Origin of the sequence: Collinsella sp. An307, from assembly GCF_002161805.1 — a bacterium.
In the GTDB taxonomy this organism is placed as follows: domain Bacteria; phylum Actinomycetota; class Coriobacteriia; order Coriobacteriales; family Coriobacteriaceae; genus Coprousia.
The window spans coordinates 1-115,343 of sequence record NZ_NFIP01000008.1 but is presented as its reverse complement, the minus strand read 5'-3'; the positions used below and the strand labels follow the sequence as shown (position 1 = coordinate 115,343).

Sequence of the window (115,343 nt, the reverse complement as noted above, 5' to 3'; positions counted from 1 at the left end):
CCGCGGCGGCCTCCTCAAAGAAGTCCGCACCTGCAGGATCGCCGGCAATCTGCTCGGCGTCGGCGCGCTTGATGCCAAAGTCGCGCTGGTAGCGGTCGCGCTTGGCGTCCGGAAGCTCGGGAATCTCCGCCGCGCAATGAGCGATAAACTCGTCCGTCAGATCAAACGGCGCCAGGTCGGGATCGGGGAAGAAGCGGTAGTCGTCCGCCGTCTCCTTGGTGCGCATGACTACGGTGCGCTTGCGGCTGGGCTCCCAGTGACGGGTCTCCTGGTAGATCTCGCCACCCTCCTCAAGCACCTCGGCCTGACGGCAAATCTCATACGCAAGACCGTCGTGCAGCGCCTTGAACGAGTTGAGGTTCTTGAGCTCAGTCTTGGTGCCGAGCGTGGTGTCGCCGCGGCGACGCAGGCTCACGTTGCCGTCGCAACGCATGGAGCCCTTCTCCATGGAGCAGTCCGAGATACCGAGCGTCACAAAGATGCGGCGGAGCTTCTCCATAAAGAGGCGCGCCTCCTCGGGCGTGCGCAGGTCGGGCTCGGTAACAAGCTCGATGAGCGGCGTGCCGCAGCGGTTGTAGTCGATGAGCGACTCGGCAGCGCCGCCGATGCGGCCCTCCTCGCCACCCACGTGCACCATCTTGGCCGCATCCTCCTCCATATGGATGCGCAGGATGCGAATGGGCACGGTGTAGGAGCCGTCCTCATGACGCTTTGCCGTGGCGAGCGCGGCGGTGTCGTAAGATGAGAGGCCCGCGAGCGCGCCTTCATCGGAGGCACCCTCGGCCTTCTCCCCCGCCATGCGGGAGAGGTCAGCGGAAAGGCCGACCGCACCGGCGGAAGCCGAGGCCAAGCTCGCCGCCTCCGCCTCGCCGAAGGCGCACGCGGGGCGCTCCTCGGCGCCTCGACCGGTGACCTCAAGATCCAGATGCCCGTGCATGCAGAAGGCAACCGGACCCTGCGTGGTCTGGAAGTTCTTTGCCATATCCGGATAGAAGTAGTGCTTGCGGTAGAACATCGAGTGCTTCTGAATCTCGCAGTTGGTGGCGAGACCCGCCTTCACGATGCTCTCGATGGCGCGTTTGTTGGGCACGGGAAGCGCACCCGGAAGGCCCAGGCAGACGGGGCAGACGTGCGTATTGGGCTCGTCGTCGTGCGTGAGCTTGCAGTTGCAGAACATCTTGGTGTCGAGCGCCGTGAGCTCGGTGTGAATCTCGAGGCCGATCACGGCCTCCCAATCCTGAAGAACCTCGTTGAGCTCCTTCATCGAAGCTCACCCCCCTTCCCCGCAAAGGCGGGCGCCACGCCCAGAACCGAAGCGCCGTTGTTACCGTTGGCAAGACCGCGCTCGATCGCGGCCGCATAGGTCACGAGGCGCTCGTCGGCAAAGGCAGGGGCCACGAGCTGCGCCGCCATGGGCAGGCCCGTGTCCTCGCCAAGCCCCACCGGCACCACGATGCCACCGTTGCCGGCGATGTTGAGCGAGATGGTGTACATGTCGGAAAGATACATCTGCGTGGGGTCGCTGATCTCGCCGTGGCGGAACGCCGCATGCGGGGTGGCCGGCATGAGAATCGCATCCACCTGTGCAAACGCCGCGTTGTAATCGGCCGTGATGAGGGTACGGGCCTTCTGGGCGGCGTAGTAGTAGGTATCGTAGACACCGCTCGAGAGCAGATAGGCGCCGAGCATCTGGCGGCGCTTGGCCTCGTCGCCAAACCCATGCGCACGAGAGAGCGCACTCTGCGTCGCAAGGTTGGTGCAACCCGGCTCCTGGTACCCGTAGCGAATGCCGTCAAAGCGCGCGAGGTTGGAGAACGCCTCGGCGGGACCGATCACATAGTAGGCAGCGATGGCCGCGTCGACATGCGGGAGGTCCACCTCAACAATCTCGGCCCCGGCATCCGCCAGGGTCTGCGCGGCGCGCTCGACGCCACGGCGCACCTCGGGCGTGAGGCCCTCGGCCTCCATAAAGGCAGGCACCATGCCAATGCGCACGCCGGCAAGGCCCTCGCCCGCCGCAGCGGCTGCTGCGGCAAAGGCGGGTGCGACCTCCTGCGAGGTGGAATCGTACGCATCGCGACCACCCGCCACGAGCGCGTCCATGGCAAGCGCCACGTCCTCGACCGTACGGCCAAAGGGACCCACCTGGTCAAGAGAGCTGCCAAAGGCGACCACGCCGTAGCGGCTAACCGCGCCGTAGGTGGGCTTCATGCCCACGATGCCGCAGAGCGCGGCCGGCTGACGGATCGAGCCGCCGGTGTCGGAGCCGAGCGAGAGGGGCACCATGCCCGCAGCGACCGCCGCGGCCGAACCGCCCGAGGAGCCGCCCGGCACGCGCGTAGTGTCCCACGGGTTATTTGTGGGATGGTACGCCGAGCTATCCGTCGAGGAACCAAACGCAAACTCGTCCATATTGGCCTTGCCCACGGGGATGCAGCCCGCCGCAAGCATGCGCGCCACGCAGGTGGCGGTGTAGGGCGACTCGTAGGTCTCGAGCATGCGGGAGGCGCAAGTCGTACGCGTGCCCGTGAGGTTCATGTTGTCCTTGATGGCGACCGGCACACCCGCAAGCGGGGGCAGCGCCTCGCCCGCAGCGCGCGCAGCGTCGATACGCGCCGCGGCATCTTGCGCCAGCTCGGGCGTTACCTGCAGAAACGCTTGGACCTCGGGCTCACGCGCGGCGATGGCGTCAAGCGCCGCAGCGCACACCTCAGCAGCAGAAAAATCACCCGCCGCGATGCCCGCCGCGATCTCGGCGGCGGTAAGGGTGTCGAAGGAACGCGCCATCATGCCTCGCCCTCCCCCAGAATCGAAGGAACGCGGAAGCTGTCGCCACGCGTTGAGCTTGCGTTGCCAAGCGCGGCGTCGCGCGAAAGGTCGCGCGCGGGCGCCACCGCGTCGTCACGCATAACGTTTGAGAGGTCTCCGATGGGATGGAACGTGGGCTCTACATCGGGTAGGTTGTAGGCGAGCACGGGCTCGAGCATCGCCACGGCGTCGTTCATGTACGCCGTCATTTGGGCGAGTTCTTCGCCCTCGAGGGCGATTCGCGCGTAGTCGGCGATGCCGCGCACGTCTTCTTGAGTGAGTGCCATGGGCGCTCCTTCCTGAGCTTAAGCAATCCGCACCATTATAGTTAAGCGATGCGCGCGGGCGTACCGTCTTGCCCGCTGGTCACGCGATGGCAACGTGCCCGTACGGTAACCCCCCTATATCGCGCAGCTCCGCTTCCCCAAGCGTCAGATTCGGTCAATATCGCAACATATTCGGCAATCTCGCCGCACGCAATCGGTCCCGAAACACGGCATGCGTATAATGCGCTTTTGAGATGCCGTCGAGAGGGGATGCCATGGTTTCTGTCGCCATACTAGACGATCAGCCCGAGGCTGCTGCCACCCTCGCCGCGCTCGTGGAGACGTTCTCTGTGCGCGCGGGCACGACCGACATCGTCGGGTGCACCGATGGCGTGCCGACGAGCTTTGCCGTGAGTTGTTTCACCTCCGCCTCCGAGCTCATCGGTAGCATCATCGACGGCTACGAGCCCGATATCGCCTTTATAGACATTGTGCTCGCCGAACCGGAGCCAAGTCCTAACACCGCGGACAGCGCCGCCCCGGCGGGGGCAGATCAAACGGGCATCGACCTTGTCGAGCAGCTCCTCGCCCACCGACCCACCACGCAGATCGTCTATACGAGCGGCTACGACACCTTCCACACAAAGGTCTACCGCACGCCGCACGTAGCCTACCTCGCCAAGCCGTTCCGGCGCGACGACGTTGCCTACGCGCTCACGCTTGCGCTCGCTGCAAGAGAGCACACCAACGACGAGGCGCTCTGTTTTCGCCTCAAAGGTTCCGAGCGCATCGTGCGCCCCGCCGAGATCCGCTATCTGGAGAGCAAGCTCCATGTGGTGCATGTGCATACCGCGCGCGACACGTTTGAGATCTACGGCCGGCTCGCCGCGCTGCTGGGCGAGCTTCCCGCGCGCTTTGTGCGCTGCCACCAGAGCTTTGCCGTCAACCTCGACGCCGTGACCTCGCTTGGCGCCTCCTCACTCACGCTCATCGGCGGCGAGGAGGTCCCCGTGAGCCGCCGCATGCGCGCAGGTGTGCGCGACGCGCTTTTTGCCCATCTCCGCATCCGGCACGCCATGCGGTAGCGCCATGCGGTAGCGCCATGCTCCTGGAGATTCTTAACGTCATCACGCTTCTGGGCGTCAATGCCGCTGTTGGAGCTATCGACCAGTGGATGCTGCCCATGCGGCGACCCGGCCTTTTTATGGCGCTCATGGTAGGCGTCGTTCCGATTTTTGCCTTTGTACTCGCCAGCCCCACCACCATGAACGCCTGGAACATCGTTGGGTTCATCGGGAACTACATACTGCTACCGTCCTTGTTTTGGACAGGGCCATATTGGCAACGTTTTATCTGCGGCTTTCTTATACTGTTTCTCCAGTTTACGCTCGAGGTGTGCTTTGGCATCGTGTTCGTGTTTGCGGGCTGGGAGCTCAGCCGCGACGCCCTGAGCATCGAGGTTCTTGCCATACGCATCGTAAACATTGGCGGCATGCTCATTGGCGGGCGCCTCCTCGCCTATCTTGCTCGCCGCGTGTTCCGCCCCGCCGGCGCGCCGGGCGCGCCTGACACGCCCGAGTCAACAGAGCATGCCATGCGCCCTCGCCCGTATCTCATCTTCTTCTTCACCCAATTCATCTTTGTGGCGCAAGCAACGTTTCTGCTCATGACATACCGCAAGGCCCTACCCATTGTCTACGCCGTGGTGCTTGCCCTCATCGTCATCTGCCTCGCCGGCGATGCGGTAGCCCTCACGTCGCTCAGGCGGTTCAATCGCGCCGAGGCGGCACGCGCCCGCGCAGGCGCGCTCGAGGACCAGCTCGCCATCTACATCTCCGGCGCCCGCTCGACCGCACACGAAGCCGAGCGTGCCGCGCGATTCCGCCATGACCAGCGCAACCATCTGCAAGTGCTGAGGGGCCTTGTCTCCCAGGGCGACACCGAGCGTGCGCGCTCTTATGTAGCAACGCTCCGGCACACCCTCTCTCAGCCCGCAAGCGATGCACATGAACACGAGCGCGAGGTGAGCGCCCGTGAATAGCCTCATCGTCCTCGGAGCCATAGCCGTCGGTGCACTCGCCGTCTCTGCCGCGTACCTGATGCATCTGCTGCGCGCGCTGCCGCTCCTGCGACGCCTCCTCAACCTGCTCATGCCCGCAAGCCAAATCGCGTTTGTCGTCTGCGCGTTCTCGTTGCGCCCCTATTTTGGGCACTGGCAAACGATGGCGTTCTCCGCGGCCCTCATGGGCATCGCCTGCGCCGCGCTGAACCCCCTATTCTTCCAAACCCTGCTGGCAGCCGAGCGCGCAGACCGCGAGGCGGAACGGGCCGAACTCCTTGAAGGGCAGATCGCCGCCCAGAAGCACTACGACCTCCTCATGCGCCGCATGCGCAACGAGGCAGACCGGGTGCGCGCCGACCTTGACCGCGAGCTCGCCGGCATCGAGCAAGCCCTCGCCACAGGCGACACCGATGCTCTGCAGACGCACCTCAACGGTGCGACATCTGCCGTGCGCACCCCCGAGGCGCTTCGCTGTGCGCACCCCGTCGTCGCCGCGCTCTTGGACGCCAAGGCCGTATGGTGCACCGACCAGCACATCGACCTTTCAATCTCCGCTGAGGTGCCCGCTGACCTTTCCACGCCAGACGTCGAGCTCTGCGCGCTGTTTGCCAACGCGCTCGACAACGCCGTCCACGCCGCCTCAGCGCTGCCCGAGGGCGAGTGCTGGATCAGACTCGCCGCCCGCCCCATGCAGGAGTACTTCCTGCTCGAAGTTGAGAACGCCTGCGCGCCGCAGCACCCAGAGAAGCCAGCGCAACGTCAACGCGCCGCCGCGCTGGGCGCGCTCCCTCGCCACGGTCTTGGCCTTTCCATCATGCGCGAGATCGTAGAGCGCCACGACGGAAACCTCGCCTGCACACGCGCTGGGAACACATATTGTCTGAGTGCCATCTGGAAGCTGTAGCGCGGCGCCCGACACCGATGCTGCTCCTTTAGCTACCTGTTCTGCAAAACGTCTTTTCCCAGCTAAACCCTATCGTCATAATGGTTTTCACTGTGGCAATACCATGCTTTTGCCCCATGCCGGGCAAAGGCGAACAGGGAAAGGATGGGATGATGAGAAACAGGAAGGGAGTTCAGCGCGTCGTTTCGGTCGTGGCCTCGCTCGCGCTCGCCACGTCGAGCATCGCCGCCTGCCTCGCGCCTGCTACCGCATGGGCGGAGGATGAGATCGAAACACTCTCTGTCGAGACGGAGACGGACGCTGCCAATACGCTCGCCGCTGACATCACAACGCCGGGCACCGAGGCCGACTCCAAAGGCACCCAGGGCGAAAACGAAACCGCGCCCGAGACGGAAGCTGATGCGACCATAACGTATCTGGTGTGGTTCCGCTTGGGCGACTCCACCGGTGGTCCCACCGATTACGGCATCGACGTCGACCTCAGCCAGGGCAAAACCCTGAATGACCTTGTTGCTGAGCAGCGAGCCGAGGGCGTGCTGTACGACGCTGGCGACATTGAGATGTTCGGCGATGCCTCCCTCCACCGCTTCGTGGGCTGGGAGTCCACGGCCCCCCTTGACGAGCCCCTTGAGGCGTCTGACTTCGCCCCAATGACGAACAGCGCCTACTACTCGCTTGACATCACTGCCATCTGGGAGGATGTAGATGCTGTCGACCCCTGGATGCCAAACAGCGACCGACTGCTCCCCTACACCATCGAGAACGGCGTCATGACGTTCCCCCAAAACCCCGAACTCGGTGAGTGGTACCAGCTCACGGTGAACAAGGCGGACGGCATGACGCTCGACGTCCCCGGCGGCAGCGCCCCCTGGACGATGACCATCGACGCGTGCTATCTGGACTCTGACGATCCGCTCTACAATCCTGAGCCCAACTCAGGTGTGTACTTCCTGCGCGGTGACCGCGGCGGAGACTACTACACGAGCCTGTGGGTTTCCTATCCTGCCGACAAGGCGCTCTCCTACCAGCTCAACGGCACCGGCACCATCCTGCGAACGGGCGGTCCGCAGGTGCTGAGCATCCAGCTCGACTCCCCTGCGACGCTCGATTTGACGCTTTCCGGCGAGACCGTCATCACCAATGCGCAAGGCGCCACGCTCACGCACACCGTAAGTGGCGCGGTGGACGCTGAGGGCATGGGCGATGACGGCCTTTGGAGTATGCTCTCGCTCGTAACCAACTGGCTCGGCGAGGATGCCGCAGCGGCGGCGGGCGACGCCGTGAACACCGCCATCCAGGGCGTCACCACGATGTATGTCTACGACATCCATCTCGAGGACCCCAATGGTGCTGAGTTTGCTATTCCCGCAGGCGACCAGGTGACGGTCACCCTTCCCATCCCCGAGAAGCTCTCCGCCGAGAACCTGCATGTATTCCACGTCGCTGACGACGGCACGGTGACGGACATGAACGCCACGGTGGACGCTGCAGCGGGCACCGTGAGCTTCACGACCTCGCACTTCTCCACGTTCGTGCTCGCCAATGTCGCTCCTCAGCAGACGGCCGCCACGAACGCTAGCGAAACGCTCACCGCTACGGGCGATGCCTCGCTCATCGCCTGCGCAGGAGCCGCGCTCTCCGGTCTTGCGGGCGCGGGCCTCGTCGCCATGGGCTTCAAGCGCCGTCGATAACCAGCGCGCACAGCCTTCACTGTAATGAGCCGGATTGCATCCTCCAGATGCGATCCGGCTTTCTTTTTTGGCATCGTGGTCAAAGACCCCCGCAGAATAATAAAAGACCCCCTATCATTCATGCGGTGGGGATGCTGCGAGGGTCTCTGATGGGCACTGTCGGGTGGATATTGACCCGTTTTGTTGCCAAAATGGCACTTCCACGGGCAAAGTTGACTGCAGGCTGATCCTGTGAGGGCTCTCTCGCGCATTCAACCAGGGGGTCTTTTATTATTCTGCGGGGGTTTTTGACCATCATTCAGCAAAAGCGCGTATTAAAACGCCAGCAGCCCCAGGAACAACATCACCGGCATGGTCACCATCGAGAGCAAGGTCGAGATGGAGACAAGCCCCGCACCAAAACGATAGTCACCGCCAAACATCTGCGAGAACATGGCAGTCGTAGTACCACAGGGCGCCGCGAAAGCGATCAGCATCACAAGCTTGGCCTCTATCGACACCGGCAGCGGGGCCAAAAGTGCGATGGTAAGCAAAGGAACCACGATGAGGCGGATAACGTTCGTGAGATAGACGTTCTTGTTTCGCAGAATGCCACGGAAATCGGTCTCAGCCAGGTAGCTTCCCAGTACAAGCATGGCAAGACCCGTGTTGAGGTTCCCCATATCGACAGCGGTGACCTCGAGCACTCCCGAGAGGTTGACCGAACAGAAGAAGAGCACGATACCTACGGCCACCGCAATCACCGAGGGATTCGTGAGCACCTTACGTGGCGACATGAGACTCTTGTCCTGCGAGACGAGCCAGATGCCGTAGGTCCATGAGATCGGTACCTGCGCAGCGATGGCAGCAGAGACGTAAAAGACATACTCCTCACCGAGCACGCTCTGTACGAGGGGGATGCCGATAAACCCCATGTTGGAGATCATGATGGCGAACTGAGAAATGCGTTGGCGATCCCGATAGACAAGCCATGCGATAGCGGCAGAGCCCAACGTGAGGACCACGCAGAGCACCGCACAGATGCCTGCGTTCATGAGCTTGTCCCACGAGAAATCCGTGGCGAGCGAGTTGACCACAACCGCCGGCGTGGCTACGTAGACGGCAATGCTCGCGAGCTGCTGGGCGCCGGCGCGATCGAGGTAGCGAGCGGCGTGGAGCGCGATGCCAATACCCATCATGAGAAACATGGCCACCGTCTGCGTGACCATGATCGACATCGTCTGCCCCATATCCATGCGCTAACCCCCTTTGCCTGCCCTTCCATTGTACGCATTTGGGGACGGGGTCGTTTTATGCAGGAGCGCATAAAACGACCCCGTCCCCAAACACGCATGCCAAGGGCGGCGCGCCCGGTTGCCCAAGCACGCCGCCCCATGAGTCAAAACGACCCCGTCCCCAAATGAATTAGTCCAGGTCCTCGCCGTTGGTGGCAATGACCTTCTTGTACCAGTCGAAGGAGTCCTTGCGCTCGCGGTGGAGGTCGCCGTTGCCGTCGTTGTCCTTATCGACATAGATGAAGCCGTAGCGCTTCTTCATCTCACCAGTGGAGGCGGACACGAGGTCAATGCAGCCCCACGGAGTGTAGCCGATGAGATCGACGCCATCTTCGATGGCACCCGCCATAGCTTCGATGTGCTTGCGCAGGTAATCGATACGGTAGCTGTCGTGGAACTTGCCGTCCTCTGCGCGTTCGTCCACCGCACCGAGACCGTTCTCCACGATCATGAGCGGCACGCGGTAACGGTTGTAGACGTCGTTCAGGTAGTAGCGCAGACCCTTGGGGTCGATCTGCCAACCCCAATCGCTCGCCTCGAGGTAGGGGTTCTTTACACCAGAGAAGATGTTGCCCGCAGCCTTGGCGGCCTCGGGGTCGGTCGAGACGCAGCTCGACATGTAGTAGCTGAAAGTGTAGAAGTCGACCGTACCGGCAGCGAGCGTCTCGCGGTCGCCGTCCCGCCAGTCGAGCTCGACGCCCGCCTCGCGCCAGATGCGCGGGGCAAAGGGCGCGTACTCGCCGCGGACCTGCACGTCGCCGCAGTAGTAGTTGCCCTGATAAAACGCACGCTGGGCGGCAAGCTGGTCATCGGGGTTGCAGGTGTAGGCGTAGGGCATGTTGCCCGCGATCATGCAGCCGACCTTGTTCTCGGGGTCGATCTCGTGCGCAGCCTGAACGGCCTTGGCACTCGCCAGGAACTGATGGTGCAGGCCGCAGAAGCGCTTGGTGCGATCCTCGACGGTCTCGTTGGGATCCATGAACATGGTCGGGCCATCCTCCTTGGGAAGGATGCCGAGGCTCATGTAGTCGCCAAACTTCATGAGACCGCAGTTGATCTCGTTGAAGGTGAGCCAGTACTTCACGAGGCCCTTGTACTCGGTAAAAAGCGTGGTGGCGTACTTCACGTAGAAGTCGATAACCTCGCGGTTTGCCCAGCCGCCGTACGCGTCGCACAGGTGGAACGGCATCTCGTAATGCGAGATGGTGACAACGGGCTCGATGCCCTTGTCCTTCATGTGCTGAAGGATGCCGCGGTAGTACTCGATGCCCGCGCGGTTGGGCTCGGCGTCGTCACCGTTGGGGAAGATGCGCGTCCAGTTGATGGAGAAACGGTAGCACTTGAAGCCCATCTCGGCAAAGAGGTCGATGTCCTCCTTGTAGTGGCCGTACATGTCGATGGCCTCGTGGCTGGGGTAGTAGGTGCCCTCCTCGATGTCGTGCGTGTAGCGACGCGGGGTGTCGACCGTGCCGCCCGTGAGGTGGTCGGAGGTGCTATCGCCCTTGCCGTCGGCCTTCCAGCCGCCCTCGCACTGATTGGCGGCCGTCGCGCCGCCCCACAGGAATCCCTCGGGGAAACGTGCCATGTAAAGCTCCTTTCAAAACGGGACCAACAGGTTGATGATAAACCGCCGGCGCCTCGTACCGAGGTGCAGGCGGTAGGTGGTGTTACGTGTATCGGCGAGCGTACCGGTCCTTACCGGCACCTTTCAGACCGGCGATTCCGCAGCGGCAACGAGATTGCCTACGCCTGGTCCTCAACAAGTGCAGCCTCGGATGCCTCAACGCGGCGCTTGGCCTGCATGCGGACAAAGTGCCCGTAGGCGCCCACGAGGTTCGCGTCGTTAAAGAAGCGGCACGCCACGATCTTGGGCATGGGGAACGGGAAGGGCAGCAGGTCCTCGTTAAAGTGGCGAACGGCCTCGCGCACCTGCTCCACAAAGAACGGGTCCTGGCTGATGCCGCCGCCAAGGCAGATGGTGTCGGGATCGAGCAGGCACTGGATGTTGTGAATCTCGCGCGCAACATTGTCGAGGTAGGTGTCAAAAACCGCCACGGCATCGGCGTCGCCCGCGCGCACCAGCTCGAGCGCATGCTCGCCGGAGCACTCGTCAAGACCCTTGGCCTTAGCCATGTGCTTGGTGAACGAGATGGTGCTGCATGCATCGGAGAACGAGGCGCCCGAGGTATGGCTGCACTCGGTGGGCGTGGTGAGGTAAATCATGCTGGCCTCGCCCGCGTAGAGGTGAACGCCCTTGTAGACCTCGCCGTTGATGATGATGCCGCCGCCGATGCCCGTGCCAAAGGCAAGAACCACGCCGGTCTGGGAACCCTTGAGGTTGCCCTGGTCGTACTCGGCGATGGTGGCGCAACGAGCGTCGTTCTCAATCTCGACGGGCAGACCCCAGCGCTCGGCCCATGCGTTGACGTCGGTGTCGTAGTTATACATGAGCGCGCCGCCGGTCTTGAGATAGCGACGGTCGACGTCGATGGTGCCCGGCAGCGACATGGCCACACCGTCGAGCTCACCGCCGGCAACCTCGCGCAGCTTCTCGATCACGCCGTCGAGGGCCGAGAGGAACTCCTCCTGCGTGGCATCGGGCCCTTGCGGCGTGGGCACCTTGCCCTGTGCGATAAGCTCATCGTTGTGCATGAGGCCATACTTGACCGAGGTTCCACCCACATCAAAGGTAACGACGTCCATAGTTTCCCCTTTCCGGCGCCCGAGGACGCGCAAGAACTGCATGTACTTCTTTAGCGTACCGTCTCCGTCGCTCCGCCCGCCCATCAATTCGGGCAGCGCGGGCAACAGCCGGGGTGAAAGGAGAACAGGCGGCGGACCGTTCCCCATCGGTCCGCCGCCTGAAGAAGAGGGAGCTATGGTAGCGGGGCTGCTGCGTACGCAAGGTCGGCAGCGGCCCAAAGGCCCTTACCTGTTGTCCTCGATGAGCCCCAAGTGCACAAAGGCGTTCCACATGCCGTCGTCGTCCACGTCGGTGGTGACCCAGTCGGCCGCGGCCTTGGCCTCGTCACCGCCCGAACCCATGCACACGCTCTGCGCGCAGCACTCAAACATGGGGATGTCGATCTTGGCATCGCCCACGGCAACGGTATCGGCCATGTCAGCTTTGAGGTAGTCGACAAGCACGTGCACCGCATGCGCCTTGTCGATGCCCTTCACACCGAGGTCGCCAAAGAGCGCATGCTCTCCCTTGCCGCCCCAGGTGTTGGCCACCAAATCTGGGAACTCCTCGATGGAGTCGAGGTGGTCCTGATAGCTCGAGAGAATGAAGCTCACCTTGTTGAGGTCATCGCGGTAGAGTTCGCCGCCGTAGATGAGCACGTCAGCGAAGTCGTCGGCGGACTTCTCAGCGTCCTCCTCACTCGCGCCCTTGCCCTTGGCGTACTCGATCATCGTCTTCTTCGACGCCTCGCGGAAGTTCTCGCTCGCAAAGAGGCCGTTGTTGGACTCGAGGTAGAACTCAAGGCCGCGGCTGTGCAGCCAGTCCACGATATGGCGGCACTGCTCGAGCGTGATGAGCTGGTGCATAACCACATAGTCGTGGTCCTCCACATAGCAGCCGTTGCCGCCGATCATGCCGTCGAACCCAATCTCCCAGATCTCGGGCGGGTTCTCGGCCTTGCTGCGGCCGGTGCACATGTAGACGCGGTGCCCGTTGGCGCGGGCGAGCTTGATAGCCGCCTTCGCCGACTCGGGAATGTTGTTCTCGTAGTCGGTGATGGTGCCGTCCACGTCAAGGAAGATGATCTTCTTATCGGACATCGTCAGCAATCCCTTCCGGAGTCTCTACTCAAGCCCCTCGGCGCCGTTGGACTTGATGATCTTCTGGTAGGCGAAGAAGCTGTCCTTGCGGCGGCGCTCGTAGGTGCCGGTGCCGTCGTCGTGCTTGTCGACGTAGATGAAGCCGTAGCGCTTGCGCATCTCGCCGGTGCCGGCGGAGACGAGGTCGATCGGGCCCCACCAGGTGTAGCCGATGAGGTCGACGCCGTCGTCGATGGCCTCGCCCATGGCCTTCACGTGGCGCTTCAGGTAGTCGATACGGTACGGGTCGTGGATCGAGCCGTCCTCCTCGACGGTGTCGAAGGCGCCCATGCCGTTCTCGACGACCATCAGCGGGATCTCGTAGCGGGCGTAGATCTCGTTCAGCGCAACGCGCAGGCCCGTCGGGTCGATCTGCCAGCCCCAGTCGGTCGCCTCGAGGTAGGGGTTCTTGCCGCCCATGGCCATGTTGCCCTGCATCATCTCGACCTCGTGGGTGCCCACGGTGCCGCTCATGTAGTAGGAGAAGGTGTAGAAGTCGACCTTGCCGTCGGCGATGTCCTGCATATCGCCGTCTTCGACCTTAAGCTCGATGCCGTTCTCACGCCAGTAGCGCTTGGCGTAATAGGGGTAGGCACCGCGAACCTGGACGTCGGAGCAGTACCAGTTCATGCGGTCCATCTCCTTGAGGTTGGCGAGCACATCGGCCGGGTCGCAGGTGGCCGGGTAGGAGAGGATGAAGCAGTCCATGTTGCCCATCTTGAACTGCGGGTACTTCTCGTGGGCGAGGCGCACCACGCGGCCGCTCGCCACAAACTGATGATGAAGGGCCTGATAGCACTGCTGCGGGGTCACGACAACCTTGGATGCCGGGCCCTCAAAGCCCTGGATCATCGAGGTCTCAAAGAGCGCACCCATGGCCGAGGTACCGCAGTTGATCTCGTTGAAGGTGAGCCAGTAGGTGACCTTGTCCTTGTAGCGCTCGAACACCGTGGCGCAGTACTTCTCGAAGAGAGCGATGAGCTCGCGGCTCTCCCAGCCGTTGTACTTCTCCACGAGCGCGTAGGGCATCTCATAGTGCGAGAGTGTCACGAGCGGCTCGATGCCGTACTTGGCGAGCTCGTCGAAGACCTTGTCGTAGAAGGCGAGGCCGGCCTCGTTGGGCTCGTCCTCCATGCCGGTCGGGTAGATGCGGCTCCAGGAGATGGACATGCGGAACATGTTGAAGCCCATCTCGGCGAAGAGGGCGATGTCCTCTTTGTAGTGGTGGTAGAAGTCGATGCCGTCGTGGTTGGGGTAGAGCTTGTTAGGGTCGATGTCGAGCGTGATCTCGCGCGGCTTCTCCACGCTGCCGCCCATGAAGTGGTCGTCTACGCTCGGGCCGCGCCCGTCGACGTCCCACGCGCCCTCGAACTGGTTGGCGGCCGTAGCGCCGCCCCAATAAAAGCCTTCCGGAAACACAACAGCCATGTTCGTATCCTCTCTCGAAACCTCATCGAGCCGTCCCTCGGACGACAACCTGACCGATACGGTTCGACATGTTCGAGTATGCACCGCAGCCGGCTCGCCTGTGCCCCTCAACGGGCTTTCGGATACTTCTTTTCAGTAACTGGTTTGTGGCCTATGATACCTCTGATACGTTTTGATACCTAAGGAGCAAGCTTGGATATCGTCTACCGCATACGCGGCGCGCGCGACCTCACCCCCACCGAGCAGCACCTCGCCAACACGGTACTTGCCATGGGAGAACGCGTCCAGGACTTCACCATCAAGGAGCTCGCCAGCGCCACCTCGACCTCGATTGCGAGCATCCATCGCCTTTGCCGCAAACTGGGGCTCGAGGGCTACAAGGAGCTTAAGGTTGAGATCGCACGCTCCGAGGCGCGGCGCGTTGTTCCCGCGGATGCGGTCGATATCAACTTCCCCTTCAAAGCAGGCGAGACCGCGCGTGACATCGGCCCGCGCATGGAGCTTCTCTACGCTAAGACGCTGCGCGAGACGCGCGAGATGCTCGACGCCGACGAGATCGACCGCGCAGCGGAGCTCATCGAGCGCGCCAGTCAGGTGGATATCTACACGACCTCGCACAACCTCTACCCGGCGAATATGTTCTGTGACCGCCTGCTCTCGGCGGGGCGCTCCGCCACCTGCCATGAGTCGCTCGAGCGCCAGACGCGAACGGCACTCGCCGCCACCGAGGAACATGTGGCCGTGATGATCTCGTACTCGGGACTTGCCGATCAAATCTTCCGCCTGCTGCCGGTTCTGCGCGAGCGGGCATGTCCCGTCATCCTCATCGGCACGCCCTACGCCGCGCGGCGGCATCCGGGTCTGGCGGCTTACCTGCACGTGAGCGATAGCGAAAGCTTGCGCAACCGCATTACGCAGTTCGCAAGCCACATTGCCGTGCAGTATGCTCTCGACACGCTCTTTAGCTGCTTTTTTGCCCGCGCCTACCGCGAGGGCCTGAGCTTTTTGCGCGACTCCCTCCCCTACCTGGGGCACACGGACGAAACAGGCGCGCTGCGCCATGTGGGCCTGAGCCCTTCCGGCCCCGGAGAGGCGCACGGCGCCGGCACCGCGCTCGACATGCTTCAAAGCATGCGCTGACGCGAGGCTAGAAGGCGTCGCAGCTCAGAACCTGCTACATACTGTAAAGGCAAGAGAGCCTAGATCGGGTATTAATCGTTGCTGATTGCCACGTTGGCCAAATCACCCCGTGAGGGGGCATTTCTAGTCGCAGCGAGAGCATAAGTTCCAGTCTGTAGCCTCTATCGATGAAGGGCGGACTGGAATAAGCGCAGGTTTTTGAAGGTTCCTACCTTCCGATGAGCGAAATAACTGCTTTTCAGAGATGAATAAATGCCCTTTCACGGGGTGATTTGACCAAGCTAGTCGCCAACAATATCTCATCTAGAATCAACTAATCAACATACGGGTATGTGCACAATTTTGCACATATCTGCATTGTTATACGCAACGTGCCCCGACACTCAGCCGGGATACGCAAAACAGCCCGCCAAGCAGTACTCGACGGGCCGCGAAAACCTGTTTGTGGGCAGAAGCCGGCGCTAGTCGCGACGACCAAAGATTGCGAGCAGGCGCAGGAACACGTTGATGATGTCGAGGTAGAGCTCGATGGCGTACCACACGGCGTTAGTGAGCGTGGGGACCGCCGTGGCGGCACGATGCACGTCGTAGCCGATGAAGCCGCAGAAGAGCAGGATGACCACGATATCGGTCAGGGTCTGCTGAACGCCAAAGAGCATGAGCGCAAACTCCACGACGATGATGGCGAGAAGTCCCAGGCAGCAGATGGGCACGATGCGCTCGAAGAAGCGCGGGAACGCGATGCCGGCAAGACCGAAGACGATCATGATGCCCGCCGTTGCCGTGAAGGCGGCGGAAATGCTTTCCATCGAGTACATGGAGAGCGTCATCGACGTGGTGAAACCAAAGGTGAGCGTGAAGAGCGTGTAGCCGATCATGCCGAGCGTGAGGCTCTCACGCGCACGGCCGATGCTCATGGTGATGATGCCACCGATAGAGCCCGCGAGCGTGAGCAGGGTGAACATCATGGGGTTGCGCCCGACGAACATCCAGAAGTCAAGCGTCGAGGTCATCTGCGAACATGCGCCCATAATCACAAACGACAGGAGCACAAGGCCCGTCAGGACCAGGTTGTACATGCGGCGGGAGATGAGGCGCGGCGCAGGACCGTGTGCCTCCTCCGTATAGATGGGAGATTCATACTGTTCGAGCTCGTTCATGTGAGCCTCCTTTGGTACGCCGTGTGGGTCTAACCTCGGCACGCACGGCGAAAACGCACCAGCTGGTCTCCCTATGGTACCCAATTTGCAGGCGATGTACGTATGAACGTGCCGCCCGCACGCCATAAGCGCACGAGCGGCACATCTCACGTTTCCAGCGGTCGCAGCGCGGCCAGCGGTCGCAACGCGGTCATCGGCGACTTAGGAAAGATCCTCACCGTTGGTCTCGATGACCTTCTTGTACCAGTAGAAGCTGTCCTTGCGGGAGCGCTCAAGGGTGCCCTTGCCCTCGTCGTCGCGATCGACGTAGACAAAGCCGTAGCGCTTGCGCATCTCGCCCGTGCCGCAGCTCACCAAGTCGACGCAGCCCCACATGGTGTAGCCCATGAGGTCAACGCCGTCGATCTCGATGGCATCCTTCATGCTCTGGATGTTCTTGCGCAGGTAGTCAATGCGGTAGTCGTCGTGAACCGAGCCGTCGGCCTCCTTGACGTCGCTCCAGCCGATGCCGTTCTCCACGATCCACAGCGGCTTGCGATAGCGGTCGTAGAGCTTGTTGAGCGTAAGGCGCAGGCAATACGGGTCGGTCGCCCAGCCCCAAGCGTTCGTCTCGAGGTAGGGATTGGAGACACCCATAACAAAGTTGCCGCCCTCAACGCCCGCGTCCTCGGGATGCGTGGTCACGGTCGAGCCACCGTAGCAGGAGAACGACAGGAAGTCCGCCGGATAGGTAGCAAGAAGCTCGAGGTCGCCCTCTTCCATATCGAGCTCGATGCCCTGGCGCTCCATCTCCTTCAGGCGGTAGGCAGGGTAGTAGCCGCCCGTCTGCACGTCGGAGTACCACAGCGTATCGTGCTCGCGCTCCATAACGAGCAGGTCGTCGGCCGGGTCCGCGGTGTAGGGATAGGTCGGGCCAAAGGCGAGCATCTGACCGACTTTAATCTCGGGCGAAATCTCGTGCGCCGCCTTAACGGTGAGCGCGGAGGCCACAAACTGGTTGTGCGCGCCCTGAGCCTTAGCCTGCGGGGACTGGTCAACAAGGCCGCCGCCCATATAGGGGGCGTGACTCATCATGTTGATCTCGTTGAAGGTGAGGTAGTACTTCACCTTGCCGAGGTAATGCTTCATAACCGTCGTGGCGTAGCGCACAAACGGCTCGATGCACTTACGGCTCTTCCAACCACCGTAGGCGTTGGTGAGGTGCAGCGGGGTCTCGTAGTGCGAGAGCGTCACGAGCGGCTCGATGCCGTACTTGGCGCACTCATCAAAGACCGCGTCGTAGAAGGCAAGACCCTCGGGGTTAGGCCCGGCGTCGTCACCGTTGGGGAAGATGCGCGCCCAGTTCATGGAGAGACGGAAGCACTTGAAGCCCATCTCGCCCATAAGGGCAATGTCCTCCTTGTAGTGATGGTAGAAGTCGGTGGCGGTGTGGCTCGGGTAATACTCGCCGTCGATGATGGCCACCTCGGCGCCCTCGGGCACCTCCATGGGCGCACCAAAGCCCATGCCGGTGGAACCGGTCTCGCCGGTCGCGGGGTTTCTCCACGTCACGCGGCGCGGCACGGTGTGGCTGCCGTTGGTGAGCGCGTCGGAGGTGTTAGGGCCCTTGCCGCCCTCGTCCCAGCCGCCTTCGTACTGGTTGGCCGCTGTAGCGCCACCCCACAGGAATCCATCGGGAAATGCCATGGTAAGCTCCTTCTCACTCGTTTTTAGGGTGCCCTAGCCGAGCATGCCCTCAATCTGATTGAAGATGGCCTCGCAATTCTGGCGACCGTAGTCGAGCGGCGCCATCACCTCGACGGGAATCTCAACATAGCGGGTAACCTGCGCCTTGTTGAAGCCTACCTGAGGCCCCAAAAGAATGCAATCGTAGTTTTGCCAGACCTCTTTGCACTTGCCAATACCCACTGCGTCGATATGGAAGTCGTCGATCCCGTGCTCGGCCGCATAGGCCTCCATCTTTTTCATGAGCATCGAGGTTGACATGCCGCCCGCGCATGCAAGAAGAACCCTCATCGTTTGCCCTTTCGTCAAGACACGGCGCACCGGAGCGAAACCTTCTGGCTCCGCCACAGCGTACCGGTCGCTATAGCCGACATCGGTTCTTATACCGCAATGCTTGATAGCGTAGACGGTCCAAATCCTTAAACGGTATGTGCGCGCTCCGCCTGCTCGCGCTCGAGGCACTGCTTGTCATACATTGCCAAAAACGGCGCATAGCAAAGGTAGCCCACCACAAAGCCAATGATGGGAAGCATGCAGTTCTGGATTGCCATGGAGCTCAAGAACTCCGGGAAGAAGATGGGCAGCGCCGTCATAAGAAGCACCGAGGGCGGACGCAGAAAACCGATCTGGAAGAGCACGAAGGCGATGGCCGAGGTAAGAACCGTGTTGGCGATAAAGGGGATGGCGATCACGGGGTTCAGCATGACGGGCACGCCAAAGACCATGGGCTCCGAGATGCCAAAGCACGCCGGCACCAGACCCGCCTTGCCCACCGCGCGCAGCTGCTCGGAGCGGGCGCGCAGGCAGCACACCGCAAGCGGCAGAAGGTTTCCCGTACCGCCGCAGCACGAGACCGTGAGAAAGAGCATGGTGGGGTTGAACACCGGCGCCTCGCCAGCCGCGATGAGCTCGGCGTTGGTCTGGTAGGCCGTGATCATAACCGGGGTGATGACCACACCCACGATCGAGGTGCCGTGGATGCCGAGCGACCAAAAGAGCATGCAGATGGTGATGAGCACAAACATGCCGGGACCGGAGATGAGCACGCCGAGCGGGATCGAGAGCACCTCCATGACGGCGCCGGGGATGTTGAAGCCGCATGCCGCCTCGACCGCGGTGTTGAGGCCGCACCACAGCACGATGTTCAGCACAAGCGGAATGAGCGCCGAAAACGAATCGGAGAGAAACTGCGGTACGACATCGGGCATGCGGATGACAATGTGGCGGTCGGCGCAGAGCTTGATGATGCGCACCACGATGATGGGCAGGATAAGAGCGCAGAACATGCCGGTACCGCCCAGATAGGTGGTGTCGAGCACCGTTTTGGTGGTGCCGTCCGCAAGCGTGACGGACTCGGCCGGAGAGCTCACCATAAGAAACAGAAACAGCGCCACAAAACCGTTTGCCATGGCGCCCTGCATGCCGAGGTTCTCGGTATAGGCATAGGCGACGCCAAAGGCCACGGCAAGGGAAATGAGTCCCATGGTCATGTTGTAGGGAACCTGCAACCATTGGTAGGCGGCATCGGTCACCTCGAGCACGCCGGCGAGGTCGAGCAGCGTGGAGATGATGGTAAAGATCGCACCCGCCAAGATGAGCCCCATGGTGCCCATCATGCCGCCGGAAACCGCTCCAAACGCCGGGTTTTTCTGAAGGCGCTCACCCGCCGCCTGCAATTCCACCATCGCCGGAGACTGAGCCAAAGAATCGAGAGCGGACACGGCTACCACCTTCCCCCGAATGCGGGCCGCAGCAAATCCCCCATCTGCTGCGTTGCCCTATGAGGTGACGATAGCGCGCAGCACAGGGGCCCTCGCACCACATCGAACGAGTTTCCGCCGTGCGGTAGGCGTTTTGCGGCGTGCGGACGAGCTGCCGCCGATGCGGACGTGCCACGCGGCCAAGTGGCTCGGGCGGGCTTAAAAGACGTTCATCAGGCCGCAGATGCCGATGAGAACATAGGTGAGGCGACGCAGCAGCGCATCATCGATATGGCGCGCCAGCACGTTGGCGACGGCAAGCCCCGCGCAGATTGCCACAGCACCCAGCGCGATGATGGGCAGCGGGTTGGGCGGAAACGCGCCCGCCACCGCACGAATGACGGTCGTGTAGACCACGTTGATGGCGAAAAACAGCTGGAGCGACCCTAGACGTTCCTCACGGTTGGGGAAGCGCTGCAAGAAGTAGAGCACAAGAAGCGGTCCGCCGATGCCGAAGAACCCGTCGCAGAATCCCGATAGCGCCACATAGAACCACCCGAGCGCCGGATGCAGCGGTTTGTTCTCCGCACGCTCGCCAATTAAGAGGTAGTAGACCGAAAGCGCGATGAGAAAGACGCCGAAGGCTCGCTTGATGAACTCCTGGTCGGGAGCAACGGAGGTGAGATAGGCGGAGGAGCCGCTCAGCACCATGTAACAGGCAAGCGGGGCGAGAATCTCGCGCACGCGCAGATGGGCGCGGTAGCGCCACACCATCGAGATGCAGAGCACGAAAAAGACCACGCCCGAGATGGCGGCGGCCGTGGGCACGGGATAGAGCATGGGCAACGCCATCATGAGCACGAGCCCCGCTCCAAAGCCCGTCACGCCCTGCAGGATGCCCCCGACAAACGAGGCGACGACTATCAACAGGTAGACCACAGCGCACCTCCCCTCGGCATCACCTAGCGGCGCAGCCCGCACCGCGTCTCGCGCCTCTTACTCGCCATTGCCGCGCGAGACGGCAGTCGACATTAGCCCTGGGCTTTCAGCCAGCGCTCCACAACGTCGGCCACAGCCTCCTCGTCGTTCAAATCCACGGCGGGGACCTCAAGGCGCACATCGCGCACAAGGGCATCGTTGCAGGCTATGGCCACCGTGCGCCCGTCCACCAGGTCGAGCGAGTTTGCACCGCGCAGGCGATCGACGCCCGAGCGGGCGACCACGATGTTGGGGAGGCCGGCGGATTTGTAGCCCTCCACGAGCACGACATCGACATCGGTGTAGCGCGCGAGCAGGCGGTCGAGCGAAAACTCTGCCTCGGTATCGGCGTACTCTGCGTAGCGGGTCGCCGAGACAACGCCCACATGGCGGCTGCCCGCCTGGGCGTGGCGCCAAGAGTCCTTGCCGGGCACATCGATATCAAAGCCCGCGTGGCCGTGGTGCTTGACGGTACCCACGCGCACCCCGCGTGCGGTCAGCGCCGCGATAACCTTCTCTACCAACGTGGTCTTGCCGGAGTTCTGGTAACCGATAAACGCGAGGGCGGGCGCGGGGCGCTCCGAAGCGGCGATAGGAGCCTCCGACGGCGCGGAGTCGCAAGCGGCCGCTTCAGCCCCATCGGCGGCAGGGACGCTCGCATCCGCTGCCTCGGTGCGCTCCCAGAGTCCGGAGCGTCCGCCCTCCTTGCGCAGCAGGCGCACGTCGACGATCTCCATACCGCGGTCGACCGCCTTGCACATGTCGTATATGGTCAGGCACGCCGCGCTCGCCGCCGTGAGCGCCTCCATCTCGATGCCGGTCACGCCGGTCACGCCACAGGTGGCCGTCACCTGAAAACCAACGCGACCGTCCGCGCGGGGCGCAGCCCAACCCTCTGGCAGCGCCTTCGCGGCGTCATGCTCGCCGGGCGCAGCGATGGGCGTAATGTCCACCTTTGCCTTGGTGATCATGAGCGGATGGCACATGGGGATGATGTCGCTCGTGCGCTTGGCTGCCATGATGCCGGCAACGCGGGCGCAGGCGAGCACGTCGCCTTTTTTGGCACGGTCCTCAAGCACCATGGCCTGCGTCTCGGGATGCATAAGGATGGTGCCCTCGGCAATAGCGAGGCGGCGGGTCTCTGCCTTCTCGGACACGTCCACCATACGCACGTCGCCATGCTCGTCCACGTGCGTCAACTCATCACGATAGGCGTCGCGCGCCCCCGCAGGCATAGCGTCGGTCATGGCCATCAGCCTCCGATCTGGGACATGAAGCGCTCCGTCCCGTTGATGACATGGTGTTCCTCGGGTTTATGCGCCGCCGCATCACGCCAGATTGCCGCAACCGCCGCATCATCGCCAGCGCGGAGGGCGTCGCGGACGCGGTACTCGGCATCGGAGAAGAGACAGGGGCGGATGGCGCCGTCCGCCGTCAGGCGCATGCGGTTGCACGAGCTGCAGAAGTGGTTGGACATGGCCGAGATGAAGCCGACGGTGCCCGCGGCGCCGGGGAAGCGCCAGTACGCCGCCGGTCCTGCTCCGGAGGGGCCGCTGCCCGCGGCAACCGCCTCGAGCGCGCCCACGCCGGCTGCCTCGGCCGCGCACGAGATGCGGTCGCGCAGCTCTGCGGAGGGGACGGTGTCGCTCGCATCCCATGCGGACGCGTCGACGCCGCCCGGGCAATGCGGGTCGGCAGCCTTGCCGCCAGCAAGGTCCTCGGCCACATCATGGGCCCTATCCGCGCCGGTCTTTTCGTTGCCGATGGGCATGTACTCGATAAAACGCACGTGCACCGGGCGCTCGAGCGAGAGCTTGGCCAGGCCAAAGACGTCCTGCTCGAGCCGGCGCACGACCACGCAGTTGACCTTAACGGGCTCAAAGCCCCACGTAAGCGCGGCGTCGATGCCGGCAAGCGTCTGCCCAAGGCGGCCCAGGCGGGTAATGGCAGAGAACTGGGCGGGGTCGAGCGTGTCGAGCGAGATGTTCACGCGATTGAGCCCGGCGTCCTTGAGCTCCGCGGCCATGCGCGGCAGCAGCGCACCGTTGGTGGTGAGCGAGATATCCTCGATCTGAGGGATAGCGCGAATATCGCGAATGAGCGGCACAATGCGATGCGAGACGAGCGGCTCTCCCCCGGTCAGGCGCACGCGGCGCACGCCCTCGGCGGCGGCGATGCGCACGAACCGGGCGATTTCCTCGGCAGAGAGCAGCTCATCATGCGCGCGGGCGGGCACGCCCTCCTCGGGCATGCAGTACACGCAGCGGAAGTTGCACTTATCCGTCACGGCGATGCGCAGGTAGGTGATACCGCGGCCAAAGCCGTCGTGCAGCTCTTCTGCCATGCGCACCTCCTCTTCCGTCATACGGGTTTCGGGCTTATGGGCTCGAACCTTTATTCTCGCATCAGAATGAAGCAAGCGCAAACGCCTGCAAAAGAAACGACCGGCTGCGGTGCGCCAGATCGCCTTGAAAGAGGAGCGCCGCGTACTAAGTACGCAAGCGACGATTGAAAGGCGAGGTGGCGCGCTGCAGTCCGGTCGATTAATCGAGCTCCTTGAGCCCCTGGCACAGCTCCCAGTACGTCCCGCCGAGCGCGTAGAGCTCGTCGTGCGTGCCGCGCTCGATGATGCGGCCGTGGTCGAGCACCATGATGGCGTCGGCGTCGCGCACCGTAGAGAGGCGATGCGCGATCATAAAGGTCGTACGACCCTCCATGAGCTGCTTCATACCGCGGCTGATGAGCATCTCGGTGCGCGTGTCGATCGAGGAGGTTGCCTCGTCCAGAATGAGGACGGGCGGATCGGCAACGGCGGCGCGCGCGATGGCGAGCAGCTGGCGCTGGCCCTGGGAGAGGTTCGCACCGTCGGAGGTCACCAGGGTGTCGTAGCCCTGCGGCAGACGGCGGATGAAGCTGTCTGCGTTGGCGATCTTTGCCGCTGCGCGCACCTCCTCATCGGTGGCATCGAGCTTGCCGAAGCGGATGTTCTCGGCGATGGTCCCCGTAAAGAGGTGCGTGTCCTGCAGCACGATGCCGAGCGAGCGACGCAGCGAGTCCTTCTCGATGTTCTTGACGTTGATGCCGTCGAAGGTAATCTCGCCCTCTTGCACATCGTAGAAACGGTTGATGAGGTTTGTGATGGTGGTCTTGCCAGCGCCCGTGGAGCCCACGAAGGCGATGGTCTGGCCCGGCTCGGCAAAGAGGTTGATGCCATGGAGCACCTCGTGGCCCGGCTCGTAACCAAAGCTCACGTCGTGGAAGCGCACGTCGCCACGGAGCGGCAGCGCGCCCACGGCCAGCAGCGTGCCATCGACGCCGCGCGCGGTGGCACCCACCTTGGCGCCCGCCTCGAGGGCGGCCGGCGCAGCGGTAGCGGCGGGAACCTCAGAGCGCGCCGCATTGTCCGACTCGGGAGCTGGCGAGGGGGCTACCGGGTCGGCCGCGGGGCCAGCTGAGCTGCACGAAACGAACACGTCCCCATTTGTGCACCCGTCAGCGACTTTTACAAGCGAGCCCCAGGCGCCGATACCCCAACCCTCGGGAATGCGCCATACCCAAGAGCTGCGACCCGTCTGTTCGAGCCGTACGCGGCCCTCGTCCACCTCGGGCGTCTCGTGCATGGCGGCAAAAACGCGCTCTGCGCCGGCAAGTGCCGAGAGCAGGAAGTTCGACTGCTGCGTGAACTGGTTGATGGGCATGGCGGTCTGGCGCACAAAGACCAGGTAACTCGCAAGTGCGCCCACGTCGGTCGCGCCGGTAATGGCCATCCAGCCGCCGACCGCCGCCACGATGGCGTAGTTCACGTAGCTGATGGAAACCACGGCGGGGATCATCGACGCGGCATAGGCCTGCGCGCCCGTACCGGCAACGCGCAGCTGTTCGTTCTTATCGCCAAACTCTGCCACGTTTGCCGACTCGTGGTTAAAAACCTTCACGACCTTCTGGCCGGTGACCATCTCCTCCACATAGCCGTCAAGCTCGCCGAGCACCGCCTGCTGCTTTTGGAAGTACCGGCGGCTGCGGCGGGTGGAGAAGCTGATGTAGGCAAACATCACCGCATAGCCCACGACCACAATAAGCGAGAGTCGCCAGTTCAAGATAAAGATCATGGTGAGCGTGCCCACGATCATGATGAAGCTCTGGATGACCATGGCAAAGCTGTTGTTCATGGCCTCTGCCACGGTGTCGACGTCGTTGGTGAAGTAGCTCATGATGTCGCCGCGGCTGCGCGAGTCAAAGTAGCGCAGCGGCAGCGTCTGGATGTGCGCAAAGAGGTCGCGGCGAATATCGACAAGCACCTTCTGCCCGGCGTGCACCATCGTTTGGGTGTAGCCAAAGGTGGCGAGCACGCCTGCGCAATAGATGGCGGCGGTGAGCAGGATGTTTTTGACGAACGCGTCGTAGTTACCCGCGGCGAGCGCATCCACCACGGGGCGAATCATATAGGTGCCGACGAGGTTGGCCACCGCGGAGATGGTGACGAGCACCGCCACGGCCAAGAAGAGCAGCTTGTGACGGCCCAGATAGGCCATGAGTTCATGCAGGGTGTGCAGAAGGTTCTTGGGCTTGTTTCCCGGTGCCGGCATTAGCGCTCACCTCCCTTCGAGGCGGAGGTGACTGTCGCAGTGCACGAAACGGCCCCGTCCCCAACTGTGCCGTATTGCTGCGAGGTGTAGATCTCGCGGTAGATCTCGGAGCTGGCGAGGAGTTCGTCGTGCGTGCCAACGGCGCTCACACGGCCGTCGTCGAGCACGATGATCTGGTCGGCGTCTTCCACCGAGTTCACGCGCTGAGCGATGATGATCTTGGTCACACCGGTGAGCTCGGCAAGCGCGGCGCGAATCTGTGCGTCCGTCGCCATGTCAACCGCGCTCGTTGAGTCGTCAAAAATGATGACCTTGGGGTGCTTCAGAAGCGCGCGTGCAATGCAGAGACGCTGCTTCTGACCGCCGGAGACGTTCACGCCGCCCTGGCCGAGGTCGTAGTCGAGACCACCCGGCAAACGGTCGAGAAACTCGTCCACCCGCGCCTGCCGGCAGGCCGCCAAAAGCTCCTCGTCGGTCGCCTTGGGGTTGCCCCAACGCAGGTTCTCGCGCACCGTGCCCGAGAAGAGCACGTTTTTCTGCAGCACGATGGCAACCGCGTCGCGCAGGGCTGCCAGATCATAGGCGCGCACGTCGCGCCCACCCACGCGGACCTCACCCTCAGTCGCATCGTAGAGGCGCGGGATCAGCTGCACGAGCGTAGTCTTGCCCGAGCCCGTACCGCCGAGGATGCCCACCGTGGCGCCAGCGGGAATGGCGAGCGAAATGTGCTCGAGCACGTACTCCTGCGCGTCAGCGCGGTACTTGAAGGAGACATCGTCAAAGGCAACCGATCCGTCCGCAACCTCGGTCAGTGCACCCTCCGGCGAGGTGAGATCAACGGGCTCGTCCAGCACCTCAGAGATGCGGTGCACGCTCGCAAGCGAACGCGTGAGCAGCAAGAACACGTTGGAGATCATGATGAGCGAGTTGAGGATCTGCATGACGTAGGAGAGAAAGCCCGTGAGCTCGCCCACCTGGAGCGCTCCGCCTAAGATCATCTGTCCGCCGAACCACATGATGAGGGTCGTGGCCGTGTACATCGATACATAGAGCACGGGCATGTTGAAGACCGCCAGGCGGAAGGTCCGCTCGCTTGTTGCGGCAAGACCCTCGTTCACGCGGCGGAACTCCTCGCACTCGTAATCGCCGCGGACGTAGGCCTTGACCGCGCGCACGGCCGTGAGCATCTCTTGCACCACGTCGTTCAGCTTATCGACCGTTGCCTGCAGCACGCCGTAGAGCGGGCTTACACGGCGCACGATGACAACGATGGCGACGGCCATAACTGGCACCACGCCGCAAAAGACGAGCGCAAGCTCGGCATTGAGGTAGAACGCAAGCGCAAATCCGATGATGAGCATCACGGGTCCGCGCACCATGGGGCGAAAACCAGCATTGAGCGCGTTTTGGATAACCGTCACATCGGTGGTCATGCGAGTGACAAGCGACGACGTCTCAAAGTGGTCGAGGTTTGCAAACGAGTACTCCTGCACCTTCTGGTACTCCGCCGCACGCAGGTGCGCGCCGAGCCCGTAGGCGGCGCGCGCCGCAAAGCGGGCATAGAGCAGACCCGTGATGAGCGCGGCGATGGCGCAGGCGCCCATGAGCAGGCCCTGACCGGCAATGTAGTCGAGGTCGCGGTTTGCCACGCCTACGTCAATGATGTCTGCCATGAGGATGGGGATCACCATCTCAAAGGCGCTCTCGATAATGACGAGCAGAATGCCGAGGATGGCGTCGCGACGGTACTGGCCGAGATACGAGATGATACGGCGAAGCTCATGCACGGGAGGTCGCCTCCCCTGCACCGATCGCCTCGCTCGCGCCGGGCGCCTCACTCGCGCCGGGCTCGGCGGGTATGCGGCCGGTGGCCTGACTATCTGCCGCGGCGGCAGCGAGCTTCTGCCCGTAGGTGCGCAGGTTCGCGTGCGCACGGCGCAGGTAGTCGGCAAACGCCTCGCGTTCCTTGGGCGTAAAGCCGTCGAGCATGGCGCGTGCCTCCTCCACGCATGCGGCGTTCCACGCGCGGGCGACGCGCTTCCCCTCGCTGGTTAGCGAAACCACCTTGCAGCGGCGGTCGTCCGCATGCGGAGCAAAACTCACAAAGCCCTTGCGCTCAAGTGCGTCGAGCATGCGCGAGACGCCCGCTGGATCGAGCTCGTAAAAATCAGCAAGCTCGCGGGGCGTGCAGGAACCGTTCTCGGCCAAGTAACTCAGCAGCTTGGGCTGACCGGTGCCCAACCCAATGCTTGCCATATAGGGGTGAAGCAGCTGTTTTTGCGCATGAGACGCCCTAAAGAGCAGCATACGGTAGGCACCAAGATTGACTTGATCGGTCGCGTCTGCCTCTGAGGAATTTGCACGTTCGTTGTCTTGCATAGCTCCTCGCAATACTTGATATGTCAATTGTTGACTTATCAAGTATTACTTCACGCTATCACGCCTGTCAAGACAGTTGCACCAGCTTGTCACTATCTTGCAACCGACAGAGAATCGTTTTGCCGGTTGCGATAAACGCGTTCTCTCTACATGCAAAAGGGGCGACCGCTCGAGCCGCCCCTGTAAAGGAGACTTTTAGATGCGCTAATCGTCGTATCCGCTGTCAGCGTCGTAGCCGCTATCAGAGTCGTAGCCCGAGTTTCCGTCATCGTAGTCGTACCCGCTGTCGTAGTCATACCCACTGTCGCTATCGTAGGAGGGTGACGGGGCGGGAGCGGGTGCTGGAGTGGGCTCCGGAGCGGGAGCTGGGGCGGGAGCGGCGGTCGAGACCGTTGCGGTCACGCCGTAGTCGCTCGCGCCGTCGTCATACGCGGAATTTCCGTCGTCGTAGCCGTCCCTATCGTCGTCATAGGTCGAGTTTCCATCGTCGTAGGCCGAGTCGCCGTCATCATAGGCGGAGTTTCCATCGTCGTATGCTGAGTTGCCGTCGTCGTAGCCAGAATTGCCATCATCCCACGTATCGCGGTCGTCCCAGTCATCGTTGCGGTCAAAGTCGGCCTCGAGCACCTTGCCGGTACGAGCGTCAACCTCAAAATCGTATTCGGTGCCGTTCGCCGTGAATTCGAGCTCGTACACGCCGTCATCGAGTTCATACTCGTGCTCGTGGAAGGTCACCGTCGCCAGATCGAGTCCCAGCTGCCCCAATACCAGCTGCTTGGCAGCATCGATGCCGATGAGTCCGGTATCGTCCAGGTCGTCATCTCCGATGGCGTAGGCGCTCGAGCCCAAACCGCGGTTGCTTGCCACCTTCTGCACACTTGCCGCCATGTCATCCATAAAGCTATCGAAAGGCGCCCGCGACCCGTCCGCGATCTTGAGAACGATATTGCGCTCGCGCCCGCCGATGCCGTTCTCAAAGTAGCCATCGTCATCAATCTCGCCGACGAGCTCACCCGCAACCATCGTCGCCGGCCGACCGATAGCGTTGTCAAAATCGGCAAGCACGCTCTTGCCGTCCTCATTGGCGCCAGAAACCGCCACCACGTCACCCTGGCTGTCATAGGCGATCTCAATCTCGGGGTTCACGCTCAAAAGAACGCTACCGATGGCCGCCGTGCCACTACCCGAGGGAGTTGAGGGGAGCAGCGTTCCGCAGCCGCTAAGCCCGGCTATCAGGGCAGCGCACACGCCGATGCCTGCGATGCGGAAGAGAGTCCTTGTAGCCAACATGTTTCCTCCTTTGGTCACCGGTTCTTCCGGTTTTCCCTTCTGACAGTGATAGGTTGCGGAGGACCCATTCCCAAACCGGGGTCGCACGAGTACTTTTTGGACTTTTTTCTTGCCGCTACGCAGGAGAAGCTAGAACGCGAGCGTTAATCGTCGTAACCGCTGTAACCGGAGTTCCCATAGCCGCTGTCATCGCTGTAGGTTGCCGCAGGCGTCGGGGCGGGGGCTGGCGCGGGCACGGTCTCCACTGGTGCAGGCGCGGCCTCCACCGGCGCGGGGTCCGCGGGCTCCGGCTCGGGCACCTCGACGACTACCTCCTCAGGCAGATCGTCAGCAGCTGCCTGCGCGGCCTCGATGTCTGCCTTACGGGCGACCATGATGTCCTCGCCCACGTGAGCGGAGAGGTCAGCGATCAGACGCTCCTCGGTCTCGGCGCGCCATGGTTCGTCGTCCGAAGCCACATCAAGTGCCACCGCGCCACCTGCTGCAAGATCCCCCGCGTCGGCCGCGCGGTCGGTAAGCTCAAAGACCACCGTCTCGGCCTCCTTGCCGTAGGACCAATAGCCCTCGATAAGGGCCTCGCCGTCGGCATTCTCACCAGCAAGCCCAACCACACGGTCAAACCGGTTGACCTCAATGGCAACAGATGGGTTGATCTCCAAGTGCACGGTACCTCGCGGCGTCTGCCAGGACCACGCACCGCCGATGATCGCAGCGCAGAGGCAAGCCGCAGCCGCCAGCCACCACACCGTGCGCGCCGGACCGCGGCGCCGGGCCACGGCGTCGTCTATGGGCGTATCGGCAAGGTAGATATCCTCCCGCACCTCGCCCACGGCGTAGCCCAGGTTGGGCACGCGCCGCACGCGGCCCTCTTCGTCGAGCACGACGGCAAAGCTCAGAGCGCACTCGAGCACCAGGTACCTCATGCCGCATCACCCCCCGCTACCTCGGGCGCGGCACCAACCACCTTGTAGAGGTGGTCTCGAATGATGTCGAAGCCGTTGGTATAGATGAGAAGCATCGCCACAAGGTAGCGACGGTGGCGCTCGAGCGTCTTGCGCTCGACACCCGCGCCTGAGGCTATGGCGGCAAGCGGTAACTTACCCGTTGCCTCAAGCTGCTCGATGAGCTCAAAATGCTCGCGCGCATAGCGGATGGCGGTCCGGCAGGTCTCGAGTGTGCGGTCCTGCTTAGGGCAGTTGTCCACTACGTCAGCAAACGACACGCCGTAGGTCTCGAGGAGCGCAGCGAGCTCGCGAATCTCTTTTCGCGTCGCCTCGCGAACCATGCCCTCGTCCATTTCCGAATGTTCAGTGGCGATTTGGTCCACCAGAGCGGGACGCTCGTCACCGTCGGTGTCGTCGGTTGCGCTGTCGAGCGACACAACCGTGAGGTGGCGCGCCTCGCGGCGGCGGTAGTCGATGAGGCGGTTTTTGATGAAGCGGGCCGCAAGCGGCAGGAACGCGCCGCGGCGCGCATCATATGCCATCACCGCCTCGTGAAACGCAAACATAGCGATTCCCAGCTCGTCATCAGACCCCTCTTGGGGGCTTCGCCCCGTGAACTTTGCGGTCTCGGCCTTGATGAACGGCAGGTAGTCACGCACCAGGTCATCTGCCCGATGCGCATCTCTCTGCGCCGCCCGCACGCGCGCGGCAATGTCGTTCCGCAAGCCCATGGTCTCCCCTTCTGCCCATAGGATGCGCAGCGCGCACGCGCGTTTTGGGGTCGCGCGGGCAGATTGGTCAAAACTGCTGGAACGTCGAGCGTACCGGGTCGCCGGCGCACATTCGGTAAGGGGAGATGACGGATTTGGTAAGGAATCGGTAAGACGCGCCTATCGCTCGGGCACTACGCCGGTCGCCATGATCTGGGCGAGGTCGTCCTCGGTGAGGACCGGCACGCCCAGGCTCTCCGCCTTGGCGAGCTTGGAGCCCGCCTTCTCGCCCGCCACCACGTAGCTCGTCTTCTTGGAGACCGAGCCGGTAACCTTGGCTCCGAGGGCCTTAAGGACGCTTCCCGCCTCGTCGCGCGTGAAGCGCGTGAGGGCGCCCGTGAGCACAAAGGTGAGGCCGGCGAGCGGCTGTGCCTCGGTGAGCTCGGCCGCAACCCCCGCCTCCTCGGCAAAGGCCGCATCCGCCCCCGCGCCGCCAAGGTTCTCCTCCAGCGTCACGCCCGCCTGGCGCAGGCGCTCGAGCACCGCGAGGTTCTCGGGAACCGCAAAGAACTCCTTCACGCTTGCCGCAATCTTGGGACCGATGCCCTCGATACCTGCAATGTCCACCTCGCTTGCGTCGATGAGCGCGGGCAGGTTGAGGAAACGCTGGGCTATGAGCTCGGCCACGCTCTTGCCCACATGGCGGATACCCAGCGCAAAGAGCACGCGCGAGAGCGGCTGCTCTTTGGAGCGCGCGATCTCGTCTACCACCTTCTGGGCGATGGTGGCGCCCACGGGAATGGGGTCTCCCGCGTGGATGCCGCGGCGCTTGTTGTCCGTTTGGTAGGTGCGGCCGGTGTCGAGCGCGGCCACCGCGTCAACGGTAAGCGCATAGAAGTCTGCGACATCGCGCAGAAGCCCCGCCTCGACCATCTTGTCGATAAGCTCGGTGCCCACGCCGTCAATGTCCATGCAGGGGCGGCTCACCCAATGGGCCAGGCGCTCGCGCAGCTGCGCCGGGCAGTCGATGGAAACGCAGCGGTAGGCAACCTCGCCCTCCTCGTGCACCACCGGCGCCCCGCATGCCGGGCAGGTCGCCGGCATCTCGTACTCCACGGCGCCCTCCGGACGGTGGTCCAGCACCGGCCCCACGACCTCGGGAATCACGTCGCCCGCCTTGTGGACCACAATGGTGTCGCCCACGCGCACGTCCTTGCGGCGGATCTCGTCAATGTTGTGGAGGGTCGCGCGGGCAATCGTGGAGCCCGAGACCGTTACCGGATCGAACTCCGCCACCGGCGTGAGCACGCCCGTGCGGCCGACCTGGATGCGAATCTCGCGCAGGACCGTGCGCTTCTCCTCCGGCGGGAACTTGAAGGCGATGGCCCAGCGCGGCGCGCGCGCCGTGAACCCGAGCTCGTCTTGCTGCGCGAAGCTATCGACCTTCACGACAACGCCGTCGATGTCGTAATCAAGCTCGCTTCTGTGAGCAAGCGCGTTGGCGCAGAACTCATGCACTTCGGCCGGCGTTGCGCAGCGGGCCACATTGGGGTTGACGGAGAAACCGGCTTGGCGGAGCCAATCGAGAAAGGCATGCTGGCTATCGACGTGCAACGGCGCCGTGTCCGCCACGGCATAGAGGAAGGTCGCGAGATCGCGACGCGCCGTGACCTTGGGGTCTTTCTGGCGGAGGCTACCGGCAGCGGCGTTGCGCGGGTTTGCGAAGGGGTCGCGCCCCTCGGCATCGGCTTCCTCGTTCAGGCGCACAAAGCTCCCCTTGGGCATGTAGACCTCGCCACGCACCTCGATCACAGTGTCGCGGTCGGCGCCCATGTGGTCGAGCGCCGCCGCGGAGAGGTGCATCGGCACGTCATGGATGGTGCGGACGTTCAGGCTTACATCCTCGCCCGTGGCACCGTCGCCGCGCGTTGCCGCGCGCACAAAGGTGCCGCCGCGATAGGTAAGCGCCACGCCAAGACCGTCGATCTTGAGCTCGCAGGTATAGGTGACCCGCCCCGCGCCAAGCGCGTCCTCGGTGCGCTGGAGCCACTCGTCCAGCTCCTCGAGATTCATGGCGTCGTCCATCGAGTACATGCGCGCCATGTGCGTGACCGGCGCAAACTGCTCGGTGTCCACGTAACCGCCGCCCACGCGCTGCGTGTAGGAATCGGGCGTCACGAGGTCGGGATAACGCGCCTCAATCTGCTGCAACTCCACAAGGAGCTTATCGAAGGCGGCATCCGTAATCTCGGGTGCATCGAGAATGTAGTAGCGGTACGCATGGTAGTCGAGCTCGTGGCGTAGCTCCGCCGCGCGCGCGGCGGCAGCAGCCTTTGCCGAGGCATCGGCAACGAGCGCCGCGTCCTCCGCCACCTGCGAGGGCACCTTCTGGTCCTCGTCTACGATCTCGCCAAACAGATTCTTCTGCGCCACAGCATCCTCCTCGTTACGACATTGCTGACGTATAGGGTACCATCCCGCGCGGAGTTGCCCCGGACAAGCTCAAGTCGTTCATGAGCGTAAACCAAGCACTGCTGCCGTGACATCCGCCCTTTTGGCGCTGTCATGCCATCGTCGTGCCTGATGAGCGCTTTAGCTTACTAAAGTACTTTGTGGGCTCCTGCATTTTTACGCTCATGAACGACTTGAGGTTTCCAAGAGGGCACGCTGAAGATGTGCTAGAGACTTACGTAAAAGCCTGTGGGCAATGCGCCTACGAACCAGACCTTCGGGACTCTCCAAATGCTCGAGCTGGGCGGAGCACTTCATATGATCCGTGCAGAACAAAGTCCCCTTTCCGAAAAACACGTGAAGTAAGTGGCCTACTTCAAACAAACCGTCCAAACTGCTCGCTTCCGGTTCATTGTGAGCGCGTTTTCCCAGTTGATGCACAAGCCCCTTTGAGGTGTCATCTCGTATCCTTGCAGAGCCCACTTACTTCGCAGGTTTTTCTTCAACAGGCCTCTGTCCGCCCATCCCCTTGTGTGTCACGCCGTTTTGTTCCGCAAAAAGCGCGGCGCGCCCCTTGGAGCACGCCGCGCCTCGTCGCAGCATATGTTGGCAAGACGCCCTACGCCTGAGCAGCGTCCGTTTCCTCGGTTGCCTCGGCGGCTTCAGCAGCCTCTGCTGCAGCCTTGGCCTCAAGCCAGTCGGCACGGCGGACGGCGCGCGAAGCAAAGCCGATCACCGCAGCGGGGATGACCGCAAGCACAAGGATCATGATCGGCGGTGCGATGAGGTAGATTCCCATAGCTCCAACCCCCTTACACGAACATTCCGCCGGCGATGCCCGCAACGCCCGTGAAGGCGAGAGCCATAAGGGCCGCCGTGATGAGCGAGATGGGCACACCGCGGAGAACGCCCGGAACGAGGCGCTCGTCGATGCGGTCATGGATGAAGGCGAAGGCAACCACCGCGATGAAGATGCCCATGCCCGTGCCAAAGGCGATGCCGAGGGCAACGTCGAAGGTCGCCACATCAGCAGAGGCGGCCATCGAAAGCGGGGTAGCAAGCACGGCGGCGTTGACAGCAAGCAGCGCGCAGAGCTGATAGATGCGCGAGCGCTCGGCACGTGCGCGCGAAGCGGCCGCGATAGCACCGCCACCGAAGATAACCGCGGCGCTCACCAGCAGGTAGACCACAGGTGCCATGTAATCGATGCCCCAGGGCGCCAAGATGCCAGCGTAGACCGGCCAACCGATGAGACCGGCAGCAAAGCACGCGGCCCAAAGGGCGCCGCCCAAGCGGAAGGCGTCCTGCGGGCGCTCAGCGGCCAGAAAAACGATGACCATACCCACAAGCTGGCCAAAGACAATGTTCTGGTCGAGCGCTGCAGAGAACAGAGCGTTGAAGAACTCCATTAGCGCTCACCTCCCTCTGCGCTCTTGCGAGCGGCGTCGACGATCGAGTTCACGAAGGTGCACACGAGCGCGAGCACCAGAAGCGACCCAGCGGGCGTGCCGAAGATCGCGATGGGCGAGGCGGCGAGCTCACGCATGGTGAGGCCAAAGACCGCACCCGTGGCAAACATACCGTTGATAAAGCCCACGAAGACGAGCGTCACAAACGTGCACACTGCGCAGAACACGGCGGTGCCGAGCGGGCACTTGGCGGGGCCTGCCGTAAAGCCGTCATCGTAAATGAAGGCGGCAACCAGGCCGTTCACCGCAGCGAGCGGCAGGTAGATGCCGAGGTTCTGGTAGATGAGCGGGTCGATGATGCGCATCGCAAACGAGAGCAGCACAACGACCGTGGCGCTCACCATAAGAAGCACCGGGATGCGCGCCCAAACGCCCGTGATCGAGCGAAGAGGACGAGCGAGCACGGCCATAACCACAATGGCGATGGCACTCACCGCACCGATGGCGATACCGTTTTCAACCGAAGTCGCCGCGGCGAGGCCGGTCAGCGAGCCGGCAGCCACAAGGAAGGCCGGCGTGCGCACGAGGTCTTGGATGCGCGCATTCTGCTCGCGCACCACGTTCTCATTGAGAGCCATATTAGTTACCTCCCAACTGAGCGTACGCCTCGAAGGCAATGTTGAGGTCCGTGACAACGGCGGTGGAGGTGAAGGTCGCGCCAGAGACGCCGTCCACCTGTGTCTCGCCCGAGCCGGGCTCCTCGACGGTCAGCGTTCCCTCAGCGGCAAGGCCGGTGAACGTACCGAAGTAGTCCTCGGTCAGGGCGTTCGTGCCGATGCCGTCGGTCTCGTCCTCGGACACGATCTGGATACCCGCAACGGTACCGTCTGAGGCGATGCCGATCATAAGCTCGACATCACCGTGGTAACCGGCGGACTGGACGTCGAAGACGTAGTCGCCCGCATCGGTCACATAGGCGGAGTTGAGGCCGTCGATCGCCGGCGCATCGAGCTTCTCAAAGCTCGCCGCATCCGGGAAGAGAAGCGCGCGCTGGGCGCCGCCCTGCGCCTCGTCGAGGCGGGCGTCCGCATCGGCGAACGCGGTGGTTGCCCACTGGCCCTGGTAATAGGCGAAGCCGAGCACGCCGCCGCAAACCACGGCCGCGATGAGCACGGTCACAAACGCGTAGAGCGAGCCGTTGCGATGGCGGGCGATCCAGGAGAGCTTCTGGGGAGTCTCGTTAGACGAGGGCATTCTTGACACCTCCCACCGGCTGCGTCCGCGTATAGCGGTCGATCAGCGGAACGAACATGTTCATGAAGAGAATGGAGAACGCCACACCCTCGGGAGCGGAGGCGAACAGGCGCACGAGCGCGGTGATGACACCGCAGCCAATGCCGAAGATGATCTTACCCTTGGGCGTCATGGGCGTGGTGGTGTAGTCCGTCGCCATGAAGAACGCGCCGAGCGCAAGACCGCCGGCGAGCACCTGATAGACGACGTCCTCGCCGCCGATGCCCGTGATGAGCGCAACCGTGGCGATGAAGGGCACCGTCGCCCATGCGTCAACCACGCGCACCACCAAGAGGAAAATGTAGCCGATGAGCAGCGTGATGATGCAGGTCTCGCCGAGGGCACCCGCATGGGTGCCGAGCAGAAGGTCAAGGTAGCTCGCGGTGGGAGCGCCCGAGGCGGCCTCCGCAAGCGGAGTTGCGCCGGTGATGGCGTCAAGCGGCGTGCCCTGGACGGCAGGGTAGCTCGAAAGTGCCGACGGGAAGGCCACCATGATGAAGATACGGCCGGCGACGGCGGGGTTGAACACGTTGGAGCCGATGCCGCCGAAGAGCATCTTGACCACGATGATCGCAAACGCAGTACCGGCAACCGCCACATGGAAGGGGCAAGTAGCAGGCAGCGTGTAGGCGAGAAGCATCGCCGTCACGACGCAGGAGAAATCACCGGCGGTGGACTCGCGATGCATGATGATGCAGCACACGTGCTCGCACACGAGCGCCGTGGCGATGCAGACAAGCACCAGCAACGGAGCGGCGAGACCGTAGAGCGCGGTCGCCGCGATGAGCGTCGGCAGGAGCGCCAAGCAAACGGCGCCCATAATCTTCCACGTAAGCGACTTCCCGTGGAAATGCGGGGAGGCTTCGTTGATGAGGTTCATGCGCTTTACGCCTCCTTCGCGGGTTGTGTGAGACGCGCGGTCTCGGAACGGTAGAAGCCCTTGCCCTCGCGAATCGAGGCGGTGATGCGACGGTGCGCCGGGCAGGTGTAGGCGCAGGAGCCGCACTCCATGCAGTTCATGACGGCGTACTCGTCGAGCTTCACCACGTCATGGCTGCGAGAGGCAGCATCGAGCTGGAAGGGCATGAGGCCCAAGGGGCACACGCGCACGCAGCGACCGCAGCGAATGCAGGGCGTCTCGTCGGGCAGAATCGCCTTGTCCTCGAGGCAGAGGATGGCGTTGTTGGCCTTCAGGATCGGGCAGTCGATGTCGGTAATGGTACGACCCATCATGGGGCCGCCCATGATGATCTTACGCGGCTCCTTGATAAGGCCGCCCGTGGCCTCCACCACATCGTGCACGCTCATGCCGATGGGGATACGGTAGTTGCCGGGGTTCTTGACGCAGTCACCGGCGATGGTGACGGTCTTGCGCACGAGCGGCACACCGTAGCGGAAGTACTCCTCGATACGCGAGACCGTGGTGACGTTCAGCACAAGACAGCCCGCGTCGACGGGAAGCCCGCCGGCCGGCACCGCACGGCCCGTGGTGGTCTGGATGAGGACCTTCTCGCCACCCATGGGGTAGCGCGTGGGGACCATGAGCACCTCGACGAGGTCACCCACGCCCTTTTCCTTGATGGTCGCGTTGAGCTTGTCGACCGCCTCGGGCTTGTTGTCCTCCACGCCAATGACGGCGGCGGGGATGTCGAGCGCGCGGGCAATGCGGGTCACGCCGTCGATGATACGCTCGGCATGCTCCATCATCTGGCGATAGTCGCTCGTGATGAACGGCTCGCACTCCATGGCGTTTACGACAAGGAACTCGAACTTCTTGCCCGGCGGGCACTTCATCTTGAACCACGACGGGAACGAAGCGCCGCCAAGGCCCACGACGCCCGACTTGCGGACGCACTCGATGAACTCGTCCTTATTGGAGTACGTGGGCTTCTCGAGCGCCGGGTCGTTCTCCATCTTGCCGTCCGACTCGATCTGGACGACCGGGGCGTGCTGGCCCGTGGGCAGCGTCTCCTCGGCTACCGAGGTGACCGTGCCCGAAACCGTGGCGTGCACGGGCGCGCAGAGACCTTCGCCATCGCCGATGAGCGTACCGATGTAGACGTGGTCGCCCACGTTCACCACCGGCTTAGCAGGCGCCCCGATGTGCATGTTCAGCGGGATGCGCACCTGCTTGGGAGGCTCGATCGACGTGACGGGGCAGTCCCGCGTGTCCTTGCACTGCGGCGGATGCACACCGCCTAACGTCTTGTGCAGAGAGAACATCAACTCCCCTTCCCCCTCATGCTCTGCCGAAAGCAGGCTCTCCCGGCAGATAGAACGGTGTCTACACATGCATGCACTCTATTGTAACGGCATACCTTCACATTTTGAACACGAGAATGCGGGTCGCGGCGCGCACAATGCGGCCCTCATTATTCTATTTAGAGAATAATGCGTGGAAGAGGGGTCTGGCGGCAATCTTGACCTCCAACCAACAGCGGGGGAATTTGCCCAACATTTTTATCGCCAATATGATTGAGCAAGGATGATACCGCCAGATAAAAAATGCCCTTAATATCAATCTACTTAGCCATGTTATACGTCAACACGCTACCGTCTGATTGAATATCAACAACCTGTAAATCATCACTAGTACCACTCGACCCAAAGAACGGTACGAGTGGAAGGATGAAACCGGTAAACAAGCTGCCCTTCTCTCTGTATGCAACCTGCACCATTTGGTCGGGATTGTCGTAAAGACCATCAAAGCTGTAACCGATGCGGATATCTTGACCAATGTGGGCATCTTGGGGAATGTTGCCCTCAAGCACCACAAACGTATTGGTTTCGATTCTGTCGTCTCCAGAAGTCATGTTGTAAAGGCGCACGGCAATAGCATCATCTGAACGATCAATAATGCTCGCCTCGCTCACATAACGCCCTGATACGATTTTGCAGCTCCAATGTTCCATGGGGATGAAAAATGTAGCCAGCAACGCAATGACGGCAATGACGATGATTGACTTCCATTTGTTTTTAGCCTTTGCATCACTATCGTTTGTCATGGCATTGACCCTTCCCTCGCCTCTCAAGCCTGTCGCTGACGACTACTCCGCCGGTGTGAATACCATGCTCTCAGGCTCAGATGTAGCCGTTGCAAACAAAGCGCCGTTCTTTATGAACTTGATGGTTACTGGCGTTTGGAGATAATAGGCAAATGAAGATGCATCACTGCGGAGTTCCTGTTCAATCCGTGCGCTACTGTTAGATATATTTTCACCATTGCTGGCAATCATTCCATTGCCATAAACATAGAACGTCACCTGTCCGTTCTCGACCACATATTCGCACCCATCAAATCCGCTATAGACACCAACAAATCCATCGAGAACGACAGAAAGATTGTCCGTAACTTTTGCGATATGCGCGTCACGTGCCTCCGCAGCAATTTGAGCAGCTCGTTCAATTGCTCCATCAGTTGTATCTGAATACAAGCCGACAAAGATGCCCATTAGATAACCATCGCTACCATAAATAAGCGACACAACGTTTGATTGAAGGCTCTCGGCCAACTGCTTATACCCATCCTGACTATCCTCCCATGTTGCATATATTTCCGGCTGTTGATCTTTTCCAACCGAAGGAGACACACGATATGTACCGTCGACAAACACTGGGACAGCGTGCACGGCTTTAAACACGACAACGTCACCATTATCGACATAGGTCTCATCTGCATAGCCATTTTCCAAAGAGCCGGATATCTCGCCTTGGATAATGGCGAGGCGCTCTGCCGCGCGGGTTGCTGCGTTTTTCTCAAGCGTGATGGTTATGGTGTTGCTCTCATCTTTCGAAAGCCGCTCCCCGACAGCAGGGTCAACCCCAACAACCTCATATCGTGCATCGATGTCCTCATCACTTAAACCAGAGAGATCATCCCCCGCTGCATACGCAACCTCCCATTTGTCGGAGATAGCCTCTATCTCGCTGGTCGACTCAGCGGGAGAATCACCTATAACATCCGGCACCTCGGCAAAACGAGATTCACGCCACGCAAACAAGCCGATTGCAGCAGCAAGAATCACGAGCAGCACAACCACAATAGGCTTAACCCATGAGGGCATGCGCCCGTTCACCGGCTTTTTTGCCAAAGAGCCATCTTCGGAAGGCGAAGCAGGTTGCTCGGTCGCTTTCCCATCTCCACCCGAATCCAACGTTTCATCAGGCACCTCATCCTCCGCTCCATCCTTCTCGCCCAAGCCCTCGACTGGCATTTCGTCCCGCTCTTGACAATCAGGCTGGCACTTCTCGTCCTGCTCGCGCTCGCCCTGGTTGATTTCACTCTGATTGGCCATTTTGAACTCCCACTTCCATACGATGCCTGCAACCAGCACACAAATCCCAAGAAACTTCCCCACTCAGACTGCTTCTCTTAAAACCAGAAGCAATCGACTGGCCCTCGGAAACAAGCGGAGAGCGCACGAGTCTGCCCCGGACGAATTCCGATAGACCGGGAAAGCTCAGGCGCGCATGAGTGATCTCATGCGGATACCTGAAGAGAGATTTCTTCGCACTTACGACAAGCCTCGACTCCGTCTCGTAAAACCACGGGGCAGACTTGGCGCAAAAAAGCGAAGCGCTGTCGCTTGATAACGTCTCTTTCAAAATCTCAAACCGAGGGATGTTGCGGATACGAAGTGCTGCATAGTCGGGCTTCTCGCCCATGGAGCCATCGACGATATAGGCAACATCGACAAGCCGCACTTCAACATCAGGACCTGGAAGGCGTGTTTCGATGGGTACGAAATCGCCGTCGCGGAAGTGTCCGAATTCCATCGTGTCAATGTTATCCTGCACAAACTGCGGTAACGATTGAGGGAAATCAATCATTGCGCCATCAACGTCGTGCCCTCCGTAGAGCATCCACATCGCGACGTTTTCGACGGAGAGCCACGAAAAAGAAATACCGAAGTGTTTCCAAGAATCATAGGGAGCATTGAAGCGACGGGCATCTATTGGATCGTTCCATGTTGAACCATCGCTTGCGATGAGCGTTTCGGATTCCAGAATCTTCACCGCACGATCCACCTTTGTATAATGCTTATACGATCTATGGGGACGCGTCCTTTCAAATATCCGATTCAATTGCTGGACATATAACTCATCCTGCATAATCACCCCAACGAGTTCATGTTTCCTGGAGGGATCAATAAGTTCTACCTTCAAGGTAGAACTTATCCTGATTATAGTCAGGATGCGTGCTTTGCTAACACAGAACGGCCAGCGGAGTCCGTATGCGGGCGACGCTTTCTCTTTCCGAGGAGGCAAAGCCTATGAACGTTGTTCTTGAAGTCCTGCAAGCCCTCACGTTCATCGCGAGCATAGGAAGAATCTCAATCGACTTATGGAGGGGGCATAAGCTCGAAACGAATAGCGAAGGGAGATAAGGAGGGACCGGCGGCAACCGGGCCCTCAAGTCACTAGAACCTGCGCCGCCCGCCCCTGTTAAGACCAACGGGCTTCGCTGGTACGTCTTCATCGTTACCCGCCCGCATCAAGCAATACGGTCGAACGGTCATTTTTCACGACAGAACCTATAGCGTTGACGATAGTCCGAGGACCGTCCAATACCGAAGCAATCTATTCGGACAGCTCGATCTGGCGGTAGCGGACGCCGCAGCGCTCGAGGATGTTCTTGGAGATGAGGTTGTCCTCAGTGCCCGCGTACTTGTCGTCGAGATAGACGACCTCGCCGATGCCCGCTTGGACAAGGGTCTTGGCGCACTCGTGGCACGGGAAGAGCGTCACGTAGACGGTGGCACCCGCCATGTCCTTGAGCGACCCGCGGTAGTTGAGAATGGCGTTGGCCTCTGCGTGGATGACGTAGTTATGCTTATCGTGCAGCGGATCGTCCGCCGTGCCCCATGGGAAGTCGTCGTCATTGAGCGCCGAGGGCGTGCCGTTGTAGCCGACGGACAAGATGCGATGGTTGGTATCAGCGATGCAGGCGCCCACCTGCGTGTTGGGGTCCTTCGAGCGTAGGCTCGCCGCGACGGCGGCGCGCATGAAGAACTCGTCCCAGCTGATGACATCCTGACGCTTGCCCGGCATGGCGACCTCCTCGTCGTTTAGGTAGGGCCATTCTACCCGCTTCATGCGGCCTATACCAGATGGGCGTGCAAACGACTCCGTGGTCAAAGACCCCCGCGGAATAATAAACGACCCCCTACCTCAAGGGTTTTTGACCGGCCACCCAAGTAAGTCCTATCGCACCGGAGTTTCGAATCCTGCGCAAACGTTGCGATCCATTCGGATCCAAGTCTCAAAGTGACCCTGATTTCCTCGCTCAAGGGGGTTCTTTATTATTCTGCGGGGATCTTTGACCATTACGGAGCAAATCTCAGAAACAAGAAGACCCACTCACAAGATTGACAACCGAAATAAACGCAAAGAGCCCTCCCGTGTTCCTCCGAGGCGTTTCCCGCAGCCGCGAAGCGGCGAGGACCACGCCTCTGAGGAACCCGGGAGGGCCCCTTAGCAGTTTTACATGTCGCTATCCGATCTGGCCGCCCTGGCCACCGCCGTAGCGACCGCCCATGAGCTCCTCGAGGTACTGCAGGAACTCTTCCTCGGTCATGGACGAACCGTTGCCCGAAGAGGTGTCCTGCTGCTCGGTCTGCAGGTCGGCATCAGAACCGAGCGTCACATCCACGTCCATGGTGTCGTTACCACGAACCACCGTGAGGGTGACCGTGTCGCCCACAGCGTGCTCGCGCAGCGCGATGATGAGACCGTCTGCCGAGGTCACCGCATCGCCGTCGACCGCCGTGACGATGTCGTTCACCTGAAGGCCCGCCTCAGCCGCCGGCGTTCCCTCGTTCACCTCGGCCACAAGCGCGCCCTCGGAGACCGAGAGGTTCTCACGACGTGCGGTGAAGGGGTTCACCGAGGTCACGCTCACGCCCAGGTACGGGTGCGCAGGCGTCTCACCGGCGATGATCTGCTCGGCAATCTGCATCGCGTAATTGACAGGGATCGCAAAGCCCACGCCCGAGCTCGAGCCGGAGTAACTCTCGATAATCGAGTTGATACCGATGAGCTGGCCCTCAGCGTTGACAAGTGCGCCGCCAGAGTTGCCCGGGTTGATAGCCGCGTCGGTCTGGATCATGTTGGCGTAAATCGAAGTGCCGGTAGAAGACTGCATGGCCGTGGAGCGGTAAAGCGCGCTCACGATGCCCGTGGAGACAGACTGCTCGTTGCCAAACGGGCTACCGATGGCCATAACCCACTCGCCCACGGAAAGATCGTCAGAGTCACCGATCTCGATCGGCGTGAGCGTCGAGGTGTCGGCGTCCACCAGACGGATGACGGCAAGGTCGCTCGACTCGTCGGTGCCCACGACCTCGGCCTCGTAGCTCGTCTCGTCGTTGACGGTGACCGAGATGGCCGTAGCGCCCTCGATAACATGATAGTTAGTGAGGATGTTGCCGTCCGTATCGATAATGGCGCCGGAGCCTACGCCGCCGCCCTCCTGGGTCTCGGTGGAGATGGACACGACCGACGGCAGGCACTTGGCGGCGACCGCCTCGGCAAGCGTGGTGTCCTCGGGGTCGATGTCGATCGTCTGAGTCACAGGGACCTCAGCCGAGACGTCGGTGTCGGAGATGCGGAACGCGCCCACCATAACAAGCGCGATTACCAGCACCGCGCCGACCACCAGGCCGCCGAGCGAGGCCAAAAAGACCGGGAGCTTCTTGGTCTTGACCTTAACCACGGTGCGGGTATCGGTCGCGGTCGAGGGGACAAAGGGGATGTGCTCGGTCGCGCCCGTGCCTTCCTGTGTGCCGGAACCCGGCATCTGCGTCGTCTCGGACGGCCCATCGTCGCGGTTCTGCGGAGTCGGTTCAACTGCCATGCGCGGTGGCGTGGGACCGCCGGCGTTGCTCCCCCACTCGGGGCGCTCAGGCGTGTGCTCGTTATCCATAGCAGTGCTTCCTTTCCTAGAATTGAAGTTCTGCTACGTTGTACCCCATCTCACCGGCAGCGTGAATGAAACCCCCCCGGTTTCACTGCTTCTTAAGAATGGTTTCTGCCCTGTTTTGGGATGTGGCGTCAATCCTTAAAGAGGTATCCCACGCCGCGAACCGTCGTGATGTGCGCCGCAATCTGCGGGCCCACCTTAGAGCGGATACGACGGATGTGCACGTCGACCGTGCGCGTGCCGCCGCAGTACTCGAAGCCCCACACGCGGTGCAGCAGCACCTCGCGGCTGTAGGCGCGGTTGGGATGCGTCGCCAAAAACGAGAGCAACGAGTACTCCATGAGCGTGAGGTCCACCGGCTCATCGTCGATAGTGACCTGATAGGTCGCGAGGTTGATGACCATGTCATCCACGCGCAGCACGTCGTCTGCGGCAAACGATTCCTCCTGACCCACCAGACGCCGCACGCGCACCGCGAGCTCGGTCGGCGTGGCCGTGGGGCACACAAAGTCGGAGTGCGAGTGAGCCGGCAGATGCAGCGCGCCGAGCGCCTCGTCATCGGCGATGACGAGCATGGGGATGCCGCCGCGGTCCTCGAGCCACTTGGAGATCTGCTCGATACGGTCGTTGCGCACACCGTCGGCATCGAGCAGCAGCAAACAGAAATCGTGCACGGCGTTGGGCGAATCGGGCGTGGCGAGCGCAACCTCGTAGCCGGCAGTTTCGGCGAGCGTGCGGGCAAAATCGTTGTAGCGCGTCGTGCGCGCCATGAAAAGGATGCTGTTCTCCGCCATGCTCCACCTCCTAGAAAAACGATCAAACTACCGCGGGTGCCTGCGCGCCCGCAGCCGGGCTTTTGTATAACGCCGAGGGCTCGCGAGCGCGTCCCTCGGCAACGCTACCTTACGAGTTTGCCAGGTAGTGCCTGACCTCCCACTCGGTCACCGTCGAGGCGAACTTGTTCCACTCGTCGCGCTTCTTTGCGAGGAAGAACGTGTGGATGTGCTCGCCGAGCGCGTCTTTCATAAAGTCGGACGCCTCAAAGATGTCGAGCGCCTCGTCGAGGTTGCGCGGCAGCGATGCGATGCCCGCGGACTCGAGCTCATCGGCCGACATGTTGAGCACGTCGGCCGTGCTCTCCGCCGGCAGCGTGAGGCCGCGCTCGATACCGTCGAGACCCGCCGCGAGCGTCACGGCGTTCACGAGGTACGGGTTTGCCATGGGATCGGGCGAGCGCAGCTCGATGCGCGTGGAGAGCTCCTTGTCCGGCTTGTAGATGGGGACGCGGATCATTGCGGCGCGGTTGCGCAAGCCCCAGGTAGCGGCCTTGGGCGTGGGACCCTCGTCGCCGAGGATGCGCTTGTAGGAGTTGACCGTGGGGTTGGTAATGGCGGCCATCTCGCGCGCGTGGGCAAGCACGCCTGCCATGTAGCTCTTTGCGGTGGGCGACAGGTGGTAGACCGGGTCGTCCGGGCCCCAGAAAACGTTGTTGCCGTTGTGGTCGAAAAGCGACTGGTGGAGCATCATGGCGCTAGCCGCCTCGCCCTTGATGGGCTTGGGCATGAACGACGCGTGGATGCCCGCCTGATAGGCCTCGAGACGGATGACGTGCTTTGCCGTGGTGATGGCGTCGGACGCCGTGAGCGCCTCGGCGTGGCGCAGCGAGATCCCATGCTGCGAGCGGCCCGACGAGTGGAAGGTGTACTCGACCGGGATACTCATCTTCTCGAGCATAAGAACCGTCTCGCGGCGCAGGTCGCGCGCCGAGTCGTCCGGCGTGAGGTCAAAGTATCCCACGTCGTCAAGCGGCTCGGGCGTATGGTCGTTGGGGAAGTAGTAATACTCGAGCTCGGCGCCCACGTTCAGCAGGTAGCCGCGTGCCTCGGCACGATAGAACATGCGGCGCAGGGCCTCGCGCGGGTCACCCGCAAAGGGCTTGCGGTCGGGGGTGCAGACGTCGCAGAACATGCGCGCCGCGCCGTCGTGCTTGGGGCGCCACGGAAGCACCTGGAAGGTCGAGGGGTCCGGGAAGGCCAGCATATCGGCCTCCTCTTTGGGCGTGAAGCCCTCGATGGCAGAGCCGTCGAAGCCAATGCCCTCCTCAAAGGCCGCCTCAAGATCCTCCGGCGCAATCGCGAAGCTCTTGAGACGCCCGAGCACGTCGCAGAACCATAGGCGGATGAAGCGAATGTCGCGCTCCTCGACAGTGCGCAGAACGAAGTCTATGTACTGCTGCTGGTCCATGGATATCCTTTCGCCCGCAGCCGGATCCCCGGCATAACGCAGATTGACTTACTCTCTCACACGTTTGTTACCGTGAAGTTTCTCATGAAAAAGGACCACGGTCCTCGCAAAAGAACCATGGCCCATCTGATACGCGCAACTTGCATGACCGAACGGCCTGCGTGGCTTAGCCCCTTTGGTCGATCGGGGTCACCTAACGCCGCGGCCGAGCTCCGCGGTAACTGCATCCACGCCCTTGCAGGCGGGGCAGCTCTTCTTCTGAGCAGAGGAGCAATGCCCTGTGCACGTGCCGCCCTCCGCGCAATCCGCACACGTGCCGCGGCGACGAATGCGCACGCAGACAGCCACGAACGCCACGGTGATGAGCGCGAGAATGACGATATCGGCTGGGGACATGGCTCCTCCTAAGTTTGCTGCTACCTACTCTACCCGCTTTGTGTGCAGTTCGCGCGGAGCGTGCTGAATGCACACGCTCCGTGCAAAACGAACGCTACGCGGTGGCAGCCACCGCGGTATCGTGCTCGTCGGTCCATGCGTAGCGGGGCATGGGACGGAAGAGCTGGAAGAGCATCGCGGCCGCGCACGCCACCGCCACGATGGTCCAGAAGCTGAACACACCGGTTGCCGCGAGGTAGAACTGGTTGATCATCAACCCCACGACCCACGCGAAGCCGCACTCGTAGCCGATCGCAATCGCGGTCCACTTGGCCGAGTTCATCTGGGCGCGGATGGTGCCCATCGCGGCAAAGCACGGCGCGCACAGCAGGTTGAACGCACCGAACGCGGCAATAGCGCCTACCGTGGGGAACATGCCGGCAAAGGCAGCCCAGAGGTTCGGGTCGGTCTCGGTGCCGTCGGCGATGTGCAGAAGCGAGCTTGCCGTGGCAACAACGTTCTCCTTGGCAACAAGTCCGGTGATGGACATGGCCGTCGCCTGCCACGAATCAAAGCCGAGCGGGGCAAAGATGGGTGCGATGGCGCTACCGAGCATAGCGAGCGCAGAGTAGTCGGTGAACTCCTCGGGGATGCCCTCCATAGCGGGAAGGAACCCAAAGCCGCCCTCGAACACGCCAAAGTTTGTGAGGAACCACACCACGACCGTGGAGGCGAAGATAATCGTGAAGGCCTTCTTGATGTAGGCAGAGACGCGCTCCCACACGTGCAGCGCCCACGAGCGAATGGACGGGAAGTGATAGCTCGGCAGCTCCATCACAAACGGCGTGGGGCGCCCAGCAAAGAGCCTCGTCTTCTTGAGCATGATGCCCGAGACGATAACGGCGATGACGCCCAGGAAGTAGAAGAGCGGGCTGATCCAGCTGGCCTCCGCGTCGCCCACAAGGGCGCCCATGAGCAGCGCGATGATGGGGAGCTTGGCGCCGCAGGGGATGAACGTGGTGGTCATGACCGTCATGCGGCGGTCCTTCTCGTTCTCGATGGTCTTGGTAGCGAGCACGCCCGGCACGCCGCAGCCCGTGGCGACGAGCATGGGGATGAACGACTTGCCCGACAGGCCGAAGCGGCGAAACACGCGGTCCATCACAAAGGCCACGCGCGCCATGTACCCGCAGTCCTCGAGGAACGACAGCAACACGAACAGCACGAACATCTGCGGGATAAAGCCGAGGACCGCGCCCACGCCCGCCACGACGCCGTCGAGTACGAGGCTCTGGACAAGATCACTCGCCCCGATCGACACGAGCCAGCCCTCGATAGCGCCGGGGATTGACGGGAACGCCATGCCAAAGAGCTCGAAGCCCTCACCAAAGAGGTTGTCGTTCACCCAGTCGGTGCCCGCGGTGCCGAATGCGTCGGCGCTCGTGGCAATGCTGTAGACCGCCCACATGATGAGGATGAAGATGGGAAGGCCCAGGATGCGGTTCGTAACGATGCGGTCGATCTTCTCGGAGGTCGACATGCGCGCCGGCGCCTTCTTCACGCAGGCGTCCATGATGTGCGCAATCACAGCGTAGCGCTCTCCGGTGATGATGGATTCCGCGTCGTCGTCGCAGTCGCTTTCGCACTGAGAGATGAGCGCCTCGACGCTCGCCGCAGCGTCCTTTGTGAGGTTGATGTTCTTCTGTGCGTCCGCATCGCGCTCAAAGAGCTTGACCGCAAAGTAGCGGCGCTTCTCCGCCGGCACCGATGCAGGCAGGAGCGCCTCGATCTTCTCGAGAACGTCTTCGATGGCGGAGTCGAATGCATGCTCGGCCACCTTGCCCTTCTGGGAGGCTGCCTTTTTCACCTCGGCAAAGAGTTTGTCGATGCCCTGGTTCTTGAGGGCAGAAACCATAACGACCGGGCAGCCGAGGCGGCGCGAGAGCGCGGCAGTGTCAATCCTGTCGCCGTTCTTCTCCACCAGGTCGGCCATGTTGAGTGCCACTACGACCGGCAGTCCGCACTCGATGACCTGCAGTGCGAGGTAAAGGTTGCGCTCGAGGTTGGTGGCGTCCAGCAGCTGAATCACCACGTCGGGCTCACCACTCATGAGGTAGTCGCGGCTGACGCGCTCCTCGGGGCTGTAGGGCGAGAGCGAGTAGATGCCGGGGAGGTCTGTCACGATGACGTTCTTATCGCTCGTAAGACGCGCCTGCTTCTTCTCCACCGTCACGCCCGGCCAGTTGCCCACGTAGCCGTTCTGGCCGGTGATGAGGTTGAATAAGGTCGTCTTGCCGCAGTTGGGGTTTCCCGCCAATGCGACGCGAAGCTCTGTGTCTGCCATGTATCCTTCTTTCTTGGCTTTGAAACGCAAGTTGTTCTGAGTCAAGCGACGCCGAATATGGGCGAAAGATATTTACCTCGGCTAACAAATGCTTCTCGTGCGGTATCATTTGTTAGACTCGCCTAACTCTACCGGTAAAAAAAGAGGTTACTGCACCTCCACGATCGCAGCCTCCTCCTTGCGGATGGAGAGCTCGTAGCCGCGGACGCTGATCTGGATCGGGTCGCCGAGCGGCGCGACCTTGACCACGCGGAACTGCGTGCCCTTGATGAGGCCCAGGTCCATGAGGTGGCGGCGCAGCGCACCGTCCCCGTGGAGCTTCACGATTGTGGCGCTATCTCCGATCGCCACCTCGCCCATCGTCTTCATTGGATTCCCCCTTTCTTGATAGCCTGACGCAACGCACGACCCTGTCATCTGCATCGCGCTCTATACGGTCATGACATGCTGCGCCACACGCGCATCGAGCCCAAGTCGGGCGCCCTTGACGGTCACGATGATGTTTCCCCCGCTTGACGAGATCACATGCACGCGAGAGCCGTCGACAAAGCCGAGGTTGCCCAGATGACGCTTCATGTCTTCGTTGCCGCGCACACGTTTGACCGTGACCGTGTCGCCGGCATGGACCATCGACAGCGGCATCGCCGGCATCGTGGGACCTTCCGCCACAAAGACCACCTCCTCGTATCACCGCAGCGAACATGCCAGAACCGCAAGGGCCGCCTGCGCGGCCCCTGCATTTGTTCACCTACGTAAACTATCACGAGAAAGCTGTATTGTGAAGAGCAAATTAGCCTAAGGAAACAAAAGTTTGCGAAAGACAATCCGCTTGGCTTTAGAACGGGGATTGGCCACGCCCCGCCCACTCATTTGGCGTGACTTCCGTTACTAAATCCCAGTTTGGTCAAATTGGGCCACGAGAGGGCATTTTCTTTCACGACCGTAGCACGAGAATGGCGCCTCTTGCTCACGACCGCCAGAGATGCCTATGATAAACGCCCCTATCCGTGGCCTCACGCCCCTGTCAGCCTTCGTTGCTGATTTCAGAACGCTCCAACGAAAGATTAAAATGCCCCCTCATGGCCCAATTTGACCAAGCTCGTAATCACCAATAGCGGAAGAAGCTCCTCTAGCCAAATGTGCTTTAGCAGTACGCCAAGACGACTTCCATGTCACCCTTGAACTCGAGTTCCTCGCAGGCTGCCAGCGCAAGCAGGCTGGAGCCGCGATGCACCGGCAGATCGCAAACCGTGCCCTCGCCCTTGGTCACCGTCACGCAGGTGAAGGGGTGCTGGGTCGGCACAGCAAGCTCGCCCGCAACCTCAACGCGCTCCACCGTGTAGCGGTCGTTTTGCTCGAGCACCTGCACGGGGCCTTCCGCCGGCGGAATCTCGCCGGATGCGGGGGTGGGGGCATCGTAGTCAATGACGTCGAGCGCGCGGTCGAGATGCAGCTCCCGGAGCGTTCCGTCTGCCTGTTTGCGGTCGAAGTCGTACACGCGGTAGGTGATGTCCGAGGACTGCTGCACCTCGAGAATCACCGTGCCGCCCAGAATCGCGTGCACGGTGCCCGCGTCGATCTGGAAGAAATCTCCCGTGTGCACGGGAATCCTGTTTACCAGTTCGTCCCAACGCTGCTCGGCAACCATCTGGGCAAACTCTTCGCGGGAGCGCGCGTTCTGCCCAATCACGATCTTGGTATTGGGCTCGGCGGAGAGCACGTACCAGCACTCCTTCTTGCCAAGCGAGCCGTCCTCGTTCACCGCGGCATAAGAATCGTCGGGGTGTACCTGGATGGAGAGGTCGTCGTCAGCGTCGATGATCTTGATGAGCAGCGGGAAGCGGTCGCCCTTGGCATTGCCAAAGAGCTCGCGATGATGCTCCCACAGCCAAGACAGCGCGTGCCCTGCGTAGGCGCCACTCGAAACAGTGCAGTCGCCGTTGGGATGCGCGGAGATGGACCAGCACTCCCCTATGCGGCCGTCGGGAATCTCAAACCCAAATTCCGTCTCGAGTTTGCGGCCACCCCAAAGCATGGGCTTGAATACGGGGTCGAGCGTGATGATGGAATCCATAGCAATCCTCCGCAGTTGAGACAATCCCGGGCCAGTATACCCGTTTTACGCGGTGCGCCCAGAAGGCTCCGGCGCGCCATCCTCCGCCGAGCGCCGGCCAAAACCAACCACCCAGTCGATAAGGAACGACGATAGGGTCACCGTCACCAGTGAGCAGGCGATTTTGAGCACCGGAATATAGCTGAGCGACAGTGCAAGCACCGAGAGGTCCGTCGCAAGGTAGCACTTGGAGAGGCGCAACCCTGTGACGCGCGAGATTACGAGCGCAAACGCATCGTCACCGCCCGACGACCCTCCCTGGCGCACGATAAGACCGCAGCCGATACCCACAAAGCATCCACCGGCGAGCGCCGCCACGAGCGGATGAGCGGAGAGGTCGGGCAAAAGATGCGGCAGGGCGTCCCACAGCGCATAGAACAGCGAGGTAAACGACGTAGCGACGCCAGACCATACCAAAAAGCGCCAGCCGAGGTAGCGCAGGGCAAGTACGTAGCAGACAGCATCGAGCACAAACGTCGCGGCAGAGGAGGGAATGCCAAACCAGTGGTTGATGAGGAGCATGCCACCGATGATGCCGCCCTCGGTAATGCCTGTTACCTGGTGGATGTTGTGGATGCCAAAAGTAAGAATGGCGGTACCGAGCGCGATGAACGCCACGCGACGGATGTTGCGAGGCTGCGTGACACGGCGCAGCGCATCGGCAAGCAAAACGAGCGGCCGGGTGGTATGAGCCGCGGTCATGGTATCAATCCTCCTGAGATTGCTTGACTATTTAGTCCGATTACAGACTATCTAAGCCACATGCAGCCGTCAAGCATGCGTATGTAAAGCGTAATGAGGCTACAGAAACTCCTTGCAGACGGCCTGCATAGTTGCCGCCGCGGACTCCTCGTCGGCACCTGCGACCGTCACCTCGACCGCCTCGCCACAACGCGCATCGAGACCCATGAGACCAACCATGTCCTTAGCGTCCGTCGAGCGGTCACGCACCGAGATAGTCACGAGGCTCTCGCAATCAAGGGCGCGGCGCGCAATCTCGGCAACAGGGCGCGCATGCAACCCCTGCGCACCGGCGATGACGTGCGTAAAGGTAATCATGGGCAACCCCCGTCTCGGGATCAACGGCAACAGGAACTCGCCCGCCTATTGTACCCCGCCCGACGCGGCGACACGCGTCAGACGCCTGCCGAGTGCGCGAACGCGCGGATCGATACGCGCGCGGCCGGGGTTGGCAAAAAAGCGCGCCGTGCAGGTCATAATCTCCCCGGTGATGACGAGGTCGTTCTCGCGCAGGGTCGTTCCCGTTGCAGTGATATCGACGATGCGGTCGGAGAGGCCGACGATAGGGCCGAGCTCGATGTTGCCGTGAAGCGCCACGATGTCCGCCGTGATGCCACGGCTCTCGTACCAGCTGCGGGCAATGCGCGGATACTTGGTTGCCACGCGCAGGCTGCCGCGCCGCGCATAGGCGCGCTCCGCCGCGCCGGCGCTGCCGGCCGGCTCCGCCTCGATGAAGCGGCAGGCGCCGTAGCCCATGTCAACAAGCTCGAGCAGGTCGAGGTCTGCCTCGATGAGCGAGTCACGCCCGCAAAAACCGCAATCGGCGCCGCCACAAGCCACAAACGCCGGCGCGTCGGTAGCGCGCACGATGATGAACTCGACATCGCCGATGTCCGTCTCGGCATCTTCTGTGCCCGCGCCCACAAGGTCGCGCCCGGCGACAATCAGGCGACGACCGGGCTCGCGCAGCTCGTCCACCGCGAGTCCCGCCGCCTCGAGCACCTCGAGCGTTCCAGCAAAAAGCGATCCCTTGGGAACCGCGATGCGCAGGGGCGCCGCAGCCTCACGGGTAACCGCACCCTCAACGGCAACCTGGCCGGTCCGCTCTGGCAGCCGGCAGGTTCCGGCAAGCCGCTCCAGCGAGAAGGCAAAGCCCGCGGCGGGAACTTGGTCCTTATCTGCAAACGTCCCGGTAAAGATGGCGTCATACCGCCCGCCCGAGCCCACGGGGTCGGAAAGCTCGCCAGCGTATACCTTGAGCACAAGGCCCGTGTAATAGTCAAACGAATTCGTGATAGAGAAGTCAAAGGTAATGCGGTCGGCAGCCGCCTTGGCACCGCGGCGCTCGAGCTCGAGGAGAAGCTCCCGCAGCTCCGCCGTTGCGGAGACAGAAACGCCCGCGCCAGCGAGCAGCGCATCGACCTCGTCGAGCGCGCGTGCATCGCCCACAACGCGCGGCAGCTCCGAGATGGCGCGGGCAAGCGGAGCGACAAGATCTGCCTGCGCCAAGCGCGCATCAAGATCCACCAGCTTGTTGGCATGGACGAGCGAGAGCGCGTCCTGCGCCAGCTCGGCGTCGCCGCAGCGGGCGAGCAACTCGGTAAAGGGGCGCACGCTCCCGCAGACGATGCGCACATCGTCGATGCCAAGGGCATACGTTACCTCGTGCACCAGCTCCACCACCTCGGCGTCGCCCGCCGCGCCGCCCGAGCCGATGAGCTCAAAACCAAGCTGGGTAAACTGGCGGGACCCTCCGGCCAGGCGCGCTTGGTCGCGCACGACCGGCGCCTCGTAGCGCAGACGCACCGGCAGCGCCGCCGAGCGCATGCGGGCCGACACCATGCGCGCAATTGAGAGGGTGTTGTCGGGGCGCACCACCAAAAGGCGGCTGTCATCATCAAACAGTTTGAAAGGCGTATCCGCGATGCGGCGGTCTGCCTCGAGCGCGGCCTTGTCCTCCAGAAGCGGCGTCTCCACCGGCAGATAGTCCGCACGCCGGAGCACTCCGCGCACGGTATCTGCCACCGCCTCGCGCACGAGGGCCTCTTCTGGCAGGATGTCTCTGAATCCCCAAGGGGTCGCGGGCATGGCGCGCCCTCCTTCACTCGTAACCTCGGATGAGTTCAGCGTACTTTAGCACACTAGAGTACGCCATGGGATAATACTGATGCCGAGGAAATCTGCCCGACACATCACAGGGCTACGCACACCCCCATTTGACCAAACCGTGTAACACAAACAACCGCCGTGGCTCGCGTATACTGGTGCGCATGGAAAATCGAGCGAACATACCGACCTCCCCCGCCCGTCGCGCGGCGCTCTACGGCGCCCTCACGGCGCTTGCCCTCATCGCGGGCTATCTTGAGGTGCTCGTGCCCCTGCCCGTCACGGTGCCGGGTGTCAAGCTTGGCCTCGGCAACGCCGTTGTGCTCTTTGCGCTCGTGCGCTTGGGTGCGCGACCCGCCGTCTTTCTCATGCTCGCCAAAGTGCTTTGCTCGACGATTCTCTTCGCCAACCCGCAGATGCTCGCCTTCAGCCTCGCCGGAGGCGCGCTGTCCTGGGCAGTGATGGCACTCGCATGGCGAAGCGGCCTCTTCTCGGTCGTCGCCACCTCGATTCTGGGTGGCATCGCACACAACGCCGGCCAGCTCCTTATGGTGGCCCTTCTGCTCTCGCCGCAGGTCGCCCTGGTGAACACGCCCGTGCTCGCCATAGCGGGGGCGCTGTGCGGTGCTGTGATTGGCATCCTTGTGCGCGCGCTTCTTGCCGCTGTTCCAGAAGGAGGCCCTCGTGCTTAGCCGTCGTGCCCTCCTTGCCCTCGCCGCACTCGCCGCCCCCTCGGCAGCGGCGCTCACCGCCTGCCAAAGCAGCGACGCTACCGACGCCCCCCGCGATCAGGCGAACGCGGAAGCTGAACCGAGTACGAGCTCTACCTTTGCCTTTGACACCTACTGCACGTTTACCGTCTATGGCGACGCGACCGCGCCCGCCCTGCTCGCGCGCGAGTGCGCCCGCTACGACGAGCTGTTTGACCTCTACGACCCTGCGAGCGACATTGCGCGCGTAAACGCCGCTGCCGGCGCGCCCGTGACGGTCGACCCCGCAACGGCAGAGGTCGTCGAGCAGGCGCTCGCCTTCTGCGCCGAGGCGGGCGGCCTTTTTGACATCACCATCGGCGCAGTGTCGCAGCTTTGGGATTTTGCGGAAGGCGTCCGCCCGAGCGATGCGGAGATTGCCGCCGCGCTCGCCCATGTCGATTGGCGCGGTGTTGCAGTCGATACCTCTGATCCCGAGGCACCCACCATTACGCTTGCCGACGCGCAGGCTGCACTCGACCTCGGCGGTATCGCCAAGGGCTTCATCGCCGACCGTTTGGTGGAGACCCTGCGCGCAAAGACCAAGGCGACCGCCGCCGTCATCTCGCTCGGCGGTAACATCATCTGCTATGGGGACAAACCCGATGGCGGCTCGTGGGATATCGGCATCCGCGACCCCAACGACCCCGGCGGATCTACCGTGATGGGAACGGCGCACGTACATGCCACGAGCACGCCGGATACCAGCGCGGGCGCGGTCTCGCTTGTGACGAGCGGCCTCTACGAACGCACCTTTGAACTCGACGGCGTCACGTATTGGCATATTCTCGACCCTCAAACAGGCATGCCCGTTGAGACCGACGTGGAGAGCGTGACCGTTTGCTGCCCCTCGTCCACGCAGGCAGACGCCCTGTCGACGGCACTCTTTGTGGCAGGCAGCGAACGCGGCATCACCCTTGTGGATAGCTACGAGAACACCGCCGCCTACTTCATTCTGGCCGACGGCTCCACGCGCGAGAGCGCGCGGTGGCAGGAGCTTACCGACTAGCTGAGGGCTCTCACTGGGCGGGTTCGCACCTAGAACTCGCCGATACGGCGCACCTCGGGCTCGAGCTCGACGCCAAACTTCTCACGAACCGTATCCTGCACGTGCTCGATGAGCGCGCATACGTCGGCCGCCGTGGCACCGCCGGTGTTGACCACAAAGCCGCAGTGCTTGGTCGAGACCTCGGCCCCGCCCACGCGCGCACCGGCAAGGCCGGCATCCATGATGAGCTTGCCGGCAAAGTACCCCTCGGGGCGCTTGAACGTGGAACCTGCGCTCGGCAGCTCAAGCGGCTGCTTCTCCTCACGACGCTGCTGGTAGGTATCCATATCCGCTCGAATCATGGCAGCGTTACCCGGTGAGAGGCTAAAGGTGGCAGAGATGACGATGAGCCCCTCGACGGCAACGCGGCTCTTGCGATACCCCATGCCGAGCTCGTCGCGACCGAGCGTCTTTACCGTGCCACGCAGGCGCGCCGCACCCTCGTCCGGACCGCCAGGCACGTACACCGTCACCGACTCGAGAACGTCTGCCGTGCAGGTATCGTAAGCGCCGGCGTTCATAAAGCAGGCACCGCCCACCGTAGCGGGAATGCCCGAGAGCGCCTCCATACCCGTGAGCCCGGCATCTGCCGCAACAAGCGCAACGTCGCGCAAAAGCGCGCCCGCCTCGGCCGTTATACGCGTACCGTCGAGGGCTATGTGAGCGTAGTTCTCGCGCAGGAGCACCACCACACCGCGGATGCCGCGGTCGCCCACCAGCAGGTCGCTGCCGTTGCCCACAATCGTTACGGGCACGCCGGCGATGGCACAGGTGTCGAGCACCTTTACGAGGGCCTCGGGCGTCTCGGGCGTGACGAGCACGTCGGCCGGACCGCCGATCTTAAACGTGGTGTGCTGGCTCATGGGCTCAACCATCGCCACATTGTCCTCGCCCGCCGCTGCCGCAAGCGTGCAGATAACGTCTTCGCTCAAGCTATCGTATTCGTGCATGGCGCACCGCCTTCGCTGTTGTTGCCGCGACCGCGCCGCGGCGGTGGACGCTAAGCGCCCGCGATCTATCCTCTCGATTCTACCGTACCGCGCCCGCGCTTTTACCGTTACCATAACCCCTATGGATATGCAGACCGACACCGCACAAACCGCGCCGCGACCGGCGATTGCCCTGCGCAACGTGTGCTTCTCCTACCCCGGCGCGCCGGCGCCAGAGGAAGGCACCGCATGCGTGGGCAACTGCGCCGAGGCGCTCGCTGGAGTCACCCTCACCATCGCCCCCGGTGAGCACGTGTGCGTGCTTGGCGCCAACGGGTCGGGCAAGTCCACCCTCATTCAGCTCATCAACGGGCTTTTGACCCCAACCGAGGGCACGGTCGAGGTTCTTGGCCAGCCGGTCACCAACGCCCACGATGCCGCCGCCGTCCGCCGACGCTGTGCGATGGTGTTCCAGCGCCCCGAGGACCAGATGGTGACGAGCATCGTCGCCGACGACGTTGCCTTTGGCCCCGAGAACCTGGGCGTGCCCGCCGCGGAGATTGCCGATCGCGTGGACCGCGCGCTTGCCGCCGTGCGCATGAGCGCTTACGCACAGGCGGACCCCACCGACCTGTCGGGCGGGCAACGCCAGAGGGTCGCCATCGCCGGGGCGCTCGCCATGGAGCCCGAGATCCTCCTGCTCGACGAGCCGGGCGCGTTTCTTGATGACGCCGGCAAGCAGGACGTCCGCCGCATCATCGAAGACCTGCGCGGGCAAGGCATCACCATCGTTCACGTCACGCACGACATGGAAGATGCCCTCGCCGCGGACCGCGTGGTCGTGCTCGACCGCGGGCTCATCGCCCGTAACGGCACACCTGCCGAGGTCTTTGCCGAGGGGGGAACGCTCCGACATCTGGGGCTCGAGCTGCCGTTTGCCGCCGCCCTTGCCGAGGAACTCGGCCGTCGCTCCCCTGTTTTTGCTGGGCTGCCGCACACAGCAGATACCGAAGAACTTGCCCGCGCTGTTGCCGAGCGCATGCACGCAAGCCCTCGCCAAAATGCGGCTCCCGAGCAACCGGGCGCCAGCCCACGCAACAGCGCGCCTGCCACCGCGGGCTCACCCGCCGCGGGCTCCAACGCAACAGATGCAGCCGCGGTGCGCCTCTCCCACGTATCGTTCTCCTACGCCGCCGATCGCCCCACCCGCCGGCGGCGCGGGCTCATCCGTCGCCGGGACGCCGCCCAAGCGGAGCTGCCGCTCGCGCTCTCGGATGTCTCGTTCGCGGTCCCCACAGGATCGCTCACCGCGCTCATAGGACGCACGGGCGCTGGCAAATCGACCACCGTCGAGCTCGTCTGCGCGCTCAAGTATCCCCTGACAGGCAGCGTAGCCGTCGGCGGCATCGACACTGCCGACCGCGCCCGTCGCCGGCTTTTGCGCGCGCAGATCGGCTACGCATCGCAGTTCCCCGCGCGCCAGCTGTTTGCCGAGACGGTATTTGACGATGTTGCCTTTGGCCCGCGCAACCTCGGCCTTACCGAAGACGAGGTGCGCGCCCGCGTGCACGACGCCCTTGCCCTCGTGGGTCTCGAGCCCGCGCCCGCGCTCCTCGCGCGCTCGCCGTTCACCCTTTCGGGCGGGCAGCAGCGCAGCGTCGCTCTCGCCGGCGTTCTTGCCCTCAAGACTCCGGTTCTTGTACTCGACGAGCCCATGGCGGGCCTCGACCCGCGCGGTCAGGCGCGCATGCGCGTGCTCATCGAGCGCCTCCGCGCGCACGGCACGACCCTGCTTATGGTCACGCACAACATGGACGATGTGGCGGAGCTTGCCGACCGCGTCGTGGTCCTCGAGGGCGGGCGCGTTGTCGCAAACGGTACGCCGCGCGAGGTCTTCTCCTCGGGCGCCGCACCTGGCACGCCCGCGGCCCTCGCCCTTTCCCGCACGCTCGCCGCACACGGCGTGCGCCTGCCGGAATACCCCCTTACGGGCACCGATCTCGCCCGCGCGCTTATCGAGGAGATGGACCGTGGCACTTCGCGTTAGCATCGGCCAGTACTACACCGCCAATTCACCGCTCCACCGCGTCGACCCGCGGGCAAAGCTCGTTGCCACCATCGCCTTCATGGTGAGCTGCCTTATGGTGCAAAGCCCCGCGACCCTCGCCGTCGCCCTCATTGCCGTAGGCGCCGTCGCGGCAGCGTCCCGCGTTCCCGCAGGGCGCCTTCTTGCGCAGGTACGGCCACTAGCAATCTTTCTTGCCGTGACCTCGCTTATCAACCTGTTCTTCATCCAGACGGGCAATATCGTCGCCACGCTCGGCCCCATCGCGCTCCATGCAGGAGGCGTCGAGGCGGCCGTTCTCTATACCGTGCGATTCTTCCTACTGCTGGTAGCCGGGTCACTTCTCATGCTCACGACCACACCGGTCGGGCTCACCGATGCGCTGGCGTGGCTCTTGGGGCCCCTCGAACGCTTGGGCGTATCCGCGGGCGAGACGGCGCTCATCATCTCCATCGCACTTGGGCTCGTGCCCGCGCTCTCGCAGGAAGCGCGCGATATCGTCGCTGCTCAGACAGCGCGCGGGGCAGACCTTGAGGGCAAGGGCCCCATCGCCTACGCCCGCGCATGCGCGCCGCTTTTGGTGCCGCTCTTTACCAGCGCGCTCCGTCACGCCGAGAACCTCGGCCGCGCTATGGAGGCGCGCTGCTACACCGGGCCGGCAGGTCGCACCCATTACCATGAGCTGCGCTTTGTCGTCCGCCGCGATGCGCCGTTCGCCCTGCTGGCCGCCGCCTACCTCGTCACCCTCGCTGCACTCTTCGCGCTCGGCATATAACCCGCTTACCTCGCCTCGTACGAAGCGGCGATTCCTTAAAACCGCGTTTACCAGCGCTCCAGCACCCAAAAACGCTGGCAAACGTGGTTTTAGCAAAACGACGCCATCGCAAAACCACGTTTACCAGCTTATGCTGGCTTAAACCAGCTTATCGGCCATCACGCACCGGACAACCTAGATACCGCCGCCGCCCAACAGGCCGCGGAGCACCTGCTCCGGGTCGGCCGAGCCGCCGCGCGGCACGAGCGCGGTGATCTTCTTCTGGACCTTGTACTCGGCAACCTCGTCCTCCAACTGGCGCACGCGGGCACGCAGCTCTTCAATCTCGGCCTCACGCTTCTCGGCGCGCTCCTTCATGTCAAGGATGCGCACCACACCGGCAAGGTTGATGCCCTCGTCGGTGAGCTGGTTGATGAGCTCAAGCCGCTCGATATCCGAGCGCGAGTACAGGCGCGTGTTGCCGCCCGAGCGCTTGGGGTTCACGAGGCCCTTCGACTCATAGACGCGCAGGGTCTGCGGGTGCATACCCGTCAGCTCCGCCGCTACGCTGATCATGTACAGCGGCTTGTCGCGATCTGCCTGAGCCATCTCAACCAACTCCCTCGGTGCCGGCGCCCCCACCCCTCACGGGACGGGGGCGCGGTGCCGTCACGTCCTACACTCTTGCGCGATACCGGTCCACGTTCTCGCGGTAGTTTCTCTCGTCGAGGTCGCGCAGCTGCTCAAAGGCGCGGCGCTCGGCGTCCGACAGGCGCGTCGGCACCTCAACCTCGACCTTTACCAGCAGCGCGCCCTTGCGACCGCGGCGCTTCACGTCCGGGGCGCCCATCTCCTTAAAGCGGAACGTCTTGCCCGTCTGCGTGCCCGCCGGCACCTTGAGGCGCACCGTGGCGCCACCGGGGGTGGGCACATCTACCTGGCAGCCCAGCGCCGCCTCGGCAACGGATATGGGCAGCGTCATGGTTACGTCGGCGCCCTTGCGCTTAAAGAGCGGGTGCTCCTCAACGTGCGTGGTGACCACCAAGTCGCCGCGCTCGCCGCCGTTTGCGCCGTACTCGCCCTTGCGCTTGTAGCGGAGCTTGCCGCCATCGACCGCGCCCGCCGGGACCGACACGGTGATGACCTGCTGCTCGCCGGTGGAGGGGATGCGGTAGGTCACCTTGCGCGTGGCGCCCATAAAGGCGTCCTCGGCCGAGACATCGACGGTAAGCGACAGGTCGCTGCCCCGCTGCGGGCGTGACGCGGCGCGCTGGCCGCCCATGCCGCCAAAGCCCTGGGCCCAGTCGCCACCAAAGGCCCCATCGCCGTTAAAGATGCTGCTAAAGATATCGCTCCAGCCGCCCGCGCCGGGGCCGCCGGCGTAGGTGTAGGCGCCACCCGGGCGCCCACCCGCACCGGGAATGCCGCCAAACATGAGCAGCTGGTCGTACTCTTTGCGCTTATCGGGATTGGAGAGCGTGTCGTACGCCTCGCTAATCTCCTTGAACTTGGCCTCGTCGCCGCCCGCATCGGGGTGATACTTCTGAGCGAGCTTGCGAAAGGCGCTCTTGATCTCTTTCTCGGAGGCGTCGCGCTTGACGCCGAGAACATCGTAGAAATTCTTACCTTGCGGCATACGCCTTGCCCCCTTTCGTATAAAAGGGCTCCGGGGTCACTGCCCCGGAGCCCCGCCACTTACTCTTGAGACGCCTCGGGCTCTGCCCCTTCGGCATCGCCCTCGTGAGCGTCCTCGGGCTCCGGCGCCGGTCGTTTGGCGCCGCCATAGGTCACCGTAACCATCGCCGAGCGAAGGATACGATCCGCCATGCGGTAGCCCTTCTGGTACACGTCGCGCACCGTCTCTTCGTAGACGCTCGGGTCCTCGACGCGGCCAACGGCCTGGTGCTCGAGCGGGTCGAACGGCTCGCCCGCCGGGTCGATGGTCTCAACACCCTCGTGCGCGAGCACGTCAACCATCTTGGTGTGGACCGCGTCCACGCCGTCGACGAACTGCTTGAGGTCGTCTGCCATCTCCTGCGAGCGCGCATGGTCGATGGCGCGTTCAATATCGTCAATCACCGGAAGGAGCGCGGTCACGAGCTTCTCGGTTGCGCGCTCGCGCTCGGCGATGCGCTCGGCAGCCGTGCGGCGACGGAAGTTCTCCCAGTCGGCCTGCAGGCGCGTCGCGCGATCCTGAGCCTCGCGCACGCGGGCATCGGCGCTGTCGCACGTCTCCTCGGCTTCGGCAAGCTGACGACGCAGCTCGACAAGCTCATTTTGGGCCTGCTCGTACTTGACCTTGAAGTCGTTCTCCGCCGCCTCTTCGCCAGCGCGAATCGCGGCCTCGATCATCTCGTCCTCGGTCATCTCGGCGGCAGCGCTCTCGCCACCCTCGCCCTCGACGGGCGTCTCGGCCGCAGCGTCGGCAACCTCGTCGGCACGGGCCTCGTCGGCGTCCTCTACGGGTATCTTCACGTCCTTCTCCTCAGAGTCAGCGGAGGCGGCGGTCACGTCCGCCTCCGTGCGAGCATCGCGCGCAGCCATGATTACTTCGCGTCCTCGTCGTCGACGACCTCGTACTCGGCGTCGACCACATCGTCATCGGAGCCAGCGGTAGCCTGAGCGCCACCGTCGGCCTGGGCCTGAGCGTCGCTGTAGACAATCTGGGCAAGCTTGTAGGCAACGTCCTGGAGCTTGTCGCCGGCGGCCTTGATCGCCTCGACGTCGGAACCCTCGAGCGCAGACTTGGCAGCAGAGATAGCGGCCTCGGCTTCGCTCTTCACGTCAGCGGGCACCTTGTCGCCCAGGTCGGAGAGGGTCTGCTCGGTGGAGTAGCAGAGGCTGTCGGTCTGGTTGCGGACCTCGACCTCCTCCTTCTGCTTCTTGTCCTCCTCGGCGTGAGCCTCGGCGTCCTTCACCATACGATCGACTTCCTCGTCGGAAAGGGCGGTGGAGCCGGAGATGGTGATCTGCTGCTCCTTGCCGGTGCCCTTGTCCTTAGCGGAGACCTTCACGATGCCGTTGGCGTCGATGTCGAAGGTAACCTCGATCTGCGGGACGCCGCGGCGGGCAGCCGGAATGCCGGTGAGCTGGAACTTGCCGAGCGACTTGTTGTCGCGTGCCAGCTCGCGCTCGCCCTGGAGCACGTTGATCTCGACGGAAGTCTGGTTGTCGGCCGCCGTGGAGTAGATCTCGGTCTTGGAGGTCGGGATCGTGGTGTTGCGGTCGATCATCTTGGTCATGATGCCGCCCATGGTCTCAACGCCAAGGGACAGCGGGGTGACGTCGAGCAGCAGGATGTCCGAGGGGCCGTCACCAGCGAGGATGGCGCCCTGGACGGCAGCGCCGCAGGCCACGACCTCGTCCGGGTTCACGGACATGTTGGGCTGCTTGCCCGTCATCTTCTTGACGAGGTCCTGCACGGCGGGCATACGCGTGGAGCCACCGACGAGGATGACCTCGGTCAGATCGGACAGGCGCAGGTTGGCGTCACGCAGGGCGTTGGTGACCGGCTGCTTGCAGCGCTCGAGCAGGTCGTGGGTGATGCGCTCGAACTCGGTGCGGGAAAGCGTGTAGTCGAGGTGCTTCGGACCGGTAGCGTCAGCGGTGATGAAGGGCAGGTTGATGGTGGCCTGCTGGGCAGCGGAGAGCTCCTTCTTGGCGTTCTCGGCGGCCTCCTTCAGGCGCTGCAGAGCCATGGGGTCCTGGCGCAAATCGATACCGTTGTCGGACTGGAACTTGTCGGCCAGCCAGTCGATGACGCGCTGATCCCAGTCGTCGCCGCCCAGGTGGTTGTCACCGGAGGTGGAGAGCACCTCGAAGACGCCGTCGGCAAGGTCCAGGATCGAGACGTCGAAGGTGCCGCCGCCAAGGTCGAAGACGAGGATGCGCTGGTCGGTACCCTGCTTGTCGAGACCGTAGGCGAGCGCGGCAGCCGTCGGCTCGTTCACGATACGCTTGACGTTGAGGCCGGCGATCTTACCGGCATCCTTGGTGGCCTGACGCTGAGCGTCGTTGAAGTAGGCAGGGACGGTGATGACGGCGTCGGTCACGGTCTCGCCGAGGTACTTCTCGGCATCGGTCTTCATCTTCTGCAGGATCATGGCGCTGACCTGCTCGGGCGTGAAGTCCTGACCGTCAATCGAGGCGACGGCGCGGCCGCCCTGGCCCTCCTTGACGGTATACGGCACGGTCTTGATCTCAGAGGAGACCTCGGAGAACTTGCGGCCCATGAAACGCTTGATGGAGAAGACGGTGTTCTTGGGGTTGGTCACGGCCTGGTTCTTAGCGGCCTTGCCCACCACACGGTCGCCATCGGAGCGGAAACCGACGACGGACGGGGTGGTGCGGTCGCCCTCGGCGTTGACGATGATGGTGGGGTTGCCACCCTCAAAGACGGCCATAGCCGAGTTGGTGGTACCGAGGTCGATACCGAGAATCTTGTTGCTCATAGGATGTCCCTCCTTTTGCCGGGGGCGGGACGCCCGCCGGTCGCTGCCGCGTGCCGCCGATTCCTTGTCGGCGTGACAGGACGGCTCTTTTTCGTTCGCTCCTATCTTATCCCGCCAAACGCTGCCCTATACGCCACGTTTCAGAAAATCTAAGTCAATTCATATAAGATTTTGTAGTCCGCCCACCTGCAGGTTGCGGTAGTCGCCCTTGAGGTGCACAACTGTTCACCACGGCTGACTCGGTGAACGGTATGAATTGGTCGCATTAGGGGCTTGCAAATAGACGATGCCGGGGTATATTGAAGCCACAAGACCCGGCTCATACGCCTGGACGCCGGGCGCTACTAGAGGAGGAAACTACCATGGCCCATCCCGTAATTTCTGCCGACGAGTGCATCTCTTGCGGCGTCTGCGTTGACGACTGCCCCCAGGGCGTCCTCGAGATCCAGGACGTTGCCACCGTGGTTGATGAGGATTCCTGCATCGCCTGCGGCATCTGCCAGGAGAACTGCCCGGCCGGCGCCATCACCGAGATCGCTGAGGACTAGTCCTTATCCGACTCACCCGTCGAAGAGGCGTCTTGCCGACGCCTTCGCACGAGCGCAAGCTCACCAAAGAGGCTCCCGCAAGGGGGCCTCTTTTATATATCTATGCGTTTAGAGCCGAGCGCCTCAACGAGATGCTCAGTACGGGGCGCCCGCGGGCGGGAGCTGCTTGAGATAAGCCCACACACGTTGCTTTGCCGCCGGGTCTTGCAAGGCAGTCTCAAAACCCCCGAGGGCGAGCACGCGCCTTCCCAGCACGTGCGCCACGAGCCCCGGCTCGAGCATTGCCACCTCAAACTGTTCGATGAGAGACAGGGCGTCTGCATAGGCCTCCCGCATGACGCTCGCCGCGGTATCGTCGAGAAGCACCACGGCCTCGGGGTCGAGCGCCTCGAGCGCCTCGCGGAACAGCTCGGGCGCCAGGAGCTCACCCGCGGCAGGCATATCTACCACGGACGGATCGCCCTCCCCTGCAACAGCGGACAGGGCACAGAAGTCCTCCGGCGCGTACCCAAGCCTGAGCAGCGCCGCCCGCAGGGCGCGACCGTCGTCTCCCGCTAGGAGCGTGCCGCCCGCTTGCTCGCCCTCATTTAGGTCGCCCTTGACGAGCACGATGGGCGAGAACCCGTCACCATCTATGCGGACGCCCCTTGCGGCAAGGTCCTCGAATTCCTGCTGCGCCGCCGCCAAACGGGAGGCGCGCACATCGCGCGACGAGACGGACACCGCCCCTCCTCTACTCACATCCGCGGCCACGGCCACGGGCATACATCTGCCCACTCATTGTACGCCGGGATACGCCGACGCGGCGGCTCTTCAGCGGCTCGCCAGCGGCGCGGGCCGGCGCCGTGCGCAACCATCGCAGCCACAGCACGAACAAAAAAGACAGCGATGCACCATCATTTGTGAAACACGACGGGTCTTGTGGGTATAACCCCAAACGTAACCAACCGAAGCGCAACCCACGCGCACTCCCCCGAGGAGGAACCATGGCAAATATCACCAACGTCACCGCCGAGTCCTTTGGCGCACTCATGAGCGAAGAGCTCCCCGTTCTCATTGACTTCTGGGCCCCGTGGTGCGGCCCCTGCCGCACACTTTCGCCGATTGTCGACGAGCTTGCCGACGAGCTTGCTGGCCGTCTCAAGGTCGCTAAGTGCAACGTCGACGAGAATCAGGACCTCGCCATGAAGTTTGGCGTCATGTCCATTCCCACGCTCGTGGTGTTCAAGGGCGGTCAGGAGGTTGGCCGCACGGTGGGCGCTATGCCCAAGGCGCGCCTTGCCGCTGAGCTCGAGAACTACCTATAGGCGCTGCGACGAGGTAGGGCAGCGACTCCCCCGCCTTAATCTGCAGCGCACCACGCTCGCCCCGGGCCCGCTCACATGAGCTGCCCGGGGCATTTTTGTGCACCGCTGCATTTCCGTTGACGGTACAATCGACGATAAGCGCGCAGGCTATGCCTTGCCGCCACGCACCCCGACCTAAAGCGCTGTAGAGGAGACAGGCCATGCATGATGTGGGAATGAACATGAACCAGCTCGCCATGAGCGTGAAGCAGGTGGACGATACCATCAAGCTTGCCCGGGGCTGGAGCCATGACCTGTATCATGCGACCGAGGCCTTTGACATGGAGCGCATCGAGGACAAGCTCGCCCGCGCCATGAAAGCGCTCGACGAGGCCCGTGCTGCGCTCGAGGGATACGAGGACGCCATCGAGGCGGATCACAACTCCGTCGGTTCCGTACGCTTGGTCTAGCCATGGGCACGCACCCCGCTGCAGGCGAGCTCGCCCGCTTCTCCATCGCCATTCCCGCCGATCTGTTGGCGGCCTTTGACGCGCAGATCGCGCGCTCGGGAGGTGCGACCAACCGCTCCGAGGCCATCCGCGACCTCATCCGGGCATCCCTGGTGCAAGACGAGCTACGCACCCCCGATGCCGAGGTCATTGGCTCGCTCACGATGATCTACGACCATCACACCGGCGACCTCACACGCAAGCTCGACGCCATTCAGCACGATTACACGCACGAGATCGTCTCGACCATGCACGTGCATCTCGATCATCACAACTGCTTGGAGATCCTCGCCCTCAAGGGTCACGGCGAACGCGTCTACGAACTGGCGGACAAGCTTCTGGGCCTCCGCGGCGTGAAGCACGGCGAGCTCACGTGCGCCGCCACCGAGGAAAGCCTCGAGCGCTAACAACCGCCTCACGCAAAACCGCCAAATCGTGCGCCGTCCACCGACAAGATGCGGCCGCTCGGGGGACGGCGTCGCCACATAAGGCGCCCTGCCGTAACGTGCAGCTAGACTATCCCTGTCGCAAGAATTGCATAGCATCGCGTGTTCCCGCAGAACCCGGTTTTTAGCCGGGGTTTTTGCATGTCTCGAGGAGCTCCACTGTGCGCACCCTCGAGCCTGCGCAACCACTCGTCGGATGAGGCGCTCGCCTGCATCCCCCATCCTAGAAAGGGAACACCATGGGACTCTTCTCCAAACTCTTCAACAAGGAAGCCGAAACCACCGCCGCGCAGACAGAGGCGGCAGCCCCGAGCGTGCTCTGCCCCGTCGCCGGCACGCTCGCCGACATCTCGACCGTTGCCGACCAGGCGTTTGCCAGCAAGACCATGGGCGACGGCGTGGCCATCGTCCCCACCGACAGCGCCGTAATCGCGCCGGTCAGCGGCAGCGTTGACGCGCTCTTCCCCACCGGTCACGCCTTTGGCATCACGGGCGACAACGGCATCACCGTCATGGTCCATGTGGGCATCGACACCGTGGAGATGCAGGGTGACGGCTTTACGTTGCACGTCGCACAGGGGGAGCGCGTCGAAGCGGGCCAGAAGCTCCTCGACATCGACATCGACAAGATCCGCGCAGCCGGGTTTGACCCGGTGACCATGTGCCTCGTTGCCGAGCACACCTGCGCAGGCGAGCTCCATAAGCACGCCGACGGAGCGGTGACCACGCAGGACACCGCCATCTGGTTCGCATAGCGCGCCGCGCGCCGCCACGGAGGCGCACAGGCTATACTTGAAAGCGATAGGCAGGGCGCAACAGCAGGCACAGGGGACGGAGGCTCGGTACACATGCAGAGGCTGACAGATACCGAGCGCGAGATTATCGAGAAGCTCTTTGCGAGCAACGCCGTCCGCGAGGAAATCTCGCTCACCGAACTCGCCGCGTCCTGCCATGTCGCTAAAAGCACCGTCATCAAAACCGTGAAGAAGCTCGGGTTCTCGGGCTTTAAGGATTACCTCTACGCCTACCAGACGAGCTCGAACATCCACAGCACGCGCGTGCTACCGCAGCACGTGACCGAAGGGGACTTCGATCTGGCGGTTGCCATGCTCGCCGACTGCCTCGAGCGCTGCCGCGGCAAACGCAACATCTGCTACTCGGGAGGCGACCCGGCTATCGGCATCGTGGCCGACTACGTCAACCGCAAGCTCAATATGTTCCGTCTTACATCGGTGTCCTCGTACGACTACATGACGTTCGACTCCCTAGCGCCCGAGGCCGGCGTCATGTTCTTCTTTTTGCAGGAAGTTCCCGCCTCGGACAAAAACTACGTCAACGTGCGCCCCGCCTACGAGGGCATCCTCTCTTACGCGGTGCAGCACGGCTACACCACCGTGGCGATTATCGACGCAGGTTTTCCCGATGACCTGCCCTATATCGATGTGGCGATAAAGCTTGCACGCACGCCGAGCACGGTAACCCAGATGTTTCCCGTAAAGGTGCTCATGCTCTTTGAGAGCGCGCTTGCCGCTTACTCGGCACACCGCTCCAACCGCTCGCCGCTGCCCGCCAGCCAGCCTACGGACGAGGGGGCGAGCGCATGAGGCACAAGAACCCCCTAGATATCGAGGCATCCGATCGCGCCGTCTATCAGGCGGTACGCAACCATCTGCGCGCGGGCGAGAAACCGACCATAGGCCTTATTGCCGAGGAACTCGGCATCTCGAGCTCCGCTGTCTACCGCGCCGCCAAGCGCTACGGCTATGCGAGCTGGAGCGATATGGTGGGTCAGCTCGGCCAGTATCTCAAAAACAACCGGCGCGTCGTCGAGCATACGGGAGATGACGCTAACGGCATCGACCTTCTTGCCCAAGCGTTCATGCGCCATCGTGGCGGACGCGTTCTTTTGCAGGGCACGGGTGACGCCGATATCTGCCGGCGTCTCCTTGTCTACCGCTTGGGCGCGCTCGAGTTCACCGCCATGCCCTATACGCCGCAAATCGCCCGCGCCTGCCTCGAGCAGTCTGAGGACGGTAACGCGGGCCTCGCCCTCATCTTTAACGAGAGTGGACTCGCCTGCTGGCAAGACGCGCTTGAGTGCGTGCAATGCGGGTTCGAAACGGTGGCTGTGACGGCAGACGCCAACACACCGGTGGCGCGCGCCTCCAACCTCGCCATTGCCATCAAGAGCAACAAGTCCGCGCTCTCCGCCTACGAGCCAAACTACTTCGCCGCCGGCTCGCTTGCCCTTGTGGAGCGCGCGCTCGAGCGCTTCATCTACCTGATGGAGCGCGAGAGCCTGAGCGCCCTTTCCTAGCGGAGGGCACAGGCGAGAGCTTGGCGGAGGACTCAAGAGAGGGCATAGCGGGCCCAGGCGAGGCAAAACGGAGCGAGGGCGCTAGGCCGCAAGCATCGCCCCGCCAAACTCAAATAGATAGATCACCACGCTGGCGACCGCGCCGGCAATGGCGCAGAACCGCCAGATGAGCGGGCTTTTGCGCCGCCACATGATAAGCGCCGCCACAAGCCCGATAAGCGGCCACAGGTAGGCAACGAGCATCTCGGCAACACAGAGGCATTTCTTGGGCAGCGTCAGCGCCTGGAACTCCAACGGCGCCTGCACGAGCACACCAGTCATGGCAATCTCCTACCTTGTCCGATACGGGCCGCCCCATGTGGACAGCCTACAACTCCAAAGAGGGCCGGGGGCTTTTGGCCCCCGACCGCATGTCGCAAGAAGTGCGGGATCGCGGTCCCCGCAGACCGTGCCGGCGCGGCGGGAGGTGCCGCGCCGGCACCAGGAGCACTTACTTGAGCTCGGGCCAGTAGGCCTTGTTGGCCTCGATGTAGTCATCGAGCAGGGCCTTGGCGGTGTCGGTGTCGTTCACGCAGCGGTTGAGGGTGAGCGCGTTCCACGCCTTCTCATAGGAGCCCTCAAGGCAGGCGTCCACGGTGAGCTTCTCGTAGGCAAACTGGTTCTCGAGCAGGCCCTTCTGGAAGGTCGGGATCTCGCCCACGTTCAGGGCCTCGACGCCGTTCACGCCCACGCGGACCGGCACCTCAACCATGGCGCCTTCGGAGAAGTTGGAGATGATGCCGTGGTTCTCGGTCATGCACAGGAAGATGTCCTGCGTGTTGTGGGAGATGGCGTAAGCGAGGTCCACGATGTAGGTGGCGTGACCGTCGTTGAAGTCCTCCTCGGTCATCTCGTACTTGGTGCCCTTGAGCTTATCGGCGGCGATGACCTCCTCGATCATCTCGAACGTGCGCTTCTCGTGGCCGTCCATGACCTCGTTGGCGCGGGTGTAGTCGGGGTTCTCGATCGAGACCATGTGCTTGGGATAGAGGTAGTACTGCAGGTAGGTGTTGGGCATGAACTTGTCGCCGCACTCGCGCACCATCTTGGACATGAAGCGGAAGGTCTCGGCCCAGGAGGCGTCAACCTCGTGGCCGGTGTGCTCGTCATCCTGCATGGGGGTGGCGAACATCTTCTTGAGCTTAGGCAGGTAGTCCTCGCCGGTCACCTTGTCGTAGATGTGGGTGAACCAGCCGTAGTGGTTAAGACCGAAGTAACGGGGCTCAAGCTGCTTCGACGGGAGGCCGAGGGCCTGGGCGTACATGCCCATGATGCCGACGGGCATGTCGCAGATGTTGATGATGCGGTAGTCACCGGGGAAGACGCGCTTGGTGGCCTCGGCGACGATGGCCGCGGGGTTGGAGTAGTTGAGCACCCAAGCCTCGGGCGCGTACTTGCGGATGTCCTTGATGATGGCGCACACCGCGGGCACGGAGCGCATACCGTAGGCAAAGCCACCGGCACCGCAGGTCTCCTGGCCGATGCAGCCGTGCTTGAGGGCGATCTTCTCGTCGGACTCGCGCATCTTCAGGCGGCCGGCGCGAATCTGCATGAAGGCAAAGTCGATGCCGGTGAAGGCGGTCTCGGGATCGGTGGTGTGGATGATCTCGCACTCGGGATAGTACTCGCGCAGCAGCACCTTGCCGTAGCCGCAGACGCGCTCCTGGCGCTCGGCCTCGTTGTCGTAAAGCACGATGGTCGAGATCGGGAAGCGGTCCTTCTCGGCCACGAGCATCTTCAGGATGCCCGGCGTGTAGCGGGAGCCGCCGCCGACGATGCAGATGCGAAACTTCTTGTTCTCGTTCATGGGTACTCCTTTTCTAACTGCCGGCTCCTGCCGCCGGCGGGTTACCGATGATTGGGGTAATTCCCGCCCGGCCGGACCCCATACCGGGCCGGGCGGGTTACCCCATCCTGAGAGGGATGCGTTACTCGAGGTCGCGACCGAGGGCCACCATGACCTTCTCGAAGACGTCCTGGACCTTCATGCCCACGATGATCTGGACGTTGTTCTTGCCGCGGACGATGCCGGAGTTCTTGAACTTGTTGACCTCGTCCTCGTTGATGAGGTTCATGTCCTTGAGGTCGATGCGCAGACGGGTGAAGCAGTTCATGAGCGACACGATGTTGTCCGGGCCGCCCAGGCCGTCGATGATGTGCTGGACGTTCGTGGCGTCATCATCCACAACCGCGGTGCCACCGCCGGCAACCGCCACCGCTGCGCCGCCGGCTGCCTTCTGCGCCTCAAACGCCTTGCGGTTCATCTTGGAGAGGTCGATCTCCTCACCTTCGTCCTCACGGCCAGGGGTCTTGAGGTCGAACTTCAGGATGAAGAAGCGGAAGGCCAGGAACCAGATGACGATGGCAGCAAGGCCAACAGGAACGATGAGGTAGATGTGCGACATATCCCACGGGATGATGATAGCGGCCGTGATGATATCGATGATCGAACCGCACTGCGCCAGATAGCCGACAGCGATGAGCAGCGTCTGGAAGATACCGTCGAGCAGCGAGTGCACAAGGAACAGCAACGGCGACACAAAGAGGTAGGTAAACTCAAGCGGCTCAGTGATGCCAGCGAGCACCGCAGTGAAGCAAGACGTAATCAGCAGGGCCTTGGTCTGGGCGCGCTTCTCGGGCTTGGCAGTCGCGATGAAGGCAAGCACGCAGCCAATGGAGCCGAAGACCTTGGAGAAGCCGAAGACGATGTAGCGAACAGACGGATCGACGGAGGTGATGCTTGCGATGTTACCGATCTCAGCGGTGTAGATGGGCACGGCGCCCTGATAAACCTGACCGGCGATCTCGGCCACGCCACCGACGCTCGTGTAGTTGAAGGGCATCCAGACAAGGTGATGGAGACCGGTCGGGATGAGGATGCGGTTCAGGAAGCCGTAGACAAACAGACCCGCGTATCCCGCGTTTTCGATGAAGCCCTGAAGGGCGGAGATGCCGCTAGCGACAGGCGGCCAGAAGTACGTGGCAGCTACGCCGAGGAGCGCCGCGGCGAGGCAGCAAACGAGGAAGGCCAGCTTAGTGCCGCCGTAGATGCGCACGGCATCAGGGAACTGCACGTCACAAAGCTTGTTGTAGATCCATCCATTAATGCAGCCGAGAATAATCGAGATGAACACGCCCATGTCTACAACTTGGACGCCGAGTACCATGGCCTGTCCGGTTCCATAGAAGGAGCCGTCCGCTGCAGGCTGCGCGAGCGTTCCGGTAAGGTTCAGCCAGTAGTTATCGGCGTACAGGTAGCAAAGGAACGACGCGATAGCGACGACCGCCGCATCGGTCTTTTGCTTTTTTGCGAACGCGCAGGTAAGACCAACAACGAAGATAACAACCAAGTTGTTGATGAAGCCGTTCATGAACAGGTTGTAGAGAAAGTCTCCCACACCAATAACAGCTGCGGGCATATAGGTCAGGCGCAGAACCGAGGCTAGCGCCAACATGATGCCGGCGACCGACAGAAACATAACAGGTTGAATCATCGCGCCAGAAAAGCGCTTCATGACTCCAGCCACATCTACCTTCATTGACCCCACTCCCCTCAAATAGACTGGGTCTTTGTTTAGGACATTTGTGGTTAGAGAAACGCGGCCGCAATCTCGTTCCGATTTGCATTATGCCTGTCACGTGGATCTTGTACGAACAAGATAGAAATCCGTGAACGAAACGGCGTCCGAAAAAACGCTTTTCGGTATAAAACCGTTTACAGGCCGTTTTCGACCGTTCACGGCAGAAACGTGAAAAAGAACCGAATTGCGCTCACCCTGTCACTAACCCGCCTGCTGAGCGCACGCCCCGAGCGAAAGGAATCCCATGGATCAGCAGAACCATCTCTCGGCACGCCTTGTCGTAGACGACGACTTTGAAGTTGGCGCCGTCCAGGACCGATTGTTTGGCTCGTTCGTCGAGCATCTTGGTCGCTGCGTCTACACCGGCATATACGAGCCCGGGCACCCGACCGCCGACGAATCCGGCTTCCGGCAGGATGTCATCGACCTTGTCAGGGAGCTCGGAGTCACCACCGTTCGCTACCCCGGAGGCAACTTTGTATCTGGTTATCGCTGGGAAGACGGCATAGGCCCCAAAGACGAGCGCCCGCATCGCCTCGACCTTGCCTGGCACTCCACTGAGACTAACGAATTTGGCCTACACGAGATGGCCGCATGGCTTGCGGCAACGGGCAGTAACGAGCTAATGGAGGCCGTAAACCTCGGCACGCGCGGCCTTGAGGAGGCGCTCGACCTCCTGGAGTATGCAAACGTGCCCGAGGGAACCGAGCTCTCTGAGCAGCGGCGCGCCAACGGCGCAGAGAAGCCGTTTGGCATCCGTATGTGGTGCCTGGGCAACGAGATGGATGGACCCTGGCAGCTCGGGCACAAGTCTGCCGAGGACTACGGCAAGCTCGCAGCGTCGGTGGCAGCAGGCATGCGTCAGATCGACCCGACTGTGGAGCTCGTCGTCTGCGGTTCTTCGTCACACGACATGCCAACTTTTGGCGCATGGGAACAAACCGTGCTCGAGAAGACCTACGAGAACGTTGACTTTATCTCATGCCATGCGTACTACCAACCGCAACGCAACGATGACGGCACGCGCGATATGGCGAGCTTCCTCGCCTCGGGCGTGGATATGGACGGATTCATCAAAGATGTCGCCGCCATCATCGACGCCACCAAGGCACGACTGAAAAGCGAACATGACGTCTTTATCTCGTTCGACGAGTGGAACGTTTGGTACCAAGGGGAGGAGCCGAGCAAGGTCCCCGAGGGCATCGACAACTGGCCGGTCGCCCCGCACCTGCTCGAGGACGTATACTCGGCAGCGGACGCCGTGGTCTTTGGCGACCTTTTGATCACGCTGCTCAAAAACGCTGACCGCGTGCACGCTGCCTGCTTTGCTCAACTGGTCAATGTCATAGCGCCTATCATGACCGAACCGGGTGGGCCGGCTTGGCGCCAGACCACGTTTTATCCGTTCTCTGCAACGGCACGCCTGGCAAAAGGCGGCACCGCACTGGAGCCAAAACTCGCCTCGGACCCCGTATGCACGAGCCGTTATGGCGAGGTCGACGGTATCAACGCAGTTGCCATACGCTGCGCCGACGGCACGCTTGCCGTGTTCGCCACCAACCGTTCGCTGAAGGATTCCTGCGAGTTTGAGATCAAGGTGCCCGGCACCGTATGCGCAGTCGAAGCGAACACCCTGCACGATGACGACCTCTTTGCTGCCAACACACTACAAGACCAAGAGCGCGTAGTGCCCCACACCAACGACACAGCGACCCTCGACGCGGCGTCCGGCACAATTCGCATCACGCTGCCCCCGGTCAGCTGGACCGCTCTGCACGTCAGGTAAGCTTCTTTACACAAACGCGCCCGCCTCATCGCAAGGCGGGCGCGTCCAACCATCGCGTCGCGGCAGTTGTTGGCTTACGCTTCCTCAAGCAGGAAGGTGATGCGCGGACCCAGCGCGTCGAGCAGGAAAAGCTCCTCGGGTACAATGTGGCCGATGTGGTTGCGCTGCCCGTCGTTGGGCATGTCCTTGAGCACAACCTGCAGCTCGGCGCGATAGTGCTCGAGGTTATCGTTCACCACCACGATGTCACCACGGTGGAACATGGGCTCCGCCCAGGCGCGCGGGGCGATCGCCTGGCCGCGGTAGGACATGCGCGTCATGCGGGAGCGCAGCATGTACTCGGTGCCGTCGCCTCCGTCGCTATGGCGGCGGTAATCAAGCGCAATCGAGCGCTCGACAGCAGAGATGTCCTCATCAAGGTCAATATGGAGAAGCGTCCGCTCTCCTGCACCAAAGAGGGCGGCAAGTCCGTCGAACTGGCGCGTCGGGTCGTCGGCAGCCCTGTCCTCCTTCTCCTCCTCGCCGGAAAGCTTGCACATAAGGGCGCCCACCGCGGTGAGCTCCTCGTCAGTTGCCGGCTCGTTGCCAATCAGAATCTCGTCCACATCGCCGAGCAGCAGCATGTGGCGAATCTGGAGCTCCAGCGGCATGTCGCGGTGATCTTCCACCGTGGGCAGGCCCTCACGGACCGGCCAGGGGCCGCGCGCGCCTTCGCACTGGCTACTCACAAAGGCGCCCACCCGCGCACCGCGCGCCTTCCAGAAGGAGTTCATCTGGCAGTATGCCTCGACGCTTTCTGCCGTGAAGCGCTGCGGATAGAAGTTGTGGCACACCGCGACCTTGGGCATGAGCTCGGCCGGAATGAAGCGGCAGAGCAGGTCTTCCATCATGGCGTTGAACTCGATGCCAATGCCGTAGGGGTTCTCAATCAGCGCGGCGTTGCGCTCGTCAAAAAACGGCATGTCCATGCGCAGGACGTCGATACCCATACGGTGGAAAATCTCGAGGTTATCGGCTGCGGCTCCAATGCGGTCGAAGAGCATGGGATTCACGTCGACCGAAAGCTCCATGCCGAGCTCGTGCACGCGAGCCGCGAGCGACCCAAAACGCTCCACAAGAGCATCTGCCCCCTCGTCGACCGAGAACATGCTGGTAAACACCTTTTTGAAACCGGCAGCCGCCACACGCTCGAGATACGAAGCGAGCTCTTCTGCCGACTCCTGCTCCGGGTAGACCGAGACTCCCAGCTTGACCATAAAACCTCCTGGCTCGAATTGTCTGCACAGCGAGTCAACTGTATCGAAGCTGACGCCCCTGCGCTGCAAGCCGACGGCGAACGCCGGCAGACGGCAAGCACGTATTCGGCGACTGGCTGCTCACGCACACCCCCTGCGGCAGGCCGGACGCAGGACCCCCCTTGCGTCCGGGCGCCTCACAAAGGGACAATTGTTTTCATCCCCTTCTTTCGTTAGAAAGGACCCCTATGCTCATCAGCGAAGTTATCCAGCACATAAAGGACTATTGCGGCGGCTACGATATGATGGGCGATCGCCCCATCGACGAGGCCACCACACGCGACAAGGTGCTCTACGGCAACGTCGACCAGGAATGCACGGGTATCATTACCTGCATTTGGGCAACGGCCGACGTCATCCGGCAGGCGCAGGAGCTCGGCGCCAACCTCATCATTCCGCATGAGGCGCTCTTTTGGAACCATGGAGATCACCAAGACGTGGTGGCGGAAAACGCCACGTTCCAGGCAAAGCGCGATCTTCTGAACGCCTGGGGCGGCGCGGTGTGGCGCTGCCACGACTACATTCACTCCGGCGTGCCGCTGGACGCAAACGGGGCGCTTGCCGATGGCATCTTCTACGGCTTTGCCTGGAAGGTGGACTGGCTTGAGGCGCGTACGGGCGACATCGCGCGCAGCATGGACTTTGAGATTCCCGAGGTGACCGGCCGGGAGCTCGCCCGCGACATGGTGAGCAAGCTCGGTCTTGCGGGCGTGCGCCTGGTGGGCGACCCCGCCGCGCGCGTGCGCCGCGTGCAGATTCCCATGCACGTCATGGGCGGTCCGCAAGACACGGCGCTTGCCAACGCCATGGATGCGGCAGGCGGGCCCGATTGTCTGCTCGGCATGGAGTTTATCGACTTCACAACCTGCGAGTACATTCGCGACGCTGCCCAACTCGGGCGCGGTAAGTGCGCCATCGTACTCGGGCACTTCAACTTGGAGGAGCCGGGTATGGAGCACATGGCGACGTGGATCCCCTCGGCGCTTGGCGCCGGCGCCCCGCAGGTGAGCTACGTGTCCGACGGCGACACGTACCACTATGTGACTTGCTCGGAGGAATAGCGTTCCCGCGTAGCGTTCCTAGGGCCTGCAACTTCGTTGATGAGCAACGGGAGAATCGGCGATAATACAGGCCATGAAAACGCTGGGGATTCATATCACGGGCATCGTTCAGGGCGTGGGCTTTCGGCCGTTCGTCTATCGCGAGGCGGCTGCGCGCGGTCTTTCGGGCTGGGTGCTCAATGCCGGCGACGGTGTGCATATCGAGGCGAAGGGTGCTACAGACGCCCTGCGCTCCTTTGTTCACGCACTGAGCTCGAACGCACCGGCAGCGGCGCGCGTCGCGCAGGTCGCTGTCGAAGAGCTCGAAGGACCCTCCGCCGAGCTCGCCGCCGGGGTCTTTCGCATCATCGCCTCCGACGCGGCGACCGAGCGCACCACGCTTGTCTCGCCCGACATCGCCACCTGCCCCGACTGCCTGCGCGAGCTCTTTGATCCGACAGACCGGCGCTACCACTACCCCTTCATCAACTGCACCAACTGCGGGCCGCGCTACACCATCATTCGACAGCTCCCCTACGATCGCGCGCAGACGTCGATGGCAGATTTCCCCATGTGCCCGGAGTGTGCCGCCGAATACGCCGACCCGCTCGACCGCCGCTTCCACGCTCAGCCCGACGCCTGCTTTGCCTGCGGGCCGCACCTCACCTGGCGCTCGCGCGGCGAGGCCGAGACGCTTACGGGAACCAACCTGGCCGCCAGCGACAGCATCATCGAGCGGTGCGCGGAGCTTATCGCCGACGGCGGCATCATTGCCATCAAGGGGCTCGGCGGATTCCACCTTGCCTGCAACGCTGCCGACGAGTCTGCCGTCACGGAGCTTCGGCGTCGCAAACGTCGCAGCAACAAGCCACTCGCTGTCATGGTGCGCGACCTTATGGCTGCCGAGGCACTCTGCCATGTCGACGACGCCGAGCGCAAACTGCTTGCCGGCACCATCCGCCCCATCGTGCTGCTACGGCGCCGCGCTGAGGACACACCGGGCAGCGCCCCAAGCAGCACCGACGCGCTCGCTCCGCAGGTGGCCGGCGACCTGCCCGAGCTCGGCGTCATGCTCCCCTACACGCCCCTCCAGCATCTTTTGCTCGCCGCTTGCGCGGACCGCGGCGTGCACACGCTTGTTATGACCAGTGGCAACGTGAGCGAGGAACCTATCGAGACCGACGACGCGCTCGCCTGGCACCATCTGGTCGAAGGCGGACTTGCCGACGCGCTTCTGGGCAACGATCGCGCCATTCTCGCCCGCTTCGACGATTCCGTGGTACGCGTGGTGGACGGCGAACATCACATCGTGCGCCGTGCCCGCGGCTATGCCCCGCGCCCCGTGGCGCTGCCGGCCATCGCAGGCGACGCGTTTGATGTGCCGTGCATCCTTGCCTGCGGCCCCGAGCAGAAGACGACGCTTGCCCTCACGCGCGAGCATGCCGATGGAAGCGCTGAGTGCCTCATCTCGCAGCACATCGGTGACCTCGAGAATGCCGAGACCTTTGACGCCTGGCAATCCTGCTGCCTTCACATGCAAGATCTCTTTGACCTCACGCCGGCGGCACTCGCCTGCGACCGGCACCCCGGCTATCTCTCCAGCCAGTGGGCGCGCGCGGAAGCGGCCGAACGCGGTCTGCCGCTGGTCGAGGTGCAGCACCACCATGCCCATATCGCGAGCGTCATCGCCGAGGCGGCAGCACGAGGCGATATTGAGCCTAACACGCGCGTCGTCGGCATCGCGCTCGACGGCACAGGAGCGGGAGACGACGGCACCGTTTGGGGCGGAGAGATTCTCGTCGCAGACCTTACCGAATTCACGCGCGCGGCACACCTGCGCACCTGGCATCTTCCTGGCGGTGCAACTGCCGTGCGCGACGCCCGGCGAAACGCTTACGGCTTGCTCCATGCCTACGGGCTGCTTGACCACCCCGGCGCGCAGCCCCTGCTCGCGACCATGACCGAGCAGGAACGCACGCTCACGCAGACGATGATTGAGCGCGGCCTCAACAGTCCGCTCACAAGCAGCATGGGGCGTTTCCTCGATGCCGTTGCCGCCCTGCTTGGCATCTGCACGCGCGCCACCTACGAGGGCGAGCCCGCCATCGAGCTCGAGGCCGCCACTGCACGCGTGGCAGCTGGCCACTCTAGCGATGTCCCCTCCCCCACAACACTCGACAGCGACGCTTTCTTCACAAAACGCGCGGGGCAGGCGGAGCCATCTGTCATCGACTTCACCGATCTGCTCACAGCCCTGCTCGATGCAACCGCACGTGGCGAGGATCCGGCATCACTTGCTTGGGATGCGCACAAAAACGTGGCGAGCACCATCTCCGCGTATGCAATGGCGGCAGCGCGCAACAATGGGCTCACACGCATTGCGCTCTCGGGTGGATGCTTCATGAACCGCATGCTGCTCACCCTCATCAAGCGCAATCTCGAGGCAAACGGCTTCACCGTACTTACGCCGCGCAACGCCCCCGTCAACGACGGCTGCATCGCCTACGGGCAGGCCGCCGTCGCGCGCGCCCACCTCGCACAGCAGAGCCTAACCACCCGCTAACACAATTCTCCCCGGGCTCCCCTACCAAAAGTGGCAAAATATTGCACTTCTGGGAATATGAAATATTTTGCACATTCCTCTTCACGTAATCATCGCGGCCACAGCATCTACGCCCCGTGTCTATACTTACAACACCGTTTTCCAGGAGGTGTCCTGTGTCCAGCGATTCCCAAAGCCCATTCGAGCCCATCACCTCCGCGCGCCAAGCAGGTATCTTCGTTCACGACACGCGCGTACGACAGGGGCTCTCGCAGGACGAGCTCGCGAGGCGGGCGAACATCTCCCGGCGCCAGCTCTCCGCACTTGAGCGCGGCAACGCCCCTGGCATTAGCCTCAGCCGCCTTCTGACAATATTTCAAGCTCTCGGCATCACCCTTGGGGCTGCGCTCCCTCCCCGTAAGGGCGACTTTCTTATGTAGCACCAATTCGGCACAGGAACCGAGCGGGCACGCCGATGCGCACCTACGCGCGGTTGCTCAAACGCTACCGGCGCGGTACCATCCATCCCAGTCCACCCGCGGCGCCGTAGCCGCACGCAGAAGCGCGCACAAGCCGCGCTTCAAAAAGGAGGAGCCATGTGCCTCGCCGTCCCTGGCAAGATTCTCGAGATTCGCGATGGTGCGCAAGCGACCGTCGACATGATGGGCGCCACCCGCGATGCATCGGTGCGCCTGACGCCTGACGCCAAGGTCGGCGACTTCGTGCTCGTGCACGCCGGCTTTGCTATCGAGGTTATCGATGCCGAGCAGGCACGCGAGACCATCGAGGTTCTGCGTGACCTCGAGGAGCTTGAGGCCGAGGAGCTCGCCGGTGCGGGCGCCATGTCCGCCACCGTGCCCACCGGTGCGGAGGCTTAGGCGATGGACGCCCTCGATCTCTCCGCCTTTCGCGACCCTCATCTCGTCCGCGCACTTCTCGACCATATCCGCGAGACTCTGGGGGAGCGCGAGATCAACCTCATGGAGGTCTGCGGCACCCACACCGTGAGCATCGGACGCTACGGCTTTCGCTCCATCCTGCCCGCCGGGCTCCACCTGCTCTCTGGCCCCGGTTGCCCGGTCTGCGTGACCGCCAACGCCGACATCGACCGCGCCGTCGCGCTCGTACGGGTACCGGGCGCCATCATCACCACCTTTGGCGATATGATCCGCGTGCCCGGGTCGACCTCGTCGCTCGCCGCCGAAAAAGCCGCCGGCGCCGACGTGCGCGTGGTCTACTCGCCGCTCGACGCCGTCGAGCTTGCCGCGGCAAACCCCGAGCGCGAGGTCATCTTCATGGGCGTGGGCTTTGAGACCACCGCACCCGCCATCGCCGCGTGCATTCTCGAGGCCGCCGCGCGCGAGCTCACCAATTTCTCCGTCTTCTGCGTCCACAAGACCACCCCGGCGGCGCTCCGTGCCATTGCAAGCGATCCCAAGACCACCATCGACGGGTTCATCCTCCCTGGCCACGTCTCCACCATCACGGGACTCGACCCGTACCGCTTCCTCGTGGACGAGTTTTCCATCCCCGGCGTTGTCACCGGCTTCGAGCCGGTCGACGTGCTCGAGGGAATCGCGCGGCTCGTCGAGCTCATCGTCGCAGGCACCCCCGCCATCGAGAACGCCTACCGTCGTGGCGTCGCCAACGAGGGCAACGTCGTCGCGCAGCGCTTGGTCGATCAGGTATTTGAGCCCTGCGACGCCTTGTGGCGCGGGTTGGGCGAGCTTCCCGCATCGGGCCTCGCCATACGCGATGCGTACGCGCACCTCGATGCGGTGCGGCGCTTCCCCATCGAGGTCGAGCCCACGCGCGAGCATGCCGGCTGCCGGTGCGGCGATGTTCTGCGCGGCATCATCGCCCCCACCTCCTGCCCGCTCTTTGGGGTCGCCTGCACGCCCGAGAACCCCGTCGGCCCCTGCATGGTGTCGAGTGAGGGCAGCTGCGCGGCGTACTTCCGCTTCCGCGACTAGTCAACACCTGCTGCCGCGCGGCGCGGTCGGCACCCGCCACTGCCGCGCGGTACAATAGCTGCCGTTACGCAATACACAGGCGCGTCGGGAGGCCTCATGCCAGCTATGCCAGATACCGTCCTGCTCGGCCACGGCTCGGGCGGTCAGATGATGAAGCGCATCATCGACGAGGTCTTCTACGAGGCATTCGGCTCCCCCGAGCTCCTCGCAGGAAACGACGCCGGCGTCGCGGCCCTGCCCGCGACCGGGCGCATCGCCCTTTCTACCGACAGCTTTGTGGTGACGCCCCATTTCTTCCCCGGCGGCGATATCGGGCGCCTCGCCGTGTGCGGAACGGTAAACGACGTCGCCACCTCCGGTGCGCACGTCCGCTACCTCTCGTGCGGCTTCATTCTGGAGGAAGGATTCCCCCTCGCCGACCTCCGGCGCATCTGCGCCAGCATGGCCGCTGCCGCGCGCGAGGCAAACGTGTCCATCATCACGGGCGACACCAAGGTCGTGGAACGCGGCGGCGCCGATGGCGTCTACATCAATACGGCCGGCGTGGGCGAGGTACCCGCCGGCATCGAGCTCTCGGGCGCCAGCTGCAAACCCGGCGACGTCGTCCTGCTCTCGGGTACCCTCGGCGACCACGGCATCGCCATCATGAGCCAGCGCGAGGGTCTGAGCTTTGAGACCACCATCAAAAGCGATGCCGCACCGCTCAACCACCTTATCTCCGCCGTCCTTACGGCAGCACCGCACACGCGCTGCTTCCGCGACCCCACGCGCGGCGGCCTTGCGAGCACGCTCAACGAGTTCGCCACCGCAAGCAACGTCTCCATCGAGGTCGACGAGGAGGCCGTCCCTGTCTCCCCCGCCGTGCGCGGCGCCTGCGAGATGCTCGGCTACGACGTCTTCCAGGTCGCAAACGAGGGCAAGATGGTCGCCGTCGTGCCCGCCGAGGAGGCAAACGCGGCACTCGCCGCCATGCAGGGTGCCCCGTACGGTGCAAACGCTGCCATCATCGGGCGCGTAGGCGAGCCGCATGAGGGCGCGCATGCCCAAGTCCGCGTGCGCACCGCTTGGGGCGCCACCCGCGTACTCGACATGCTCGTGGGCGAACAGCTCCCCCGCATCTGCTAAGCGCCGACCCCCGGCAGCGCCATCGCAAGCAACAGCCGACCGCTCACACTATTTGAAGGGCACGTATGAACTTCACCCACGTCATTTTTGACCTCGACGGAACGCTCCTCAACACGCTTGAGGACCTCGCTGCCGCCGGAAACCACACCTGCGCCGCTCATGGTTGGCCAACCTTCACGCCCGACCAGTACCGCTATAAGGTGGGAAACGGCCAGCCCAAGCTTATCGAGCGCATCATCCCGGCCGAATACGCTGGTGACGGGCGCATGTTCGAGCAGGTCATTGGTGAGTTTCGCGCCTACTACGACGCACATAAGGAAGACCACACGGCGCCCTACCCCGGCGTGATCGACATGCTCGACACCCTGCGAGACGCCGGCGTGCACCTGGCCGTTCTGTCAAATAAGGATCATCCGGCTGCCGAGCCCCTCGTTGCACGCTACTTTGGCGCGCGCTTCGATCTGGTTCAGGGCCGCATCGACGCCTATCCGCCCAAGCCCGCCGCGCCTATCACCCGCTATGTACTCGACCAGCTCGAGGCCGATCCCGCTAGCACACTCTATGTGGGCGATAGCAACGTCGACGTGGCGACCGGACACAACGCCGGGCTCGCCGTTGCGGGGGTATCCTGGGGATTTCGCGGCAGAAGCGAGTTGGAGGACGCGGGCGCGGACTACGTGGTCGACACACCCGACGAGCTGGCAGAACTTATCTGCACCCGGTAAACGAAACGCGCAACCTTACGCGCCGAGCCGCCAGCTCGCAAACGCACAGATAAGCCCGATGGCGAGCACTGCAAGCGCACCCGAAATATCGACAAGAACCCCTGTCACACCGCGGCGCTCGCGCCATTCCGAGAGCTCTCCGCCGGTCACCGGCCACATGCGCCACACGATGAGCGCCATGCCTGCCAGTCCGACGAGATTCTGCAGAAACGCCTCTGCGCAAATGAGGCCAATGACATTGCCGAGGGCATATCCCCCGTCGCCCGCGGCGTAGTGACGGTACGCAAAGCGCAAGATCCAAGCGGCGAGCGGCTGCGCCATAGCGGCGATAAAGCTCACGGCAAAGGCGGGGTCACTGCGCATGGCCTCTTCGAGACCCATGCCCGCAACCGACGAGTAACCCACCAGCGCAAACGGAAAGATCACCAAGATGACCTGCACGGTCATAACGATACGATGGGTGAGCTGTTCGCGTTTGGACGAGAGGTTGCGCGGGGACGACGCTGCAGCAAGCTCGCGCTCCGGGCTATCCGTTCGCGACGAGCGTCGCGCCGCCGCTGCCTGTGCACGCGTCATCTTCTTCTTGCCCATAGCCACTCCTCCGTCTCAATCCATCCTTGGTTGCCAGCTAATCCCCGTCCGCATGTGGAACACTTGTTGCCACACGCCCGACCGACCGCTCCCGCAGGGCGTTTCCCGCAGGCACGGGCGCGCGAAGCGCGCACCCGTGCCGAGGACCACGCCCGAAGGGAGCGTTCGGCCGGGCATCTGCGCCTAGTGCAGCTCAGGCCAGAAATCCTTGTTGGCCTCGATGAGGTCGTCCAAAATGAGCTTCGCGACCTTGGCAGAAGGCACGGTCTTGGAAAGCGTAAGGGCCTGCCAAAGCTTCTGGTAGCTGCCCTCGACCCAAGCCTGGACCACGAGCTTCTCCACGCTCACCTGCTGCTCCATCATGCCCTTCTGGAACTGCGGGATCTTACCCTGGCAGATGCGCTCGTAGCCGTTCTTGCCCACGATGCAGGGCACCTCGACCATAGCGGTCTCGTCAAAGTTCAAAACCGCACCCTCGTTGGGGACGATCAACAGGAACCGCTCGAGCGTGTTCTCCGCCAGCGCGCAGGCGAGGTCCACGATGTAGGTCGCGTGCGCGTCGGCCTCAAAGCCGCAGTCCTTGGCCGTACCAGCGTCGATGATGCGCTGGCACTCGCCAAAGACGCGCTTCTCGCGGCCGTCCATAACCTCGTTGGCACGGGTGTACTCGGGGTTGGAAGTCTCCACCACATAATCGGGGTACAGGTAGTACTTGAGGTACGTGTTGGGGATGGTCTCCGGGTCGACCGCGTAGACGTCCTTCGCCTTCTCGAACGTGTGGATCCAGCTCTCCTCGACATGCTGGGCGTGCTCACCGGTCATCTCGATGCCGTCCATATAGCCGTTCTTGGCCATATGCTCCTTGATCTGGGGCATGAGGTCGTTGCCGTCCTTGTCGTAGATCTTAGACCACCAGCCAAAGTGGTTGAGGCCGTAGTAGCTGTACTGCAGCTCGCGACGGTCCTTGATACCGCACATGTAGGCCATCTTGTCCATAAGATCGATGGGCATGTCGCAGATGTTGATGATCTTGGAGTTGGGACGGAGTACGCGGCAGGCCTCGGCCACGATGGCGGCCGGGTTGGAGTAGTTGAGCATCCAGGCGTCGGGCGAGTACTTCTCCATGTAGTCGAGAATCTCGATGACGCCGCCGATGGAGCGCATGCCGTAGGCGATGCCGCCGGGGCCGCAGGTCTCCTGGCCGAGAACGCCGTACTTCAGCGGGATCTTCTCGTCCTTCTCGCGCATGGCGTAGAGGCCAACGCGGATGTGGGCGAGAACAAAGTCGGTACCCGTAAAGGCAGTCTCGGGGTCGGTCGTATAGCTGAACTCGATCTCGGGCGCGTTCTCGCGGAAGTAAATCTCGCAGGCCTTGGCCACGATCTCCTGGCGCTCGGCAAAGTTGTCGTAGAACGTGATCTTGTTGACCGGGAAGCGGTCACGCTCTTCAAGGAGCATGAGCGCGATGCCCGGGGTGAAGGTCGACCCGCCACCGGCAATGGTAACGGCGTACGCTGACTTACCCATGATGACTCCAATCGTTTTGCCGCATCCTTTTTTCGTCACGGCCGCGGCATGCGCGCGACGATATGGGACCTAACGTGCGGTGCGCGGGGGATCCGTCGGGCGGGGCGCCGCGCACCGGGGCACCCCACCCAAAAGAGGGACCGTTAGAGCAGCTGCTCAAAGACGTCGCGGACCTTGGGAACGGACAGGCCAATGATGACCTGCATGTTCTTGCCGTTCTTGGCGATACCGTGCGTACCGATTGCCTTGAAGTTGGCCTCGGGTGCAACGAGCGACTCGTCGCGAACGTTCACGCGCAGACGGGTAGCGCAGTTGGTGACGTCGATGACGTTCTCGCGCCCGCCGAGCAAGTCGAGAATGTTCTCGGCGAGGATCTTGCGCTCCTCGGCCTTGCTGCCGGCAACCTCCTTGGAGGCGGCGGCACCGCTCTGGGCGGCCTTGAACTCGGCCTTGGACTTGAGGGAAACCTCAACGTCGTCGTCCTCGCGACCAGGGGTCTTGAAGTCGAACTTCAGGATGAGGAAGCGGAAGACCACGACCCAGATGGCGCTGAAGACAAGGCCGATGGCGATGGAGAGCAGGTACTGCAGACCGTAGGTAGCGCCGAGCGGCAGGAAGTCCCAGGAAGCCATGGAGATGATGCCACCGTCGAAGATACCCACGGTGCCTACGAGGTTCTGCACCATGCAGAGCGTCGCGCCGAGGATGGAGTGCACCACAAAGAGCTGCGGGGCGATGAACAGGAACGTAAAGTCGAGGGGCTCGGTGATGCCGCAGAGCATAGCAGTAAGGCCGACCGGGATGAGGAGCGTCTTGGTCTCTTTGCGGCGCTCGGGCTTAGCCGTCAGGTAGAAGGCGATGCAGACACCGAGGGAGCCAAAGACCTTGGTCCAACCGGGGCAGGTGTAGGCAGCCCACGGAGCAGCCTCGGCGAGGGGCTCGCCGGACGCGGCAAGCGTGGGCAGAATGGTCGCCCACTGCGGGTAGATTCCGCCGGAGACAGCTGCGTCCGCATAGTAGAACGGGGTGTAGATGAAGTGATGGAGGCCGGTGGGAATGAGGATGCGCTCGAGGAACGCAAAGACCCAGACGCCCACAGCGCCCGTGGAGAGGATGAAGCCCTGGAAGAGCTGGATACCGTGCTGGATCGGTGGCCAAACCACGCAGGCGATGATGGCGCACGGCAGCATCACAAAGAACGAGACAGCGTAGACAAAGACCGAGCCGCCAAAGACGCCGAGCCAGTCGGGAAGCTCGGTATCGAAGAACTTGTTGTGGAGCATCACGGTGATACCCGAGATGATGAGCGCGCCCATCATGCCCATGTCGAGCGTCTTGATGCTCGCGATGGTGGCAAGGCCCGTGCCACTTGCAGCCTCGACGGAGAAGTCCACGCCAAAGACGCCGCCCCACTGGGCGAGGATCGTATTAACGAAGTAGTTGAACGTGAGATACGCGGCAAGCGCCTCCATGCAGGCACGCGCCTGCTGATGCGTGGCGAGCGTAATGGGCAGCGCAACGCAGAACAGAAGCGGCATCTGGTTGAAGAGCGTCCAACCGCCCTGGAGCAAGACGTTCCAGCAGTCGTACCAGGGGTTACCGGCAACCGCCAGCGACCCAAAGATGGCTTCGGTGGTAAACAGCGTGCCCAGGCCGACCACGATGCCCGAGAAGGCAAAGAGGATCGCCGGGGTGTACATGGCACCACCGAACTTTTGGATTTTCTGCATCATGACAGAGAACCTCCCTTTCTCCCCGCAGATACCCGTGCGGGCGTCTGCGTGGTGCAGGTATGAATCCGAAGAGTCCCAAAAGGCACGTCGCGCCGGCTCGAGTGCCTCCCCTTCTGAGTGCATCATACGCGCAAGTTGTCTAGACAAGAATATACCTGTCTAGACAACCGATAAACGGTAGTGATTTGCCGGTGAACGGTAGCTCTTGGGACCAGGGCGCGCTCCGCCGTCTGAAGCTGACTGTTCTTTTAGCTGGTATTACGCATGATTATGTGAAGATACAGACCGTTCTTTTTCAGCTCGCTCATTTCGATTTGAAATAGAGATAGAAACTTTACTTGTCTAGATAAGTTTGCTTTGTTAGACTGTCCGCAACATATACCTTTGCCACGGCTTCGATGCCGAGCGAGCAAACTGGGGAGGACCCAAATGAAAAGCGCGATGTTCTATGGAAAGCACGACCTGCGCATCGAGGAGGCGCCCAAGCCTGTCGTGGGTCCGCACGATGTTCTCATCCAGGTGAAGGCGTGCGGCGTCTGCGGAACCGACGTCCATATCTACGAGGGCGATAAGGGTGCTGCCGACGTGACGCCGCCCACGATCTTGGGCCACGAGTTCTCTGGCATTGTCGCCGAGGTGGGCCCCGAGGTGAGCGACTTTGCCGTGGGCGATCGCGTCTGCATCGACCCCAACCACCCGTGCGGCTGCTGCGAGCCCTGCCGCGACGGCATCAACCATTACTGCGAGCACATGACCGGCTATGGCACCACCGTGGACGGCGGCTTTGCCGAGTACTGCGCAGTCGACGCACAGCAGGTGTACAAGCTCGGCCCCAACACGAGCTTTGAGCAGGGCGCCATGACCGAACCGGTTGCCTGCTGCCTGCACGGCATCGACATGTGCAACATCCACCCCGGTAGCTCCGTGGTGGTCATCGGCGGCGGCATGATCGGTCTCATCATGATGCAGCTCGCCCGCATCTCGGGCGCCACCAAGATCGCGCTTTTGGAGCCCGTTGCGGGCAAGCGCGCCGTTGCCGAGCAACTCGGTGCCGACCTTACCGTTGACTCCATCAACGACGACCCCGCTGCGCGCCTTGCCGAGGCGGGCTTTGGCAACATCGACGTTGTGATCGAGTGCGTGGGCAAGCCCGTCACCATCGAGCAGGCCATCGGTCTTGCCGGACACAAGGCGACCGTCATGATGTTTGGCCTCACCAAGCCCGACGAGACCATTACGGTGAAACCCTTCGAGATCTTCCAGAAGGAGCTCGTGCTCACCTCGTCCTACATCAACCCTTACACCCAGCGCCGCGCCCTTGCGCTCATCGACTCGGGCCGCCTCGACGTGTCGAGCATGGTACACGCCGTCGCAAGCTTAGAGGAGCTGCCGGATATCCTCGGTAAACCCGAGGTCCGCGCTCTCGGCAAGTACATCATCTCGCCCGAGAAGTAGCCGCACGCCAGCCGCCGGACCGCCGGCACGCCAGCACGCCAGCAACCACCGTGCTCCCGCCCCGTTCGCCCTCCCCGCGAGCGGGGCTTATCTGTAAATAGGGGACGCGGCGCATGCCGAGGCGGAGGCACGACCCGCACGTTGACGTTGCCGTGCCAAGTCGTTACGCTTGGGTAGACAAGTTGTAGACAAGGAACGGCAGTATGTCGAAGTCAGTTTTTCAGGATATCTTTGCCGACATCAAACAGGCCATTGAGAGCGGCGACTATCCCTACCAGTCCTACCTCCCCTCCGAGAACGAGTTGAAGGAGCTCTACGACTGCTCGCGCACCACAGTGCGCCGCGCACTCGCAAGCCTTGCCGCCGAGGGTTATGTGCAGCCGCAACAGGGCAAGGGTGTGCGCGTCATTCGCGATACCTCCAGCGAACCGCCGCGCGGCATGGACGGACTCGAGACCTTTAAAGAGATTGCCGTGCGCCGCGGCTTCACGCTTGTGACCAAGGTGAACGTCTTTGAGCTGCTGGTTGCCGATGAGGCGCTCTCGCGCATCACGGGCTTTCCCGAGGGCAGCGACCTTACCCGGGTGAAGCGCATCCGCTATGCAGGCGGCGTTGCGGTGGGTAGCGACGACAGCTACTACCTCAGCTCAACGGTGCCCGGCCTCACGCCGGAACTCGCCGAAGACTCCATCTACCGGTATCTGGAAGAGGACCTCGGCATAAAAATCGGAACGGGCACGCGCGATGTGACCGTCGAGCACCCCACTAAAGAGGACCGTCGCTGCCTTGATTTGGGCGACTTCGATAGCCTGGCCGTCGTGCGCGGCAAGACCTACCGCATCGATGGCACGCTTATGGAATACACCGAGACCAAGCAGGTGCCCTCGTTCTTTGCACTGCACGAGACGGTGCTGCGCTCGGGCGTCCCCCGCGGCTAGGCGCCCCCGAAACTAGGTGCCTCGCCGCATGGCAACGGGCCCCGTGGTGGGCAGCGGGAGCCGATGCTCGCCGGGATGCTCGTTGTTGCGGAACTTTCCCACCATATCGAGCACCTTCAGGCGCCAAACCGTGGTCGCGGGCACCGTCTTGAGGTTGAAGGTAAAGTCGTCCTCGTGATAGTGACGCATGAGAATCTTGAGGCCGGCGACCTTTTGGTCGTCCGGCACCATCTCAATCGTGCCGTGACCAATGACGCTGCGGTATCCCATGGTGCAGCTCATACGCTCGTCGTAGAAGATGAAGCGGTGGTCGCAGTCCACCTCAAACGTGGCCCGGTTGTCTTGAGCGATAAGGTCGAGCTTTCTGCCCCGGCAGGCGCTGTGAAAGTACAGGTAGACCTGCTCGCCCTCAACGTCCAACCCAAAGTTCAACGGGATCACATAGGGAAACCCTGTCTCGGGGTCGTTCAGGGCGATGCGACACGCGTCGCAGTCACGCAAGATGGCGAGCTGCTCGCCCAAATCGGTAATCTCGCGGTCTTTACGGATCATGGCACCCATCTCCTCTACCAAGAACTCACCATGCCGTCTGTCATATCTTGGCAACCTTGTTCGTACAGGTCAAGCGCACACCATCTCCGGTAAACGGCCTGAAATGACCGCCGCACGGCATGCTGCCTGAGAGCGGTATGATGGTGGGAGCATGTTCGTACAACAAGAGGTGGTCTTGTGCCTAAGGCGGTCTTTTTAAACATCTACCGCGACCTGCGCGAGCGCATTGAGGACGGAACGTACGGCTATCAGGAGTTCCTCCCCTCGGAAAACGAACTCACGCAGGAGTTCTCCTGTTCGCGCAGCTCGATCCGTCGCGCGCTCGGCATGCTCGCCCAAGACGGCTACGTGCAGGCGCAGCAGGGCAAGGGTGTGCGCGTGATCCGCAATCCCGCTATCGCCAAGCGAGAGGGCTACATCGGGCTCGAGACCTTCAACGAGCTTGCCGGTCGCTGCGGGTTCTCCCCTCGCACCGAGCCGATTATCTGCGAGGAAGTCGTCGCAGACGAGGAGCTCGCCCAGCTAACTGGTTTTGAGGAGGGCAGCCGCCTCGCGCACATCCTGCGCGCCCGCTACGCGGACGGCGTCGCCATCTCTACCGACGACAGCTACTACCTCGCAGAGGCGGTGCCCGGCCTCACGCCCGAGGTGGTTGCACATTCGGTCTACGCCTACCTCGAGGGGACCCTCGGCATCCGCATCGCCACAAGCCGCCGCGTCATCACCATCGAGGCGGCGAGCGACACCGATAGCCGCATCCTTGACTTGAACGGCCTCAACGCGGTGGGCGTGATGCGCTCGCATGCCTTTGACGCCGACGGCATCATGATCGAATACACTGAGTCCCACCAGAAGCCGGGCTTCTTCGCCTTTAGCGAGACCGCCCTGCGCCCGGCCCACTGAGCCCGCGTCGGCAAACCACGCGCACCTCGAAAGGATGCCTATGGACCAGCCGGTCTTTATCATGATGATCGTTATCGGAGCGCTGCTTGTGGCGCTTATCGTGCTCGTTGCGCTCATGTGTGCGCGCCTCGCTGCGGGAGAGCGGCAGGGCGCCCAACAGCTTGAACGGAGCGAGGAGCTCGAACGGGCACTCGCCGGCGCGCAGGAGGAGCTTGCCCAGATGCGCGGCAACCTCGCCCTTATCGCCCAGCACGCCTCAACCGAGTCCGCGCTTAGCCGCCAGCGGCACGACACGCTGGTACAGCGCATCGGCGAGTCCGATGAGCGCACCGACGGCGTGCGCCGCGATGTTGCCCAGCAACTCGACATCAACCGCCAGACGATCGACGCGCGCCTCGCCCAGATGGGCGAGACCCTAAACACGCAGCTCACCGATGTGCGCGGCAGTGTCGAACGCCAGCTCACCGATATTCGCAGCGACACCAACACGCAGCTCGACCGCATGCGCGCCACCGTGGACGAGAAACTGCAGAAGACGCTGAACGACCGCATCACGCAATCGTTTGCGCTCGTGAACGAGAGCCTCGACAAGGTGGGGCGCGGTCTGGGCGAGATGCAGAGTCTGGCCTCCGACGTGGGCGGACTCAAGCGCGTACTCTCGGGCGTGAAGACGCGCGGCATCTTGGGCGAGGTCCAGCTCGGCGCCATCTTGGCCGAGATGCTCGCCCCCGGCCAGTACGACTGCGACGTGGCAACGGTACCCGGCAGCGCCAACCGCGTCGAGTTTGCCGTCAAGCTGCCCGGTGACGCCGGAGAGACCATCTACCTGCCCATCGACGCCAAGTTCCCCGGCGATACCTATGAGCACCTGCGCGAGGCGCTCGACACGGGCGACACCGCTGCCGCCGAGGCGGCCTGGAAGCAGCTCGAGCGCCGTTTGAAGGACGAGGCGCGCGACATTCGCGAGAAGTACCTCGAGCCGCCGGCAACTACCGCCTTTGGCATCCTCTTTTTGCCCTTTGAGGGGCTTTACGCCGAGGTCGCGAACCGCCCGGGGCTTCTTGAGGAGCTGCAACGCACCTACCGGGTGAACGTGGCGGGCCCGAGCACTATGGCGGCTCTGCTCAACAGCCTGCAGATGGGCTTTCAGACCGTTGCCATCCAGCAGCGTGCCAGCGAGATCCAAACGGTGCTCGCGGCCGTCAAGACCGAGTTTGGCACCTATCAGAAGATGCTCCGCCAGGCCCAAAAGCAGCTCGGCACCGTAAGCCGCACGGTCGATACGCTCGTGGGCACGCGCACGCGCGCGATGGAGCGCAAGCTCCGTAGCATCACCGAGCTCGAGGACCCCGCCGAGGCCGAGCGCATCATAGGGGTAGAGACCCTGGAAGCAGCCCACGCCTCGGACGAGATGATTGTCACCGCAGAGGAGGACTGACATGCCCCGCGAAACCAACGCCGCTAAGCGCGCCCGCGCCATCGAGGTCTGCGAGCGCCTGAACCGCCGCTACGGACCGGTCGAGTGCTTCCTCGACCACGAGAATCCCTTCCGGCTGGTCATCTCGGTCTTGCTCTCCGCGCAAACGACCGACGCCCAAGTGAACAAGGTCACCCCGGAGCTGTTCCGTCGCTGGCCCACGCCCGAGGCCATGGCGTCCGCCACGCCTGCCGAGGTCGCCGAGGTTATCCGCTCGCTTGGCTTCTACAAGACCAAGGCGGTCCACGCTGTCGAGTGCGCCCAGATGATCGTAGCCGATTACGGCGGCGAGGTGCCTGCCGACATGAAGGAGCTCGTCAAGCTCCCCGGCGTGGGGCGCAAGACGGCTAACATCGTCCTCAACGTTGGGTTTGGCATCGTGGAGGGCATCGCGGTCGACACACACGTCAACCGCATCGCCCATCGCCTCATGCTCTCGCCCAAAACGCATGCCAAAGAGCCCCTAAAGACGGAGCAGGACCTGTTGAAGATCCTCCCGCGCGAGTACTGGGACCAGGTCAACCACCAGTGGATCAGCTTTGGCCGCGAGATTTGCGACGCGCGCAGCCCCAAGTGCGGCGAGTGCCCTCTCGCGGACCTCTGCCCCAGCGAGCGTGCCTAACGCTGCCCCACGAATCGCCCTGATCCGTAGCTACCCTACGGCCGCCTGCGGTGCATCGTCTGCTATGTCCTCGTCAGCAGGGACGTCCGGCGCGCAGGTCTTCTTGGGACGACCTGCGCAGCGACGGCGCTTCATGTAGTTCTCGAGCGACTCCAAGTCGACCCACGCGCGCGTCCCCTCTCGCCAGCCCGTAATAACGTGGCCTTTAACCATCTGTGACACCCGCGCGGGTGTCACACCAAGACGGCGCGCCGCGTCCGCCGCGGACAACTTAGGGATAGTCTCCCTACCCGCCGACACGCCGATAACAACAATCTTGCTGTTCTCATACCGCGGCGTGTTGCCAAAGGTGGCTTTGGGCATGGGCTTCCCGGAAATCTCATGCTCTTCGATAACGCACTTGAGCCAGTCCGCTGCCATATCGCAGGCGTCGGCAAAGTCCTCGCCCTGCGTTCCTCCCCCCATATCGAAGGGGAGCACCACATAATAGCCTTCCGTTGGAATAAATTCGAATTCGTATACGCAAAACTGCACGATAGCCCCCCTTAATCTCGCCTTCTTGTCATGCAATCCTCCTCACTATTCCATAAACATTAACTAGGTTTAGTATTTAAGAGAAAACCGATTGCTTGCTTGAGATGCATACGCCTGAAACGTTGTGACCACTGAGTAGAAGAGATCATGCAGCAGCTCCCCCACCTCTGCGGGGGTGGCACCACTCGCAATACAGGTGAGCGCATAGCTGGCAATAAACAGGGCTATCAAAGCAATGGGGACGAGCACTACCGCGGCAAGCAATCGCACGGCAGCAAGCACCTTGCGACGCCGCTGGCGGCGCCTATCAAAGGCGAGCTCCTCGCGATACGCCTCTTGCTCGAGCGAGTACGACCTATCCGGTCGCTCGCCGCGCGCGCTCTGAGGACGCTTATCGTCCGATGGCTCATTCGATTGTCTGGGAGTTTCTGGCGGTGTAAAAAGCGGTCCCGCCGCCTCACCGACCACATGTGCGAGCCGCTTTGCCCGCGACTCTTCCGTCTCGATAAACAGGTCCATACCAAACGCCTCCTCTAGAGAGGAGTGCGGAGACGGAGCCTACAGCATGGAACGCGCAGAGCCTCTTGTCAACCCCCGCCAATAATAGGCGCCTCTCGACCCAGACCCCCGGCCCGTCCGAGCTTCAAACAAGAGGAGGCCCCCGAAGGAGATTCCCTAAGCGAACATTCCGCAGCGCGCAAGCGCGAGGACGTTCGCGTGGGAACTCCTTCGGGGGCCTCCCCCTCAGGTGTGAAGCTCAGACCTTAGTAGTTGACGACCTGCTCCTCGAAGTAGCTCTGCGGATGGTTGCAGACCGGGCAGACCTGCGGGGCAGCCGGACCAACATGCAGATGGCCGCAGTTCAGGCACTTCCAGACCTTGACGCCCTCGCGATCGAAGACCTCGCCCTTCTCCACGCGCTCAGCGAGCTTGAGATAGCGCTCCTCATGAGCCTTCTCAACCGCGCCGACGCCACGGAACTTGGCGGCGATCTCCTTGAAGCCCTCCTCCTCGGCGGTCTTCGCGAACTCGTCGTACATGGTGGTCCACTCGTAGTTCTCGCCGGAGGCGGCATCCTTCAGGTTGTCGAGGGTACCGGGCACCGCGCCGCCGTGCAGGTACTTGAACCAAAGCTTGGCATGCTCGGACTCGTTGAGGGCCGTCTCCATAAAGATGTTCTGGATCTGAACGTAGCCGTCCTTCTTAGCCTGCGAGGCGTAATAACGATACTTGGTGTGAGCCTGCGACTCACCGGCAAATGCAGTCTCGAGGTTCTTCTTGGTCTGAGAGTTCTCAAAGTCCATGGGTATCCCTTTCCCTTCTATGAGAACGGTATGTTGCGCGCTATCTGCGCGTTTACTTGTTATACCCATTTATGCGCAACGCCATCAGCGGCATCTGTTGCTACGCAATTGCCCAAACGCCATCGCTCTCAGCGCAAAAGCCCTCTCGCGCGAGCGCCGCGAGGATCGCCTCCACCTCATCCGCCGCAACGGGATTACGGCCCGCCGTTGCCTCAAACGCGTCCAAGCGGGCGCGGACATCGTCGAAGGCAAGCCCAGGTAGCCCCTCGTCACGAGCCGCCAGCAGCAAGCGTACGACCTCTGCCCGCTTCTGGCGACGCGAGCCCTCAAAACGAGACTGCCGCACATGCCCCGCCGAGCGACGCGAAGGATTAGGGATGGTCTTCTTGAGATAGGCGCCGTAGTCGAGCAGCGCATAGTACCAGTTACGCGGCGTATCGAGGGCATCTTGGGGCGCCGCATGAAGTTCGTCGGGCATAGAGTCGCTCCCCAGGGCATCCTCGGGCGCGGCGGGACAAGTTTGCTCGATCAGCGGAATGAGCTCGCGGTCGGGCACGCCGGGAACATCGGGAAAGAAGTGGTGGAGAAACACGGTCCGCACGTTGGTCTCGAGATACACGCCGGGCAGGTCAAAGGCAAACGCGCGGATGCCCTGCGCCGTAGCGGGGCCAATACCGGGGAGCGACACGAGCTCCGCCGTGTCGTGCGGAAACACTCCGTCAAAACGCGAGACGATCTGCCCCGCGGCCTCGCGCAGTGCGAGCGCGCGGCGATTGTAGCCCATACCCTGCCAAAGCTCCAAAACATCGGCAACGGGCGCGGCGGCGAGCGCCTCCACGGAAGGAAACCGGTCGAGCCAGCGCGGCAGATACCCCTCGACGCGCGGTACCTGCGTCTGCTGGAGCATGACCTCGGAAAGCCAGATGATGTAGGGCTCGCGTGTGCGGCGCCACGGCAGATCGCGGTAGAGGCGCGCGCCCTCGGCGCGCATAAGGGTCCTAAAGGCGTTGAGTTCCATGGCGGAGGTTACTGCTCGAGCTTCCAGGCAGTGCCGCAACCTGCGTAGGAGCAGAACGCCTCGCGGTCGGCGAACTGGCTCTCGACGGCGGGGAACCTGCGGTGCTTGACCACGTCTTCGAGCGTGACGGAGTCGAGGTAGCTTGCAACCAGGGCGGTGAGGCCGTTCCAGAGCGGGTGATAGCAGCAGCTGTCCATGCGCTCGCAGAAACCGTCGGGCGCGGTGCAATCGTTGAAGTAGAGCGGACCTTGGACCGCCTCCACGATGTCTTTAACGGTAACCTTGGCAGGATCCGCCTTGAGGCGCATACCGCCGTGCACACCGCGCAGACTCTCGATAATGCCAGCCTGCACGAGACCGTGCTGGATGGAGCGGGCAAAGGAGTAGGGTACGTCCACCTGGTCGGCCGCCGTACGGACAGAGAGCAGCGCACCGTCGCTCTCGACCAAGATAGAGAGGATACGCAGCGCGTAGTCGGTCTTTCTCGAGATGTCCATGCTATCCCCTTGCCGCTGCCCGCCTAAGCGGGCTGTAATCCGGCGACGCCACAAGCGGTACCGGTGGTTGGAAATGATACACGGTAGGTACTATACCATCCGGAAGAGTAGACAGAGCATCCTGCACGAATCGGACAGCTAGAAAAAAGACCCCGCCGAAGCGGGGTCTCAAAGCAGACAATGGCGGGAAGTACGGGGCTCGAACCCGCGACCTCCGACGTGACAGGCCGGCGCTCTAACCAAACTGAGCTAACTCCCCTCAGCAAATGCTGCGGTGGTAAGTATACACAGAAGACAATCGGCGGCGCAAGTACTTTTTTCAATAATTTTGGCAGAGCGTCCAACTCGTACTGCTACCTGCGCTTTTGTCTCAAGAATCGGCAACGGTAAGACGGACGCGCTACTCCCAGGCACTTGCGATGCGCAAAATGTCAACGGAGACCACCTTGCCGTCCTCAACGTACATGCGTGCAATGGAGGGCTTGGCGGAGTCGCGCGGGCTCGTGGCGGAGCCGGGGTTCACCACCAAACAACGACCCTGCTCGGCCACGCGGGCTCGGTGCGTATGGCCGCAAACACCCACGTCGATCGCGCCGACAGGCAGGTCCTCGCGATAATGCGAGACCGCAAACACAAGCCCCTCGTACTCAAAGGTGTTGAGGCGCTTGAGCGGCGGATCGTAGTTGTAGAAGGAGTCATTGTTGCCCAGGACAGCCTTGATGGGGCCGTAGTTTTGGAGCATGTCCCAATCGGCCTCGGAGGTCAGGTCCCCCGCATGGATGACAAGGTCGGCACCTTTGATTTCTGCCAGAAGGGCGCGCGAGAGCCGACCATGGGTGTCGGAGATGATATCGATGCGCTTCATGTCGCGAAAATCCTTTACTCGTGTATCCGAGCAGGCAGTGTAGCACATCTGAGCAGGGCGAACAGATTCTACATCTCGCTCAGCAGGCCCAAAGAGCCGTTTGATGAGCGCGCAGAACCCCACCGCGCGCCTACAGGCTGAGCGCCTTTTTGAGCGGCACGACACGACGGCGCGAGACGGGCACACGCTCGTCGGTACCAGTGATGCCGAGCTGGATTGCGCCGGAGGGCACCGTCTCGACGTCCTCGACGCAAGCGAGGTTCACGATGTAGCGGCGGTGCACGCGGAAGAACCCAAAGTCGCCGAGCTTCGACTCAAACTGAGCGAGCGAGGTCGTCGACAGGAAGCGGTCGTCGTCGGTAAAGATGCAGGAGTAGTCGTCCTTGGCCATGATGTAGCGAATCTGGTCGACGGGGATGAGGACCTTGCGGCCGCCCTTCTCCACCGGGATGCGCTCGATGCTCGACTTGGGCTCGGCCTGCGGCTTGACGTGCAGAGCGACCTTGGCGAGGGCGCGCTCCAGACGCTCCTCCTCCACGGGCTTGAGCAGGTAGTCGACCGCGTCCACATCGAACGCCTCCACGGCGTGGTCGCTGTAGGCGGTCACAAACACAACGGCAGGCGGGTTCTTGAGCTTGTGCAGGGCCTCTGCCAACTGCAGGCCCGACGCACTCGGCATGGAAATGTCGAGAAACACCACGTCAACGCGGCTCTCCATAAGCTTTTCGATAGCAGAGCGAACGCTCGAGGCCTCGATGATGGAGCTCGTCTTACCCGTCTGCTCCAACAAGAAACGCAACTCGGAGCGGGCGGGAGCCTCATCGTCGACAATCATGGCACGGAGCATTGGCACTTCCCTTTCGAACCTCTAACCGATTGCCCCCGGCAGCCGAGGGCTCTCCCGGATAACCGGGAACTCCATCGATGTGTCCGCAAGCACACGGACAATTCTCTATTTTACCCCATCGCCCCGCGCAAATATGCTGTCGGAGAGATCGAGGTGAAGCGTAACCGTCGTCCCCTTACCTGGAGTCGACTCCACGCGCGCAAACGAATGCGGGCCGTAGAAGCGGTGGATACGCTCGGAGATGTTGCGCATGGCAACACCCGCGCCGCCGCCCTGAGGAGAGCTTGTATCGGGCTTGGGCAGCGAGGCGTCGAAGAGGCGCGCCGCCGTCTGGTCGTCCATACCCACGCCGTCATCGGCCACTTCGATGCACAGAGCGTTGTGTTCGCTTGCCTGAACGCGAACGGCAATGTGGAGCGCCCCCTCGTCGGAAAGCGCATGGCGCACCGCATTTTCAACCAGCGGCTGAATGATAAACGCCGGCACCGGGGTGTCGGCAACATCATCGCCCACCTCAAACGTTGCCTGAATACGGTCCTCGCCAAAGCGTGCCTGCTCGAAGGTGAGGTAGCGGCGCGTCTGCGCGATCTCGCGCGTGACAGGGATGAGCGAGCCGGAGTTATCGAGCGTGGAGCGGTAGAACGACGAGAACTCACGCAGAAGCTCGCGGGCGCGCGTGGGGTCGGTGCGCGTGAAGGAGGCGATGGTGTTGAGCGTGTTGAACAGGAAGTGCGGGTTGATCTGCGCCTGCAGGGCACGGACCTCGGCACGCGCGGTGAGCTCCTCCTGAACCTCGAGCTCGTGGATGGCAAGCTGGGTGGAGAGCAGCTCGGAGAAGCCCGTGACCAGCGCGTACTGCGTGCGGTTCACCGAGCGCGAGGAGTGGAAGTAGAACTTGAGCGCGCCAACCGTGCGCTCGCCCACCTTGAGCGGCGCGATGATGCCGGCAGGAATCTGGATCTGGCGCCCGGTCTCGCCCAAGACACCGAGCGGGTTCATGAACGACTGAACGATGCCGTGCTTGATGGCGTAGTGGGTCGCCTTGGTGTGGATGGGAGACCCCGCGGGGAAGTCCTCGGCAAGGTCGCCCACGCAGGCGAGCACGTGCTCGGCATCGGTGATGGCGATGGTGCTCGCGCGGGTCTGCGGGATAAGGCGCATGCAGATCTCTTGGGCGCTCTCGGGCGTGAGGCCGTCTTTGAGGGCTTCGAGCATCTCGGAGGCGACAGAGAGCGTCTCTTCTGTATAGCGAGACCGCAGCGTATCGGGATTGCGACACAAGCGCGCAAACAGTACGAGAAAGACCACGAACGCCACCGTGGCGACGCCCGTGAGCGTGAACTCCACATGCGTGGCAAACAGGTATAGCAAGATCACGGCGATGATGCAGGCACACACCACGGTGCCCGCCCAGAGCGCCAGATCGGCGGCGCGCCTTCCCCGGTACGTCGATGCCATCAGGTCTCCTCAATCAGTGCCGCGAGATCGCGGTCGTTCCATAGGCCATCGACGATTGTAGGCCAGATGCTCGCAAAACGCAGGTAGGCATCTTGGTATTCGCGCGCATACTGCTCGGCCTCCGCGCGACCGCGGCGCCATATGCGCAGGTAGCTTGCGTGCTCGCGCGTAACCAGAGCGCGTACGAGTGCCGTTTTGCGCACCCGCTCGTCGAGCTCGGAGGAGATCCATCGCCCCGGATAAGGCATGAGCGACGCCGGTGTGACGGCGTTGAGGTCGTTTTGCCGGCTCGCGTGGGCGAGCTTGGCGCGCTCGTAGTACCAGCGGTAGATGTCCTGCATAAAGCGCGGGGCGCGCTCGCGGCTCTCCGGCGGCAGGTGGCGCACGACCCAGCGGTTGTCAAACCAGACGTCGAGGCCCATGAGGCGCATGTTGAACAGGTAGTCGAGGTCCTCGCCACGCGTGATGAACGGGTCGAAGGGGATGCGGCTATAGGCGCGGGCGTGCAGCGCCAGGCAGCCGCCGCACACGTAGTTGGACCGCGAGATGCGCGTGGCCGCAAGGGCGCGACGCATCCACGCGTTGAACTCCGTTCGCTTTGTCCACCAGCGGTGCTCGATGCCCACGTGCGACTCATCGGCAAGCGGGGAGCCCGCCCGGTCGTAGAAGTACCCGGTCTTGGCAAGAATGGGGAGCCCCTGCCGTGTTTGCTGGCCGAGCGCGTAGAGCGCCTTGCGCATAAAGTCGGGCCCGAGGACAACCTCGTCATCGTCCAAAAAGATAACGGCGTCGTGCCCAAAGATGGCAGCGACCGCGAGCCCCATGTTGCGGATTGCACCGTAGCCACGCAGCGAGACGCACTCGCCGGTTGCCGTTGGGGCGAGGTCGGCAATGCGGTCGGCAATGCGCGCCGCCTCCACGTTGGTGACTGTCGTTATCGAAAGCTTGGGATGCGCACCCACAATCTCGGCCACGCGGCGGGAGACCTCGACGGTTGCCGACACGGGGCACACCACAAGAAGAATGATGCGGACAAGATCGCGCACCTGTTCGAGCGAAGCGAGGCAGCGCTCGAGTTCCGGGTTGGGATCGCCCAGCTCAGTTGCATGGTCGTAGGCACCGGGAGACTGGAGCCCGTCCGCTCCGCTTGCCCAGTACGTCGGGATGACAATCGTGGCCCTCAAAGCCATCGCACTCACGCTCCCGCGCTCGGCAGACAGCGCCCGCGCTTGGCGCTATCGGCCAGCTCTGCCCTCGTAAACGTCCCGCACCATGCGCGACTTAGGAGCGTGAGGCCAGGCGCGCTTTTCTACCGGCGGGAGCCGGAGTCGCTCGCCAAGCCTGCGTGCGTGCCCGACCCGACGGAGGACTCGTCCGCAAAGGGCGAGAGGCCGCGGAAGTACGGGGCGCGCGCCAGGGAGCGTCCAAGAGGGTACCCTAGTACATACATGATAACCGCTTCGCCCGCGCCGGTGGTCACGAGGCCAAAGAGGTACATGAGCGGATACGCCCCGTCGAGCGAGATCGACGTGAATGGGATGGTGTAAAAGCCGGTCGCGGTGAGCAGGATCGGCAGATACGCCGGCACGATGAGCGCGTTGGCAATAACCGGGCCCGCAAGCGCCACGAGAGGATGGGCGCGGAGTTTCCAGGTAAAGAGCGCGCCGGCGCAGGTCGCGGCCGAACCAAAGACCACGTCGAGAAGGCCGAGCGCACCCGTACCGGAGAGCGCGATGTTGGCGACGTTGGCAATGGCGCAGCCGAGCGTGAGGCCGGGCACCGCGGCGGGCGTGAAGAGCGCAAGCGCGCAAAGCGCCTCGGAAATGCGGAACTGGATGGGTCCCCACGCAAGGTTGCCCAAGAAGAGCATGGTCATGAGCGTGCACGCCGCGTACACCGCAGCGATCATACCCGTCTGGGCGATGTCATTCGATTTCAAGAGATCACCTTCTGTTGTTGGAGGGCTTTACTGATGCCCAGAGCCCTCCCCCACCGCAGGTGAGCGCGCACCGCCTACCTAGGCGACGCCTTTGATGCGAGCGAGCCTCATGAGCATGACAAAGCCCACAACCAGCAAGATCCCGATGGAAAGCACTCCTAAAGAAGGATCGCCCGTGAGCGATGTCACCACCGATACTAGCAGAGTTCCCATAACAGAGGCGTAGCGCCCAAAGATGTCGAAGAAACCGTAATACTCGTTGGCGCGCTCCTTGGGGATGAGCTTGCCAAAGTAGCTGCGCGAAAGCGCTTGGATGCCGCCTTGGAACATACCGACCACGATGGCGAGAATCCAGAACTCCACCGCGGACTTTAAGAAGAACGCTGCAAAGAGCACGATCACCACGTAAGCGGCAACGGCGATGATAATCATCTTGAGCGTGCCCTGCGTCTTAGCGAGGCGCCCGTAGGCAATAGCCGACGGGAAGGCAACAAACTGCGTGACGAGCAGAGCCAAAATGAGCTGGGTAGAGTCGATGCCGAGCGACGTACCGTAGGTGGTCGCCATCGAGATGACCGTATGGACGCCGTCGATATAGAAGAAAAACGCGATCATAAAGATGACGAGCACGCGGTCGCGCGCGATGCGGCGCATGGTTCCCACCAGGCCGCGAATGGTCTTTGCGACCTCGCTCGCAAAGGTCTCGCCCGGCGCGAGCTCCTTGCCATAGCGCTGGCGATAGGTGCGCAGCAGCGGCAACGTGAAGGCGAGCCACCAAGCACCCGTGATGACAAACGAGAGCCTTGTGCAAAGCAGCATGTCGAGGCCGAGCACCGCGGGACCGCCCATGATGAGCGCGATGCAGACGATAAAGGGCACGCAGGACCCCACGTAGCCCCAGGCGTATCCGGAGCTCGACACGGCGTCCATGCGCTCGTCGGTCGTAACGTCGGGGAGCATCGCGTCATAAAACGTCATCGACGAGTTGAGGCCGATGGTGCAGAGCACGTAAACGATGAGGAAGGGCATGGCTCCCATGGGCAGCGCCTGCGCAAGACAGAGCACGAGACCCGTGAGGAAAAAGCCGAGGAAGAACTTGATCTTGTTGCCCGCAAAGTCGGCGAGCGAGCCCAGCACGGGCATAAGCAGCGCCACCACGAGCGAGGCGATGGTCTGGGCGTTGGCCCATGCGGTCACGAGCTCGGCGGAGTTGGCGGCGGTGTTGATGGCATCGAAGTAGATGGGCACCACCGATGTGTTGAGCAAGACGAGGGCAGAGTTGCCTACGTCGTACATCACCCAGTTACGCTCGAGCGTTGTGTATTTCATCGCCGGTGCCTCCCACTTTTCCATCGTGCATACGGCACTATGGTACGGCAGGCGCCGAGGTGGCGCACGTCACGTTTCGGTAAAGAGCGGGGACGCCGGCAACGGCGCCCCCGCATGCCGATACGACTTGGTAGCCGAGCGTCCGCAGGACACGCGGGCTCCGAGCACGCTACTCCTCGCGCTCAAACTCCTCGTGCGCCGCGAGCACACGGCCCGAGTAGTTGATGTGCCCGGTAATCTCCACAACGTCGGTGCCCATGAGGAAGCGCGACGCCTCGTCGGCGTAATCGTCGAGGGCACGCGCGAACACCTCGGGGAAGCTCTCGTGCGAGGTCTTCTGCGTGAAGGGGTCGTTCCAGGCGAGGTGGGCGAGGTTGCCGGCGGCAGCCGGGGGCTCTGTGGTAACCCGATGCGCGAGCGACGCCGTGAGCGGATAGTTTTTGACGATGCCCTCAACAGAGCCGAGCGCAAAGGACAGCGGTGAGCCGGCGGGCTCGATCACACGGTAGGCGAGCTTCATATCGGCCACCGCACCGCCGTACTCGGCGGCGCCGATGCGCATGCCGTAGACGCTCGAGGCGACAAAGCTCATAAGGGCACCGGCGACCTTGTTGATGCGCGCCGTGGTCACAAGCTCGCTCTCGGGCGGATAGTCCGCCGTGGTGGCACCGTCGCGCTTGAGCTGGAGCATCAGCACGTCGAGGTCACCCTCGATGATACCGTGCACCTGGGAGCCCGCATCATCGAGCGTGGAGTCCATCTCTTGGATCCCCCATTGCTGCGCGTAGACAAACGGGTGCGCCGCGCGATCGAGCACGTAATGTGACAGCAGGCCGAGCACAAACGCACGACCCACGCCGGCGTCATAGCGATGAAGGTGCCCTACGCCGTCACGCAGGGCCGTGAACTGCCGCGTCATGCGACAACGATGCATGCGCCGCCCAAACTCCATGCAAGCAGGGGCGTTGAGTGTGCGCACATGGAAGAAGAACGGGTCGGGGCCCTGGTTGCCAATGAGAAAGGCCGCGCGCTCATCTTCCGAGGTGATGATGCCCTGCGGGAGACGATCGATGCTCTCCTCGCCAAAAAGATGATGCGTGATCAGTGCGGGCATATATCCTCCTTTACAGCGGCACCACGCATTGCGGATTCGCGCGACGCCGAGGCACTTGCTAGCTGCCCCTCATTATGCCCAGAACCCGCATCCATCAACGGACGACAAGCGACTCCAAAAGCCATGCTACACTGGAGCAACAGGAAACGAGGTCGCATCATGACGCACGAAAACCCCAGACGTATGCCTCCCGGAGCGCGCGGCGGCCGTCGCGCGAGCTCATCCTCCGGTGCCCGCGCATCGAGGCGCCCCCGCAACGGCACCTTGCGCGCAGGCGCGTCCCGCAGTCCCCAAAGGCGCATCAATTTTGCCAATTTCCCCTGGCAGCTCGTAGTGATGGGTATCGCAGCTATTGCCGTCATTGCCCTGCTCATCTTTGGCGTCGTCACGGGCATGCGCGCTATAGCCCAGGCAATCTTCCCGCCTGCCGCCGAAAAGACCGTCGAGGGCACAGACGCTACGGCCGCAGAAGGCGCCGACGCATCTTCTGAGGCCCAAGGGGAAGACACCAATACCGCTGCGGCAGAAAATCCCAGCGGTCCCAACTCCACACCCAAAGAGTCCTGGCAGCAGGGCACCGTCCCCGAGCTCTTCCAAACCGATGCGACATGGGCAAACGAAAGCTATGCGGGCGGAACCATGGCCAAAAACGCCTGTGGACCGACCTGCATGGCAATGGTCTACATCGCGCTCACCGGAGACACCAGCATGGGACCGATGGAGATGGCAAACTTCTGCGAGCAGAACGGCTATGTAGAGAACAACGCAACCACGTGGGACTTCATGACCACGGGAGCATCCCAGCTGGGCCTTACCTCAACTGGCCTCAGCGCAGACGCCGAGACAGTTACCGCCGAGCTCCAAGCGGGGCACCCCATCATCGTTAACGTAGGCCCTGGATCGTTCACCTCCGTGGGGCACTTCATCGTGCTTACCGGGGTCGATGAGTCCGGCAAGATATGGGTCCACAACCCCAACGCACCCGAGGATAACAAGGTGTCGTGGGACTTCAACATCATCGCCCGCGACGCGCGCAGTTTCTGGAGCTTCTCGGCATAACGACCCGCTCTCGCACCTCAACCGCATCCTGAAGACAGCCGCCTGCGACGTTCCGCAGGCGGCTTTTCGTTGCAGCCAAACGGTCGATTTCCGCCTGCAGGCGGAAGGTCGTGCGTCATATTATCAAACAGATTTTCATCATCCCCATATTCGGATGACACGTTTGCATGCAACGCCTTAAATGGAGACATATTGGAGGTATGCCCATGACCCATGGTCTGATTTTGCGACTCAACGAGCAGCGCCCGTACGCAAGCCCGGCGGAGCGCAACATCATCGCCTATGTTCAGGCGAACCCGCAGGCCGTGCTCTCGCTCAGCATTCGAGAGCTCGCCAGCGAAACCTATACCTCCCCTTCCACCATCACCCGCTTCTGCAAGAAGCTCGGTTGCAGCGGCTTTAAAGAATTCCAGCGCGAGCTCGTCTTTGAATTCGCATCCTCGCAGGAACGTGGCGACATGGCGCTCGAGGTAATCGATGCGAGCGACAGCGCCGACGAAATCGTCGCCAAAGTGGTAAAGAGCGACCTGCGCTCCATCGAGGCAACCGGCCGTTTGATTGACGCTGCCACGCTCGAGCGCTGTGCACAGCTCATTCTCCAAAGCCGTGTGGTGGGCATCTTTGGCATAGGCGCGTCGCTTCTGGTGGCGCACGACCTTGAGATGAAGCTCACGCGCATCGACAAGATGTGCGTCGTCAACGACGACTGGCACAACCAGCGCCTGTTTGCCAAGAACATGCATCCCAACGACCTGGCCATTGTGATCAGCTACTCGGGTTTTACCGAGGAGATGATCGAGTGCGCCCGTTATGCGCGCCAGCAGGGGGCCCGGGTCATCGCTATAACGCGCATCGGAAACGATGCAGGGCTTGCGCGCCAAGCCGACTACGTTTTGGGTATCGCAGCGGACGAGCCACTGATCAGAAGCGGCGCCATGGGTTCACGCATGTCGCAGATGGTCATGATCGACGCGCTGTATGCCGTGTGCGTTGCCAAGGATTTTGAGCGCTGCTCGGCGCTGATCCGGCGCAACTACACCGTAAAGGAGGATCCGGAAGGACGCCGTAAGGCATCCAAGGAAAGGAGGGGAGGATCCGATGCTCGATCTGACAAAGCTGACCACTGAGACGCGCAATCCAGACACCATGGATTTGGACGAGATGTCGCCACTCGAGATCGTCACGACGATGAATCGCGAGGACGGCAAGGTCATTGAGGCCATCCACGAGGAGCTGCCTCACATTGCGCAAGCGATCGAGTGGTCGACGGAAAGCCTGAAGCAGGGAGGGCGCCTCATCTACATGGGAGCCGGCACGAGCGGCCGCCTTGGCGTGCTCGATGCCGCCGAGTGCCCGCCGACCTTTGGCGTCTCGCCCGACCTGGTCGTGGGCCTCATCGCCGGCGGCGAGCGCGCCTTCATCCAGGCGGTCGAGGGCGCCGAGGACAGCACCGTGCTCGGTGTGGAGGACCTCAAGGCGCTCGGTCTCACGGAGAAGGATACCGTCGTGGGTCTCGCCGCGAGCGGCCGCACGCCCTATGTCTCGCACGCTCTTGACTACGCGAAAAGCGTTGGTGCGCACACCGTCGCCATCGCCTGCAACAAGAACTCGGTCATAGGCCAGCACGCCGACCTCGTCATCGAGCCCGTTTGCGGGCCCGAGGTGCTCACGGGCTCGACGCGCCTCAAGGCGGGTACCGCCCAGAAGCTCATCCTCAACATGATCTCGACGGCAACCATGGTCGGTCTTGGCAAGGTCTACCAGAACCTCATGGTCGACGTGCAGCAGACCAACGAGAAGCTCGTGACGCGCGCGCAGAACATCTGCATGGCGGCCACCGAGTGCTCGCGCGGCGAAGCCATCGAGGCGCTCGCGGCTGCAAACGGCCACGTCAAGACCGCCATCGTCATGATCCTGAACGGGCAGACGGCAGAGGATGCCAGAGAAGCGCTCGACGCCGCCGAGGGCCATGTCCGCGGCGCGCTGAAGGCATAACGGATAAGGGAGGAACGTATGGCAAACGAAGAAAAGCTCGTTGAGCAGTTGCTGACCCTATTGGGAGGCAAAGACAACGTGCGCTCGGCCACCAACTGCATGACGCGCCTGCGCGTGCGCGTGACCGACGGCGACAAGGTCGACGAGGAGGGCATCAAGAACGCCGAGGGCGTGCTCGGTCTCGTTCGCGACGAGCCCACCTACCTCGAGATCGTCGTGGGTCCCGGCAAGTCGCGCAAGTGCGCCGACGCCTGCGCCGCCCTGGGCATCCCGGCGTCCGCCGCGGACGCCGGCGTCTCCACCGACAACGACTGGCAGGCCAACAAGGCCGCCGTCAAGGCGGGCCAGTCCGAGGGCAAGGTCAAGCGCGCCCTCAAGACCGTCGGCCAGATCTTCATCCCGCTGATCCCCGGCGTCGTCGCCGCGGGCATCTGCTCCGGCCTGGGCACGCTCCTGGCCCAGCTCTACCCCGACTACGCAAGCGATGTGGTCTGGGGCACCGTCTGGAACATGCTCGCCCTCATCAACTCCTCGCTACTCACCTACATCACCGCGTGGGCGGGCTACCGCGCTGCCGAGCAGTTCGGCGGCACCCCGATCCTCGGCGGCATGCTCGGCATGATGACCTCGCTCGCCAACATCGACAACATCTCGATGCTCGTCGGACTCTACAACGAGGCCCAGCCGCTCGACGCCATCCTGCGCGCCGGCCGCGGCGGCGTCCTCGCCGTCATCCTCGGCGTCTGGTTCATGTGCCAGGTCGAGCGCGCCATCCGCAAGCGCATGCCCGACGCGCTGGATATCGTGTGCACCCCGCTGCTGACCCTCATCATCACGGTCGTGCCGTACGTGTTCATCGTCATGCCGATCACCGGCTATGTCTCCACCGCCCTCGTGTGGGTCGTCGAGCAGGTCTGCATGAACCCGCTGCTCCCCGTGCGCATCATCGGCGGCTACATCGCCTCCGCGCTCTTCCTGCCGCTTGTCGCAATGGGCATGCACCACGGCCTCGTCGCCCTATACTCCGTCCAGCTTGAGTCCCTCGGCTACGTGACCCTGTACCCGACGCTCGCCATGGCGGGCGCCGGCCAGGTGGGCGCCGCCATCGCCATCTACCTCAAGGCCAAGAAGGTCAACAACGAGCGCATCCGCTCCGTCATCGACGGCGCGCTGCCCGCCGGCTTCCTCGGCGTCGGCGAGCCGCTCATCTACGGCGTCACGCTGCCCATGGGTAAGCCCTTCGTCACCGCCGGCCTCGGCGCGGGCTTCGGCGGCGCGTTCGTCATGGCCTGCCAGATCGGCGCCACGGCCTGGGGCCCCTCCGGCCTCATCGCCATCCCGCTCATGACGCAGGGCGCCAACAGCGCGACCATGTCGATGGTCTTCTACGTCGTCGGCCTGGTGATCAGCTACATCGGCGGCTTTATCATCACCAACATCTTCGTGAAGCCCGAGGAGGTCGCGGGCGTCTAACGCCAGACCAGGCAATTCCGTCCAGGCAGTAGCCGGCGGTCGGGGCGGGCCCGGGCAGAGCGCCGGGGCCCGCCCCTGTTTTGAGCAATTCGTCGCAGGCACGTCGCGCATTCGGCTATGATGCGGGCAGCGGGAAAGGAGATCGCCATGCAAACCGGAATCTCTCTCTACTTCAGCGAGGACATCGAGCAAAACGAGCGCACCATTGAGCGCGCCCACGCCGCCGGCGTCACCCTTGCCTTCACCTCGCTCCACATACCGGAGGAAACCGGGGTCGTCTATGCGGATACCGCCCGCCATCTTCTTACCTGCTGCCAAGACGCCGGCATCGACCTCATGGTCGACGTGAGCCCGGTCACCCTTGATAAGCTCGGCTGTTCGCGCATCGAGGACCTGCTCGAGCTCGGCATCACCACCGTGCGGCTCGACTTTGGCTTCAACGCACGCGAGACCGTCGAGCTGTCCCGCAGCTTCCGCATCGTCTTCAACGCATCCACCATCTCTGCGGAGGACATCCGCGCCTGGCAAGCGGCGGGCGCGGACTTCACGCGGTTCGCTGCGTGCCATAACTTCTATCCCAAGCGCTACACCGCGCTTTCCATCGATGAGGTGCGCCGTATTAACCAGCGCCTCTCCAGCCTCGGTTTCACCACCATGGGCTTCGTACCCGGCGACGGCAGGCTCCGCGGGCCGCTCTTTGAGGGCCTTCCTACCGTCGAGGAGCATCGCGACCAAAAGGAGCGCGTGGCGCTCAATATGCTCGAGCTCAGCGTTGCCGGCGAAACCGACGTTGTCCTCGTAGGCGATCCGGGACTTACCGATAAATCATGGGACGCACTCTCCTGCCTCTCGGCTGGGTATCTCCCGCTTCGTGCCGAGATTAGAGATTCCTACTCCTATCTGTACGGACAGATTCATCACGATCGGCCCGATTCGAGCGAATACATATTCCGCTCCCCCGAGTCGCGCACGACGCTCGCCCCTGCGACGCCCTTTGAGCCGAACGCGCCGGCGGCGCGCCCCTGTGGCACCATCGCTATCTCTAACGCTGCTTACGGCCGTTACGCGGGCGAGATGGAAATATCACGCGTCGATCTCCCTGCAGATGCGCGCATGAACATTGCGGGCGCGGTCATCGAAGCGGACCGCGCGTTTCTTCCCTATCTCGTGCGCGGAATGGGCATCAAACTCATGCGCCCGTAGGCAAAAAGCACTCTTGCGCCCTCCATAAGAGGGTGCGGTGGTCACAGACCCCGGCAGAATAATAAAAGACCCCCTCTATTAGAGCGCAAGGGCATCCCCTGTCAGAGGGCAGGCGCACTGTTTTCCCAGATAACGGGTTTTTAGGTCTTTGCCATGACGTCCGAATCAGTCTGTTCGGGGCCATCACGGCGCCCTCAAAGACCGCAAATCATTATTCTGCGGGGGTCAGTGACCATCAAAGGGATCCAATGCCCCCTTCAACACAGAAAAGCCCCGGAGGGATTTCCTAAGCGAACATTCCGCAGCGCGTAAGCGCGAGGACGTTCGCGTGGAAACCCTCCGGGGCTTTCCGTTAGGCGTTAACCCTTAACCCTTAGACCTCTGCGTAGACGTCCTTGAGCTTGAGCAGGTGCTGGTAGCGCGCCATAGCCGCGGCCTCGTTGGCCTGGAAGAGCGCGTCGACCTGATCCTGCGGCAGGACACGGCTGAGCGAAGCGTAGCGGGCCTCGTTCATCAGGAAGTCCTGGTAGCCGCCCTTCGGCTCCTTGGAGTCGAGGGTGAACTTCTTGCCCACCTCGGCGGCGGGGTTGAAGCGGAAGAGGTTCCAGTAACCGCAGTCCACGGCCTTCTTCATCTCGGCCTGGCAGTTCTGCATGCCGCCCTTCTTGATGGAGTGCATCTCGCAGGGAGCGTAGCCGATGATGATGGACGGGCCGTCGTAGGCCTCGGCCTCCTGGATGGCCTTGAGGGTCTGAGCGGGGTTGGCGCCCATAGCGACCTGCGCCACGTAGACGTAACCGTAGCTCATCGCAATCTCGGCGAGGCTCTTCTTCTTGGTGTGCTTACCAGCAGCGGCGAACTGGGCCACCTGGCCGAGGTTCGAGGCCTTGGAGGCCTGGCCGCCGGTGTTGGAGTACACCTCGGTGTCGAAGACGAAGACGTTGACGTCGTGGCCAGAGGCGAGGACGTGGTCCAGGCCACCGAAGCCGATGTCGTACGCCCAACCGTCGCCACCGAGAATCCAGAAGGACTTCTTGGTGAGGAAGGACTTGTCGGCGAGGATCTTCTTGGCAGCGTCGCAGCCGCAAGCCTCGAGGGCCTCGATGTAGGCGGCGGCAGCGGTCTTGCTGGCCTCGGCGTCCTTACGGGCGTCGATCCAGGCCCGACCAGCGGTCTTCACAGCCTCGGGCGTGCCGTCGGCAGCGATGAGCGCCTCGGTCTCGGCGACGAGCTTGTCCTGGACGGCCTCGTAACCAAGAGCCATGCCCAGACCGTGCTCGGCGTTGTCCTCGAAGAGGCTGTTGTTCCACGCAGGACCATGGCCGTCCTTGTTGACGGTGTAGGGGCTGCGGGCCGCGGGGTTGCCCCAAATCGAGGAGCAGCCGGTGGCGTTGGAGATGAACATGCGGTCGCCGCAGACCTGGGTGACCAGGCGCGCGTAGGCCGTCTCGGCGCAGCCGGCGCAGGAGCCGGAGAACTCAAGCAGCGGCTGGACAAACTGGCTGCCCTTGACGTTGTTGGACTCGAGGACCGGCTTGGGAGCAACGTTCTCGACGCAGTAGTCGAAGACCTGCTGCTCGGCGAGCTCCTGCTCGGTCGGCACCATGGTGAGGGCGTCCTTCGGGCAGACCTTCGCGCAGTTGGTGCAGCCCATGCAGTCGAGCGGGCTGATGGCCATCGTGAACTTGAGGCCCGTGTCCTTCGGGACCTTGATGTCGATGGTGCGCAGGTTCTCGGGCGCAGCGGCGATCTCGTCCTCGGTGAGGCCGAACGGGCGGATCGTGGCGTGCGGGCAGACATAGGAGCACTGGTTGCACTGGATGCACTTGGTCTCGTCCCAGTGCGGCACCATAACGGCGACGCCGCGCTTCTCGTAGGCGGAAGCGCCCTGCTCGAACTGACCGTCCTCGTGGCCCTTGAACGCAGACACGGGGAGCTCGTCGCCCTCCATGCGGTTGATGGGCTCCATGATCTCCTTGACCTGCTTGATGAGCTCGGGGCGACCCTTGAGCTCAGCGGCGGGAGCGTCGTCGGAGGCGTCGGCCCACTCAGCGGGGACCTCGTGCTTCTCAAACGCGGTGGCGCCGGCGTCGATGGCCTTCCAGTTGGCCTCGACGACGTCCTGGCCCTTCTTGGCGTAGGACTTCTCGGCAGCGGCCTTCATGTACTGGATCGCGTCCTCCTGCGGGAGGACACCGGCCAGCGTGAAGAACGCGGACTGGAGGATGGTGTTGGTGCGCTTGCCCATACCCACCTGGACCGCCAGGTCGATGGCGTTGATGGTGTAGAGCTGGATGTTGTTCTTGGCGATGTAGCGCTTCTCAGCCGCGGAAAGGTGCTCGGCAAGCTCGTCGAAGCTCCACTGGCAGTTGATCATGAGCGTACCGCCGGGCTTCACACCCTGAGCGATCTTGAAGTGCTTCGTGATGTAGCTCGGGTTGTGGCACGCCACGAAGTCGGCCTTGGTGATGTAGTACGGGCTCTTGATGGGCTTGTCGCCAAAGCGCAGGTGGCTGATGGTCACGCCGCCCGTCTTCTTGGAGTCGTACTGGAAGTAGGCCTGGACGTACTTGTCGGTGTGGTCGCCGATGATCTTGATCGAGTTCTTGTTGGCACCGACGGTACCGTCGCCGCCGAGACCCCAGAACTTGCACTCGATGGTGCCCTCAGCAGCGGTGTTGGGCGCATCGGCGTCCATCGGGAGCGACAGGTTGGTGACGTCGTCCACGATACCGATGGTGAACTCGCGCTTGGGCTCGTCGGCCTTGAGCTCCTCGTAGACCGAGAACGCAGCCGCGGGCGGCTCGTCCTTGGAACCGAGGCCGTAACGGCCGCCGACCACGACGATGTCGGTCTTGCCCGTCTCGTAGAGCGAGGAGACAACATCCTCGTAGAGGGGCTCGCCGAGGGAGCCGGCCTCCTTGGTGCGGTCGAGAACGGCGATCTTCTTGACCGTCTCGGGGAGAGCGGCCATGAAGTGCTCGAGCGACCAGGGGCGATACAGGCGGACCTTGACGAGGCCGGCCTTCTCGCCGTGAGCGTTGAGGTAGTCGATGACCTCCTCGAGGGTGTCGCAGAACGAACCCATGCAGACGACCACGCGGTCGGCGTCAGCGGCGCCGTAGTAGTCGAACAGGTGATAGTTGGTGCCGAGCTTGGCGTTCACCTGGTTCATGTAGTCCTCAACAACGGCGGGGAGCTCGTTGTAGGTGGTGTTGCAGGCCTCACGGTGCTGGAAGAAGACGTCGCCGTCCTCGTGCGTACCGCGGTTGACCGGATGCTCGGGGTTGAGCGCGTGATCGCGGAAGGCCTGGACAGCGTCCATGTCGCACATCTCGGCGAGGTCGGCGTAATCCCACGTAGCGACCTTCTGAATCTCATGGGAGGTGCGGAAGCCGTCGAAGAAGTTCAGGAACGGCACGCGACCCTTGATGGCAGAGAGGTGCGCGACGGCCGAAAGGTCCATGACCTCCTGGACGTTGGTCTCGGCGAGCATGGCAAAACCGGTCTGGCGGCAGGCCATGACGTCGGAGTGATCACCGAAGATGTTGAGCGCGTGCGAAGCAACGGTACGCGCGGAGACGTGGAACACGCCCGGCAGGTGCTCGCCAGCGATCTTGTACATGTTCGGGATCATGAGCAGAAGACCCTGAGACGCCGTGTAGGTGGTGGTCAGCGCACCCGCGCAAAGCGAGCCGTGGACGGTGCCCGCGGCGCCAGCCTCGGACTCCATCTCGATGACGTTCACCTTCGTGCCAAAGATGTTCTTCTTGCCCTGAGCTGCCCACTGGTCGACGTGGTCGGCCATCGGGCTGGACGGCGTAATCGGGTAGATACCCGCAACCTCGGTGAATGCATACGATACGTATGCAGCCGCCTCGTTGCCGTCCATGGACTTGAACGAACGCGCCATATACCCCTCTCCTCTCGTGTAGGTATACAGTCCCCCGGCATGCTCCCTTGCATGCCGGACAATCAACGGCGCTTGCGAATTTCTGCAGGTCATCTACCGTATCCGGAAGGTGGCGGAGCGACGGCGGCGAAAACGTCGAGCGCACCTTGCAACAGAAATACGCATGCAGGGTTATTGTACCGCGACACGGACCGAATAATTCGCTCGCGCGCCAACGTTTTGGACGAGCGGGTAATCGCAAGCCGCGGCGCCCGCCCGATTGCCCATTAAGCGAAAACGCTACGCCTCGGCATCCGCCTCCGCCGCATGCCGAAGCAGGGCCTTGAGACCGCGGGGATGGGCGTTGGCGAGGAGCTCGGCCGCAAACGCATATTCCTCGGGCGCGAGCCCTTCCCACGTGAACGCGCCAAACCCCTTGCCAAGGCGCGGGGCAAAAGCGCACAGGAACACCCATGGCAGCGCGCGGCGAACAGCGGTGCTCTTAAGGGCATCGCGCGCCCAAAAGACGGCCTTCTCGGGCAGAAGCTCTGCTACGTTACCGTTTTTTGCGGCATAGCCCTCGGCCCGGACTACCTCTACAATCGCGCTGGCAGGACCCAAAAGCTCCGCCCACTCGGCGTGCTTCTCGCGCAGGAACGTTACGCGGTCGATGCCGTAGCGCTCACGTTTGAAGTCTGCGCTCCCGCTGGTGTCGCAAAGAATGCGCAGCGTCTCGGTAAGCAGGGCTGAACACTCTTCGCGCGAGAAGTGCTCGCCCGCCTCTCTAAGGGCGCAGCACGAAGCGGCGAGGCGCTGCAGATCCGCCGGGTCCGCGTAGAACACCTCCAAATCAGGCCACCCTTTGACAGGCGCACCGCGACGTCGCGCAACGGCGGCCGAGGCGGCCTTACCCGCCACCATAAGACGAAGCGTGATATCTGGGTCGCGGGCAAGAAGCGGTGTCCCCAACTTGTCGCTCATGAGGAGGGCGATGAGCAGATTCTCTGAACCCGCGAGCTCCACCACCGCCTCAAAGCTCCAGGGCAGCTCCTCCTCATGCCAGCCATCCTCAGGATAGAGCGCGCTCGCCACGCGGCGGGCGAGCGAATCCGGCGCCAGTGCCTGCTCCGGACTCTCCGGCACCTCAACAATCAGGCGCCCGTAGAGATTGAAGTAGGGACCCGACTCCCCGCAGCTTATGACCTCGCAACACACGTCAACAGCATCCGCAATGCGCTCAAGCTCGCTGAGCACATCGCGCATTTCCCGAGCGAGCGTACGCGGAATGTGGCCCGCCTTACAGTCGCCGTGCGCAGTCGGCACCACCACCGCAACGGCATTTGGATCGTGAGGATTCTCCGGCTCCGGCACGAGCGTGAGCGGCTTGCCCACAGGATCCGCGCCCAGCGCAGCAATGCCCTCCGGGTAAAAGCGCGCGCCCGTCACCCAGAACTCAAGCCAAAACAAAACACATGCGTCCGCAGTGCCCATTTACGCCTCAAACCGCCGCAGGTCCCACCCGCGCTCCTCCGCTTCGCGGATGAGATCACGCGGGTCGGCATCTTCCAACTCGGCCACATCGGCAATCGCCCACGGCGAACCCGCAAACACCGCCGAGCCCGTATCGTCCACCAACGCCTCACGCAGCTTGTCGACGTCAACCAGAATCTTCTCGTCCATAGGGCGCCCCTCCAACCACCTCAAGCAGGTCGTTGCCTCTCAATGGTTAAAGTATCCCCCGTCGTGCGGACAACATAACGAACCATCCTGCGGGCATCGGCCAAGTGTCAAATCAGCCCCTCGGCAGACACGCATCCGTTTGCACAATACTCTATTATTAACCCTGTACGTATATATAGTCTGTCCCATACCGCCAGCCGCGCCATCGCCCGTGGCGGCAAAGGAGTTGCTCGTGCCCGACCCTACTTTTGGACGTAGGGGGGGGG

General features: G+C 62.7%; 105 protein-coding genes and 1 tRNA gene (1 of these 106 running past the window's edge). 33 read left to right on the top strand and 73 right to left on the bottom strand.

The genetic code is table 11. From position 1 onward, the window contains the following. The 3 genes in view from gatB to gatC are tightly spaced (each overlapping or abutting the next) and all read right to left on the bottom strand, a layout consistent with a single transcriptional unit that may run on beyond the window. Window positions 1-1,264, bottom strand: partial view of an Asp-tRNA(Asn)/Glu-tRNA(Gln) amidotransferase subunit GatB gene (gene gatB, locus B5F89_RS07950; protein WP_087431247.1) — the 5' portion only. The gene continues 437 nt to the left of window position 1, outside the view; the window shows 1,264 of its 1,701 coding nt (coding positions 1-1,264); it begins with the start codon at window positions 1,262-1,264; the stop codon falls past the left edge of the window. Then, on the bottom strand, window positions 1,261-2,787 hold the full coding sequence (gene gatA, locus B5F89_RS07945) for an Asp-tRNA(Asn)/Glu-tRNA(Gln) amidotransferase subunit GatA (RefSeq protein ID WP_087431275.1): 1,527 nt from the start codon (window positions 2,785-2,787) through the stop codon (window positions 1,261-1,263). The genes gatB and gatA overlap by 4 nt, the downstream gene beginning before the upstream one ends. Further along, the gene (gatC, locus tag B5F89_RS07940; protein ID WP_087431246.1) at window positions 2,787-3,095 is read right to left on the bottom strand and encodes an Asp-tRNA(Asn)/Glu-tRNA(Gln) amidotransferase subunit GatC; all 309 of its coding nucleotides are present in this window, start codon (window positions 3,093-3,095) and stop codon (window positions 2,787-2,789) included. Before gatC ends, gatA begins: the two co-directional genes overlap by 1 nt. A 254-nt stretch (window positions 3,096-3,349) precedes the next feature. Here gatC and B5F89_RS07935 point away from each other — a divergent pair, with 254 nt between their 5' ends. The 4 genes from B5F89_RS07935 (at window position 3,350) to B5F89_RS07920 (ending at window position 7,731) form a co-directional block, all read left to right on the top strand. Beyond that, complete coding sequence (locus B5F89_RS07935) at window positions 3,350-4,159, top strand: LytTR family DNA-binding domain-containing protein (protein WP_158098446.1); 810 nt, start codon at window positions 3,350-3,352, stop codon at window positions 4,157-4,159. Between the two features lie 17 nt (window positions 4,160-4,176). After that, window positions 4,177-5,115 (top strand): hypothetical protein, encoded by a 939-nt coding sequence (locus B5F89_RS07930; protein ID WP_087431244.1) that lies wholly within the window; start codon window positions 4,177-4,179, stop codon window positions 5,113-5,115. Next, window positions 5,108-6,040, top strand: a complete 933-nt coding sequence (locus B5F89_RS07925) for a GHKL domain-containing protein (RefSeq protein ID WP_087431243.1) — start codon at window positions 5,108-5,110, stop codon at window positions 6,038-6,040. Before B5F89_RS07930 ends, B5F89_RS07925 begins: the two co-directional genes overlap by 8 nt. 152 nt (window positions 6,041-6,192) lie before the next feature. Beyond that, window positions 6,193-7,731, top strand: a complete 1,539-nt coding sequence (locus B5F89_RS07920; RefSeq protein ID WP_143758356.1) for a hypothetical protein — start codon at window positions 6,193-6,195, stop codon at window positions 7,729-7,731. Window positions 7,732-8,045: 314 nt separating this feature from the next. Here the strand turns inward: B5F89_RS07920 and B5F89_RS07915 are convergent, their stop codons facing one another. The 5 genes from B5F89_RS07915 to B5F89_RS07895 form a co-directional block, all read right to left on the bottom strand. Then, window positions 8,046-8,966: an AEC family transporter gene (locus B5F89_RS07915; RefSeq protein ID WP_087431241.1), complete on the bottom strand. Its 921-nt coding sequence runs from the start codon at window positions 8,964-8,966 to the stop codon at window positions 8,046-8,048. A 169-nt stretch (window positions 8,967-9,135) separates the two neighbouring features. Continuing rightward, the gene (locus B5F89_RS07910) at window positions 9,136-10,590 is read right to left on the bottom strand and encodes a family 1 glycosylhydrolase (RefSeq protein WP_087431240.1); all 1,455 of its coding nucleotides are present in this window, start codon (window positions 10,588-10,590) and stop codon (window positions 9,136-9,138) included. A gap of 158 nt (window positions 10,591-10,748) precedes the next feature. Then, entirely contained in the window at window positions 10,749-11,708 is a 960-nt protein-coding gene (locus B5F89_RS07905) for an ROK family protein (RefSeq protein ID WP_158098445.1), read from the bottom strand. A gap of 225 nt (window positions 11,709-11,933) precedes the next feature. After that, on the bottom strand, window positions 11,934-12,788 hold the full coding sequence (locus B5F89_RS07900) for a Cof-type HAD-IIB family hydrolase (RefSeq protein WP_087431238.1): 855 nt from the start codon (window positions 12,786-12,788) through the stop codon (window positions 11,934-11,936). Between the two features lie 24 nt (window positions 12,789-12,812). Further along, on the bottom strand, window positions 12,813-14,255 hold the full coding sequence (locus B5F89_RS07895; RefSeq protein WP_087431237.1) for a glycoside hydrolase family 1 protein: 1,443 nt from the start codon (window positions 14,253-14,255) through the stop codon (window positions 12,813-12,815). 192 nt (window positions 14,256-14,447) lie between these two features. On the opposite strand from B5F89_RS07895, the gene B5F89_RS07890 reads away from it, so the two are divergent. Then, the gene (locus tag B5F89_RS07890; RefSeq protein WP_087431236.1) at window positions 14,448-15,395 is read left to right on the top strand and encodes a MurR/RpiR family transcriptional regulator; all 948 of its coding nucleotides are present in this window, start codon (window positions 14,448-14,450) and stop codon (window positions 15,393-15,395) included. A 461-nt stretch (window positions 15,396-15,856) separates the two neighbouring features. Here B5F89_RS07890 and B5F89_RS07885 read toward each other — a convergent pair whose 3' ends face one another. From B5F89_RS07885 to hisG, 35 genes are all read right to left on the bottom strand, one after another. Further along, a complete protein-coding gene (locus tag B5F89_RS07885) occupies window positions 15,857-16,555 on the bottom strand; it encodes a Bax inhibitor-1 family protein (protein WP_087431235.1) in 699 nt (232 codons plus the stop codon). Between the two features lie 201 nt (window positions 16,556-16,756). Continuing rightward, window positions 16,757-18,241, bottom strand: a complete 1,485-nt coding sequence (locus B5F89_RS07880) for a family 1 glycosylhydrolase (protein WP_087431234.1) — start codon at window positions 18,239-18,241, stop codon at window positions 16,757-16,759. A 33-nt stretch (window positions 18,242-18,274) separates the two neighbouring features. Then, window positions 18,275-18,571: a PTS sugar transporter subunit IIB gene (locus B5F89_RS07875; protein WP_087431233.1), complete on the bottom strand. Its 297-nt coding sequence runs from the start codon at window positions 18,569-18,571 to the stop codon at window positions 18,275-18,277. Window positions 18,572-18,699: 128 nt separating this feature from the next. Continuing rightward, window positions 18,700-20,001, bottom strand: a complete 1,302-nt coding sequence (locus B5F89_RS07870; protein ID WP_087431232.1) for a PTS transporter subunit EIIC — start codon at window positions 19,999-20,001, stop codon at window positions 18,700-18,702. Window positions 20,002-20,199: 198 nt separating this feature from the next. Further along, window positions 20,200-20,919 (bottom strand): sulfite exporter TauE/SafE family protein, encoded by a 720-nt coding sequence (locus tag B5F89_RS07865; protein WP_158098444.1) that lies wholly within the window; start codon window positions 20,917-20,919, stop codon window positions 20,200-20,202. Between the two features lie 92 nt (window positions 20,920-21,011). Continuing rightward, complete coding sequence (mobB, locus tag B5F89_RS10325; RefSeq protein WP_275532093.1) at window positions 21,012-22,211, bottom strand: molybdopterin-guanine dinucleotide biosynthesis protein B; 1,200 nt, start codon at window positions 22,209-22,211, stop codon at window positions 21,012-21,014. Beyond that, window positions 22,211-23,302, bottom strand: coding sequence for a GTP 3',8-cyclase MoaA (gene moaA / locus B5F89_RS07855; protein ID WP_204230648.1), 1,092 nt, complete (start codon window positions 23,300-23,302; stop codon window positions 22,211-22,213). The genes mobB and moaA overlap by 1 nt, the downstream gene beginning before the upstream one ends. A gap of 199 nt (window positions 23,303-23,501) precedes the next feature. Next, window positions 23,502-25,544, bottom strand: coding sequence for an ABC transporter ATP-binding protein (locus B5F89_RS07850; protein ID WP_087431230.1), 2,043 nt, complete (start codon window positions 25,542-25,544; stop codon window positions 23,502-23,504). After that, window positions 25,544-27,331, bottom strand: coding sequence for an ABC transporter ATP-binding protein (locus B5F89_RS07845; protein WP_087431229.1), 1,788 nt, complete (start codon window positions 27,329-27,331; stop codon window positions 25,544-25,546). Before B5F89_RS07845 ends, B5F89_RS07850 begins: the two co-directional genes overlap by 1 nt. Next, window positions 27,324-27,923: a MarR family transcriptional regulator gene (locus tag B5F89_RS07840; protein WP_204230647.1), complete on the bottom strand. Its 600-nt coding sequence runs from the start codon at window positions 27,921-27,923 to the stop codon at window positions 27,324-27,326. Before B5F89_RS07840 ends, B5F89_RS07845 begins: the two co-directional genes overlap by 8 nt. Before the next feature lie 204 nt (window positions 27,924-28,127). Beyond that, window positions 28,128-29,213, bottom strand: coding sequence for a PepSY domain-containing protein (locus B5F89_RS07835; protein WP_087431228.1), 1,086 nt, complete (start codon window positions 29,211-29,213; stop codon window positions 28,128-28,130). A 143-nt stretch (window positions 29,214-29,356) separates the two neighbouring features. Next, complete coding sequence (locus B5F89_RS07830; protein ID WP_143758355.1) at window positions 29,357-30,136, bottom strand: hypothetical protein; 780 nt, start codon at window positions 30,134-30,136, stop codon at window positions 29,357-29,359. Further along, on the bottom strand, window positions 30,133-30,888 hold the full coding sequence (locus tag B5F89_RS07825) for a sigma factor (RefSeq protein ID WP_087431226.1): 756 nt from the start codon (window positions 30,886-30,888) through the stop codon (window positions 30,133-30,135). The genes B5F89_RS07830 and B5F89_RS07825 overlap by 4 nt, the downstream gene beginning before the upstream one ends. A gap of 159 nt (window positions 30,889-31,047) precedes the next feature. Next, a complete protein-coding gene (gene ligA / locus B5F89_RS07820) occupies window positions 31,048-33,300 on the bottom strand; it encodes an NAD-dependent DNA ligase LigA (RefSeq protein WP_087431225.1) in 2,253 nt (750 codons plus the stop codon). A gap of 637 nt (window positions 33,301-33,937) precedes the next feature. Beyond that, the gene (locus B5F89_RS07815) at window positions 33,938-34,117 is read right to left on the bottom strand and encodes a hypothetical protein (protein ID WP_087431224.1); all 180 of its coding nucleotides are present in this window, start codon (window positions 34,115-34,117) and stop codon (window positions 33,938-33,940) included. 13 nt (window positions 34,118-34,130) lie between these two features. Continuing rightward, window positions 34,131-34,727: an Rnf-Nqr domain containing protein gene (locus tag B5F89_RS07810; RefSeq protein ID WP_087431223.1), complete on the bottom strand. Its 597-nt coding sequence runs from the start codon at window positions 34,725-34,727 to the stop codon at window positions 34,131-34,133. Further along, a complete protein-coding gene (locus tag B5F89_RS07805) occupies window positions 34,727-35,365 on the bottom strand; it encodes an Rnf-Nqr domain containing protein (protein WP_087431222.1) in 639 nt (212 codons plus the stop codon). The genes B5F89_RS07810 and B5F89_RS07805 overlap by 1 nt, the downstream gene beginning before the upstream one ends. Window position 35,366: 1 nt before the next feature. Further along, on the bottom strand, window positions 35,367-35,981 hold the full coding sequence (locus B5F89_RS07800; RefSeq protein WP_239286715.1) for an FMN-binding protein: 615 nt from the start codon (window positions 35,979-35,981) through the stop codon (window positions 35,367-35,369). Further along, a complete protein-coding gene (locus B5F89_RS07795; RefSeq protein WP_087431221.1) occupies window positions 35,968-36,900 on the bottom strand; it encodes an RnfABCDGE type electron transport complex subunit D in 933 nt (310 codons plus the stop codon). Before B5F89_RS07795 ends, B5F89_RS07800 begins: the two co-directional genes overlap by 14 nt. A 5-nt stretch (window positions 36,901-36,905) precedes the next feature. Next, on the bottom strand, window positions 36,906-38,243 hold the full coding sequence (gene rsxC / locus B5F89_RS07790; protein WP_087431220.1) for an electron transport complex subunit RsxC: 1,338 nt from the start codon (window positions 38,241-38,243) through the stop codon (window positions 36,906-36,908). A gap of 299 nt (window positions 38,244-38,542) precedes the next feature. After that, window positions 38,543-39,025 (bottom strand): hypothetical protein, encoded by a 483-nt coding sequence (locus B5F89_RS07785; protein ID WP_087431219.1) that lies wholly within the window; start codon window positions 39,023-39,025, stop codon window positions 38,543-38,545. A 42-nt stretch (window positions 39,026-39,067) separates the two neighbouring features. After that, entirely contained in the window at window positions 39,068-40,378 is a 1,311-nt protein-coding gene (locus B5F89_RS07780) for a hypothetical protein (RefSeq protein ID WP_143758354.1), read from the bottom strand. Continuing rightward, window positions 40,299-41,036, bottom strand: a complete 738-nt coding sequence (locus B5F89_RS07775) for a hypothetical protein (protein WP_143758353.1) — start codon at window positions 41,034-41,036, stop codon at window positions 40,299-40,301. Before B5F89_RS07775 ends, B5F89_RS07780 begins: the two co-directional genes overlap by 80 nt. A 564-nt stretch (window positions 41,037-41,600) precedes the next feature. Continuing rightward, complete coding sequence (locus B5F89_RS07770; protein ID WP_087431270.1) at window positions 41,601-42,071, bottom strand: dCMP deaminase family protein; 471 nt, start codon at window positions 42,069-42,071, stop codon at window positions 41,601-41,603. A 442-nt stretch (window positions 42,072-42,513) separates the two neighbouring features. Beyond that, entirely contained in the window at window positions 42,514-43,944 is a 1,431-nt protein-coding gene (locus B5F89_RS07765; protein WP_087431216.1) for a trypsin-like peptidase domain-containing protein, read from the bottom strand. 128 nt (window positions 43,945-44,072) lie between these two features. After that, window positions 44,073-44,735, bottom strand: a complete 663-nt coding sequence (locus B5F89_RS07760) for a response regulator transcription factor (protein ID WP_087431215.1) — start codon at window positions 44,733-44,735, stop codon at window positions 44,073-44,075. Window positions 44,736-44,844: 109 nt separating this feature from the next. Continuing rightward, window positions 44,845-46,185 (bottom strand): glutamine synthetase family protein, encoded by a 1,341-nt coding sequence (locus tag B5F89_RS07755; protein ID WP_087431214.1) that lies wholly within the window; start codon window positions 46,183-46,185, stop codon window positions 44,845-44,847. Between the two features lie 189 nt (window positions 46,186-46,374). After that, window positions 46,375-46,581 carry a hypothetical protein gene (locus B5F89_RS07750; protein WP_087431213.1) on the bottom strand — a complete coding sequence of 69 codons (207 nt, stop codon included), beginning with the start codon at window positions 46,579-46,581 and terminating at the stop codon, window positions 46,375-46,377. A 94-nt stretch (window positions 46,582-46,675) separates the two neighbouring features. Next, on the bottom strand, window positions 46,676-48,904 hold the full coding sequence (feoB, locus tag B5F89_RS07745; protein WP_087431212.1) for a ferrous iron transport protein B: 2,229 nt from the start codon (window positions 48,902-48,904) through the stop codon (window positions 46,676-46,678). A 147-nt stretch (window positions 48,905-49,051) separates the two neighbouring features. After that, window positions 49,052-49,273, bottom strand: a complete 222-nt coding sequence (locus tag B5F89_RS07740) for a FeoA family protein (RefSeq protein WP_087431211.1) — start codon at window positions 49,271-49,273, stop codon at window positions 49,052-49,054. A 60-nt stretch (window positions 49,274-49,333) separates the two neighbouring features. Next, a complete protein-coding gene (locus tag B5F89_RS07735) occupies window positions 49,334-49,573 on the bottom strand; it encodes a FeoA family protein (protein WP_343206327.1) in 240 nt (79 codons plus the stop codon). A gap of 475 nt (window positions 49,574-50,048) precedes the next feature. After that, window positions 50,049-50,978: a mannose-6-phosphate isomerase, class I gene (manA, locus tag B5F89_RS07730; protein ID WP_087431210.1), complete on the bottom strand. Its 930-nt coding sequence runs from the start codon at window positions 50,976-50,978 to the stop codon at window positions 50,049-50,051. Between the two features lie 45 nt (window positions 50,979-51,023). Next, window positions 51,024-51,719, bottom strand: a complete 696-nt coding sequence (locus B5F89_RS07725; RefSeq protein ID WP_087431209.1) for a YitT family protein — start codon at window positions 51,717-51,719, stop codon at window positions 51,024-51,026. A gap of 99 nt (window positions 51,720-51,818) precedes the next feature. Next, window positions 51,819-52,076: an HPr family phosphocarrier protein gene (locus B5F89_RS07720; RefSeq protein WP_087431208.1), complete on the bottom strand. Its 258-nt coding sequence runs from the start codon at window positions 52,074-52,076 to the stop codon at window positions 51,819-51,821. A 45-nt stretch (window positions 52,077-52,121) separates the two neighbouring features. Then, the gene (gene hisG, locus B5F89_RS07715) at window positions 52,122-53,846 is read right to left on the bottom strand and encodes an ATP phosphoribosyltransferase (RefSeq protein ID WP_087431207.1); all 1,725 of its coding nucleotides are present in this window, start codon (window positions 53,844-53,846) and stop codon (window positions 52,122-52,124) included. Window positions 53,847-54,028: 182 nt separating this feature from the next. On the opposite strand from hisG, the gene B5F89_RS07710 reads away from it, so the two are divergent. Beyond that, window positions 54,029-54,556 (top strand): Gx transporter family protein, encoded by a 528-nt coding sequence (locus tag B5F89_RS07710; protein WP_087431206.1) that lies wholly within the window; start codon window positions 54,029-54,031, stop codon window positions 54,554-54,556. Continuing rightward, complete coding sequence (locus B5F89_RS07705; protein ID WP_087431205.1) at window positions 54,549-55,622, top strand: FAD:protein FMN transferase; 1,074 nt, start codon at window positions 54,549-54,551, stop codon at window positions 55,620-55,622. The genes B5F89_RS07710 and B5F89_RS07705 overlap by 8 nt, the downstream gene beginning before the upstream one ends. Before the next feature lie 29 nt (window positions 55,623-55,651). Here B5F89_RS07705 and murB read toward each other — a convergent pair whose 3' ends face one another. Further along, on the bottom strand, window positions 55,652-56,611 hold the full coding sequence (gene murB, locus B5F89_RS07700) for a UDP-N-acetylmuramate dehydrogenase (protein ID WP_087431204.1): 960 nt from the start codon (window positions 56,609-56,611) through the stop codon (window positions 55,652-55,654). Between the two features lie 127 nt (window positions 56,612-56,738). Here murB and B5F89_RS07695 point away from each other — a divergent pair, with 127 nt between their 5' ends. Together B5F89_RS07695 and B5F89_RS07690 are read left to right on the top strand one after the other, a co-directional pair. Continuing rightward, entirely contained in the window at window positions 56,739-58,637 is a 1,899-nt protein-coding gene (locus B5F89_RS07695; RefSeq protein WP_204230646.1) for an energy-coupling factor transporter ATPase, read from the top strand. Then, window positions 58,621-59,430, top strand: a complete 810-nt coding sequence (locus B5F89_RS07690) for an energy-coupling factor transporter transmembrane component T (protein WP_087431202.1) — start codon at window positions 58,621-58,623, stop codon at window positions 59,428-59,430. The genes B5F89_RS07695 and B5F89_RS07690 overlap by 17 nt, the downstream gene beginning before the upstream one ends. A gap of 174 nt (window positions 59,431-59,604) precedes the next feature. Here the strand turns inward: B5F89_RS07690 and B5F89_RS07685 are convergent, their stop codons facing one another. From B5F89_RS07685 to dnaK, 4 genes are all read right to left on the bottom strand, one after another. Continuing rightward, on the bottom strand, window positions 59,605-60,018 hold the full coding sequence (locus B5F89_RS07685; RefSeq protein ID WP_087431201.1) for a helix-turn-helix transcriptional regulator: 414 nt from the start codon (window positions 60,016-60,018) through the stop codon (window positions 59,605-59,607). Between the two features lie 67 nt (window positions 60,019-60,085). Next, window positions 60,086-61,045 (bottom strand): J domain-containing protein, encoded by a 960-nt coding sequence (locus B5F89_RS07680; protein WP_087431200.1) that lies wholly within the window; start codon window positions 61,043-61,045, stop codon window positions 60,086-60,088. A 59-nt stretch (window positions 61,046-61,104) separates the two neighbouring features. Further along, window positions 61,105-61,953: a nucleotide exchange factor GrpE gene (locus B5F89_RS07675; protein ID WP_087431199.1), complete on the bottom strand. Its 849-nt coding sequence runs from the start codon at window positions 61,951-61,953 to the stop codon at window positions 61,105-61,107. Between the two features lie 2 nt (window positions 61,954-61,955). Then, the gene (dnaK, locus tag B5F89_RS07670; protein ID WP_087431198.1) at window positions 61,956-63,860 is read right to left on the bottom strand and encodes a molecular chaperone DnaK; all 1,905 of its coding nucleotides are present in this window, start codon (window positions 63,858-63,860) and stop codon (window positions 61,956-61,958) included. Window positions 63,861-64,159: 299 nt separating this feature from the next. Here dnaK and B5F89_RS07665 point away from each other — a divergent pair, with 299 nt between their 5' ends. Next, window positions 64,160-64,408, top strand: a complete 249-nt coding sequence (locus B5F89_RS07665) for a 4Fe-4S binding protein (RefSeq protein ID WP_143758352.1) — start codon at window positions 64,160-64,162, stop codon at window positions 64,406-64,408. 135 nt (window positions 64,409-64,543) lie between these two features. Here B5F89_RS07665 and B5F89_RS07660 read toward each other — a convergent pair whose 3' ends face one another. Next, on the bottom strand, window positions 64,544-65,131 hold the full coding sequence (locus tag B5F89_RS07660) for a hypothetical protein (RefSeq protein ID WP_087431196.1): 588 nt from the start codon (window positions 65,129-65,131) through the stop codon (window positions 64,544-64,546). Window positions 65,132-65,394: 263 nt separating this feature from the next. Between B5F89_RS07660 and trxA the strand changes: the two genes are divergently transcribed. From trxA to B5F89_RS07630, 6 genes are all read left to right on the top strand, one after another. Beyond that, window positions 65,395-65,715 carry a thioredoxin gene (trxA, locus tag B5F89_RS07655; protein WP_087431195.1) on the top strand — a complete coding sequence of 107 codons (321 nt, stop codon included), beginning with the start codon at window positions 65,395-65,397 and terminating at the stop codon, window positions 65,713-65,715. A 200-nt stretch (window positions 65,716-65,915) separates the two neighbouring features. Then, entirely contained in the window at window positions 65,916-66,164 is a 249-nt protein-coding gene (locus tag B5F89_RS07650; RefSeq protein WP_087431194.1) for a hypothetical protein, read from the top strand. 2 nt (window positions 66,165-66,166) lie between these two features. Then, complete coding sequence (nikR, locus tag B5F89_RS07645) at window positions 66,167-66,610, top strand: nickel-responsive transcriptional regulator NikR (protein WP_087431193.1); 444 nt, start codon at window positions 66,167-66,169, stop codon at window positions 66,608-66,610. A gap of 278 nt (window positions 66,611-66,888) precedes the next feature. Next, the gene (locus tag B5F89_RS07640) at window positions 66,889-67,404 is read left to right on the top strand and encodes a PTS glucose transporter subunit IIA (RefSeq protein WP_087431192.1); all 516 of its coding nucleotides are present in this window, start codon (window positions 66,889-66,891) and stop codon (window positions 67,402-67,404) included. 93 nt (window positions 67,405-67,497) lie between these two features. Then, a complete protein-coding gene (locus tag B5F89_RS07635) occupies window positions 67,498-68,253 on the top strand; it encodes a MurR/RpiR family transcriptional regulator (RefSeq protein ID WP_087431191.1) in 756 nt (251 codons plus the stop codon). Next, the gene (locus tag B5F89_RS07630) at window positions 68,250-68,966 is read left to right on the top strand and encodes a hypothetical protein (RefSeq protein WP_087431190.1); all 717 of its coding nucleotides are present in this window, start codon (window positions 68,250-68,252) and stop codon (window positions 68,964-68,966) included. Before B5F89_RS07635 ends, B5F89_RS07630 begins: the two co-directional genes overlap by 4 nt. Before the next feature lie 81 nt (window positions 68,967-69,047). Here B5F89_RS07630 and B5F89_RS07625 read toward each other — a convergent pair whose 3' ends face one another. The 3 genes from B5F89_RS07625 to B5F89_RS07615 form a co-directional block, all read right to left on the bottom strand. After that, window positions 69,048-69,287 carry a hypothetical protein gene (locus tag B5F89_RS07625; protein WP_087431189.1) on the bottom strand — a complete coding sequence of 80 codons (240 nt, stop codon included), beginning with the start codon at window positions 69,285-69,287 and terminating at the stop codon, window positions 69,048-69,050. 169 nt (window positions 69,288-69,456) lie between these two features. Next, window positions 69,457-70,812, bottom strand: a complete 1,356-nt coding sequence (locus tag B5F89_RS07620; RefSeq protein ID WP_087431188.1) for a 6-phospho-alpha-glucosidase — start codon at window positions 70,810-70,812, stop codon at window positions 69,457-69,459. A 121-nt stretch (window positions 70,813-70,933) separates the two neighbouring features. Next, complete coding sequence (locus tag B5F89_RS07615; RefSeq protein WP_087431187.1) at window positions 70,934-72,544, bottom strand: PTS transporter subunit EIIC; 1,611 nt, start codon at window positions 72,542-72,544, stop codon at window positions 70,934-70,936. 286 nt (window positions 72,545-72,830) lie between these two features. Here B5F89_RS07615 and B5F89_RS07610 point away from each other — a divergent pair, with 286 nt between their 5' ends. Then, on the top strand, window positions 72,831-74,372 hold the full coding sequence (locus B5F89_RS07610; RefSeq protein WP_087431186.1) for an alpha-L-arabinofuranosidase C-terminal domain-containing protein: 1,542 nt from the start codon (window positions 72,831-72,833) through the stop codon (window positions 74,370-74,372). A gap of 74 nt (window positions 74,373-74,446) precedes the next feature. On the opposite strand, the gene B5F89_RS07605 is transcribed toward B5F89_RS07610, so the two are convergent. Next, the gene (locus B5F89_RS07605) at window positions 74,447-75,628 is read right to left on the bottom strand and encodes a MupG family TIM beta-alpha barrel fold protein (RefSeq protein WP_087431185.1); all 1,182 of its coding nucleotides are present in this window, start codon (window positions 75,626-75,628) and stop codon (window positions 74,447-74,449) included. Window positions 75,629-75,855: 227 nt separating this feature from the next. Between B5F89_RS07605 and B5F89_RS07600 the strand changes: the two genes are divergently transcribed. The 6 genes from B5F89_RS07600 (at window position 75,856) to B5F89_RS07570 (ending at window position 83,072) form a co-directional block, all read left to right on the top strand. Beyond that, window positions 75,856-76,728 carry a Nif3-like dinuclear metal center hexameric protein gene (locus B5F89_RS07600; RefSeq protein WP_087431184.1) on the top strand — a complete coding sequence of 291 codons (873 nt, stop codon included), beginning with the start codon at window positions 75,856-75,858 and terminating at the stop codon, window positions 76,726-76,728. A 73-nt stretch (window positions 76,729-76,801) separates the two neighbouring features. Beyond that, entirely contained in the window at window positions 76,802-79,270 is a 2,469-nt protein-coding gene (gene hypF / locus B5F89_RS07595) for a carbamoyltransferase HypF (RefSeq protein WP_087431183.1), read from the top strand. Window positions 79,271-79,845: 575 nt separating this feature from the next. Next, a complete protein-coding gene (locus B5F89_RS07585; RefSeq protein WP_087431181.1) occupies window positions 79,846-80,127 on the top strand; it encodes a HypC/HybG/HupF family hydrogenase formation chaperone in 282 nt (93 codons plus the stop codon). 3 nt (window positions 80,128-80,130) lie between these two features. Continuing rightward, window positions 80,131-81,222 carry a hydrogenase formation protein HypD gene (gene hypD, locus B5F89_RS07580; RefSeq protein ID WP_087431180.1) on the top strand — a complete coding sequence of 364 codons (1,092 nt, stop codon included), beginning with the start codon at window positions 80,131-80,133 and terminating at the stop codon, window positions 81,220-81,222. A 96-nt stretch (window positions 81,223-81,318) separates the two neighbouring features. Further along, the gene (hypE, locus tag B5F89_RS07575; RefSeq protein WP_239286714.1) at window positions 81,319-82,347 is read left to right on the top strand and encodes a hydrogenase expression/formation protein HypE; all 1,029 of its coding nucleotides are present in this window, start codon (window positions 81,319-81,321) and stop codon (window positions 82,345-82,347) included. A 65-nt stretch (window positions 82,348-82,412) separates the two neighbouring features. Beyond that, the gene (locus B5F89_RS07570; RefSeq protein ID WP_087431178.1) at window positions 82,413-83,072 is read left to right on the top strand and encodes an HAD family hydrolase; all 660 of its coding nucleotides are present in this window, start codon (window positions 82,413-82,415) and stop codon (window positions 83,070-83,072) included. Window positions 83,073-83,087: 15 nt separating this feature from the next. On the opposite strand, the gene B5F89_RS07565 is transcribed toward B5F89_RS07570, so the two are convergent. The 3 genes from B5F89_RS07565 to B5F89_RS07555 all read right to left on the bottom strand — a co-directional run bounded on the left by B5F89_RS07565 (window position 83,088) and on the right by B5F89_RS07555 (window position 86,923). Then, window positions 83,088-83,663 (bottom strand): hypothetical protein, encoded by a 576-nt coding sequence (locus B5F89_RS07565; protein WP_087431177.1) that lies wholly within the window; start codon window positions 83,661-83,663, stop codon window positions 83,088-83,090. Window positions 83,664-83,846: 183 nt separating this feature from the next. After that, on the bottom strand, window positions 83,847-85,190 hold the full coding sequence (locus B5F89_RS07560; RefSeq protein ID WP_087431176.1) for a 6-phospho-alpha-glucosidase: 1,344 nt from the start codon (window positions 85,188-85,190) through the stop codon (window positions 83,847-83,849). 143 nt (window positions 85,191-85,333) lie between these two features. Continuing rightward, window positions 85,334-86,923, bottom strand: coding sequence for an alpha-glucoside-specific PTS transporter subunit IIBC (locus tag B5F89_RS07555; protein ID WP_087431175.1), 1,590 nt, complete (start codon window positions 86,921-86,923; stop codon window positions 85,334-85,336). Window positions 86,924-87,352: 429 nt separating this feature from the next. On the opposite strand from B5F89_RS07555, the gene B5F89_RS07550 reads away from it, so the two are divergent. Next, window positions 87,353-88,378 (top strand): zinc-dependent alcohol dehydrogenase family protein, encoded by a 1,026-nt coding sequence (locus B5F89_RS07550; protein WP_087431174.1) that lies wholly within the window; start codon window positions 87,353-87,355, stop codon window positions 88,376-88,378. A gap of 203 nt (window positions 88,379-88,581) precedes the next feature. After that, entirely contained in the window at window positions 88,582-89,316 is a 735-nt protein-coding gene (locus B5F89_RS07545) for a UTRA domain-containing protein (protein WP_087431173.1), read from the top strand. Between the two features lie 12 nt (window positions 89,317-89,328). Here the strand turns inward: B5F89_RS07545 and B5F89_RS07540 are convergent, their stop codons facing one another. Beyond that, window positions 89,329-89,868 carry a pyridoxamine 5'-phosphate oxidase family protein gene (locus tag B5F89_RS07540; RefSeq protein WP_087431268.1) on the bottom strand — a complete coding sequence of 180 codons (540 nt, stop codon included), beginning with the start codon at window positions 89,866-89,868 and terminating at the stop codon, window positions 89,329-89,331. Window positions 89,869-90,045: 177 nt separating this feature from the next. Here B5F89_RS07540 and B5F89_RS07535 point away from each other — a divergent pair, with 177 nt between their 5' ends. Genes B5F89_RS07535 through nth form a run of 3 tightly spaced genes read left to right on the top strand, consistent with a single transcriptional unit; the run spans window position 90,046 to window position 92,870 of the window. Next, window positions 90,046-90,771: a UTRA domain-containing protein gene (locus tag B5F89_RS07535; protein ID WP_087431172.1), complete on the top strand. Its 726-nt coding sequence runs from the start codon at window positions 90,046-90,048 to the stop codon at window positions 90,769-90,771. A gap of 40 nt (window positions 90,772-90,811) precedes the next feature. Then, window positions 90,812-92,209: a DNA recombination protein RmuC gene (gene rmuC, locus B5F89_RS07530; RefSeq protein WP_239286713.1), complete on the top strand. Its 1,398-nt coding sequence runs from the start codon at window positions 90,812-90,814 to the stop codon at window positions 92,207-92,209. Between the two features lies 1 nt (window position 92,210). Then, window positions 92,211-92,870 carry an endonuclease III gene (gene nth / locus B5F89_RS07525; protein ID WP_087431171.1) on the top strand — a complete coding sequence of 220 codons (660 nt, stop codon included), beginning with the start codon at window positions 92,211-92,213 and terminating at the stop codon, window positions 92,868-92,870. Window positions 92,871-92,900: 30 nt separating this feature from the next. Here nth and B5F89_RS07520 read toward each other — a convergent pair whose 3' ends face one another. The 13 genes from B5F89_RS07520 to B5F89_RS07460 form a co-directional block, all read right to left on the bottom strand. Continuing rightward, window positions 92,901-93,404 (bottom strand): helix-turn-helix domain-containing protein, encoded by a 504-nt coding sequence (locus B5F89_RS07520; protein ID WP_143758351.1) that lies wholly within the window; start codon window positions 93,402-93,404, stop codon window positions 92,901-92,903. Window positions 93,405-93,473: 69 nt separating this feature from the next. Further along, the gene (locus B5F89_RS07515; protein ID WP_087431169.1) at window positions 93,474-93,923 is read right to left on the bottom strand and encodes a hypothetical protein; all 450 of its coding nucleotides are present in this window, start codon (window positions 93,921-93,923) and stop codon (window positions 93,474-93,476) included. 245 nt (window positions 93,924-94,168) lie between these two features. Continuing rightward, window positions 94,169-94,708 (bottom strand): rubrerythrin, encoded by a 540-nt coding sequence (rbr, locus tag B5F89_RS07510; RefSeq protein ID WP_087431168.1) that lies wholly within the window; start codon window positions 94,706-94,708, stop codon window positions 94,169-94,171. 100 nt (window positions 94,709-94,808) lie between these two features. Then, window positions 94,809-95,726 carry an adenine glycosylase gene (locus B5F89_RS07505; protein WP_087431167.1) on the bottom strand — a complete coding sequence of 306 codons (918 nt, stop codon included), beginning with the start codon at window positions 95,724-95,726 and terminating at the stop codon, window positions 94,809-94,811. A gap of 8 nt (window positions 95,727-95,734) precedes the next feature. Then, on the bottom strand, window positions 95,735-96,223 hold the full coding sequence (locus tag B5F89_RS07500) for an Rrf2 family transcriptional regulator (protein WP_087431166.1): 489 nt from the start codon (window positions 96,221-96,223) through the stop codon (window positions 95,735-95,737). 181 nt (window positions 96,224-96,404) lie between these two features. Continuing rightward, window positions 96,405-96,482 (bottom strand) — tRNA-Asp (locus B5F89_RS07495). Window positions 96,483-96,623: 141 nt separating this feature from the next. Continuing rightward, window positions 96,624-97,088 carry a YfcE family phosphodiesterase gene (locus B5F89_RS07490; protein WP_087431165.1) on the bottom strand — a complete coding sequence of 155 codons (465 nt, stop codon included), beginning with the start codon at window positions 97,086-97,088 and terminating at the stop codon, window positions 96,624-96,626. 130 nt (window positions 97,089-97,218) lie between these two features. Further along, on the bottom strand, window positions 97,219-97,935 hold the full coding sequence (locus B5F89_RS07485) for a response regulator (RefSeq protein WP_087431164.1): 717 nt from the start codon (window positions 97,933-97,935) through the stop codon (window positions 97,219-97,221). Window positions 97,936-98,040: 105 nt separating this feature from the next. Beyond that, window positions 98,041-99,393 (bottom strand): histidine kinase, encoded by a 1,353-nt coding sequence (locus B5F89_RS07480; protein WP_087431163.1) that lies wholly within the window; start codon window positions 99,391-99,393, stop codon window positions 98,041-98,043. Further along, window positions 99,393-100,577 carry a glycosyltransferase gene (locus B5F89_RS07475; RefSeq protein ID WP_087431266.1) on the bottom strand — a complete coding sequence of 395 codons (1,185 nt, stop codon included), beginning with the start codon at window positions 100,575-100,577 and terminating at the stop codon, window positions 99,393-99,395. The genes B5F89_RS07480 and B5F89_RS07475 overlap by 1 nt, the downstream gene beginning before the upstream one ends. A 125-nt stretch (window positions 100,578-100,702) precedes the next feature. Next, window positions 100,703-101,332 (bottom strand): QueT transporter family protein, encoded by a 630-nt coding sequence (locus B5F89_RS07470; RefSeq protein ID WP_255375176.1) that lies wholly within the window; start codon window positions 101,330-101,332, stop codon window positions 100,703-100,705. Between the two features lie 78 nt (window positions 101,333-101,410). After that, a complete protein-coding gene (locus tag B5F89_RS07465) occupies window positions 101,411-102,661 on the bottom strand; it encodes an MFS transporter (RefSeq protein WP_087431162.1) in 1,251 nt (416 codons plus the stop codon). A 169-nt stretch (window positions 102,662-102,830) separates the two neighbouring features. Further along, window positions 102,831-103,775, bottom strand: a complete 945-nt coding sequence (locus B5F89_RS07460) for a zinc dependent phospholipase C family protein (protein WP_087431161.1) — start codon at window positions 103,773-103,775, stop codon at window positions 102,831-102,833. A gap of 336 nt (window positions 103,776-104,111) precedes the next feature. Here B5F89_RS07460 and B5F89_RS07455 point away from each other — a divergent pair, with 336 nt between their 5' ends. From B5F89_RS07455 to B5F89_RS07435, 5 genes are all read left to right on the top strand, one after another. Then, window positions 104,112-104,834, top strand: coding sequence for a C39 family peptidase (locus B5F89_RS07455; RefSeq protein WP_204230645.1), 723 nt, complete (start codon window positions 104,112-104,114; stop codon window positions 104,832-104,834). 200 nt (window positions 104,835-105,034) lie between these two features. After that, window positions 105,035-105,961, top strand: coding sequence for a MurR/RpiR family transcriptional regulator (locus tag B5F89_RS07450; protein ID WP_239286712.1), 927 nt, complete (start codon window positions 105,035-105,037; stop codon window positions 105,959-105,961). Further along, a complete protein-coding gene (murQ, locus tag B5F89_RS07445; RefSeq protein ID WP_087431159.1) occupies window positions 105,933-106,829 on the top strand; it encodes an N-acetylmuramic acid 6-phosphate etherase in 897 nt (298 codons plus the stop codon). Before B5F89_RS07450 ends, murQ begins: the two co-directional genes overlap by 29 nt. Window positions 106,830-106,847: 18 nt before the next feature. Then, window positions 106,848-108,302: a PTS transporter subunit EIIC gene (locus tag B5F89_RS07440; RefSeq protein ID WP_087431158.1), complete on the top strand. Its 1,455-nt coding sequence runs from the start codon at window positions 106,848-106,850 to the stop codon at window positions 108,300-108,302. A gap of 147 nt (window positions 108,303-108,449) precedes the next feature. After that, window positions 108,450-109,505 carry a MupG family TIM beta-alpha barrel fold protein gene (locus B5F89_RS07435; protein WP_087431157.1) on the top strand — a complete coding sequence of 352 codons (1,056 nt, stop codon included), beginning with the start codon at window positions 108,450-108,452 and terminating at the stop codon, window positions 109,503-109,505. Between the two features lie 373 nt (window positions 109,506-109,878). Here the strand turns inward: B5F89_RS07435 and nifJ are convergent, their stop codons facing one another. The 3 genes from nifJ to B5F89_RS07420 form a co-directional block, all read right to left on the bottom strand. Continuing rightward, entirely contained in the window at window positions 109,879-113,418 is a 3,540-nt protein-coding gene (gene nifJ, locus B5F89_RS07430) for a pyruvate:ferredoxin (flavodoxin) oxidoreductase (protein WP_087431156.1), read from the bottom strand. A gap of 279 nt (window positions 113,419-113,697) precedes the next feature. Then, entirely contained in the window at window positions 113,698-114,888 is a 1,191-nt protein-coding gene (locus B5F89_RS07425; protein ID WP_087431155.1) for an HIRAN domain-containing protein, read from the bottom strand. After that, window positions 114,889-115,077: a hypothetical protein gene (locus B5F89_RS07420; RefSeq protein ID WP_087431154.1), complete on the bottom strand. Its 189-nt coding sequence runs from the start codon at window positions 115,075-115,077 to the stop codon at window positions 114,889-114,891. Between the last annotated feature and the right edge of the window lie 266 nt (window positions 115,078-115,343).

Excerpts from the sequence above, each read along its gene's own strand:
- gatA (WP_087431275.1), bottom strand. The coding sequence starts at position 2,787 with ATGGCGCGTTCCTTCGACACCCTTACCGCCGCCGAGATCGCGGCGGGC.
- gatC (WP_087431246.1), bottom strand. The coding sequence starts at position 3,095 with ATGGCACTCACTCAAGAAGACGTGCGCGGCATCGCCGACTACGCGCGA.
- B5F89_RS07935 (WP_158098446.1), top strand. The coding sequence starts at position 3,350 with ATGGTTTCTGTCGCCATACTAGACGATCAGCCCGAGGCTGCTGCCACC.
- B5F89_RS07930 (WP_087431244.1), top strand. The coding sequence starts at position 4,177 with ATGCTCCTGGAGATTCTTAACGTCATCACGCTTCTGGGCGTCAATGCC.
- B5F89_RS07920 (WP_143758356.1), top strand. The coding sequence starts at position 6,193 with ATGAGAAACAGGAAGGGAGTTCAGCGCGTCGTTTCGGTCGTGGCCTCG.
- B5F89_RS07915 (WP_087431241.1), bottom strand. The coding sequence starts at position 8,966 with ATGGATATGGGGCAGACGATGTCGATCATGGTCACGCAGACGGTGGCC.
- B5F89_RS07910 (WP_087431240.1), bottom strand. The coding sequence starts at position 10,590 with ATGGCACGTTTCCCCGAGGGATTCCTGTGGGGCGGCGCGACGGCCGCC.
- B5F89_RS07905 (WP_158098445.1), bottom strand. The coding sequence starts at position 11,708 with ATGGACGTCGTTACCTTTGATGTGGGTGGAACCTCGGTCAAGTATGGC.
- B5F89_RS07900 (WP_087431238.1), bottom strand. The coding sequence starts at position 12,788 with ATGTCCGATAAGAAGATCATCTTCCTTGACGTGGACGGCACCATCACC.
- B5F89_RS07895 (WP_087431237.1), bottom strand. The coding sequence starts at position 14,255 with ATGGCTGTTGTGTTTCCGGAAGGCTTTTATTGGGGCGGCGCTACGGCC.
- B5F89_RS07885 (WP_087431235.1), bottom strand. The coding sequence starts at position 16,555 with ATGAACGAGCTCGAACAGTATGAATCTCCCATCTATACGGAGGAGGCA.
- B5F89_RS07880 (WP_087431234.1), bottom strand. The coding sequence starts at position 18,241 with ATGGCATTTCCCGATGGATTCCTGTGGGGTGGCGCTACAGCGGCCAAC.
- B5F89_RS07875 (WP_087431233.1), bottom strand. The coding sequence starts at position 18,571 with ATGAGGGTTCTTCTTGCATGCGCGGGCGGCATGTCAACCTCGATGCTC.
- mobB (WP_275532093.1), bottom strand. The coding sequence starts at position 22,211 with ATGGCCATGACCGACGCTATGCCTGCGGGGGCGCGCGACGCCTATCGT.
- moaA (WP_204230648.1), bottom strand. The coding sequence starts at position 23,302 with ATGGCAGAAGAGCTGCACGACGGCTTTGGCCGCGGTATCACCTACCTG.
- B5F89_RS07850 (WP_087431230.1), bottom strand. The coding sequence starts at position 25,544 with ATGCCGGCACCGGGAAACAAGCCCAAGAACCTTCTGCACACCCTGCAT.
- B5F89_RS07840 (WP_204230647.1), bottom strand. The coding sequence starts at position 27,923 with ATGCAAGACAACGAACGTGCAAATTCCTCAGAGGCAGACGCGACCGAT.
- B5F89_RS07835 (WP_087431228.1), bottom strand. The coding sequence starts at position 29,213 with ATGTTGGCTACAAGGACTCTCTTCCGCATCGCAGGCATCGGCGTGTGC.
- B5F89_RS07830 (WP_143758355.1), bottom strand. The coding sequence starts at position 30,136 with ATGAGGTACCTGGTGCTCGAGTGCGCTCTGAGCTTTGCCGTCGTGCTC.
- B5F89_RS07825 (WP_087431226.1), bottom strand. The coding sequence starts at position 30,888 with ATGGGCTTGCGGAACGACATTGCCGCGCGCGTGCGGGCGGCGCAGAGA.
- B5F89_RS07815 (WP_087431224.1), bottom strand. The coding sequence starts at position 34,117 with ATGGGAATCTACCTCATCGCACCGCCGATCATGATCCTTGTGCTTGCG.
- B5F89_RS07810 (WP_087431223.1), bottom strand. The coding sequence starts at position 34,727 with ATGGAGTTCTTCAACGCTCTGTTCTCTGCAGCGCTCGACCAGAACATT.
- B5F89_RS07805 (WP_087431222.1), bottom strand. The coding sequence starts at position 35,365 with ATGGCTCTCAATGAGAACGTGGTGCGCGAGCAGAATGCGCGCATCCAA.
- B5F89_RS07800 (WP_239286715.1), bottom strand. The coding sequence starts at position 35,981 with ATGCCCTCGTCTAACGAGACTCCCCAGAAGCTCTCCTGGATCGCCCGC.
- B5F89_RS07795 (WP_087431221.1), bottom strand. The coding sequence starts at position 36,900 with ATGAACCTCATCAACGAAGCCTCCCCGCATTTCCACGGGAAGTCGCTT.
- rsxC (WP_087431220.1), bottom strand. The coding sequence starts at position 38,243 with ATGTTCTCTCTGCACAAGACGTTAGGCGGTGTGCATCCGCCGCAGTGC.
- B5F89_RS07785 (WP_087431219.1), bottom strand. The coding sequence starts at position 39,025 with ATGACAAACGATAGTGATGCAAAGGCTAAAAACAAATGGAAGTCAATC.
- B5F89_RS07770 (WP_087431270.1), bottom strand. The coding sequence starts at position 42,071 with ATGCCGGGCAAGCGTCAGGATGTCATCAGCTGGGACGAGTTCTTCATG.
- B5F89_RS07765 (WP_087431216.1), bottom strand. The coding sequence starts at position 43,944 with ATGGATAACGAGCACACGCCTGAGCGCCCCGAGTGGGGGAGCAACGCC.
- B5F89_RS07760 (WP_087431215.1), bottom strand. The coding sequence starts at position 44,735 with ATGGCGGAGAACAGCATCCTTTTCATGGCGCGCACGACGCGCTACAAC.
- B5F89_RS07755 (WP_087431214.1), bottom strand. The coding sequence starts at position 46,185 with ATGGACCAGCAGCAGTACATAGACTTCGTTCTGCGCACTGTCGAGGAG.
- B5F89_RS07750 (WP_087431213.1), bottom strand. The coding sequence starts at position 46,581 with ATGTCCCCAGCCGATATCGTCATTCTCGCGCTCATCACCGTGGCGTTC.
- feoB (WP_087431212.1), bottom strand. The coding sequence starts at position 48,904 with ATGGCAGACACAGAGCTTCGCGTCGCATTGGCGGGAAACCCCAACTGC.
- B5F89_RS07740 (WP_087431211.1), bottom strand. The coding sequence starts at position 49,273 with ATGAAGACGATGGGCGAGGTGGCGATCGGAGATAGCGCCACAATCGTG.
- manA (WP_087431210.1), bottom strand. The coding sequence starts at position 50,978 with ATGGATTCCATCATCACGCTCGACCCCGTATTCAAGCCCATGCTTTGG.
- B5F89_RS07725 (WP_087431209.1), bottom strand. The coding sequence starts at position 51,719 with ATGACCGCGGCTCATACCACCCGGCCGCTCGTTTTGCTTGCCGATGCG.
- B5F89_RS07720 (WP_087431208.1), bottom strand. The coding sequence starts at position 52,076 with ATGATTACCTTTACGCACGTCATCGCCGGTGCGCAGGGGTTGCATGCG.
- hisG (WP_087431207.1), bottom strand. The coding sequence starts at position 53,846 with ATGCCCGCGACCCCTTGGGGATTCAGAGACATCCTGCCAGAAGAGGCC.
- B5F89_RS07710 (WP_087431206.1), top strand. The coding sequence starts at position 54,029 with ATGGAAAATCGAGCGAACATACCGACCTCCCCCGCCCGTCGCGCGGCG.
- murB (WP_087431204.1), bottom strand. The coding sequence starts at position 56,611 with ATGCACGAATACGATAGCTTGAGCGAAGACGTTATCTGCACGCTTGCG.
- B5F89_RS07695 (WP_204230646.1), top strand. The coding sequence starts at position 56,739 with ATGCAGACCGACACCGCACAAACCGCGCCGCGACCGGCGATTGCCCTG.
- B5F89_RS07685 (WP_087431201.1), bottom strand. The coding sequence starts at position 60,018 with ATGGCTCAGGCAGATCGCGACAAGCCGCTGTACATGATCAGCGTAGCG.
- B5F89_RS07680 (WP_087431200.1), bottom strand. The coding sequence starts at position 61,045 with ATGCCGCAAGGTAAGAATTTCTACGATGTTCTCGGCGTCAAGCGCGAC.
- B5F89_RS07675 (WP_087431199.1), bottom strand. The coding sequence starts at position 61,953 with ATGGCTGCGCGCGATGCTCGCACGGAGGCGGACGTGACCGCCGCCTCC.
- dnaK (WP_087431198.1), bottom strand. The coding sequence starts at position 63,860 with ATGAGCAACAAGATTCTCGGTATCGACCTCGGTACCACCAACTCGGCT.
- trxA (WP_087431195.1), top strand. The coding sequence starts at position 65,395 with ATGGCAAATATCACCAACGTCACCGCCGAGTCCTTTGGCGCACTCATG.
- B5F89_RS07650 (WP_087431194.1), top strand. The coding sequence starts at position 65,916 with ATGCATGATGTGGGAATGAACATGAACCAGCTCGCCATGAGCGTGAAG.
- nikR (WP_087431193.1), top strand. The coding sequence starts at position 66,167 with ATGGGCACGCACCCCGCTGCAGGCGAGCTCGCCCGCTTCTCCATCGCC.
- B5F89_RS07640 (WP_087431192.1), top strand. The coding sequence starts at position 66,889 with ATGGGACTCTTCTCCAAACTCTTCAACAAGGAAGCCGAAACCACCGCC.
- B5F89_RS07635 (WP_087431191.1), top strand. The coding sequence starts at position 67,498 with ATGCAGAGGCTGACAGATACCGAGCGCGAGATTATCGAGAAGCTCTTT.
- B5F89_RS07630 (WP_087431190.1), top strand. The coding sequence starts at position 68,250 with ATGAGGCACAAGAACCCCCTAGATATCGAGGCATCCGATCGCGCCGTC.
- B5F89_RS07625 (WP_087431189.1), bottom strand. The coding sequence starts at position 69,287 with ATGACTGGTGTGCTCGTGCAGGCGCCGTTGGAGTTCCAGGCGCTGACG.
- B5F89_RS07620 (WP_087431188.1), bottom strand. The coding sequence starts at position 70,812 with ATGAACGAGAACAAGAAGTTTCGCATCTGCATCGTCGGCGGCGGCTCC.
- B5F89_RS07615 (WP_087431187.1), bottom strand. The coding sequence starts at position 72,544 with ATGAAGGTAGATGTGGCTGGAGTCATGAAGCGCTTTTCTGGCGCGATG.
- B5F89_RS07610 (WP_087431186.1), top strand. The coding sequence starts at position 72,831 with ATGGATCAGCAGAACCATCTCTCGGCACGCCTTGTCGTAGACGACGAC.
- B5F89_RS07605 (WP_087431185.1), bottom strand. The coding sequence starts at position 75,628 with ATGGTCAAGCTGGGAGTCTCGGTCTACCCGGAGCAGGAGTCGGCAGAA.
- B5F89_RS07600 (WP_087431184.1), top strand. The coding sequence starts at position 75,856 with ATGCTCATCAGCGAAGTTATCCAGCACATAAAGGACTATTGCGGCGGC.
- hypF (WP_087431183.1), top strand. The coding sequence starts at position 76,802 with ATGAAAACGCTGGGGATTCATATCACGGGCATCGTTCAGGGCGTGGGC.
- B5F89_RS07585 (WP_087431181.1), top strand. The coding sequence starts at position 79,846 with ATGTGCCTCGCCGTCCCTGGCAAGATTCTCGAGATTCGCGATGGTGCG.
- hypD (WP_087431180.1), top strand. The coding sequence starts at position 80,131 with ATGGACGCCCTCGATCTCTCCGCCTTTCGCGACCCTCATCTCGTCCGC.
- hypE (WP_239286714.1), top strand. The coding sequence starts at position 81,319 with ATGCCAGCTATGCCAGATACCGTCCTGCTCGGCCACGGCTCGGGCGGT.
- B5F89_RS07570 (WP_087431178.1), top strand. The coding sequence starts at position 82,413 with ATGAACTTCACCCACGTCATTTTTGACCTCGACGGAACGCTCCTCAAC.
- B5F89_RS07565 (WP_087431177.1), bottom strand. The coding sequence starts at position 83,663 with ATGGGCAAGAAGAAGATGACGCGTGCACAGGCAGCGGCGGCGCGACGC.
- B5F89_RS07560 (WP_087431176.1), bottom strand. The coding sequence starts at position 85,190 with ATGGGTAAGTCAGCGTACGCCGTTACCATTGCCGGTGGCGGGTCGACC.
- B5F89_RS07555 (WP_087431175.1), bottom strand. The coding sequence starts at position 86,923 with ATGATGCAGAAAATCCAAAAGTTCGGTGGTGCCATGTACACCCCGGCG.
- B5F89_RS07550 (WP_087431174.1), top strand. The coding sequence starts at position 87,353 with ATGAAAAGCGCGATGTTCTATGGAAAGCACGACCTGCGCATCGAGGAG.
- B5F89_RS07545 (WP_087431173.1), top strand. The coding sequence starts at position 88,582 with ATGTCGAAGTCAGTTTTTCAGGATATCTTTGCCGACATCAAACAGGCC.
- B5F89_RS07540 (WP_087431268.1), bottom strand. The coding sequence starts at position 89,868 with ATGATCCGTAAAGACCGCGAGATTACCGATTTGGGCGAGCAGCTCGCC.
- rmuC (WP_239286713.1), top strand. The coding sequence starts at position 90,812 with ATGGACCAGCCGGTCTTTATCATGATGATCGTTATCGGAGCGCTGCTT.
- nth (WP_087431171.1), top strand. The coding sequence starts at position 92,211 with ATGCCCCGCGAAACCAACGCCGCTAAGCGCGCCCGCGCCATCGAGGTC.
- B5F89_RS07515 (WP_087431169.1), bottom strand. The coding sequence starts at position 93,923 with ATGGACCTGTTTATCGAGACGGAAGAGTCGCGGGCAAAGCGGCTCGCA.
- rbr (WP_087431168.1), bottom strand. The coding sequence starts at position 94,708 with ATGGACTTTGAGAACTCTCAGACCAAGAAGAACCTCGAGACTGCATTT.
- B5F89_RS07505 (WP_087431167.1), bottom strand. The coding sequence starts at position 95,726 with ATGGAACTCAACGCCTTTAGGACCCTTATGCGCGCCGAGGGCGCGCGC.
- B5F89_RS07500 (WP_087431166.1), bottom strand. The coding sequence starts at position 96,223 with ATGGACATCTCGAGAAAGACCGACTACGCGCTGCGTATCCTCTCTATC.
- B5F89_RS07490 (WP_087431165.1), bottom strand. The coding sequence starts at position 97,088 with ATGAAGCGCATCGATATCATCTCCGACACCCATGGTCGGCTCTCGCGC.
- B5F89_RS07485 (WP_087431164.1), bottom strand. The coding sequence starts at position 97,935 with ATGCTCCGTGCCATGATTGTCGACGATGAGGCTCCCGCCCGCTCCGAG.
- B5F89_RS07480 (WP_087431163.1), bottom strand. The coding sequence starts at position 99,393 with ATGGCATCGACGTACCGGGGAAGGCGCGCCGCCGATCTGGCGCTCTGG.
- B5F89_RS07465 (WP_087431162.1), bottom strand. The coding sequence starts at position 102,661 with ATGAAATACACAACGCTCGAGCGTAACTGGGTGATGTACGACGTAGGC.
- B5F89_RS07460 (WP_087431161.1), bottom strand. The coding sequence starts at position 103,775 with ATGCCCGCACTGATCACGCATCATCTTTTTGGCGAGGAGAGCATCGAT.
- B5F89_RS07455 (WP_204230645.1), top strand. The coding sequence starts at position 104,112 with ATGGGTATCGCAGCTATTGCCGTCATTGCCCTGCTCATCTTTGGCGTC.
- B5F89_RS07450 (WP_239286712.1), top strand. The coding sequence starts at position 105,035 with ATGCCCATGACCCATGGTCTGATTTTGCGACTCAACGAGCAGCGCCCG.
- murQ (WP_087431159.1), top strand. The coding sequence starts at position 105,933 with ATGCTCGATCTGACAAAGCTGACCACTGAGACGCGCAATCCAGACACC.
- B5F89_RS07440 (WP_087431158.1), top strand. The coding sequence starts at position 106,848 with ATGGCAAACGAAGAAAAGCTCGTTGAGCAGTTGCTGACCCTATTGGGA.
- B5F89_RS07435 (WP_087431157.1), top strand. The coding sequence starts at position 108,450 with ATGCAAACCGGAATCTCTCTCTACTTCAGCGAGGACATCGAGCAAAAC.
- nifJ (WP_087431156.1), bottom strand. The coding sequence starts at position 113,418 with ATGGCGCGTTCGTTCAAGTCCATGGACGGCAACGAGGCGGCTGCATAC.
- B5F89_RS07425 (WP_087431155.1), bottom strand. The coding sequence starts at position 114,888 with ATGGGCACTGCGGACGCATGTGTTTTGTTTTGGCTTGAGTTCTGGGTG.
- B5F89_RS07420 (WP_087431154.1), bottom strand. The coding sequence starts at position 115,077 with ATGGACGAGAAGATTCTGGTTGACGTCGACAAGCTGCGTGAGGCGTTG.